Here is a 99,805-nt window from a genome sequence, read left to right as displayed (position 1 = left end):
AGGGCTTCGTTGAAGTTGTCGCGCAGTGCGGCATATTTCGGGCCGAGATCGCCGCAGCGGACGGTGAGGTCGCCGCGGGCGAGTTCTTCGAGTGCTGCCCCGATGGTGGAGACGACGCGGGCCTGCTGTGCGGCGTCGGCCTGCTGCATGTCGGCATTCTGCTGGCGCTCGGTGTCGAGCTGGTGCTGCTGCTCTTCCTGACGGGCGGCCATGGCGTGACGTTCGCGGACCTTCTCCTGCAGCGCCTTGGTGGCCTTGGCCATCATGCCGACTTCGTTGCCCATGTCGGTGTGCGGGATGGCGATCGAGACATTCTCGTCGGCAACCGCGCCCAGTGCGCCGTGAATGGCGGCAAGCGGCTTGGTGATGCCACCGATGATGAAGTAGGCGGCGATCAGGCCGAGCAGCACGACGCTGCCGCCGATCATGACGGCCTTCCAGATCATAGCGTTGATCTTGACCTGCAGGTCGTCGATATAGACGCCGGTGCCGACGACGACTTTCCACGGTTCATAGGCAAGGCTGTAGCTGGCCTTCAGGAACACGTCGCCTTCCTTGCCGCCGGGCTTCTCCCAGAAGTATTCGGTGACGCCGCCGCCGTTGCGGCCCGTTGCGACCATCGCGTCGCGGAACATGTTGCCCATCTTGTCCGGCTGGCCCTTCTGGGAGAGGCCGACCTGCTTCTGGATGGGATGGAAGATCATCGTTACGTCATAGTCGAGACCGAACAGATAGCCGTTCGGTTCGTACTTGACGGAGGTCAGTGTCTTGAAGGCCTGAGCCTTGGCGTCTTCCAGCGAAAGCTCGCCGGCTTTGACGCGCTCGTCGAAGCCCTTGATGATCGAGATGCCGGCTTCGGTCTGCGTGCGCAGCATGTCGTAGCGCTCGGCATAGATCGATTCCGAAGCGGAGCGGATCTGGAAGACGGTGGCCACGCCGAACGCGAGCATCAGGGCCCCGATCAGCATGAAGAGTTGGTGGGAAATTTTCAGGTTTTTCATAGGTCCTCGCTCAATCGAATGGTCCGGTCGGCATCCTACCGATCCCTGCGAGGTCTCTTGGCGCTCGCCAGCGCACCCATCATGGGGCTACCGGGTTATGCGCTCAGAATTGGGCTGAGTGTGTAAAATTTGAATTATGTCGCCCTGACTATAAGTTAACCCTCAGTTTTCATAGGAAAATAGTGTCAAGTGCGACTGCATTAGACATGACCTAAATATATAAAAATAAAGGATAAATTAGAAAATGCGCGTTTACGGGCTTGGTAAATGCGCCCTCCGTCCAACGACCAAACGCCCCGGCAAAGCCGAGGCGTTTGTCCCGCATCGTCTGCGGATTGCCCGTGCAGCCCGGATCGTATGGCTGGAGTGGGGCAGGGAAGCGGGCAGGCCTCAGTTGAGGCGCAGTTCGTAGGTCGAGACGTCGAGCGCCTTGGGAGACGTGGCCCCACCCATCGAAGCGGCAATGGGGGCGGCTGCACCGGTGCTCGAAACGGCCGCCGTGGTTGCGTCGACATCGATGCCGTCATCGGGGAGGGTTGCCGAGGCGGCGATCCTGGTGCCGTCGGTCGACCAGCCTTCTGCCGAACTGATGAACACGACCGGCGAACCGCCGAGCCAGGCTTCGGCCCGCTTCAGCTTCTTTTCTCCGTTGATGTCGACGATTTCGGCGGCCTGCGATCCGGGTGCGACCTGCGGCACCTTGTAGGCCTTCGCGTCTTCCTCGACCTTCGGGGCCGGGCAGTTCGTGCACTTCATCACGACGATGCTGGCGCTTTTCGGCGCTGCGGAGCCCACGACCTCGATCGACGAGGCGAATGCCGGGCCGCCGGCGACCAGAAGAACAGCAGTCAGAAGAAGCTTGCGCATGGCGAAATCCCCGAATTGTTTGAAGGAGATTTAGCCGACGAATGTTGCCATCCGGTCAGATGGATCGTTCGAATTTTATCGATCTGCGTTTTTTTGCCGGATTTCGGGACGAATTCAGCCCTTGTCGCGCCCGATCGCCCGCCAGCCGATGTCGCGGCGGCAGAACCCGTTGTCCCATGAAACCTGATCGACGAGCGCATAGGCCGCCTTCTGGGCGTCCGCCACGGTCGTGCCGAGAGCCGTTGCGTTCAGCACGCGCCCGCCGGTCGCCACCAGCTGCCCGTCCTTGATCGCGGTGCCGGCATGGAACACCTTTGCGCCATCGCTTGCCTCGGGCAGCGCACGGATCGGCGTGTTCTTCTCGAAGCTGCCCGGATAGCCCTTGGATGCGAGCACCACCGTCAGCGCCGTGTCGTCGTGCCATTCGGCGGAGACCTCGTCTAGACGGCCGGTCGCTGCAGCATGCAGGATCTCGAGCAGGTCGCTCTTCAGACGCATCATCAGCACCTGGCATTCCGGATCGCCGAAGCGGACATTGTATTCGATCAGTTCCGGCCCCTTGGCGGTGATCATCAGCCCGGCGAAGAAAACGCCCGAGAACGGCATGCCCATTTCTGCCATGCCGCGCATGGTCGGCTCGATGATTTCCTTCATGGTCCGCTCGACCATGTCGGCCGTCATCACCGGCGCCGGCGAATAGGCACCCATGCCGCCGGTATTCGGTCCGGTGTCGCCATCGCCGACCCGCTTGTGGTCCTGGGCGGTCGCCAGCGGCAGGAGCGTCTTTCCGTCGGAGAGGCAGAAGAAGCTCGCTTCCTCGCCGTCGAGGAAGGCCTCGACCACGACCTCTGCTCCGGCCGCGCCGAACGCACCCTCGAAGCAGTCGTCGATCGCTGATAGCGCCTCGTCAATCGTCATGGCGACCGTCACGCCCTTGCCGGCGGCAAGCCCGTCGGCCTTGATGACGATCGGTGCACCTTGAGCCCGCACATAGGCCTTCGCCTTCGGCGCGTTGTTGAAGCGCTGGTAGGCGCCGGTCGGAATGTCGTAGCGGGCACAGACATCCTTGGTGAAGCCCTTGGAGCCTTCCAGCTGGGCCGCCGCAGCCGACGGGCCGAACACGGCAAAACCCTCTGCCCGCAGCTGGTCGGCAAGCCCGGCCACCAGCGGGGCCTCGGGGCCGACCACGACGAAGTCGATCGCATGGCCGCGGCAGAAGGCGAGAAGCCCCTCGTGATCGTCGATGCCGATGGGGACAAGCGTCGCATGATCGGCGATACCGGGATTGCCGGGAGCGGCGAAAAGCTCGGTGAGACGCGGCGACTGTGCCAGCTTCCAGGCCAGTGCGTGCTCGCGTCCGCCCGAACCGATCAACAGAACTTTCATCGCCCGTCCTCCGAATGCCGTGGGAATGCCCGGCGGTTAAGGGCAGGGGGCGCAAAGGTCAAGGAAAAACCCAGAAGCTCTGCATTCCTGTGGAGGGGCCGCGCGATTTGTTGCCTTCGCCACAGTCGCGGCTATGGTCGCCGCTCGTGAATTTGGAGAATGCCCATGGCCGACGATTTGAAATCCATCGCCGCGATCATCGCCACCGAAATCAACGCCCGGCCGGAACAGGTTCTGGCGGCCGTCGAGCTTCTCGACGAGGGCGCGACGGTTCCCTTCGTCGCCCGCTACCGCAAGGAAGTGACCGGCGGCCTGGACGACACGCAGCTGCGCAATCTGTCCGAACGCCTCGCCTATCTGCGCGAACTGGGTGCCCGCCGCAAGGCGATCGTCGAATCCATCACCTCGCAGGGCAAGATGACCGACGAGCTGATGCGCAAGATCTTCACCGTCTCGACCAAGGCGGAACTCGAAGACATCTATCTGCCCTACAAGCCGAAGCGCCGCACCCGCGCCGAGATTGCCCGCGAAAAGGGTCTGCAGCCGCTGGCGGACGCCATCTGGGCCGACCGCACCGCCGACCCTGCGAAACTGGCCGAGGCCTATGTCACTGCGGACGTGCCCGATGTTAAGGCGGCGCTCGAGGGCGCGCGCGACATTGTCGCCGAGGCAATCTCGGAAAATGCCGACCTTATCGGCCGCCTGCGCAACGATATGAAGGATCGCGCGATCCTTTATTCCAAGGTGGTCGAGGGCAAGGAAGCGGCCGGTGAGAAGTTCGCCGACTATTTTGCCCATTCGGAACGCTGGGCGACCGTGCCCGGTCACCGCGCGCTCGCCATGCTGCGCGGCTGGAACGAGGAGATGCTGACCTTGTCGATCGAGGTCGACAAGGACGATCCGTCGCCGGTCAAGCCCGCCCAGCGCACCATCGCCGCTGCCTTCGAGATCGGCCAGAAGGGACCGGGCGACCAGTGGCTCATGGACGTCGCCGGCTGGACCTGGCGCGTCAAGCTCTCCGTCTCGCTGTCACTCGACCTGATGCGCGAGCTCAGGGAACGCGCCGAGGAAGAGGCGATCCACGTCTTTGCCCGCAATCTGAAAGACCTGCTGCTGGCCGCCCCCGCCGGCTCGCGCTCGACCATGGGCCTCGACCCGGGCATCCGCACCGGGGTCAAGGTCGCCGTCGTCGACGGTACCGGCAAGCTGCTCGAAACGACGACCGTCTATCCCTTCCCGCCGAAGAACGACGTGCGCGGCACCCAGGTCGAGCTCGCGGGCCTGATCCGCAAGCACAAGGTCGAGCTAATCGCCATCGGCAACGGCACCGGCAGCCGCGAGACGGAAAAACTGGTCGCCGACATGCTGTCGCAATTCCCCGCAACCGCGCCCAAGCCGACCAAGGTCATCGTTTCGGAAGCCGGCGCCTCGGTCTATTCTGCCTCCGAGACCGCGGCCAAGGAATTCCCCGGTCTCGATGTGTCGCTCCGTGGCGCCGTGTCGATCGCCCGCCGCCTGCAGGATCCGCTCGCCGAACTCGTGAAGATCGAACCGAAGTCGATCGGGGTGGGCCAGTACCAGCACGATGTCGACCAGGGCAAGCTCGGCCGTTCGCTTGATGCCGTCGTCGAGGATGCCGTGAACGCCGTCGGGGTGGACCTGAACACGGCGTCCATTCCGCTTCTTGCCCGGGTGTCCGGTCTCGGCGGTTCGATCGCCGAGGCGATCGTCACCCATCGCGACCAGACCGGCCCGTTCGAGAGCCGCAAGGATCTGCTCAAGGTTCCGCGCCTCGGCGCCCGCACCTTCGAGCAGTGCGCCGGCTTCCTGCGCATCCCGAACGGCAAGGAACCGCTCGACGCATCGTCCGTACACCCGGAAGCCTATGGGGTCGCCAAGAAGATCGTCGCCGCCTGCGGCCGCGATCTCCGCAGCCTGATGGGTGACAGCGCCCTGCTGAAGAGCCTCGATCCGAAGAAGTTCATTGACGAGCAGTTCGGCCTGCCGACGGTGAAGGATATCATCGCCGAACTCGACAAGCCGGGCCGCGATCCGCGTCCGAGCTTCAAGACGGCCACCTTCGCCGACGGCGTCGACGAGATCACCGATCTCAAGGTCGGCATGTTGCTCGAAGGAACGGTGACCAATGTTGCCGCCTTCGGCGCCTTCGTCGATATCGGCGTGCATCAGGACGGGCTGGTGCATGTCTCCCAGCTCGCCGACCGTTTCGTCAAGGATCCGCACGAGGTGGTGAAGGCCGGCGACGTGGTGAAGGTCCGCGTGGTCGAGGTGGACGTGAAGCGCAAGCGCATCGCGCTCACCATGCGCAAGGATGGCGGCGAGGCACCTCAGCCGTCGATGCGCGATGCACGCGGTTCGGCAAATGCCATGCGCCATGCCAATTCCAGGCCGTCAGCCAAGCCGGACACCCCGGTGATCGGTGGCCTCGGCGCCGCGCTCGCCGAGGCCATGCGTAAGAAGTAGGTATCGAGGGGGAGGCGCGACGCGCCTCCCGTTCCCCCGGCCGTTCAAAAATTATCAATCGTCTATAACGATCTCTTGCTTGCCTGCCCCGGCAAACGCGGTAGTTTTTGGTCGTTTGAGTAATTTAGGCCTTTTTGGGGGACAGGAATGACCTCGAAGCTGGAAGGATTGCTGAAAAGGATAGTGCGCTCGGGGTCGCTTGAGGTGACCTTCGCCGATGGACGGCGGGTGACGTTCGGTGACGGAAGCGGACAAACGGTCGCCCTGCGTTTCGCCGATCAGCGAACCGAAGATGAACTCTTCACCGACCCGCAGTTGAAGCTCGGCGAGACCTACATGGACGGGCGGCTCGTCATCGAGGCGGGCGACATCTACGACCTTGTCGCGCTCATCAAGTCGAACACGCTTGCCGAGGACCTGACCTTCGGCATGATCTGGCGCGGTGTGGCGCGCGTGGCGTTGGCAAGACTGCGTAGCCTGCTGCCGGTCAACCACAACCGCCGCAACGTTGCCCATCACTACGACCTTTCCGCCGGGCTCTTTGATCTCTTCCTCGATGCGGACTGGCAATATTCCTGCGCCTATTTCCAGCCGGAAAGCCTTTCCCTCGACGAGGCGCAGGTCGCCAAGAAACGGCATATCGCGGCGAAACTCCTGCTTGAGGAGGGGCAGAGGGTGCTTGAGATCGGCTCGGGCTGGGGCGGCATGGGCATGTATTTGGCCGAGGCCGCCGGCGTCGAGGTCAGCGGCATCACGCTGTCCAGCGAACAACTGAGAGTTTCCCGCGGCCGTGCCGACAAACGCGGGCTCGCGGGGCGGGTCCGTTTCGACCTGCAGGATTATCGCACGATGAAGGCTGCACCGTTCGACCGCATCGTCTCGGTCGGCATGTTCGAGCATGTCGGGCGTGCCAGCTACGGCCTGTTCTTCCGCAAGGTCGCAGAACTGTTGAAGGAGGACGGCGTAATGCTGCTGCATTCGATCGGCCAGCCTTTTCCGGCGCGCGTCAACAACCCGTTCATCGAGCACTACATCTTTCCCGGCGGCTACATACCGTCGGTCGCCGAGGTCCTGCCCGCAGTCGAGAAGGCGGGGCTGTTGGTGCGCGACATCGAGATCCTGCCGCATCACTATGCCCGCACACTCAGGCTCTGGCGTCAACGCTTTCTTGCGCGCCGCGAGGAGGCCGAGGCCCTTTACGACGCGCGCTTCGTCCGGATGTGGGAATTCTATCTGGCCGCTTCGGAAATGGCGTTCACCCATGAGAACTTCTTCATCTTCCAGATGCAGATCGCCCGCAGCAACGCCGCCGTTCCGGACAATCGCGACTATATCGCCGAGCGCGAGCGCCTTCTCGCCGGTTTCGACGCGCGCCGCGTGCCGCTGGAAAAGGTGGAGTTTTGAGACGATGGCAAGCCTTTCGACGGCCGGACGCAGATCGCGTGGCGGCCGTCCGTCTTGGTTAAAGCTTCCGTAAAACATTCGTGCAAAATTGAGGCATCATCTCTTCCGCCCCCTGCGGAACCTCTTTTTGTATCTCGTTTTATGGGGTCGCAATATGCGAAAGCCGGCGCGTGTCCTTCTCGCCTTTGGCATTGTCACGTCACTTCATGCCGAAGTTCTGGCAGGCGACCACTTCTGGTCGGGAGACTGGAACCTGACGCTCGGCGGTGCCGGCATCTCGGCCCCCAGCTACGAAGGTGCCGACGACCGGAAACTGTCCTTCCAGCCGATCATCTCGCTCGGCCGCCAGGGCGCCGGCCCGCGCTTTTCCTCGCGCAACGACAGTGCCTCGATCGGCCTTCTGGAGACCGATGCCGTCCGCGCGGGCGTCGCCGGCCGCCTGATCATGAAGCGTGACGAGGACACATCGAAGGACCTCGAAGGATTGTCCGAGGTCAAGATGGGCGGCGAGCTCGGTGGTTTCGTCGATGTCTATCCGACCGATTTCCTGCGTCTGCGCGGCGAGGCCCGCCAGGGCATCCGCAGTCATGACGGTGTCGTCGCCGACGTTTCCGCCGATGCCTTCACCGACATCGCGCCCGACATTCAGCTTTCCGGCGGACCCCGCGCCCGCTATGCGACGAGCGGTTATTCCAAGGCCTATTACGGTGTGAACGCTGCCGAATCCGCGGCTTCCGGCTACAGCGAATATGATCCGGACGGCGGATGGCAGTCCGTCGGCGCCGGCGCCGCACTCACCTGGTCGGCGACCGACCGCCTGTCGACCAGCGCCTTTGCCGAATACAAGCGCCTCGTCGGACCGGCCGGCGAAAGCAGCCTGGTTCAGGAAGGCGGCTCGAAGAACCAGGTTCTGGTCGGCGTTTCCGCAAGCTACAAGTTCGGCTTCAGCCTGGACTGACCGGACAGCCCATCACATGGTGGATCGGACATTGCGGCGGTTCCCTTGACCGCCGCTTTGTTCTATCAATCCGCCATGAACAGCTTTACCGATCAGAACGGCCGCGTCGCCGACGCGCCATCCGACAACTGGGTCTACCGGATCCTTCCGCCCGCCGCCTGGCCCTATGCGCAGCTCGCCCGCTGGGACCGTCCGATCGGCTGGCAGTTGCTGATGTGGCCTTGCTTCTGGTCGGCGGCGCTCGCCGCCAACGCCCTTGCGGGCGAGGGACGGCTGGATTTCGCCATCTTCCTTTTCCACCTCGTCCTGTTCTTCGTCGGTTCGGTCGCGATGCGCGGGGCCGGCTGCACCTATAACGACCTCGTCGACGAGGAGATCGACATGGCCGTTGCCCGCACGCGGTCGCGGCCCCTGCCGTCCGGCCGCGTCAGCCGTGCCGAGGCCAAGCTCTTCCTGCTGGTGCAGGTGCTGGTCGGCCTGGCCGTGCTGCTCTGCTTCAATGGCTTCTCGGTCGTGCTGGGCATCCTGTCTCTGGCCGTTGTCGCCATCTATCCCTTCGCCAAGCGCTTCACCGACTGGCCGCAGTTCTTTCTCGGTCTTGCCTTCTCCTGGGGCGGCCTGATGGGCTGGGCCGGCCAGACCGGCACGCTCTCGGTCTCTGCCGTGCTGCTCTATCTGGCGGCGGTCGCATGGACGATCGGTTATGACACGATCTATGCCCACCAGGACAAGGAGGACGATGCGCTCGTCGGGGTCCGCTCGACCGCGCGCCTCTTCGGTGACGACACCCGTCTCTGGCTGATCGGGCTCTACAGCCTGACGCTCATCCTGCTGTTTGCCGCCTTCGTCGCCGCAGGCGCCGGGTTTCTCGCCTTTGTCGGGCTGCTGGTCGCTGCCGTCATGCTGGGTTACCAGATCGCCGTGATCGACATCGACGATCCCGCCCAGTGCCTGTCGCTGTTCAAGTTCAACGGCCGCATCGGAGCGATCCTTTTCCTCGGCCTCGTGGCTGCCCTGCCGTTCGCTTGAAGGCTGTCCCATTGCGGAACGCAAAACGGCCCGGATCAGCGTCCGGGCCGTTTTGCTGGAGAGGCGAATTTAACGCTTCGGCCTGCCCGACATCTGCTGCGGCGGCCGATCTGTCTCAATTGCGGGCAATGATCTCCTTGCCGGAAATCTTCATCGTCACGCCCAGCTTGCCCGTCGTGCGGCGAACCAGGAAGCGCGGACGGCGCTCGGCAAAATAGGAGTGGCGGCGGCGCGGCTGCGTTTCGCGGGCACGGATGTCGCCGAGATGTTCTTCGAGCGGCCGGGCGACGCCGTCGGCCTCGACCATCAGCATCGGAATGCGGAAGGCTTCGGACCAGTTGCGCCAGTCGGCGGCGATGTCGCAGAGGTCGTGGGCGACCAAAAGCGGAATGCAGAGTTCGGGATCTTCGTGGTGCAGTTCCAGCGTCACCGTGACCTGGCCGTCGCCATGGTCGATCGCCCGGGCTGCAACCCCCTTGAAGGCACGTGCCGGGAGAGCGAAGGAAAGGGGCAGGCCGCTGGCCGTCAGGATCTTCCGCAGCACGGCGCCGCGTTCGTCGATGGTGATCGTCACATCGCCGGAGGTGCCCCGCGCTGCATAGCTCACCTGTTGCGGGAACCGGTTCGGATCCAGCCGCAGCGTCGCTCCTGCCCATGCGGGCTTCATAACGGTGTTCGTCATCTTCATGCTACCCTTGTTTTACCCGAGAGCGCTTCATGCGTTCGTCTGATTGGGACTTTTCGTCCTCTATGGCCTGAAGGTAGCGTGGCTCTCTGAGAGACAGCTTAAAAATCGCGGTTAAAAAAACTTTGCCAGCTCAAATGGTTAGCGGTTTCGAACATCGTACGGTTTCGAAACGGTGAACGGGTGCATGATGTCAGGCCGGGACAAGGCTCGTCTGGGAAGGTGAGCGGCATTCCTTTGGTCATTCGCAAAGAGCCGTTTCATGGTGTCCACTTTCCTGGCCTACGACCTCGTCGTTCGCGATCTGAAATCCAGCCTTGAACGCACCGCGAGCGACGGTCAGGTCGCCCGTGAATCGGCCTATTACGAGGAAAACATCGGCAAGGTGACGACGATGGAGGAGTTCCTCGACGATTACCGCCTCTACGCCTATGCGATGAAGGCCTATGGCCTTGAGGAAATGACCTACGCCAAGGCTTTCATGAAGAAGGTGCTGGAAAGCGACCTGACCGACGACGCGAGCTTCGCCAACAGTCTCAGCGACGAGCGTTATCGCAATTTCGCCCAGGCATACCAGTTCACCGGTCAGACGACGGATGCCCAGACCACCACCCAGGAAACCGAGCTGTTCGATCTCTACAAGGCAGCCCAGGTCACCCAGGCCGACGATGTCGAGGCCGAGACCTACTACTACGAATCGATGATCGGCAGCATCACCTCGGCCGAGCAACTGGTGAAGAACAGCCGCTTGATGGACTATCTCGCCGAGGCCTACGGCATCGATCGGGAAAAATACACCAAGGAACACTTCGTCAAGGTGCTGACGAGTGACCTCGGTGATTCCGACAGCTACCTCAGCCAGTTGATGGCCAAGGATGCCGCATCGAACAACGACTACAATTCGGCGGCCTTCTACAAGCTCAACCAGGCCTTCGGCTTCAATACGGACGGCACGCTGTCCGGTACGACCCCGCAAACCGACACGCAGAAGGAAGCGACCGTCAAGCTCTATGTCGACGGTGCCCAAACCTATGTCTCGGAATACAGTCTTTCCCGCGAGAAGGCCTACTACCAGTCGAAGATCGCCACGATCACGTCCGTCAGCCAGTTGACCTCGGATAGCCGGCTCTTCGCCTATGTGCAGACGGCGTTCCAACTGGACACCACCGTGACGTCATCGGTCTTCAAGAGCATCGTCACCAGCGACCTGACCGCAGCCGACAACTACGCGCTCACCAATGGCGGCGAGGATTGGGTGGCAATCGCTCAGGCGTTCAATTTCGGCACCGACGGAAACGTCAAATCGGGTTATGCGGCCCAGCAGGGAACGCAGCTTGCCTCGACCAATACGGCCTACGCCGAATACTACGATGACGAGGATCAGGCGGCGATGCAGCAGACCCTCGACTACTACACGTCCAAATTGGACGAGATCACCAACGTGGACGACCTGCTGGACAATGAATCGCTTCTGGTCGTCCTGCGCCGCTCTTTCGGCATCGAAGAGGGGGAGCTCACCAAGGACGAGATGCGCAAGGTCCTGCTCAGCGATGTGACGGACCCGAAGAGCTATGCCAACAAGTCGCGCGACGAGCGCCTCGTAAAGCTGGCGCAGATGTTCAACTTCGATAGCGAAGGTGATGCTGCCGTACCGCTGCAGGCCCAGAACCAGTTCGACATCACGCTGGTCGCCAAGAACTACATCGTCAGCAAGATCCGCTTCCTCGAAGGTGACGAACAGACCACCGCCAAGGAGGCGGCCACCACCGAAAGCGAATATTACCAGAAACAGATCGGCGGGATCAGGTCTGTGGACGAACTGCTGGCAGATCGCCGCGTCGTCGATGTCGTGCTCGTCGCCTATGGCTTCAATCCGGATGACGTGACGGACGATTTCCTCAAGCAGGCTTTTGGCTCGGATCTCACCGACGACAAGAGTTTCGTCAATGAGCAGGACGACCCCAAGTGGGCGGAACTGGTCGCGTCCTTCAACTTCGACATTGAAGGCAACCTGACGCGCGACACCGTCGGCACGGTCCAGCAGCGCGGCTCAGCGCTTGCCACGATCAACGATTATGTTCGCCAGACGCTGGAAGAGAATGAAGGCGAGAGCAACGAAGCGGTGCGCCTTGCGCTCTATTTCGAGCGTATGGCCCCGACCCTCACCGACGCCTATGAGCTCATTGCCGATGACGCCCTGGCGGAAGTCTTCCGCGTCACCTTCGGCCTCACCGACGAATTCTCCAGCATGGACGTCGACATGCAGGCAAAGGTCATCAACAAGAATATCGACTTTGCCGATATGCAGGATCCCGCCGAGGTGAAGAAGTTCGTTCAGCGCTTCATGGCGATGTACGATGCCGAGAATGGCGACTATTCCAGCGGCGCGCTGTCGGTCCTGACCGGTTCCGGGTCGACCGGCATCAGCGGCGACCTGCTCCTCTCGATTGCCACCCTGAAGAGCTGACGAGCGCGTTTCGGGTCCCTTGTGATCCTGATTCTTTTCGGCTATCGATATATCCATTGAGATATAACGATTATCCGAGGGAGTGAAAAATGCTTGTCCAGCTGCGTTCCGTGCGTCGTCTGGCTGCGGTCATGTCGGTGGCCGCGGCCCTTCTTGTTCAGCCGGTCTCGGCCGCTTTCGCGGAAGGATCGGTCACCGTCTTTGCCGCCGCGAGCCTCAAGGACGTCCTGGGCAAGATCGCCGAAACGTGGAAGGCGGAGACCGGCAAGGACACCGTGCTGTCCTTTGCCGGCAGCTCCGCCCTCGCCAAGCAGGTCCAGGAAGGCGCGCCGGCGGATGTCTTCGTCTCGGCCGACCTCAAGTGGATGGACGTGCTCGACAAGGCCGGTCTCGTGAAGTCGGACACGCGGGTGAACCTGCTCGGCAACCGCATCGTCCTTGTCGCGCCGAAGGACTCGACCGCCACGGCCACCATCGCTCCGGGCTTCCCGCTCAACGACCTTCTCGCCGGTGGCCACCTCGCCATGGCCAACACCGACTCGGTTCCGGCCGGCACCTATGGCAAGGCTGCTCTCGAAACGCTCGGCGTATGGGATGGCGTCAAGGACCATGTCGCCCAGGCTGAAAACGTCCGCGCTGCGCTGCTGCTGGTTTCGCGTGCGGAAGCCTCGCTCGGTATCGTCTACGAGACGGATGCGAAGGCCGACGTCGGCGTGAAGGTCGTGGACCGCTTCCCCGAATCGAGCCATCCTGCGATCGTCTATCCCGCAGCCGTCCTCAAGGAGGCGACTAATGCCGACGACGCGGCCGCCTTCCTCGCCTATCTGCAGGGCGCCAAGGCTCACCAGATCTTCACGGATGCCGGTTTTACGGTACTTGCGAAGACCAATTGAGGTCTTTCCGAGTTGGAATTGACCCCTGAGGAACTGACTGCCATGCGGCTGAGCCTGAAGGTCGCGGCAACCGCCGTGGCCTTTTCGCTGCCTTTCGGGGTTGCCGTTGCCTGGCTCCTGTCGCGCCGCGACTTCTGGGGCAAGACGCTCCTGAACGGCATCGTGCATCTGCCGCTCATCATGCCGCCCGTCGTCACCGGCTATCTGTTGCTCTTGACCTTCGGGCGCCGCGGCACGGTCGGTGCCTTTCTCGATCAATGGTTCGGGCTGGTCTTCTCCTTCCGCTGGACCGGCGCGGCGCTGGCCGCCGCCGTGATGGGCTTTCCGCTGCTCGTCCGCTCGATCCGCCTATCGCTGGATGCCGTCGACCGCAGGCTCGAAGCGGCGGCCTCGACACTCGGTGCCTCTCCGTTCTCCGTCTTCGTGACGGTCACCTTGCCGCTCATTTTGCCCGGCATTGCCGCCGGAGCCGTTCTCGCCTTTGCCAAGGCCATGGGCGAGTTCGGAGCCACGATCACCTTCGTCTCCAATATCCCGGGCGAGACCCAGACGCTCGCCTCGGCGATCTACACCTATACCCAGGTTCCCGGGGGCGACTATGCCGCGATGCGCCTGACGCTGATTTCGATCGGGCTGTCGCTTGCGGCGCTGGTCGCCTCGGAAGTCGTGTCGCGCCGGCTGGCGCTGCGGCTGGGAGCGGCATGATGCTCGAGATCGATGTCCGTCATGAACAGGGGGACTTCGAACTGGTTGCCGACCTGGCGATCGGTTCCGGCCTGACCGCGCTTTTTGGGCCGTCCGGGTCGGGAAAGACGACCCTGATCAATCTGGTCGCCGGCCTCGTCCGGCCGACAAGTGGGCGCATCATCTTTGCCGGCGAGGTGTGGAGCGATGCGGCGACGGGACGTTTCCTCCCGCCGCATCGCCGCCGCATCGGTTATGTCTTCCAGGAAGGGCGCCTCTTTCCCCATCTGACCGTCCGCCAGAACCTGACCTATGGCCAGCGCTACACGCCAGCGTCGGAGCGGCGCGAAACGCTTGCCCGGGTGGTCGACCTGCTGGGGATCTCAGCCCTTCTTGATCGTCGGCCTGCGGAGCTCTCAGGCGGCGAGAAGCAGCGCGTGGCGCTCGGCCGGGCCCTGCTTTCCAGCCCGCACCTCCTTCTGATGGACGAGCCGCTTTCCGCACTCGACGCCGAGCTCAAGGCGGCGATCCTGCCGGACATCGAGCGGATCCGCGACGAGGTCGGCATCCCGATCCTCTATGTCAGCCATTCCTTGGAAGAAGTCGCTCGCCTCGCCACCCATGTCGTCGCGATCGACCATGGCAGGGCGACCCCGCTCGGTGCGCCCGATGCGGTGCTCGAGACGATCGCCCATGCCGCCGGCAGCATGAAGCCCGGCAATTTCGTGCATGCGGTGGTCACCGGTCACAGCGCGGAGGAGGGGCTGACCTTTGCGGAGGGGCCGTCCGGCCCGCTGTTCCTGCGTCTGACCGAGGTTGCGCCCGGAACCCAGATCCGCGCCTTCGTGCCGGTCAGCGAAATCGTGCTGTCCACCCGCGAGCCGGACGGCATGTCCGCGCTCAATCGCCTGTCGGGAACGATCTCCGGCATCACCTTCGACGGCACGTCAGCGATGGTCTCCGTCGATTGCGGCGGAGAGACGCTGGTCGCCGAAGTGACGCGCCGCTCGGTCCGCGCGCTCTCGCTTGATCCCGGCGTGCCGGTCCATCTGCTGTTCAAGACGGTATCGATTGCCAGCGAAGGGATTTTCCGTTCGCTGTAATGACCTCTAATCCTCGCCGCGCGCTGCGGACCCGGGCGGATCCTGTGAAAAGTCGTGGTTTGTCGCCTGCTCCAGCCAGGCGATATCGCCGCCGAGCGCCTTGCGGGCGTCTTCTTCCATGCGGCGGCAGCAGGCGAGCAGCGTCTGTCCGAAATCGGTGAGGCCTGCGCCGCCACCGCTCTTGCCGCCGTGCCGGGTGAAGATCGACGGCTCTCGGAACATCCGGTTGATTTCGTCGGCGAGCAGCCAGGCCCGGCGATAGGACATACCCATCGCCGCCCCGCCAGCGCGGATCGACCCGTGCTCGGCGATGAGCGCGAGAAGCTGCGCCTTACCCGGCCCGAGGCGGGCGCCGTTCGGCAGGTCGATCCTGAGGGTGAGCCGCATGGCCTGGTCGTTCATTTCGGTCGGACCATCTTGCCCGGGTTCATGATGCCGGCCGGATCGAAGGCCTGCTTGATCCGGTTCATCAGTTCCGTCTCGATCGCCGGACGGCTGGCGATCAGTTCGTCGCGCTTGAGCTGGCCGACGCCGTGCTCGGCCGAGATCGAGCCGCCATGGGTGTGCACGACCGCGTGGACCACGGCATTGACCTCGCGCCAGCGGGCGATGAAGGCGGCCTTGTCGGCGCCGACCGGCTGGCTGATGTTGTAGTGGATGTTGCCGTCGCCGAGATGGCCAAAGGCGCAGATCCGCGCATCGGGCATCAGCGCGAGGACCGCCTTGTCGGCGTCGGCGAGGAAGCGCGGCACGCTGGACACCGGAACGGACACGTCGTGCTTGATCGAGCCGCCCTCCGGCTTCTGCGCCTCCGACATGCTTTCCCGCAAGCGCCAGAAGGCGTCCTGCTGGGCGAGCGAAGACGCGATCGCGGCGTCCTCGACGAGACCGATCTCGGCTGCCTCTTCCAGGAGACGGTGGATCATCGCCTCAGCGCTTTCCGCCGAATCCGAGGTGGAAATGTCGATGAGCGCGTACCAGGCATGCGGCGAGGAAAGCGGATCACGAACGCCGGTGATATGCCGCGTGGTGAAGTCTATGCCGATCCGCGGCATCAGTTCGAAGCCGGTCAGCGCCGTGCCGCACAACATAGACGCGCGCTCGAAAAGCGCGAGCGCCACCTCGGGAGAGCGGACCCCGGCAAAGGCGACCTGCCGGCCGCGCGGCTGCGGAACCATCTTCAGCACTGCGCCGGTGATGACGCCCAGCGTGCCTTCGGCGCCAATGAAGAGATCGCGCAGGTCGTAGCCGGAATTGTCCTTCTTCAGGCGGCGAAGCCCGTTCCAGATTTCGCCCGTCGGCAGCACGACTTCGAGCCCGAGGCAGAGCTGGCGCATGTTGCCATAGGCGAGCACGGCCGTGCCCCCGGCATTGGTCGAGAGATTGCCACCGATCCGGCAGGAGCCTTCGGAGCCCAGCGACAGGGGAAAAAGCCTTCCGTTATCCGCCGCCGCCTTCTGGATGTCGGCGAGGATACAGCCCCCGTCGGCGACGATGACGTCGGCCACCGGGTCGATTTCGCGGATCCGGTTCATCCGCTCGAGCGACAGCACGACATCCGCCCCGCCGTCGCGCGGCACCTGGCCGCCGACATGCCCCGTTCGTCCGCCGGCCGGAACGACCGGCGTGCCGGTTGCGCTGGCAAGCGTCAGGATGGCGGATACCTCTTCCGTCGATCCGGGCTTCAGCACGAGCGGCGAACTGCCATGATAAAGTCCGCGGCTTTCGATGAGATAGGGGGCTATGTCATGGGCCGCGGTGAGCGCATTCGCCTCGCCGACGATGGCGACGAAACCCTTCAGCGGTTCGGGCAGGTTTTTGGTCATGCCGGGCCTCCTTGGCTTACGCTTCGCGCGGTGCGGCAGCCCGCTTCAGCCGGTCGTTGATCGCTTCGCCCAGTCCCTCGTCCGGGATGGGCATGACGGCGATACCGGTAATCCCGGCGATGTCCGCCTTCTTGAGGAAGCCAAAGAGATTGGCCGCTGCCTCTCCGAGGTCTCCCGACGCGCTGAGTTGCAGCACGGTCGCCGCTGCGTCTTCGCCGGTGACCTGACGGCTGCCGAAGCGGATCAGCGCTTCGCCGGAGCTGACCGAGGTAGCGTCGAGCCGGACGCGGGCGTTCGGTGCATAATGCGAGGCAAGCATGCCCGGCGCCTCGATGGCCGCCGTTCCGGCCGCCTTGATGCGCTCGACGGTGAGGCCGGTTTCGGCCTCGATCGCCTCGACCGGCACGCCGCCGGGCCGCAACAGGCGGATCCGGCCGTCCTCGACCTTGACGATCGTCGATTCCACCCCGACGGGGCAGGGGCCGCCGTCGATGACGAGATCGATACGGTCGCCGAGGTCGGCATCGACGTGACGGGCCGTGGTCGGGCTGATCTTGCCCGAGGAATTGGCGCTGGGTGCCGCGAGCGGCCGGTCGAAGGCGCGGATCAGCGCGCCGGCAAATCCGATCGGCACGCGGATGCCGACCGTGTCGAGCCCGGCGGTCGCCAGCGGATGGATGGTGCTTTCGGGTTTCAGCGGCAGGACCAGCGTCAGCGGTCCCGGCCAGAAGCGTTGGGCAAGTTTGCGTGAGACCGGGTCGAACACGGCATGCCGCTCGGCCATCTCGAGATCGGCCATGTGGCAGATGAGCGGATTGAAGCGCGGCCGGCCCTTGGTCTCGTAGATGCCGGTGATCGCGTGCGGGTCGGTGGCGTCGGCGGCAAGCCCGTAGACGGTCTCAGTCGGGATCGCCACCGGTCGCGCCTGTCTGAGGACCGCAAGCGCTGCGGGGATCGCTTCCCCGGCTTCGTCTTCGGCCGCAATGATCCGCGCCATGGTTTGAAACGCCTTCCTGTTCTTCGCTTTCCCGTCCATAGCGCGAGAGCGGCGGCGGGATCAAACGCTCTTTTGGGCACGGTCTGCCCGAGGTTTTCCACAGCTTCGAAAACCCCTCGAAATCATCGAGAAGGCATTGGCTAAAACTTTATCCATCGACGTAACCGAAAGAAAGAAATGTTGCGTCTATAGTCCCCGACAACTGAGCCTTTTCGCCTTCTCTCCCGGGAAACGAACCATGCAGCAAGTCAAGAACCCTGCCTCCAGCATTGCGCTTCGCGTCGCCACGGCGATGCACCAGATGGGCATAGACGGGCTGCCCCGGAATTACGAACTCGTCTACGAGGCCTATGCCGGCTCCAATCCGGAGCTGGTCCGCGACTTCATCGCGCTCGGCAAGATCAAGACCCAGGATGCGCTCGATGCGCTTGGCCGCAAATACCTGCCGCACCATCACGAGGACGGCCTGCTCAGCCGGCAGAACGGTCAGGTGCGTGCGGAGATGAGCAACTTCATCAGCCTGCTCAACCAGGAGAAGATCTCGCTCACCGACTATGGTCGCCTGATCGGCCATGCCTCCAAGGTCATCATGACCGAGGGCGACGTCGACCCGGCCGCGCTCGGCCAGTCGATCACCGCTCTCAAGGTCGCGACCGAACAGCGCGCCAGCCAGAACAGCAATGTGGTGCGCGCCGTCGTAGACAAGACCGCGACGCTTGCCGACCTGCAGCGCGAAGCCGACGACGCGGAAGCGGCGAAATTCGTCGACCCGCTCACCGGCCTTGCCAGCCGCCGCGCCTTCAACAAGGCGCTGGCCAAGATCTATGTCAATCCGGAAATGCCGGTACTCTGTGGCATGGTGATCGGCGAGATCGACGATTTCGCCCGTCTTTCCGAGCAGATGGGGCCGACCTCCGCCGAGCGCTTCCTCAAGCAGGTCGCCAAGGTCATGGAGGCCGTCGCCGGCGACGGTGACTTCGCCTGCCGCTTCGACGGCGGACGCTTCGGCATGCTGCTCTACACCTCCGAGCAGGAGGAGGTGAACCGCATCGTCGATCTGGTGCGCACCAAGCTCAGGACCACGGTCGTCAATGCAGGCAACGGTCGCGCCCTCGGCCAGATCCCGATGTCCTTCGGCATCTGCTTCTCCGAACAGGCGCCGAACGCCTTCGACTTCACCAATTTCACCGAAAAGGCGCTAGCCGCCTCCAAGGCCGCCGGCGGCAACACCGTGACGATCTACGGCGCCAACGATTATGTGCCGAAGGACTGGCTGATCTACAAGAAGCAGCCGGTCGGCGGGTTCTGACGGGGCCGAAGGGGAGGCCGGGCGTTCAGAGCTTGGCGATGATCTTGCGCAGGTCCTCGTTGCTGGTGCCGAGCATCAGAACGTTCTTCAGCGCTTCCTTCGGGTCATGGGTGCGGAACAGCAGCCCGTTCTGGCGGATCGAGCGGTCGATCGCCATCGAGCGCGTTTCCTTGTCCGGATGGATCGCCACGGCGAAATACATCCGCGCATAATTCGGCCGGATATGCTCGAAGAACTGCTCGCCGCCCACTTCGGCAAAGAAGTTGGCGATGTAGAAGGCCCATTTGACGTCGGCATATTTGGCGAAATTGGTCCGCGCCGCCGTCACGTGGCAGTAGCCGAGATGCGGGCTGTTATCGAGCGTCTTGTGGAACACCATCTTGGGGAACTGGATCGAGCGGTGAAAGCCGTTGATCCGTTTGTGGGTCGTCTCGCCTGCGGCCTCCAGCCGGCGTCCGGTACGGGCCGCGACTTCCTCGTAGGTGAGGTAGCGCCGTTCTTCCGCCAGCCAGTCCTCGCGCTGGCGCGAAATTCGGCCGGTGCGCAGGAATTCCGTGTGCACGGCCTTGGGCGAAACGGCCGCCTTGGGGTCGGGCTTGTTGGCTGCGAAATATCTCAGCTTCTGCATGGAGCGGGGCTCTGATTCCTAAGGTGAATTAGCTGATGCTACGGCAAGGATGTTAACGACAATTTGCCGCATCCTGATCGCTCTCGGTTTCCCGAGGCTTGCGATGCCAGGGCGCGTCCCGTGCAAATGCCTATTGCTTGTCATTTTGCGCCACTAATTTCAGCAGTTTCCGGGCGTCAAAAAGTTATATAGTTGAAAAATATAGATATTTAGTTTTTCAATATTGATTTCAATCAAGATTGGAAATGTCGCAAATGTTTGTGGCTGTGTCGTTTCGCAGTGCATCAAGCGTCCGGCGACTATGCTTAGATGAAGCCACACTCGAGGTGACGCCCGGCTAGGGAGGGCGGAAAATCGGGAAGCCGGTCAAATTCCGGCGCTGCCCCCGCAACGGTAGTGGAGAAGGCGTGAAGGCAAAAGACCACTGGGGTTCAGGCCCTGGGAAGGTGCCTCGCGCGGTTCGCAGAGAACGTCTCCAGAGCCCGGAAACCAGCCTGGAGAATGAAACTGATTGACGGTCGCGGCGGGCGGCCCGAGACGGCTTTGTCCGGTGTCGAACGACGCCGCGGCCCTGCATGTTCTCGCTTTCCGCCATGGGCAAAACGGATACGAGGACGACACAATGGACCTGCAGAGCACGGTACTGCGCCAGCTGAAAAACCGCCGCGAGGGTTATAGCCTGGAGCAGCCTTTCTACATCGACCAGGACTACTTCAAGCTCGACATGGAAACCATCTGGTACCGCGACTGGCTCTTCATCGGCCATGACTGCGAGATCCCGAAGGCCGGCAACTATTTCACCGTGCAGATCGGCGACTACCCGGTCGTCGTCGTGCGCGGCAAGGATGGCGTCATCCGCGCCTTCCACAACACCTGCCGCCATCGTGGCCACCGCGTCTGTACCCAGGAGAAGGGCGCTTCCGCCAAGCTCGTCTGTCCCTATCACCAGTGGACCTATGACCTCGACGGCTCGCTCGTCTTCGCCCGCCAGATGGGCGAGGACTTCGACAAGTCGAAGCACGGCATGAAGCCGGTCGCCTGCGAAAGCGTCGCCGGCTACATCTTCGTCTGCCTCTCCGAAGAGCCGATGGATTTCGCGCCGGTCCGTGCCACCATCGAGCCCTACATTAAGCCCCATCGCCTCGCCGAGGCCAAGGTCGCGGCAAAGACCACGATCATCGAGAAGGGCAACTGGAAGCTCGTCTGGGAAAACAACCGCGAATGCTACCACTGCGCCGGCAACCATCCGGAACTCTGCCGTACCTATCCCGAAGCCCCGACCGCGACCGGCGTTCAGGGCGCCAAGGACGACCCGTTCATCGCCGAGCACTGGGCGCGCTGCGAGGCCGCCGGCCTGCCGAGCGAATTCACCATGGACCCGTCCGGCCAGTTCCGTGTCGCCCGCATGCCGCTGATCCAGGGCGCGGAGAGCTACACCATGGACGGCAAGCCGGCGGTGAAGCGCCTGCTGTCGGATGACGTGAACGCCCGCGAGATCGGCACCATGCTGCTGTTCCACTATCCGACCACCTGGAACCACATGCTGATCGACCACGCGATCTCCTTCCGCGTCCTGCCGATCTCGGCGGAGGAGACCGCCGTGACGACGACCTGGCTGGTGCACAAGGATGCCGTCGAAGGCGTCGACTACAACGTCGATGACCTTACCCATGTCTGGAACATGACCAACGACCAGGACCGCGCCATCGTCGAGGAAAACGCCTTCGGAATCCGCTCCCCGGCCTACGAGCCCGGTCCCTACTCGGCCGAGCACGAAGGCGGCGTCATGCAGTTCGTCGAATGGTACGCCAACTTCATGATCAACCGTCTGCAGGGCGACAAGGCTCGCCTGTCCGCGGTGGCCTGACATGAACATCGCGCTCCCCAGCTACCGTCATGTGGATGAGATGCGCCCCTGGTCCGACCGGGAGCACAGGCTCGAATGCGTCGCCGTCACGCCGGAGGCCCCCGACGTGATGACGTTCACTTTCCGGCCCGATCGTCCTGGCCATTTCTTCCGCTATCTGCCCGGCCAGTTCGTGACCCTCGAACTGCCGGTCGGACCGGAGCCGGTGATGCGCACTTACACGCTCTCCTCCAGCCCGTCGCGGCCCTATACGGTTGCCGTGACGGTCAAGGCCCAGGCCGACTCGATCGGCACGCGCTGGATGTTCGATCATCTGAAGCCGGGAATGCAGCTGAAGGCGATCGGTGCGCTCGGCGACTTCTCCTATGCCCGCCATCCGGGACGGAAATACCTCTTCGTTTCCGCCGGCTCGGGCATCACGCCAATGGTGTCGATGACCCGCGACCTCTCCGACCGCCAGCCGGATTCGGACATCGCCTTCGTCCATTGCGCCCGCTCGCCCGACGACATCATCTTCCGCTGGGAACTCGAGGCCAAGGCGCGCGAAATGCCCCATCTGACACTCGGCTTCATCGTAGAGCAGTTGTCCCGCGGGCAGCTTTGGTCGGGGCTGAAGGGCCGTATCGACAAGGCGAAGATCGCGCTTCTGGCCCCCGATTTCCTTGAGCGCACCGTCTTCTGCTGCGGTCCGGAACCGTTCATGGCGACGGTCAGGGAATCGCTTGCCGGTGCCGGTTTCGACATGGCCAATTACCATGAGGAAGCCTTCCAGCCGGTGGCGCCCGTGCCGCCTGTGGTGGTCGCCGACCACGGCGGCGAGGCGGCGTCGACCCGCGTCGTATTTTTGATGAGCGGCAAGGAAGGCAGCTGCGAGCCGGGCCACACCGTGCTGCAGGCGGCACGCGCCGCCGGTGTGCGCATCGGCGCGGCCTGCGAATCCGGCCTTTGTGGCACCTGCAAGGTGATGAAGGTGTCGGGCGAGGTCGAGATGAACCACAACGGCGGCATCCTCGATGAGGAGATCGACGAGGGTTACATTCTCGCCTGCTGTTCGCGTCCGCTCGGCGACGTCGAGATCGAGGCCTGACTTGTCCGGGCCGGCGGCATGTCCGCCGGTTCTGTTCTCGTGCATCGGTATTGCCGTCCTGTATCCGCACCACGGTAAGGACGCGCTGACGCTCGGTTCTCGCTGACCGAAACCGCGTCCGGTCTGCGCAGGGAACAAATTCCCTTCCTGCCCGTTCTTCCCGCGTGTCGTCCGGCACCGGTCTAGCGCCATCGAAAAATGCTGTCTGTCAATGCGAGGAAGCGGCTTGCCCGATGCCGTGCTTTTGACGCATGGCTGGTCTTCGATATCGTTAATGTCCGGTTCAGGAAGATTTACCTACTGTCGAAACAGGCTTCGACGTGACAGTGAAAAGGCGACCGGAAACGGATCCCTTACGGTTGCGAAGCGCAAAGCGCAGTCATTCGAAACGCAGGGAATGGAGAACTGACATGACAACCACGATGAAGCGTCTGGCCGCTTTCGCACTGGCCTCGGCAGTCGTTCTGACGAGCTTCGTGTCGGCCGAGGCGATGCCGGTAACGGCCCCGGTCATCAAGACCCAGTCCGATGTCACGACCGTCGATCACCGCGGCCCGCCGGGCTATTACCGCGGCTATCGCGGCTATCACGAACGCCGCCCCGGCTATCGTTACCACAACGGCTACTGGTTCCCGCTCGCCGCCTTTGCGGCAGGCGCGATCATCGGTGGCGCGATCATGTCGCAGCCGGCTCCCCCGCCGCCGCGCGCCGGCAACATCAATCCGAAGCACTACCGCTGGTGCGCCCAGCGTTACCGCTCGTATGACGCCTATTCCAACACCTTCCAGCCGCACTACGGTCCGCGCCAGGAATGCCTTTCGCCTTACTATTGATCCCTTCTGAGGATCGATTGCAGCAATGCCCGGCTTCGGCCGGGCATTTTTCGTTCGGGCATCCGCTCAGAGAATTCCCGCGCGACGCAGCAGGAACCAGGCAGCCGCGATCGAGACAAGGATGAAGCCGATGGCGTAGATCGTTCCGTCCGTCTCCGCCGCGAAGGGCAGGTTTGAGGTGTTCATCCCGAAGAAGCCGGTCACCAGCGACGGCGGCAGCAGGAAGGCCGTCATCAACGACAGGATGTAGAGATGCCGGTTGGTCTCCGAGGAGAGCTTGGAGTCGATTTCTTCATGCAGCAATCGGGCGCGCTCCTGGAGTGCATGGACGTCATGGTCGACCGCCTCGAGCCGTGCGGTGAGCCGTTGGGCGACTTCATCGAAGGCGAAGGGTGCATTTTCTTCGTCGCTGGCCGCCGCCCGGCGCAGGAGGGCGAGCATGGTGCGCAGGTGCCGGTAGAGCCGCACCACCACCCGGCGCACCGGCGCCAGCCGCCGGCGCTCGTCGCGCAGCTCATTGTCGTAGACGACATCCTCGATCGCGTTCAGCTCCTCGGTGAGTTCGATGACCACCGCGATGATGCCGCGCTGGAACTCCGCAACCAGTGTCTCGAAGAGATGCATCGGACTGCCGTACTTGCCGGCATTCTTTTCGACCGCCGCCCGCACCCGGTCGATCGAGCGGATCGGCTGCAGTCGGGTGGTGATGATGAAGCGGTCGCAGAGCGCGAAATGCAGCCAGCCGATGTCGCGCGTCTCGGCATCGAATTCCCGCTGAAAGTCCACCAGCGTCCCGTAGACGATGTGCTCGTCGACGGTCAGCGCCGCATGGGTGTCGTGGGTGATGAGTGCCGCCCGGGCCTGCTCCGTCAGCCCTTCGAAGCCGTCGAGCAGCGCCGCCACGCGGGCGTCGGCCAGATTGAGGTGCAGCCACAGGAAGCCCGGCCCGTTGTCGAGCGTCGCCGGCTCGGTTTCCGGCTGAAGACGGATCGCCTGGCCGGCGGCCGGATCGATGCGATAGCCCCAGACAAAACCGGGCAGGGCGCGGGCGGCATTCAGCATCGGCGATCATCCTTCGCGTGCGTGTGCGGTTGTCGTTGCGGCCCCTGACCAGGCCATTCAGGCGGCCACCGTCGGCCGGGCCCCTCGAATCCGAAAAGCGCGCCGGCAACCGGCGCGCTCCTCGTCTGTCATGGGCTCCGGTCGTGCCTCAGCCGACCAGCGCGTTGTCCTGGCGCTTGATCGCGACGATCGTCGAGCGCGGCAGCTTGCCTTCGCCGTCCGGGAACGGCGCGTCGGGATGCTGGACGCCGACAAAATGCGTGCGCCTGTCGGCCGACCAGGTCTGGCCGGTGATTTCCGAACCCTTCGGACCGGTCATGAAGCGCTCGACACGGCCCGTCGCCGGATCGCCCGCCAGCATCTGGTTGTTGCCCTGGCCGAGGAATTCGCCCTCGTTGCTGTCCTCGCCGTCGGTCTGGATCCACAGGAGACCGGTCGAATCGAACATCATGCCGTCCGGCGAGGTGAACATGTTGCCGGAATTGATGTTCGACGAACCCGCATAGGCGTCCTTGTGGACGTCCGGATTGCCGGCCATCAGGAATAGGTCCCACTTGAACTTGCCGTCGGCGTGGTCGTCGTTTTCCGGGTACCAGCGGACGATCTGGCCGTACTCGTTCTTCTCGCGCGGATTGGCCGCGTTGAGCGCCATGACGTCGCCGCCGGCGTTCGACTTCATCTTGCCGTCCTTGGTGACGGCGCGGTTCGAGTTGTTGGTCAGCGCGCAATAGGCTTCGATGGCGACCGGGTTGATCGCTACCCATTCCGGACGGTCCATGGTGGTGGCGCCGACCTTGGAGGCAGCCATGCGGGTGAAGACGCAGATCTCGTCCATCTTCATTCCGGTCGACTCTGGCGTCAGGGCAACCCATTCACCGGTGCCGTCCTCGGCGAACTTGGCAACAAAGAGCGTGCCTTCGTCGAGCAGCGTCGAGGTGTCGCCGCCGGGGACGTAGATGCCGTTCGAGACGAACTTGTAGAGGAATTCGCCCCGTTCATCGTCGCCCATGTAGACCACCACGCGACCGTCGCGCGCGACGGCGACTGCGGCGTTCTCATGCTTGATGCGGCCGAGCGCGGTGCGCTTGACCGGTGTCGAGGCGGCGTCCGACGGATCGATCTCGACGACATAGCCGGCGCGGCGCGGTTCGTTCGGGTGTTTTGCCACGTCGAAGCGCTCGTCGAATTTCTCGTAGGCATAACGCGTCTCGGCGACGATGCCGTAGCGCTTGTAGTCGTCGGGCAGCGCGAAGGCGGCGTCGATGGTGCCGAAATAGCCGTTGAAGTTCTCTTCGCAGGTGAGATAGGTGCCCCACGGCGTCTTGCCGGCGCCGCAGTTGTTGAAGGTCCCGAGACAGTCGGTGCCGTTCGGGTCGGCAGCGGTCTTGATCAGGTCGGATCCTGCGGCCGGGCCGGACAGCTTCATCGGTGTGTTGTGGTGGATGCGGCGGTTGAACGGGCTGTCGACGACGATCTCCCAGCCGTTTTCGCCCTCGGCCACTTCCATGACGGTCACGCCCTGCATGTTTTGCAGGATCTTCACGTCGTCGGCGCTTGCCGGCACGCCCTTTTCGGTGTGCGGCAGGTTGATCTCGGGGTTCACGTATTCGTGGTTGACCGCGATGACCTGGTGGTCGCCGAACACGAACAGTTCCATGCCGTCGGTGTTTTCACCGAAGACCTTGTCGGAATTCTCGACCGCAACGCCCTTGGCCGGATCGATGTCGGGAACGTTGGAGAACAGCGGCTGGCCCCACTTGGCGAGCGGCTTCCAGACATAGCCCTCCGGTACGTGCACGGTGTTGTCGGTGGCGATCGGGATCGGCTTGAAGGCGAAGCGCGAGGCGGCGGCTTCCTGTGCCTCGGCCGAGGTCGACGACATCAGGTTGGCGGCGGTGCCGAGGGTGCCCATGGCGGCAGCAGCCGAGCCCATGGCCAGGATTCCGCCAAGGAAGCCGCGGCGGGAAAGGGCGCTCTCGACCACGCGATCGAAGTCGGTTTCGGCCGGCGGCGGGTTCTGCAGTTCGTCCCACTCGTCCCAGGACAGGTGGCTGGTGTCGATGTCGCTCATGGATTGCTCCCGAAGTTGACAGGTTGGAATGTCCAACCTGCGGTTAGCGGGGCAGCATTACAGTCCGATGACAGGTACCGTTTTTGAGCACGACAACCGTCAGAGCAGTGAGCGGCAGATCGAGCACACGCACACCAGCACGAAGATCGTCGGCACGCTGTAGCGGATATTGTCGCGCATGATGTCCTCGATATGCGCGAACCGTCTCCGGCCGGGGAAATCCGCATAGACGAGGATCAGGTTCAGCAGCAGCACGAAGACGAGGTAGAAATAGCCGAGCGACACCATGAAGGCCACGGGCGAGTTCATCGAGATCGACCCGGGAAAGCTCGATTCATAGGTGAAGCTGAGCGCCGCAAGGGCCAGCAGCGCCGAATAGGTCATCGGTGCCTTGTCGCCGAGCAGTTTTTCCGGCGCCCACAGGATGAACAGCGAAACGGACAGGATCGCGACGAAGGGAACGAAGATCGGCAGCAGGTAATACTGCCAGTCGCGCTCCACGACCGTTGAGGCCTTGATCCGCACGAAGGGTTTGGCGTTCCAGCCGTGGAACCGCTCCATGACGAACTGCAGCGAATGCGGCTGCCAGTTGTTGACCGACAGATCCTCGGCCACCGCCGAAAGCTCGCGGTCGATGTCGTTCATCACGAAGATCACTTCATCGGCCGAATGGCGCGGCGTCACCATCGACAGCGTCAACGTCTGCTTGTCGAACGGGAAGGTGTCCATGCCGATCTCGACGCGGAAGTCGGCGTCGAGCCGGCGGATACGCGTGACGGTGCCGTCGGCACGCATCGAAAGCGCCACCGAGGACGTGCGCGGTTCGCTGATCTGGTTCTCGATCTCCGTGCCGGGCGTCCAGATTTCGGCAAGTCTCGCCTCGGCATCGGCGCCCACATGGTCGAAGCGGCCGAACCCGGTGACCTTCGGGTCGAAGGCCTGGCTCGGATCGCGCCAGCGCTCGGTGATCTCGATCATCATCGAAGCTTCGCCGGCCGTTTCGCTCAGGCGGGAAAGCCCGAGAACGCGCATCGAGAAATGCACCTGCATCGGCAGGTGAACGCCCTTCGGCAGTGGCTTCGGCGCGGCTTGCGCACCGGCGGAGCCGGCATTGACCGCGAGGAGCAGCAACGAGAGAAAGGCGAAAATGAACCGCCGCATCGGGAGACCGGTCACGCGGCATCCCCATCGGCATCGGCGCGCTCGGCCCGTTCCGCCTGCGACACCAACTCCCGGATCGCCCGCCGCAGCCGCTTGTAGTCGGCAAGCCCGTCATTGTGCGGGGTTTCCTCGCAGGTCGAACCGGTCGCCTGCACCTCGGCATAGGTGGCGAGTTCGGCGAGGGGACGGATTACCATGGCGCGCACGCAGACCATCACCACGGAGAAGGCGAGGATCATGCCGACCAGCGTGACGATCGTCGCGGTCGACACGGCCCTGAGGAAGCCGCTGTCGAGGCTGGAGAAATCGCGCACGATCAGGATCGTGCCGATCATCCGACCGCTATAGTCGAGAAGCGGCTGGGCGAAGGTGCCGTAGCGCCGGTCGTCGAGCTTGGCCATGCCCTGCACGGGCTCGCGCGACAGGCCGATCTCGCGGCGGTCGTAGAGCGACTGGAAGAGGGCCGTATCGGTCGCGGCCTCGATCGCCAGCGCCGACATGTCCGCGTCGGCAGCCGCGCCGTTCTTCGGGGTGATCCCGGTCATCGCCGGGCTGAGAAACAGCGCATAGTCGGCACCGGAGGCGGACTTCGCCAGTTCGAGCAGGGACTTGAGGTCCACGCCGACCTCGATCGTCCCGACCAGCGTGTCGCCGTCGAGGATCGGTGCCACGGCCCTGAGACTGAGGCCCGCCAATCCCACTTCGAGGCCCTTCTGCAGGATCCGGCTGCGGTTGGTGGCGAGGATCATCGGACGAATGGACGAAAGGTCCTGGCCGAAATTCTTCGGATCCTGCACGCGCAGGAAGCTCTTGATGTCGACCGTGTGGAAATGCAGCATGTTGACGCCGGCCTCGCTTGCTAGCGCGTCATAGGTGGGACGCAGCAGCGTCGCCAGCGCATCGCGGTCGCCGGCCTTCATCAGGGCGATCACCTGCGGATCGTGGGCGATGCGGTCGGCATGGGTCGCCGACAGGCTCGCGGCCTGGGCCATCGAGGAGGTGAGCAGCAGGGCGGTCGCCTGCATTTCCCCCATCTTGCTGGTGGCGAGCTGCTTCTGGCCGCCGCTGACGACGACGAAGCCGCCGGCGGCAAGGATCAGGCCGAAGAAAATCGCGATGACGAGAGAAAGCGATCGGTCGAGAGTCATGGGGTTCCGTTCTGGAGGTTCCGTTCTGCATCAGCTCCGCTGAGAGCTCTAGCTAGGCCAATCGCAAGGTCGGCGCATCGTCCAACTTTGGGCCAATCCGCCCCGTCGGGGACTGTTCGCTGTCCTGCGGATCGGCTAGCGTCGGATTTGCCGTCGCACCGCGGCGCCATGCGAAACGATTTGACGTTTACGTAAAAATCAATTAGCCAAAACGACACGTTTTCGCGCCTCGCCCGGAGGACCGGCGCCGCGCGAAAGTGCCAGACGTCACGAGGAGGACAAGCCATGTACAAGGCGCCGGTAGAGGAAATCGCGTTCACCCTCAAGCATGTGGCCGGCATGGCCGATGCGCTGGAAAACGGGCGGCTCGGAGACCTCAGCGACGATCTCGTCGACGCCATCCTTCACGAAGCCGGCCGTTTTGCCTCCGACGAGGTAGCCCCGCTCGCCGAGATCGGTGACAAGCAGGGCGCCCGCATGGTCGACGGCAAGGTTCTGGTGCCGGACGGCTGGGCCGAGCTTTACCGCCACTGGGCCGAAGGCGGCTGGAACGCGCTGGTCGCGCCCGAGGCCTTTGGCGGGCAGGGGCTGCCGCACATGCTGAACGTCGCGGCGCTCGAAATGTGGAACTCCGGCTCGATGGCCTTCGCCCTCGGCCCGACGCTCACCATGGGCGCCTCGGAAGCCCTGGCCACCCACGGCAGCGCCGAGCTCAAGGAAAAATTCCTCCACAAGATGGTGTCCGGCGAGTGGACCGCCTCGATGAACCTGACCGAGCCGCATGCCGGCTCTGACCTCGGCGTCATGAAGTCCCGCGCCGAGCGTCGCGACGACGGCAGCTACCGCATCTTCGGTCAGAAGATCTTTATCACATGGGGCGAGCATGAGATCACCGAGAATATCGTCCACCTGGTTCTCGCCCGTCTGCCCGACGCACCGGCCGGCACGCGCGGCATCTCGCTCTTCCTCGTGCCGAAGTTCCTGCTGAACGACGACGGCTCGATCGGCGCGCGCAACGACCTGCATTGCCATTCGCTCGAGCACAAGCTCGGCATTCACGGCTCGCCGACCTGCACCATGATCTACGGCGACGGCAAGTTCGGCTCGGAGCCCGGCGCCATCGGCTACCTGATCGGCGAGGAGAACAAGGGCCTCGCCTGCATGTTCACCATGATGAACAACGCGCGCCTCGCCGTCGGCATGCAGGGCGTGGCAATCTGCGAAGCCGCCACCCAGAAGGCGGTCGCCTATGCGAAGGAGCGCACCCAGGGCAAGGCCCCGGGCTGGACCGGCTCCGGCATGAGCCCGATCATCGAGCACCCGGACGTCGCCCGCACGCTGGTCACCATGAAGGCCCTGACGCAAGGCGCCCGTGCCATCTGCTATTCCTGCGCCCATGCCATCGACATGTCGCATCACACGGAAGGTGCGGAGGCTAAGAACTGGGCCGAACGCGGCGCGCTTTTGACCCCGATTGCCAAGTCCTTTGCCACCGACGCCGGCGTCGATGTCGCATCGATGGGCATCCAGGTCCATGGCGGCATGGGCTTCATCGAGGAGACGGGTGCCGCCCGTTACCTCCGCGATGCGCGCATTGCGCCGATCTATGAAGGCACCAACGGTATCCAGGCCGCCGACCTCGTCACTCGCAAGCTGCCGCTGTCGGAGGGCGCTCAGGTGCGCGGCTTCATCGCCGAGTTGAAGGAGATCGCCAAGGCGGTGCGTGGCTCCAACCTCGAAGGCTTCGGCACCACCGCCGACCGCCTCGATGCGAGCCTCGCCGACCTTGAGGACACCACGGAATGGCTGCTGGCCCGCCTCGCCGAGGGGAATGCGGCCGCCGCACTCGCGGGTGCGACCGCCTACCAGCGCCTGTTCGGTCTGGCACTCACCGGCACCTATCTCGCCAAGGGCGCGCTCGCCGACGACGACCTCGGCCGTGACCACCGCATCGCGCTCTGCCGTTTCGCCGCCGAGAACATGGTCGCCGAAACCGCTGCCCTGAAGGACCGCGTCGTCAACGGTGAAGCGAGCCTGACGGCGGCGCGGGCGCTGTTGGGTTGAGGTGAGGGGGCTTGCGCCTTGTCACACTCCCCTCTGCCTTGCCGATCTCCCCCTCATGGGGGGAGATCGGCAAGGAGCTTAGGCCTCATTTCCAATAGCAACGCCGAAGGCTGAGCTCTCTAGCGCCACAATTGTCATCGTCAGTGCGGGGCAATGAGCGTGTCACATCCGATCTCCCCCCTTGAGGGGGAGATGTCCGGCAGGACAGAGGGGGGTGTCCGGACCCCGATACATCGAACAATCGCGAGGAGCACACCAGATGACCGACCACATCCTGATCGAACGGCCGCAAGCCTATCCCGGCGTGCTGGTGATCCGCTTCAACCGTCCGGAAAAGAAGAACGCCATCACCCAGGCAATGTATGCCGCGATGAGCGCCGGTCTTCTGGAAGCAGAGGACGATCCGGCAATCCGGACCGTCGCCTTCCTCGGCACCGAGGGCTGCTTCTCCGCCGGCAATGACATGGCCGACTTCCTCGCCTTCGCCATGGCCGGTGCGGTCGGCGAACCGGCTGCCTTCGGTTTCCTCAAGGCGCTCTGGAGCGTGTCCAAGCCCGTCGTCTCGGGCGTCGATGGTCTGGCAATCGGTATCGGCACGACGATCCAGATGCATTGCGACATGACGATCGCCTCCGATCGTAGCCTGTTCAAGACGCCCTTCGTCGATCTGGCCCTGGTCCCCGAAGCCGGCTCCAGCCTGCTTGCCCCGAAGATGATGGGCCACCAGCGCGCCTTTGCCATGCTCGCCGCCAGCGAGGGGTTCTCCGCCGAACAGGCCCGCGAGGCCGGTCTGGTCTGGAAGGTCGTAGCGCCTACCGATGTCGAGGCCGAGACGCTGAAGCTCGCCGCTTCGCTCGCCGCCAAGCCGCCGGAAGCCATGCGCATCGCCCGTGACCTGATCCGCGGTGACCGCGGCGAACTGCTGGCCCGCATGGACGAGGAACTGAAACACTTCGTCGAGCGGCTTAAGAGCGCCGAAGCCCGCACCGCTTTCGAGGCCTTCATGATGAAGGGCCGCGGCTGACATAGTCTCGCCCCTTCGTGCTTCTTTAATCCTTCTTCGGTTCATATCGGGCGATTTCGCCAACAAGGAGGATCGGATGCGCAAACGGATGAATGGCCTTGCTTTGTTGTTCGTCGGGCTCATGTCCGTGGCGGGCGAGCCACTGCTTGCCGGAATGGAAGCTTTCGCCCAGAGCGACGACACCACCGTCGAAAGCCAGGCGACGCGCAAATATGTCCCCGGCGTCAGGCCGCAGCGTTTCTTCTGCCTGATCCAGCCGCCGGAAAGCGCCGAAGTGAAGGGGCTCTATTCCTGCCCGTCCAAGCCCGGTCGCGTGGGTGGCCGCTGCCGCTGCTCCGGCATGGTCGGCAACGGCACCCTTTACGCGCGCTGAACCCCTTTCTCAGCCGATCGGGTTGATGTCCCCGACGAAGCGGATGAGGTCGGCCATGGTGAAATGGCCCGGCGTCGCGCTCGGCAGATGGGGCTTCCAGTTCGCCTGCTGCCAGAGAAACGAGTCGTGATCGCCGTGGACGAGGCCGAGAAAGGTCTCGGCCACGATCGTCGATCCCATCGGGCCGAGCCTGAGCCCATTGTGATGGTGCTCGGCCTCTTTCAGCACGTAGTACCAGAGCGGTGTCTTCTTGTGGAAGCCGTGCTTGGCGCCGACCGTGCCGTCCGGCCCCGTGGCGATCTCCGCCGGCTTCATCGGCACAATTCCCATGGCCCGACAGACGTCCTGGCCTGACGGCAGACCGATCTGCACACCGCGCTTGAGGTTGCGGAAGGGCAGGACGAAATCGCGCGCCGCGGTCTTGTCTGTTTCCGGCCTGAGCCCCGGCAGCGTATGCAGCTCGGGAACGATGAACGGATCGAGCCGCCGGGCGTGGTTGAGGGTGAAGTTGGGCTCCGGCGGTGTCTCGAGATCGAAGAACCGTCGCCAGTCGATGATCCAGTTGGACGGCAGGTCGGGCAAGGGGCCGGGGCCGCCACCGGTATTGACCGCGCCCCTGTCGACCAGTTCGCCGACGATCTGGCCGGACTTGCCGGTGAAGTTGAACAGAAGTTTCAGCGTGCCGTCGACGATGGCGGCCGGGCCGGGATTGAACACCCGGTTGTGGCTGTAGCTCTGGCGGACCATCGAATGGCCGAGCCGGTAGGCGGCGGCGGCAAATTCCGCCGGCATGAACGGGCGGCTGCGGAAGCGGTAGAAGCGCCGGCCCTCGTGCTTGATGCGCCGGACCAGCCCGGGCTCCGTCAGCCGCTCGACGAAATCGAAGAGCACGATCCACTGGTAGTGCCAGGTGACGATGCGCCGGGCCTCGTGAAAGAGAGCCATGCCCTTCAGCCCCGGCTGGGTCGCTTCGAGCCCCGTGACCACCTTGTTGTGGAACTTCAGCATCAGCAGGTGGAACTGCGCGATAAGCAGGTTTTCGTCATTTCGCTCGTCGAAGATCAACGCATGGCCGACTTGGTTTCGCGGCAGGTCGTTGGGAAAGGCTGCAATCGGATTTCCGGCCTTGTCCTTCGACGCCGAGGCCTTGCCGATCAGGAATTTCTCGATCACCCGGTGGGTCGCCGGATCACGGTCGTAGAGATAGGGGTGGATCCCCGGTCCGTCGCCGTAGAGCGAATCGAGATCGAGCGCCGGCGTGCGGAAATTGCTGGTCGCCAGCGGATCGGCCTCCTGTTGCTCGAGCGGGGTCGTGTCGAGCGTGATGTCATGGTCGACGAACTGGCCGAGATAGGTAAATCCGGCTGGAACATTGGGGTTGTCGCCGGCGGGATCGGTCTTTCCGTCCGGTCCCACCGCGTCCTTCATCGCGGTGGCGAGTTCGAAGAGGTCGTCTTCATCGGCCTCCAGCGCTGTCAGCGTTGGAAAGATTCGGCCGAACTTTCCAGGATCGGCATTGCCGGCAAGAGCCTGCAACGCGGCACGGTTCATCCCACGGACGCCGTGTCCGTGCATCGCAACTTCCGACATGGGAACCCTCCATTCAACCATTGCGGTTGGCAAATATGCACTGGAGCTAATACGATGACACAGGAACGCGATACGTGCAACGTTAACTATTATTAATCTTGGGTTGCATTTTAACTAACTCTTAGGAAGTGGCGCCCGAAGTCCTCTCCGAGGCCCATGGCTTCGTCCGCTCAGCCCTTGACCAGCGTCGCGACCACCTCGACATGCGGCGTCCAGAGGAACTGGTCGATCGGCGTCACCGAGGTGACGCGATAGCCTCCTGCCGTCAGAATCGAAAGATCGCGGGCGAGCGACAGCGGATTGCAGCTGACTGCAACGACCTTCTTCACGGTCGAACGCGCCAGTTCCTTGCATTGTGCTTCTGCCCCGGCGCGCGGCGGGTCGAAGACCACCGCGTCGAAAACCTTGAGCTCCGAGACCATCAACGGCCGGCGGAAGAGATCGCGCTTCTCGACGGATACCGGCTTCAGGCCCTGCGTGTTGCGGGCCGCGTGGTCGAGCGCCCGAACGGCCTTGTCGTCGCTCTCGACCGCATGAACCTGCCCGACGCGCGCCAGACGCAGCGCGAAGGTGCCGATGCCGGCGAAGAGGTCGGCGGACCGCTTGACCTTGCCGACATGCTCGAGCGTGAGCCTTGCCATCGCTTCTTCGGCGGTGACCGTCGCCTGAGTGAATGTGCCGGGCGGCGGCACGACCGGAACGCCACCGAAATCGAGTTGCGGTTTCTGCGGTTCGATGACGATTTCGCCATTGAACGAGACGCGGGCGATGCCGCGCATCGAAAGCACCACTTCGGTCACGCCGCGGCGCTCCCGGTCGTCGAGCTTCTTCAGTCCGTCGACCGCGATATCGAGACCGGTCGGCGTTTCGATTACCGTCATGCGGAAGGGATCGGCATTGGCGGCGATCGCCGTACCGATCCTCTTCAGCGCATCGAGCCGCGACAGGATGCCGGGCGAGGCGATCGGACATTCCTCGATCGCCACGATGTGGTGGCTTTCGGCCTGGTTGAAGCCGATCAGCAGTTCCTTCTCGGTGCGGCGCGCGGCAAAGACCACCCGCCGCCGTTCGCCGGGCTGGGCCTCGATCAGTTCACCGACCGCAACGTCGATACCCTTCGACTTCAGGGCGGCGACGACCAGCGAGCGCTTGAAGGCGTTGTAGGCGGGCTTGGCCATGTGCTGCAGCGAACAGCCGCCGCAGCTGCCGCCCTGGCCGTCCGGGCCGAAGTGCCGACAGGCCGGCGCAACGCGGTCCGGCGAGGTTTCGCCATAGGAGATGATGGTGCCGTGGTTCTTCACCCGCGCGATGCCGAGTGTTTCTCCCGGCAGCGAGAAGGGCACGTAGACCGGTCCGTTCGAGGCGTGGAAGATCCCGTCGCCCTGGGCGCCGAGGCTGTCGATCGTGACGGTTTCCGTGCTCATGCCTCATCCTCGGTTTTTTCGCCGGCCAGCAGAAACTCCTCGTTGCCGTCGCCGCCGGCAATCGGCGAGGGGATGAGGCCGAGGCTCTTCCAGCCCATGTCTTCGGTTAGCCAGCGTTCGAGTTCGGCCGCCACCGCCGGTGCGGTTTCTGGCTCCTTGAGCAGTCCGGCCTTGCTGATCGCCTCGCGCCCGGCTTCGAACTGCGGCTTGACCAGCAGCAGGCAGCGGCACCCGGGTTCGGCAATCTCGAGGGCAGGGGCGAGCGCCAGCTTCAGCGATATGAAGGAGACGTCGGAGACGATGAAGTCGATCGGCCGGCTGTCGATGTCCTCCGGCTCGAGATAGCGGGCGTTCAGCCCCTCGATATTGGTCACGCGCGGATCGGCGGCGAGCCGCGGATGGAACTGGCCGTGGCCGACATCGATCGAGGTCACATGGCCGGCACCGCGCTTGAGGAGCACCTCGGTGAAGCCGCCGGTCGAGGCGCCGACGTCGAGACAGTCGCAGCCGGCGGGATCGAGACCGAAATGGTCGAGGCCTGCAACGAGCTTGAGCGCGGCACGCGAGACATAGTCCTGGGCCGGGTCGTCGATCGCAAATTCATGGTCGGCGGAAAAGACCAGGCTCGGCTTGGTGACGACCTTGCCGTCCACCTTGACGGTGCCGCGCTGGATTGCGTCGCGCGCGCGCGAGCGGCTGGCGAAAAGGTCGAGGGCGACCAGAAGCTGGTCGAGGCGCTGGGGTTCGGGATGCTGAGACATGACTGTGTCAATGGCTGGCTACCGCCCCATTGGCAAGCGCTTTTGTCGGAGAAGGCTGTAGCGCTTCGTCGAACGACCAAAAATATGGCTCGCCGATGCATTGCTAGAATATAATTTAGAAAATCATTAATAGACGATGCCTAATATATGCATTGACGAATGAATTGCGCGGCCGCGATGAACACGGCCGATAACTGCCCATACCCCTGTCATGACGGCGCGGCGTGGATTGACGATTTCCGCCGCATCGTGACGGCCATTGAGGACTTTTCCGTATGAAGCGCCCCAGCATCAAAACTTCCCTCGTCGTGATCTTCGCGACAATTGCCATTTTGACAAGCGCCTATTCCTGGCTGACCCTCCGTTCGATGGCTCTCATGGATGAGGCGGCAAATCAGGTCGGCCAGAACTGGCTGCCGAGCGTCAAGACCGTCAAAGAAATCGAAGCCGAAATCTTTACATTGCGCATCGCCTATCTCAACCACGTAACGTCGCTGACGCCCGAGGCCATCGGGGCGGCGGACAAGGCCATCACCGAGCAGCAGGGCAAGGTCATCGAGGCGGCCAAACGATACGAGCCGTTGATTTCCTCTCCGCGCGAAGCCGAACTCCTGAAAACGATCGTCGATGGTGTCCAGGCTTACGAAAAGCGGGGCGAGGACATGCTCGCGCTCTCACGCGCCAACAAGAACGAGGAAGCGACGGTAGTCCTGAACGAGATGCGCGAGCTGATGAAGCCGGTGCTGGCTCAGGTACACGAACTGGTCGACATCAACATAGAGGGATCGAAGCGTTCTGTCGAAAATGCCACCGAGGCCTACCACCTCGCGGCCTTCCAGACCTATGTCGCCATTGCCGTGCTGTTGCTGATCGTTGCCGTCGCCACGGGCTTCGCCTTCATGGGCATCGCCAATCCGATCCAGCAGATCACCGGCTCGATGAGGAAACTCGCCGGCGGCGACACGGACTCCGCCATCCCCTTTGCCGGCCGTGCCGACGAAATCGGCGCCATGGCCGCTGCGGTGCAGATCTTCCGCGAGGCGGCGCTCGACAACATTCGCATGACGCGCGAGGCCGAGGAACAGCGCCGCGCCGGCGAAGAGCAGCGCGTGATCCTGCAGCGCCGGGCCGAGGAAGAGGCTCGCCGCAAGCTGATCGAGGCCACCAGCGCCCTCGCGGTCGGCATGAAGGCGCTCGCCGGTGGTGACCTGACCTACCAGATCAACGAAGCCGTCTCCGAGGATTTCGTCGCCTTGCGTGACGACTTCAATTCGGCAGTCTCGCAGCTTGGCAGCACGCTTGCCGCAGTGGCCGGCGCGACCCGCACCATCGACAGCGGCACCCGGGAGATCTCGGCCGGCGCCGAGGATCTTTCCAAGCGCACCGAACAGCAGGCCGCCTCGCTCGAGGAGACCGCCGCCGCGCTCGACCAGATTACCGTCAACGTTTCCAATTCCACCCAGCGCGCCGAGGAAGCCCGCGAGATTGCCACCCGCGCCAAGTCGAGCGCGACGAAATCCGGCCAGGTCGTCGCCGAGGCGGTCGAGGCAATGAGCAGGATCGAAGGTTCGTCGAACCAGATCTCCAACATCATCTCGGTCATCGACGAGATCGCCTTCCAGACCAACCTGCTGGCGCTCAATGCCGGCGTCGAGGCCGCCCGTGCAGGTGAAGCCGGCAAGGGCTTTGCCGTCGTCGCCCAGGAAGTGCGCGAGCTTGCCCAGCGGTCCGCCCAGGCGGCCAAGGAGATCAAGGGTCTCATCCAGAACTCGGCCGGCGAAGTGCAGAACGGTGTGAAGCTGGTGCGCGAGACCGGCGTGTCGCTGAAGAGCATCGAAGACCTCATCCTCTCGATCAACGAACACATGAACGCCATCGCGACCTCGGCTCGCGAACAGTCGAACGGTCTGGGCGAGGTCAACACGGCCGTCAACCAGATGGACCAGGTGACCCAGCAGAACGCCGCCATGGTCGAGGAATCGAACGCGGCAAGCGCCAGCCTGGCGATGGAAAGCGCGCGTCTCAGCGACCTGATCTCCGGCTTCCGCCTGAGCGGTGCCATGGCCGCGGCGGCATCCCAGCCGACCCAGTCCGCCCGTCGGACTTCTCCTCCGCCGGCTTCCCGGGCCCGCCCGTCCATGCCGGTCAGCCACGGCAACACCGCACTCAAGGCCGACGAGTGGACGGAATTCTGACAGCGGGACTGACCTCTCCCTGACCCGCTGACAAGCGAGGGCTCTCCGGATTTCGGCTTCCGGAGAGCCCTTTCTCTTGATGCCGGACGAGCGGTTCTGTGACCCCCGACACAGGCACTGGCAAACCACCCAGATGAGGTCGCCGCACCTGATTGACTTGTTTCCGGAATGCCGCCTAACTGCGCGGCAAGGCCGTTCTGGCGGTGATGACTCTCGGAGACGATGACGATGAAGACTGGGATCCTGACGGCCCTTGGCGGGCTGATGCTGGCAGGCGCCGCCATGGCGAACGACACGTCGGCGGTGCTGGAGGCCGGCGGCCTGGTCTACACCCGTCAGGACGAGGTCGAGATGCTGAGCGAGGATCTCTTCATCTCGCAGGATGAGGTTCGTGTGGACTATGTCTTCAAGAACCAGGGCAAGGCTGATCTCGAGACCCTGGTCGCGTTCCCGATGCCGGAAATCAGCGGCGCGCCGGACTTCAACGCCGCGCTCGACGATTTCGAACATGACAACTTCATGGGCTTCACCGTCTCGCAGGATGGCCAGTCGATCGAGCCGCAGCTTCAGCAGCGCGTCAAGGTCGGCAATATCGACATGACGGAGGAGGTTCGCAGCAAAGGGGTTTCACTCCTGCCGCTGAGCCAGAAGACCCGCGACGAAATCGCCAAGCTGCCGCCGGAGGTCCAGAAGGATTGGGAAACCCGCGGCTTGATCCTCAACAGCGCCTACGATCTCGAAAATCCGGTCGCGCCGGAATACGACGCGGTCTGGACGCTCGACACCGTCTACTGGTGGCGGACCACCTTCCCCGCAGGCAAGGAGGTCAAAGTCCATCACAGCTACAAGCCGAGTGTGGGCGGAACCGTCGCGATTACCTTTGTCAGCGAGGAGCCGGAGAACGAGCAGCTTGATATCTATCGTGACCGATACTGCATCGACGACGATTTCTACAAGGTGGCGGCGAAGCTCGAGAAGCAGCAGAACTACGAGACCGGCAACTACTATTACGAAAAGTGGCTCTCCTACATCCTGACCACCGGCGCCAACTGGGCCGGGCCGATCGGCAATTTCAAGCTGACGGTCGACAAGGGTGACACGCGGAATTTCATCAGCTTCTGCGGCGAAAACGTGCGCAAGGTCGGGCCGACCACCTTCGAGATGACGGCCACCGACTTCTTTCCGGACAAGGATCTGCAGATCCTGCTGCTTGCTCCCGCCAACTGATCCGGATTGCGAAATTTAGCACTGTAGAATAACCAAAACATAAGGGGTCTTGGTTACAATCGTTACGATTGGCCGCATTGCCGCGACCGAGAGCGTGACATGAGTGTCAGACGCTGCGGCAGAACGCAATCATGCGTCAGTTGCAGCGTATCCGCGGCCCCTTCCTCCCGGAGCAAGGTCGCGAGAGTGAGATCGCATGTCCCTCAAGAACCTTTCCCTGAACAAGAAGCTGATTTTTACGTTCCTCGGCATCATGGCGAGCTGCTTCCTCGCGACGGCGATCGTCTTCGTCGAGGCCTATCGGGCAAAGGTCGCGTCGCAGGAACAGCAGCGTTCCGAACAGATCCTCAACTTTACCGACCGTGCGCTGGAATCGATGCTGGAACAGGCCGTCAATCAGCGTGGCTTCCTGCTTTTCCGCAGCGAAAGCACCTACAAGGACGTCTTCGCCCATCGCGAGAAGATGCTGGCCTTCATCGACGAAGCCAAGAAGGCTGCTGAAGGTGATGCCCAGATCGTCGCCTCGCTTGATGCGATGAAGAAGGCCGCCGATGTCTTCCACACCCAGCTGACCGAGCCGCAGCTTGCCGCCCGCAAGAACACCGAGGCTCCGATCGCCGAAGTGATCGAGATCGGCCGCAACGCCTCCAAGGGCCAGCTCGATTCCTTCCGCGAGGAGGCTGCGAAGATCAAGGATCTGATCGCCACCATGTCGGCCCGCAATCACGAGGCCCAGGCGAGCGCTCACTTCAACCTCGAGCTCGCGCTTCTCGTCGGCGGTTCGATCGCCGGTGGCGTTGCCGTCGTGCTGATCTGGCTGCTGTCGCGCTCGATCGTCACCCCGATCGTCGGCATGACGACCGCCATGTCGCGCCTTGCCGGCGGCGATCATGACGTCGAGGTCCCGGCGCTCGACCGCTGCGACGAAGTCGGCCAGATGGCCAAGGCAGTCGTCGTGTTCAAGGACGCTGCCGTCGAAAAGCTGCGCCTGTCGAACGAGACCGAGGCCATGCGCGCTGCCGCCGAACAGGATCGCCGCCGCGCCGAAGCCGACAAGGCCCGCGAGGCCGAAGAGATCGCCTTCGCCGTCGACCAGCTGGCAACCGGCCTTTCGGCACTCTCCGACGGCAATGTCGCCTATCGCATCCAGGTCGCTTTCGCCGAGCGTCTCGACACGCTGCGCCGGAATTTCAACAGCTCGGTCGAGAAGCTTCAGGCTGCACTCGCCCAGGTCGGCGCCAACGCATCGGCCATCAATGCCGGCGCGGCCGAGATCCGCGCCTCGGCCGACGATCTCGCCCGCCGCACCGAGCAGCAGGCCGCCTCGATCGAGGAAACCGCAGCCGCCCTGGAACAGGTAACCACCACGGTTAAGGACACGGCGCGCCGCGCCGAGGACGTCGGCCAGCTCGTCAATCGGACCCGTACCGGCGCCGAGCGCTCCGGCGAAGTCGTCCGCAATGCCGTCACCGCCATGACCGAGATCGAAAAATCCTCCGGCGAGATCGGCAACATCATCGGTGTCATCGAAGATATCGCCTTCCAGACCAACCTGCTGGCGCTGAACGCCGGCGTCGAAGCTGCGCGTGCCGGTGAAGCCGGCAAGGGTTTTGCCGTCGTCGCCCAGGAAGTGCGCGAACTTGCCCAGCGTTCGGCGAACGCCGCCAAGGAGATCAAGGCCCTGATCTCCACCTCGTCGACCCAGGTCGGCAACGGTGTCGCTCTCGTGGGCGAGACGGGCAGCGAACTGGAGAAGATCGTCAGCGCCGTCCAGGAAATCAGCCAGCACGTCTCGGCGATCGTGACTGCAAGCCGTGAACAGTCGACCGGCCTGCAGGAGATCAACACCGCGGTCAACACGATGGACCAGGGCACGCAGCAGAACGCCGCCATGGTGGAAGAGCAGACCGCCGCAAGCCATTCGCTGGCAACGGAAGCCGCAGCACTCAATGCGCTGCTCGCCCAGTTCGAGCTCGGCACCAACGTTGCAGCCGCAGCACCCCGCGCCCGTCCCTCTGCCGCCCCGGCACCGGCGAGCCCCGTGGCCCGGCCCGCGGCGTCTCCGGCCCGCGCGCTCGCCAACCGCATCACCAGCGCCTTCAGCGGTAACGCGGCTGTCAAGCAGGAATGGTCGGAGTTCTAAACGTCTTCAGAAGTGATACCCGTGATCAAGGCCGACGGCACCACCGTCGGCCTTTCGTTTATGCGACGGGGGGCAACAGAGTGCAGGGTCGCACGCGCTTCAATTAATTAGGAAAACGGCATATTCAAAATTGAATATATGATTAAGAGTTTAGGCAAGATTTTGCAAATTTAAGTCAGAGTTAATGGATTTCACCGATCTTTCTTGCCCAGGAAGGCCGATTTCAGCCGAAGACTTTGCGAGAAAGAGAAAATGTTGAAACTGTTCCGGACGATGCCGCTCGCCGTACAGATGGTAATCGGGGTTGGAGCCGCCGTTGCTGCGATCCAGACGACGATTGCCGTCTATGAAATTTCGGAGGAAAGGCTTTCTCTCAACGAAAAGGCGGCGCGTCGCGGTGATGCCGCGCTCGACATGTTGGAAGCCGTTCACACCCAGGCCATGCTGAACCGCAAGGAAGTCGGCGAGGACGATCCGGCGATCGAAACGCTCGATGGCACCATGGACCAGTTCTCCAGCTCCGGTGGAAGCGTCAAGCTCTGGCTGGTGATGGGCCCAAAGGTCATCGATTTCCAGAAGGCTCAAGGCGAGACCGAATTCGAAGGACCGCGCGACGACGTCGACGCCCGCACGATCGCGACGTTGAAGGAACATGCCGAACTCGTCGGCGACCAGTTTCGCATGACCCGCCCCGTCCTGCTCGGGCAGGGCGCCGCTGGTGACGAGAAGTGCGCTGCCTGTCATACCGCCAAGATGAATATTCAGGCGGGGGAACCCATCGGGGTTTACAGCGCGTCGGTGGATCTCGGACCGGAAGTCGCAGCGTGGAACGCGAACATCTGGAAACGCCTAGGCATCGGCGCGACGGCGTTGATGGCGACGCTGGTCCTGGTCGTGGCGATGCTGCGTGTGACGGCGCTCAAGCCGCTGCGCAATCTGGCCGGCGCGACCCGTGCACTGGCGGCCGGCGATCTGACGATCGATGTCGGCAATGCGGGGCGCCGGGACGAACTCGGCGTCATGGCCGAAGCGCTCGAAGTCTTCCGCGACAACCTCGGCCGCACACGCGAACTTGAAGCGAGCGCGTCCCAGCAACGCGAACGCGCCGAGGCCGAGAGGATCGAAATCGAGCGCCGGGCTCAAGAAGACGCAGCCGAGCGCCTGCGCATCGCGACCTCCGGTCTTGCGGGCGGTCTGCGCCGCCTGGCTTCCGGCGATCTCGCCTTCCAGATCGACGAGGCCTTTGCCCCTGCCTTCGAGGCGCTGCGTCACGATTTCAACAGTTCTATCCGTGAATTGGGCTCGACCATGGCCGGGATCCGCCAGGCCGCAGGCTATATCGATGACGGCAGCGCCGAGATTGCCCGCGGTTCACATGATTTGGCCCGCAAGACCGAAAGCCAGGCGGCCTCGCTGGAGCAGACCAGCGCGGCTCTGAGGGAAGTCACCGACAACGTGACCTCGACCAGTCAGCGTGTGACCGAGGCCCGCGGTGTCGCGGCCCAGGCCAACGAGAGCGCGGCGTCTTCGGCCAAAGTCGTCGCCGATGCCGAGTTGGCGATGGCGGAAATCGAGAAGTCTTCGAGCGAGATCTCCAAGATCATCGGCGTCATCGACGAAATCGCTTTCCAGACCAACCTGCTGGCTCTCAACGCCGGTGTCGAGGCAGCTCGTGCGGGCGAAGCCGGGAAGGGCTTTGCCGTCGTCGCTCAGGAGGTCCGTGAACTCGCGCAGCGATCTGCCAACGCCGCGAAGGAGATCAAGCATCTGATCGACAATTCGTCGGTGCAGGTCGAAAACGGTGTTCGGCTCGTGCGCAGCACGGGTGAAACGCTGATCGGGATCGGAGGTCACATCCAGACGATCAACGATCACATGCAGGCCATTGCGGAGAATACCCGCGAGCAGACGGGCGGGCTGAGAGACATCAACAGCGCCGTCGGCAGTCTCGATACCTTCACCCAGCAGAACGCCCAGGTTGCCGAAGAGTCGAGCAGCGCTGCGGCGCAACTTGCGGCGGAGGCCGCAAATCTGAGGACGATGATTGAGAAGTTCCAGCTTGAGCGCGGAAGGATGGTGTCTGCCGCCCGCGCCGCCTGATCGAGCAGTTGCCCCGGAAGATTGAAGAAAGGCCCGGCACTGTTCTGTCGGGCCTTTCGTCTGAAGACTTCGTGGGAGAGAGGTAGGGTGAACCAAGCGCTGATAATCAGCGCCAGTTCCAGTGGCTGCTTCGTACCGGCTGCGACGAATTCGCCAGGAAATAGCCGACCAGGCCACCAACCACGCCGGCGGTCAGGAGCGCGGTGGAGGCCGCCGCCGGATGGTCGCGGACGACCGTCCCCATGCTCACAGCCTCGTCCTTCGCATAGCTCGCCGCATCCTGCACCTTGCGGCCCGCGCCGTTGAGCGCCGTCGCAGCCCGGCCGCGTACGTCTTCCGCAACGGAATAGCCCTCCTCGGCAAGGATTTCCTTAAATTGCAGGACCTGGGCCTGGAGGCTGCGCAGTTCGTTCAGGATGTCGTTGTTCGTGCTGGCCATGGGAAATCCTTTCCTGTTGAAACGGTTCGCGTAGAAAACGTCCGCCCCGCGTGAAGGTTCCATTGCGGGCCCACCGACCGCCTGGTCGACGGCTCAGACGGGCAGTGCTGCCACCCGCTCTACGGCGGTGAAGGTCGGCGGTCCCAGCGCGCCCCCGGAAGCCATGATGCCCGGCACTTCCGGATCGTTGCGGAAAGCGGCAAAAGCCTCTTCGTTCGGCCAGTCGATGAGAACGAAGACGCGGCCGGGTTCTCGCGTCGCGACGACGCTGGCACCGAGGCTGCCGTGCCTGCTGCGCATCAGGGCCCCATTGGTGGCAAAGATGCCGATGAATTTGGCGAGGCTTTCGATGCGGACTTCTGCGAGTGTCGTATACATTGCGCGTCGTCTCAGAGCGGTGCGCGCGTGATGGCCGAAAGCGGGCCGTTGACCGAGAAGCTGCGTGCCACGATGCCGGTGACGCCGAAGCTTTCGAGGCGTGCCTGATGCTTGGCCTGGTAGCGCGCTGCAGAACTGGCCTCCGAGAAGAGATAGATGCCTCCGGCTCGCCGTTCGGGTTCGTTCTCGGTCCAGATCTTCCAGATCAGGCCGTCTTCGGCCGCTATGTCGCGGGCCAGATCTTGAAGAGCGGTGGTCATCTCCTCGCCGAAGGGGCCGTCGAAGGGAAAGTCGAACTGAAGCAATGTGGTCATTCTGGTGATCCATCGAAAGGAGTGTGGGAATGACGCGGGTTGTATCGGCGCCCCGACTGCGGCAGAAGCGTGTGTCGGGTGAATGCACCCGTCACCGGGAGTAAATGCTGGGGGTGGCATGGATACGCTGGAAAGCATGCAGGTCTTCGTGCGCGTCGTCGAGTTGGGCAGCCTCGCGGCCGCGGCCAGAAGCCTCAATCTGTCGCCCGCGATGGTGAGCAAACACGTCGTCCACCTGGAGAAGCGGACCGCTGCGCGCCTGCTGAACCGCACGACGCGCCAGGTCCGGCCCACCGAGGCCGGCGCCTCCTACTTCGAACAATGCTGCGCCATCCTGCGCCGCGTCGAGATCGCCGAGGCCGAAGCTGCTGCCGATACCAGTGCGCCGCGCGGCACCCTGCGGATTACGGCGCCGATCGAGTTCGGCAATCTGCATCTGCCGGCGATGATCGCGACCTTTCTCGACCGGCATCCGGGGATCGACATCGTCCTCGATCTGGCCAACCGCAGGGTCGACATCGTGCAGGAAGGCTATGATCTTGCCATCCGCATCGCCCGCGACCTCGACACCAGCCTCGTCGGGCGGCGTATTGCGCTGTCGCGCTTCCATATCGTCGCGAGTCCGGCCTATCTGGAACGCGAAGGGCATCCGGTGGAGCCGACGGAACTGGCCAGGCACCAATGCCTCGCCTTCGCCGTGCCCCAGCCCTGGACCACCTGGTCCTTCACCCATGACGGCCGCTCGCAACAGGTGAGGGTGTCGCCCCGCGTGCTGTCGACCAGCGCCGAGGCCCTTCTTGAGGCCGCGCGGACCGGCGTGGGCATCGGTCTGCTGCCGAGCTTCGTCTGCGGTACGGCCCTTCGCAACGGCGACCTCGTCTCGCTCTTTCCCGATTGCGATTGCGGTTCGCTCGGCATCTACATCCTTTTTCCGCACCGCAATCTGCTGCCGCTGCGGGTCCGTCTCTTCATCGACTTTCTCGTCGAGCAGCTGGGCGGCAATGCGGAGCACGATCCGTGGGACGTGCGTGTCTGAAAAGGAAAACGCCCGGCGAGCGGGGCTCGGCCGGGCGTTTCGGGATGCCTGAAGCGGACGAAGATTACTTCGTGGCGGCTTCGTACATTTCCAGCACGTAGTCCCAGTTGATCAGGCTGTCGACGAAGGCTTCGAGATACTTCGGACGGGCGTTGCGGTAGTCGATGTAGTAGGAGTGTTCCCAGACGTCGACGCCGAGGATAGGGGAAGCGCCGTGCACGAGCGGGTTTTCGCCGTTCGGGGTCTTGGAGATGGCGAGCTTGCCGTCCTTGACCGAGAGCCATGCCCAGCCCGAGCCGAACTGGGTGGTGCCGGCAGCGACGAAGTCTGCCTTGAACTTGTCATAGCCGCCGAGGTCGCTGTCGATTGCAGCCTGAAGCTTGCCGGGCAGCTTGTTGCCGCCGCCGTCCTTCTTCATCCACTTCCAGAAATGGATGTGGTTGTAGTGCTGGGCAGCGTTGTTGAAGAGGCCCTGGTTGGTGCCGAAGGACTTCTTGACCACTTCTTCGACCGACAGGTCGCCGAGACCCGCTTCGGCGGCCAGCTTGTTGCCGTTGTCGACATAGGCCTTGTGGTGCTTGTCGTGGTGGTACTCGAGGGTCTCGGCCGACATGAAGGGCGCGAGCGAGTCATAGGCATAGGGGAGTTCGGGCAACACGAAAGCCATAGTGGTATCTCCTTTTGGCAACCAGGTGCGTGAATTGTTGTTGACCGGGAACATAGGAGCGGAACCCCGGAGAGGCAACCTGCCAAAGGTCAAAATTGTCCATCCGCAAGGAAGATTTATCTCTGCGGCCGGGGTAGAAAGACATGTATTTTCCGCAACCTCGGCAAAGGCGCGGGGTTTGCCAGAAAGGATCTTGAAATGTCCCGTTTCCTCTCCGCATCCGCACTCCTGCTGCTCGCCGCCGTGCCCGCTTTCGCCTCGTCGGATGATGCATGGGAAGCATTCGCCAGGGAGGTCGAGGCAAAGTGCCTGGAGGCCGCAGTCCCGGTACTCGATAAGGCCCGCGCCGCGGTCGATCCCTTCGGCAGCGAGCGCTTCGGCCTCGCCATCCTGTCCGGCAAGGCGAAGGGCGCGGACGGAACGGTCGCTTACCTCTGCGTGATGGACAAGCAGTCCGGAAAAGTCGAACTCGGCAGCGAACTGACCGCCGACGTGGTGGGCGTCACCGTACCCTGAAGGAAGATCCGTTCAGACGAACAGGATGGAGCCGCCGTAAGCGGCCACCATCTCGTCGGCCGTCAACAGCAGAAAACCTTCGTGGCGCGCTTGCGCGACAATCAGGCGGTCGAACGGATCCTTGTGGAGGGGCGGCAGTTCCATGACCGCCGCCGCATGCGCGGCAGATATGGCAAGTTCGAGATAGCCGCGATCCACAAGCCCTCTTCTAAGAAGATTTGGATCGACGGAAAACTCAGGCCGGCCAAGGCCGCTCTTGATCGCGACTTCCCAGATGCTGGCTGCGCTGAAGAACAGCTCGTTGTCCGGGTCAGAAAGCATTTCCCGGACCGGCTCCTTCAGTCGGTCAGGCTCGGCCGCGGCCCAGAGAAGTACATGCGTGTCCAGCAGCAGCTTCATCCGTCGATTCCGAACATATCGGCAATCTCCGTCTCCCCGAAGCGATCGAAATCCTCGGGCACTTTGACGAAGCCTTTCATAAACCCGAGCCGTTCCCTGGTCGGCTCGGCATCCACCGGCACGACTTTCGCAACCGGGCGACCTGCCTTCGCGATGATGAAGGGCTCCCCCGACGCGGCCTCGTCCACGAGCCGCGACAGGTGGGTCTTTGCTTCATGAATGTTGATCTGGCGCACCGACGCCTCCGTCACTAAACTAAGTTCATTTAGTTTAGTTTGCCGGGTCGCCCGTTTCAAGCCCTGCCGCCTCGCGCGCCATCAGGCATTCCGGATCACCGGGCATGCAGTCGCGGCAGACGATCGGGCGGATGGCGTAGATGGTGCAGCCGACGCATTTGCCGAGTTCGCCCTTGAGCGCCACGCAGCGGCCCCCCTCGAAGCGCATGCCGGAGAGATCGGCGGCGACCATGGTCTCGGGAATGGCGGCGAGGTCCTCGTCGCTTTCCAGGGAAAAGCGCGGCCAGTCGGCCGAGTAGGCACAACAGGCGCCACAGGCCTGGCAGTCGAAAAGGTCCGGCGGGGCGCTCTCCATCGCCGCCCTCAATCCGCCCGGCCGCGCCGGCCGAGGCCGACAAGAAACACGACCGCAAAGATCAGCATGATCGCGCCGACGGACAGCGGCCCGGCACTCAGCGACAGGTCCATGATAAGGCCCGTGGCGCCCGAGCCGGCCGCGCTGCCGATCGCGTAGGCGAGACCGTAGGCGGCAGCGCCCGAGACCAGCAGCCCGCCGCGGAACTGGTCGCCGAGAAGTGTCAGTGCGCAGGTGTAAAGCGAAAAGCTCGCCGCCCCGAGCAGCGATACGGTCGCGAGCAGCGCATATTCCGAGGAGAGGAACGGCAGGAGCAGGAAGCTTGCGCCGCAGGCGAGTGCCGAACCGACGGCGATCAGCGGGCGCGACGCGTGGTCGAGCAGCCAGCCCACCAGCGGCTGGGCCAGCGCCGTCGGAAGCGCCACCATCGTCACCACCAGCGCGGCGAAGTTTTCCGAATAGCCGCGCTCGACGAAGTAGAGCGGGATGGTCGAGATCGCCGCGATGTCTGAAAAGCCGAAGGCGACGACCATCAGCGCGAGAATTGGTGCCGTGCGCACGAACTTGAGCAACCCGCCAGCACCGGAGGCTTCCGGACGCGTGCGGGCGAACCGGCCCAGCATGACCGAGGCGAAGGCGACAAAGGCGACATAGACGGCGATAAGCGCGAAGGCGAAGCCGTCATCTGTGCCGACGAAGGGAATGGCGAGCGGACCTGCGGCGAAACCGGCGCACATGCTGGCGCCGTAGATCCCGGAGACACGTCCGCGCAGGCGGTCGGGGCAGGCCGTATTCAGCCACGCTTCGCTGACGGTGAAGATGATGCTCGTCGAGCAGCCGAGCAGGTAACGGGCGAGGAACCAGACGGCGAGATTGTCGAAGAGCGCGAAGGCGGCAAGCGACAGCGACGCCCCGACGAGCCCTGCGACGATCAGCCGGTCGCCGCGCAGCAGCGCGGTCAGCCGCGAGATCATCAGCGTGGACGTGGCAAGCCCGGCGGCAAAGACCGAGGCATTCAGACCGGCCATGCTCGATGACACGCCGCGGCTTTCGAGCACCAGCGAGATCAGCGGATAAGTCAGGCCCTGACCGACGGAAAAGGCCGTGACGCCGAGAATGACCACGGCGATCGCCGCCCAGTCCGGCGCAAAATCCTCGGCGATCACATGGCTCTGCATCGGGGCCTCCCTCAAGGCGCAAATGCCCTTGGGTTCGGGCTTTTGGTCCGGTCTATCCGGGGGAGGGGCGGATGTCCAGCAGCGCGGGCAGAGAGCGCGAGCGTGGTTGGAACCTACTCGGCGTCCGTCTTCGTGCAGGCATAGTCCTTCTTGATGCACGCGATCGACGGCGTCGAGCACGTCACCGTCTCACCATCGCGGCGGCAGATGCTGCACTGGTCGGTGAATTCGAGGCAGCCCGGCTTCTTTTTCAGGAAGTCCCGCATGCTCTGCATGGTGACGGGCGCTCCATCCGCGGCGGCCGGGTGGGTGAGGCTGAGGAAAAGGGCGGAGAAAGCCAGCGCGTGCGCTGAAACGCGTCTGGACATGAGGTTTCCCTTGTCCTTCGTGCCTCGCACGCTCCGGGACCCTTCTCCCTTATCCCGCAGCGTTGACGCCGACCCCTGCCTGTCCAAGGGCCTTGAACACGGTCTGCGTGATGCCGTGGCAGTCGAGGCCCGCTTTCGCATACATCACCTCGGGTTTTGCCTGGTCCATCCAGATATCGGGCAGGGCCATCGAACGGAACTTCAATCCGTGGTCCAGAAGACCCTCGCTGGCGAGGAACTGCACGACCTGGCTGCCGAAGCCACCGACCGCGCCTTCCTCGACGGTGACCAGCACCGCATGGTGGCGCGCCAGCTGGCGGATCAGGTCATGGTCAAGCGGCTTGGCGAAGCGGGCATCGACGACGGTGGTGGAAAGGCCGGCCGCGTCGAGGTCTTCGGCCGCCAGCAGACAGTCGGCCAGTCGGGTGCCGAAGGAGAGGAGGGCGACCTTGCCGCCCTGCTTCATCACGCGGCCCTTGCCGATCTCGAGGATCTCGCCGCGCTCGGGCAGCTGGACGCCGACGCCCTCGCCACGCGGATAGCGGAAGGAAATCGGGCCGGCGTCATAGGCGGCAGCCGTGCGCACCATGTGCTTGAGTTCCGCTTCGTCGGCCGCCGCCATAACGACAAAGCCGGGAAGCGAGGCAAGGAAACCGGTGTCGAAGGAACCGGCATGGGTCGGACCATCGGCGCCGACGAAACCGGCGCGATCGATCGGAAAGCGGACAGGCAGCCCCTGGATCGCCACGTCGTGGACGACCTGGTCGTAGCCGCGCTGCAGGAAGGTCGAATAGAGCGCGCAGAACGGCTTGAAGCCTTCGGCGGCCAGGCCCGCCGCGAAGGTCACGGCATGCTGCTCGGCGATGCCGACGTCGAAGGTGCGCTTCGGGAATACCTCCTGAAGCTTGTCGAGCCCGGTGCCGGACGGCATGGCGGCGGTGATGCCGACGATCTTCTCGTCGTGGGTCGCTTCCTGCACCAGCGCCTCGCCGAACACCGAGGTGTAGGACGGCGCATTCGGTTTCGCCTTGGCCTGGGCGCCGGTGATGACGTCGAACTTGTTGACGCCGTGATACTTGTCGGCGGCGGCTTCCGCCGGGGCATAGCCCTTGCCCTTCTGCGTCACCACGTGGATGAGCACCGGACCCTGGCCGTTGTCGCGCACATTGCGCAGGACCGGCAGGAGATGGTCGAAGGAATGCCCGTCGATCGGTCCGATATGGTAGAAGCCCATTTCCTCGAACATGGTGCCGCCGGTGACATAGCCGCGCGCATGTTCCACGGCCCGCGTGATCGCCCGGTCCACCGTCTTGCCGAGATAGGCGGTCAGCTTCTTGCCGAAATCGCGGAAGCCCATATAGGTCCGGCCGGAGGCGAGGCGCGCGAGATAGGCGCTCATCGCACCCGTCGGCGGCGCGATCGACATGTCGTTGTCGTTGAGGATGACGATCAGCCGTGCGTCGAGCGCGCCGGCATTGTTCAGCGCCTCATAGGCCATGCCGGCCGACATCGCCCCGTCGCCTATGACGGCGATCACCTTTCGATCGGAGCCGGAAAGATCGGCGGCGACCGCCATGCCGAGGCCGGCGGAGATCGAGGTGGACGAATGCGCCGCGCCGAAGGGATCGTATTCGCTCTCGGCACGCTTGGTGAAGCCGGACAGGCCGTCTTCCTGGCGGAGCGTCCGGATGCGGTCGCGCCGACCCGTCAGGATCTTGTGCGGATAGCACTGGTGGCCGACGTCGAAGATCAGCCGGTCGTTCGGTGTGTCGAACACCTTGTGGATGGCAATCGTCAGTTCCACCACGCCGAGGCCCGCGCCGAGATGGCCGCCCGTCTTCGATACCGCATCGATCATCTCGTCGCGCAGTTCGCGCGCGAGCTGCGGCAGGTCGCGGTCGTCGATGGCCTTCAGGTCGGCTGGCAGCTTGACCTTGTCCAGGAGCGGGGTTTCGGGAAGGGATGTCACGGGGCAGTCGCCTCTTCTATTCGTCTTGGGTGCGCGATAGCATCCCACGACGATCGGGGCAAATATTCGGCACCGGGAAACTATATAGACGTCATCGGCCTTCCGGCAAAGGCACGAATTCCTCCTCGTCGCCCGGCACGATGTCGAAACGGCCGGTTCTCCACTCTTCCTTGGCCTGTTCGATGCGCTCCTTCGACGAGGAGACGAAGTTCCACCAGATATAGCGCTTCGAATTCAACGCCGCGCCGCCGAACAGCATCAGGTGGCAACCCGCAGCGCCGGCGGAGAGCGTGATCGGATCGCCGGGACGGAACACCAGCAGCTGATCGGCGGCAAACCGGTCGCCGGCCACCTCCACTTCGCCGGAAAGGATATAGACTGCGCGCTCCTCGTGCTCGGCATCGAAGGGAAAGCTGCCGCCCGGAGCGAGCGTCAGGTCGACGTAAAGCGTGTCGGAATAGGTTTTGACCGGCGATGTCAGTCCGCCGAGACCGCCGATCACCACGCGTCCGCTTGCTCCGCTGGCGTCGAAAGTCGGCATCAGGCTCTTTGCCGTGTGGGCAAAGGCCGGATCGATCTCTTCCCTGTCGTCCGGCAGCGCCAGCCAGGTCTGCAGCCCCGAGATCGACAGCGGATGGCCGCGCAGCTTTTCCGGCGTGCGCTCGGAATGCACGATGCCGCGCCCGGCCGTCATCAGGTTGATATCACCCGGCTCGATCACCAGTTCCGTGCCGAGGCTGTCGCGATGCTTGATCTCGCCGTCGAACAGATAGGTGACGGTGGAAAGCCCGATATGCGGATGCGGCTTGACGTCGAGCGCCTCTCCGGCGCGCAAAAGCGCCGGCCCCATCCGGTCGAAGAAGATGAACGGACCGACCAGCCGGCGCTTGGCCGTCGGCAGCGCCCGGCGCACCGCAAAGCCGCCGATGTCGCTGGAGCGCGGAATGATCAGGTTCTCGATCGCGTCGCAGGCAAAGGCGTCGCCGGGCAGGGGATCGTTGCCGGGGAAAAAGGACATGAGACCTCCGTTCGCATTGAAATATGAAGTGAGGTTACAGCGCTGCTCCATCCACGAATAGTGTCAGGACGAGAACGGTCTGTTCCGAAAATGACGGCTTCGGACTTTGCTGGGATGGCCGGCTACAGGACTTCCTGATCGTCGGGGTAGCGCGAAAGCATTTGCTTTATATCGGCGAGAAGCGGCGGCAATCGATCTTTCACGATCGACCATACGATGGTTTTTGAGATGCCGTCATAGTCGTGGCGAAGGATATTGCCGAGATCGCGCATACCTCGCCAGTTGTGTGCCGGCAGATGTTCTTCGGCGAAAGAGCCGAGCTTCACGGAAGCCTCGGATATCCTCGACAGACAGCGCTCAGTCGCGTCGTAGACAAGCCTGTTCTGCTCAAACGCAGCGCGATCAAGTGAGGCCATATAGTCGAATATGGCCTCGGCATTTTCCACAATATCGCGTAGGCGCGTAAGGGGACGTTTAAAAGGCAACGGCGCGGTCCCGCTCTATATTCCGCCGAGTTGTCTCCCGTTGAACAGGTTCGGGAAGAACATCAACAGCGGATAGTCCGGTTATAGCTTTAACTCTCTCCCGTACGTCTTCGATTGCGCTGAAATATCCGAAACCGGAATTCAGGACTGGATTGGAAAATGTGACCAGCACATCCAAATCGGAGTCCGGCGTGTTGTCGCCTCTAGCAACCGAGCCAAAAATGGAAATGTGCTCCACCCCCACCGCCGAAAGCTCGTCGCGGTGTTCTCTCAACTTAGCGATGACAGCGTTCTTGTCCATTCGGACAATATAGGGATTTTTCCCGCTCCGGTCGAGGCCTGCGGCCGTCGCTCCCCGTCAGCTCACTGGCTATCCAGCGGTTCGACGCCTGTCGGCTTTCCGGCCCGGTCGAGGCGGATCTTCTCGATGCGGCTCTCGGCGGCGTTGAGCAGCGTCTCGCAATGCTTCTTCAGGAGTTCGCCGCGCTCGTAGATGGCGATCGACTCGTCGAGCGCCACGTCGCCGCGTTCCAGCCGGGCCACGATGCTTTCGAGCTCGGCCACCGCCTTCTCGAAGGAATAGCCGGAAATCTCGGCGGAAACGGCGCTGTCGCTCATGCTCAACCCTTCATCAGTCTCAGGATATGCAGGCCCGCCGATTCGGCGAGGCCTTCCAGATCATAGCCGCCTTCGAGAAGGCTGACGACCCGGTTATGGGCAAAACGGTCGGCCACTTCCATCAACCGTCCCGTCGCCCAGTCGAAATCCTCGCCGACCAGGTTGATCTGCGCCAGCGGATCGCGATGGTGGGCGTCGAAGCCGGCGGAGATCAGGATCAGGTCCGGCGAAAAATCGTGAAGCGCCGGCAGGACCCGGCTCTTGAACGCCTCGCGGAAATGATCCGAGCCGACATTGGGAGAGAGCGGCGCATTGACGACGTTGTTCTTCACGCCGGTCTCGTCCCTGGCGCCGGTGCCGGGATAGAGCGGCATCTGATGCGTCGAGCAAAACAGCACCGACGGGTCGTCCCAGAAGATGTCCTGCGTGCCGTTCCCGTGATGGACGTCCCAGTCGACGATCGCCACGCGCTCGGCGCCGAATTTTTGCTGGGCGTGACGTGCGGCGATCGCCACCGTGTTGAACAGGCAAAAGCCCATCGCCTTGGATTTTTCCGCATGATGGCCCGGCGGGCGTCCGGCGACGAAGGCGTTGGCGATCTCGCCGGCCATGACGGCATCGACCGCGGCGATCGCCCCGCCGATCGCCGTCAGCGCCGCCTTGAGGCTCTGCGGCGAAGCATAGGTGTCTGCCTCGATCTGGTTGATCTCGCCGTCTTCCTCCGGGATTTCGCGCATGACCGCGAAGAGATGTTCCTCCGGATGGGCGAGCGTCACCGTATCCTCGTTGGCGATCTGCGCCTCGACGCGCTCGAGGGCGGAAAAGTTCGGATGCTCCAGTGCGATGTTGAGCGAACGCAGCCGGTCGGCCCTTTCAGGGTGACCGGCGGGTGTGTTGTGTTCGAGAAAGACGGCATTCTCGTAGAGACGTGTGGTCATCGCGCGTTTCCTCGAAGGGTCCGGTCGCCCGGGCGGGGCCGGCGTTCAGAATGTCCCGGCCAACATAGTGCGCGCGGCCGCCATGATCCACCGGCACTGCGAAATCTTGCCGTGCGGCCTGTGGACAGCCTCTTTGGCGCGTTTCTGCCTGCTCCGCTGGTGATTTCAGGGCCAAGTCTTGTGGTCTGCCGGGAAATGTCCTTGAATATCCGCAGCAAAGGCCAATCGGGAAGGGAGCCCATGGACGATCTGGAACGCGTCGAGGTGACGGAGATCCTCGTTCCCTATCGCGACATCGACATGACGGGCCGGCTGCACAATGCGGCCTATCTCGCCTATGCCGAGACTGCTCTTTCCCATTTCTGGCGTTATCGTCCGCCCCTGGAGGACGAGCCGCATTTCCAGGCGACCAAGATCGAGATCCGTCTCCACGCGCCCCTGCGTCTCGACGACCGTTTGCGCCTGACGGTCACGGTCGACAAGATCGGCGGCAAGTCGATCGGGTTCAATGTGCGGATGCTGTGCGAAGGCATCCTCGCCGCCGAGATCGAGATCATTTGGGCCGCCATCGATCCCGCCAGCGGTGAACCTATCGGCCTTCCGGAAGATATTCGCGACTGGCTCTATGGCTATCTGAAATAGAACGAGCGATCGGCGGTCGTGGTCCGGGATGCGCCCGGCAAGTTCAACAGGGTGGAGGGTGTCCGTCGCCGGTCACCCCCTCTCTTGAAAGTATCCGATCAGGCCGTCGCCCCTGTCACGCGCCAGATGACGTCGCCGACATCATCCGCCACGAGCAGCGAACCGTCCGGCCCGATCGTGACGCCGACCGGGCGACCGTAGGAATGCTTCTCGTCCGGCGCTAGGAAGTCGGTCAGAATGTCGCGCGGCGGACCCGACGGGCGACCATCCTCGAAGGGCACGAAGATCACCTTGTAGCCAGCGAGGTTCGAGCGGTTCCACGAGCCGTGCTGGCCGATCACCATGCCGTCCGGGAAGCCGGGCAGCGTCCCGGCCGGCAGCCAGCACAGGCCGAGCGAGGCCGTGTGGCCGCCCAGCGCATAATCCGGGCGTATGGCGCTCGCGACCTTGGCCGGGTCCTGCGGCACGCGGTCGTCGACCGTCTTGCCCCAGTAGCAGAACGGCCAGCCGTAGAAGCCACCGTCCTTGACAGAGGTCAGGTAGTCCGGTGGCGTTTCGTCGCCGAGGCCGTCGCGTTCGTTGACGACGGTGAACAGGTCGCCGGTGGTCGGCTCGAAGGCGAGCCCGACCGGGTTGCGCAGGCCGCCGGCGAAGATCCGGTTCTCGCCGGTCTCGAGATTGATCTCATAGATGCAGGCGCGGCCTTCCTCGACCTCGAAGCCGTGTTCGGCAATGTTGCTGAGCGAGCCGACGCCGACATAGAGCTTCTTGCCGTCGCGGCTCGGCAGGATGCTGCGGGTCCAGTGGCCGGCCGGCTTGTAGTCGGCGATCTTGCGGCCTTGTGCCTCGATTTTCGTCGCGCCGTCGGTATAGGGAAAGGCGACGACCCCGTCGGTATTGCCGACATAGAAGGTACCATCCAGCATCGCCATGCCGAACGGATGGTTGAGGCCCTCCATGAACGTATGGCGGATCTCTGCGACCCCGTCGCCGTCCGCGTCACGCAGGAGTGTGATGCGGTTCGGGCTGTCGCCGATCGCTGCCGCCCGCTTCATCGTCGAATACATCGCATAGTCAAACGGCGTCCTGATCCGTCCGCCGTCGACGCCGAGTGCTTCTGCGGTCAGCACGTCGCCGTTCGGCAGCACATGGATCCAGCGCGGATGCTTGAGGCCTCTCGCGAAGGCGTTGACCTTGAGGCCTGGTGCTGCGGTCGGGGCATGGTCCCCGGCCCAGCCCTTGGCCGTCGGCATCTTCAGCGTCGGAATGCGCTGGGCCTTCGCCTCCGGAATGATGGGCGCGCCGCCGAGCGCCGGCTTTTCCGGGCTCTTTCCCCAGCGCCGCATCAGGATCATCGCGGCGCCGATCATGGCGACAAGGCGAGCGAAAAGGGCCGTCATGTCAGTCTCCTCCAGTGTTTCGCCGGCACCATAGCCAAAAGTGCCGCGGGCGAAAACTGACGATCGCCAAAATCAACGCAGTTCGACGATCAGTTCCGGATGCCGGTCGAGCAGCCGCATCAGCTGGCAGGTTGCGAGACACCGCGCTTGATCGGGGAGCACCGGACGAGGCCGATCAACGCCCGCGATAGACGAAGGGGCCGGGTTCGGCCTCTCCGTCCGCTTCGGCCGCGGCCGCAAGGCTGGCGTGGAGCGGAGAGCGGATGCAGACCGGGTCGGTGGCCGTCGCGTCTCCGGCCAGCGCCATAGCCTGGCAGCGGCAGCCGCCGAAGTCGACATGCTTGCGCTCGCAGCTGCGGCAGGGCTCCGCCATCCAGTCGTCGCCGCGAAAGGCGTTGAAGGCCTCACCGTTCAGCCAGATCTCGGAGAGAGACGTCTCCCGCACGGTGTCGAAAGAGAGACCCGGAATGGTCTCTGCTGCATGGCAGGGGAGCACGCGGCCTTCCGGATTGACGTTGAGGCCGGTGCGACCCCATCCGCCCATGCAGGCCTTGGGATAACGCGAATGGTGGTCGGCGGGCACGTAGTCGATCACCAGCGTGCCGGCAAGCCGCGCCCGTGCCTCGGCGACGAAGGCATTGGCCGCCTCGACCTGCGCCCGGGTCGGCATCAGGCTCGCCCGGTTGCGCTCGGCCCAGCCGTGGAACTGGACGGTGGCGATCTCGATCCGCCGCGCGCCGAGTTCTATGGCGAGCGCCACCATGTCTTCGATCTCGTCCATGTTCTGCTTGTGGCAGACAGCATTGACGGTGAGCGGAATACCGGCCGCCCGCGTCCAGCCGGCAACGGCGATCTTGCGGGCATAGCCGCCCGCATATCCGCCGACCAGATCCGCCTTTTCCGGCGTCACCCCCTGGATCGACAGCTGGAGATGGTCGAGCCCCGCCTCAGCCAGCTCGCCGATCCGGGCTTCCGTCAGCCCGACGCCGGAGGTGATCAGATTGGTGTAGAGCCCGAAGCCAGCCGCCGCCCGCGTCAGCGCCACGAGGTCGCGGCGCGAAGCCGGTTCGCCGCCGGAAAGATGCAGGTGCAGCACGCCGAGGTCTGCCGCCTGCCGGAAGACCGCGATCCATTCCTCCGTCGAAAGCTCTTCCGATGCGCGGGACAACTCGAGCGGATTGGAGCAATAGGGACAGGCCAGCGGACAGCGATGGGTGAGCTCTGCGAGGAGGGCGATCGGCGGGGGCGGACGATGCGCCGCGAAGCGGGCAGGCGAGGGGTGCTCGTTCATCGTACGATCTCCAGCAGCCGCCGGTTGGAGAATTCCCGGATGAAGGCGATCACGTCGGCCAGCACCTGATCCTGCGGGGCCTCGAACCGGCGGGCGAAATCGCCGGCGATCGTGCCGAGGTCTCTGGCACCGTCCAGTGCCTTGACGATCTCAACCGCGATCTCGTCGAGCGCCAGCGCCCGCTCGGGCGCCAGCAGGACCGTCTGTCCGCGCACGGGGTCCTCGCGCAGCCTCACCCCGCGCGCAAGGCGTGCGACCGTCGCGCCGGTGACCACAACTCCACTGCCGCCGGCCTCGGCCGTATCGCCGGTCTTTGGCGCGCTCGTCCGGGCCATGCCTTCGCCGCTCATTCCGCTGCCCCCCGCAAGGGGTTCTCGTCAATCGCGCCGGTCACGCCCTCGCGCCCGTCCCAACCGCCGGGCGGAACGCGCCCCGGCGCCACATAGGCCGAGTGCAGCGTGTCGAGCTGGGACCACAGCACGTCCGTCTTGAAGGTCAGCGCCGCCGCTGCCGCATCCTGTTTCTCAAGCGTGTCGGCCTTGTCGAGCACATAGGCGAGACCGAAGCGCACGTCCTGCGGCGCCTCGTTCAGCCGTTGGCGGAAGTAGGAGAGCGCGCGATCGTCGGCAAAGGCATAGTGTTTCAGCAGTCCGGCAATGCGGTTCTCGTGGATGGCCGGGGCGAAAAGCTCCGTCAGCGAGGAGGCAACCGCCTCCAGCAGCGATTTTTCGCGCACGAACTGCACATAGGCGTCCACCGCAAAACGCGTGCCGGGCAGCACGCCGCGCGCCGAAGCGACGAAATCTGGATCGAGCCCGACTGCCTCGGCGAGCTTCAGCCAGCGGCGAATGCCGCCGCCTTCGGAAAGTCCGCCGTCATGGTCCTCGATCCGGCTGCGCCAGATGCGCCGCAATTGCGGATCCTCGCAGCGCGACAGGAACGCGGCATCCTTCATCGGGATCCGGCTCTGGTAGTAGTAGCGGTTGATCACCCAGGCCCGAACCTGCAGCATCGAACAGCCGCCGCCGTGCAGCATCTGGTGGAACGGATGTTTGTCGTGATAGCGCGACGCGCCGATCGCCCTGAGGCGGGCCTCGAAGGTGTCTCTGTCAGGCAAAGGCTGCAAGGTTGACCTCCATTCCGTCATGGCCGACTTCGAACCCCTGCGCCTCGACCTGATCGCGCTCCAGCCCGGCCTGCCAGATCGGGTTGGTATTGTTGATGTGGACATAGATCTTGCGGCCGATCGACAGGCCTGAAAGTGCCGCGAGGCTACCCTCCGCGCCGGCGATCGGCATGTGGCCCATGCGTCGTCCGGTCTTGTGGCCGACCCCGGCGCGCACCATCTCGTCGTCCTCGAACACCGTGCCGTCGAAGAACAGGAGATCGGCGCCCTCGATTCTCGCGGCCAGCGTTTCCGGCAGCGAGCCGCTGGCCGGAATGTAGTAAGCCCGCCGCCCGTCGATCCTGAACTCGACACCGACGGTCTCGTCCGTCTCCTGGCCAAGCTTCGTGCCTGTGCCCTCCAGATAGAGCGGCACCTTGCCCGGCACGGCAAAGAGCCGGATCTCGAGCCCTGGCAACGGCGAAAAGGCGATATCGAGTGCAACCGTCTCCCGTTGCACGTAAGCCGGGTCGAGCACCTGGAAGACCGGGTTTAGCCCGATGGTGTCCATCAGTGCCTCGGTCGCGAAGAGCGAAAACCTCTGGCTTTCCCGGAGCGTCAGAAGGCCGGTGATGTGGTCGATATCGCCATTGGTCACCACGACGCCTTTAATCGGGCTGTCGCGCAAGGCCCTGGGATGCAGGCAGGCGGAGCGCTCGATCTGGGCGCGGATGTCGGGCGAAGCATTGAGCACGACCCAGTTCTCCCCGTCCGGGCTCACCGCCAACGAAGATTGCGTCTGCGGCCTGACGCCGGAGGACGGATCGCGCGCCGCGCGACAGTTGGCACAGCCGCAGTTCCACTGGGGCAGGCCGCCGCCCGCCGCGGCGCCGAGCACGAGGAAACGCGCGGTCGTCATCGCCTCGTGCCCTGCCGAGGCTTACTCAGAACAGCACAGGCTCGTCGCCGTCCGCCGGTGCGTAACGGTTGATCTCCATGCCGCAGCTCACTTCGATGAATTTAGGCGCAGTCCATTTCATGGCACTTCCTCCCGAAGTTGATGGGTTGCCTGATGTCCGCTGCCACGGGCAGGCGCCGCGTTCCGTTGAGGCGGAAGGGTCACGGCCGGACACTCCTCCAAGCCCGTCGATCTTAGGGGCGCGCAATCGGGCCGGGCAATACAGCGAAATGTATCGGTTTTCGGCATGCCGCCTGATCCCAGGGCCTTGGCCTCGAAGCCTGTTCGCAGGATAGGCGCGTGAGGCTATGATGCGGGTTGCGTCCCATGGCAGGTACGGAGCCTGTCCGTCGGCGCAAAGGGGTGGGGCGGTCGGAAGGCTGGAGGGCAAGATGGGCATGAGGGTGGTGAAAACGCTTCTGGTCGCGCTCGCGGCGCTGGTCGGGGGCTATCTCTGCGCGCTGGGGATCGGCCTGGTCGCCTTCGAAGTCTTCGACGTGTCCCAGCGCGAGGGCGCGGCCGCCATGGGGCTCGCCTTCTTCATCAGCCCGGTCGCCGGGCTTGTCTGCGCGCTGATCGCGGCCGTGTGGTACTGGCTGAGGTCTGGACGCAAGGATGCCGCTGTCCGGGCGCCTCGGGGTTCCGCCTGGCTCGCCGCGCGGGTGGGAGCCGCCGCGGTCGTCGGCTGGCTCTGCGGGCTCTTCCTGCAATGGCTGCTGGCCGGACAATCCTACGACACCTTCGTCGTCGCGCTGGCGGTGTCCCAGGCGCCCCTGCTTCTGGCCCTTTGTCTGGCCGCCGCAACAGGCTGGCTGCTGCGGCGGCGCAAGTCCTGATATGTCCGGTCGTGCCGGGTTGCTACGGCCTCAGGCGCGCTGGGGCAGGAGCGGATAGCCGACCATCACGGCACGGCCGGCAAGGGCGGCGACGGCGGCCTTCAGAAGGTCACCCGGGATGAAGGCCATCGAGCCGAGAAATGCCTTTTCGAGACCCAAGCCGGCGCCGAAGGCGAGATAGCCGATGCCGAAGACATAGAGCACCACGACGCCACCGATCGCGGCGGCCGCGAAGAAGCCGAGCGTCTGGGTGATGGCGGAAAGCCCCGGCCGGGCGAATTTCTCCGCGATCGCGCCGGCGGCGTAGGCGGCCGGCACCCAGCCGATCAGGAAGCCGACGGTCGGGCCGGCAAAGACGGCAAGGCCGCCACGCCCGCCGGAAAGCACCGGAAGGCCGATGGCGACCAGCAGGATGACGAGCACGGCGGCGAGCGCGCCGCGCTTGGCGCCGAGTATGACGCCGGCCAGCATCACGCCGAGCGACTGCGCCGTGATCGGCACCGGAATGAAGCCGAGCGTGATCGGCGGAATGAAGCCGAGCGCCACGATGATCGCGGCGAACAGCGAGATGAGTACGAGGTCACGGGTCTGCATGTGGTCTCCCTCCGGCACGGCGCATGGCGGTCCTGTCACCACCTATATGCGCAAAGTCAAAAATGCCCCCAATGGCAAGCTCACTGCCCGCGAATGCCCCGGGCGTCAATGGCTTGGGCGATATTATCCGCATCCCTGAGGGTGGCGATGACCAGCGGTCCGAGGATCGTCGCAATCTTCGGGCGAAGGCCGCGCGCCCGGTGCGCCTCGCGGATCGCCTCGTATCGCGTCAGGATCTCCGGCACGAAGCGGACCACGAGACCGACCGCAAGGCCGATGTCGGAAGCCTTCGCAAGCCCCGCCCGCTCAAGTGGCGTCGTCCATCGGGTGATCGTCTCGATGAAGGCGGAGACGGTTGTCGTCGCGGTGACGGCGGCCCCCGCCATCATCAGCGCCGAGAGCCGCAGCGTGGTCACCATTGCCTCCTCGGCGCTGGTCAGCACTAGGTGAAACAGTCCGACGATCGCGATGGTGAGGATCACCGGCCGGAGCGGCGAAAGGGCCGCCCGGATCGGCTGGCCGAGGCCGAAATAGAGCGCGCCGGATGCGGCGAGGGCGGCGAGAAGGATCAACGGCTCGCGGGTCAGGAAGATCAGCACGGCGAAGACGCCGAGGCCCGCGATCTTCACCGCCGGCCTTGTCCGGTGCATCAGGCTGTCGCCGCTGACATGAAGGCTTCTCACGGCAGCGCGATCTCCCGGTAGCGGGTGATTGCCTCCGGCGCGCTGCCGTCGAAGGCGATGCGCCCGTCATGGAAGACCAGCGCCCGTTCGAAGCCGGCGACGAGGTCGAGGTCGTGGCTGATGACGATCGCCTGCTGGTCGAGCCCGTCGATCGCCGCCTTCACCATCGCGCGGTTCTTCAGGTCCAGCTGGTTGGTCGGCTCGTCGAAGATGACGAGGTCCGGCGCTGTGACGACGACGGCGGCCAGCGCCACAAGCTGCAGTTCACCGCCGGAAAGCTCGTGCGGCCGCCGGTCGGCGAGATGGGCAATCCCGAAGCGGGCGAGCACGCGATCGACGGCCTCGGTGAGGGCAGCACCTTTAAGGCCCCTGCTTTTCGGCCCGAAGGCGATGTCGTCGCGGATGATCGGCAGGATGATCTGGTTCGCCGGGTTCTGGAAGATGAAGCCGGCCCTGGTGAGCACCGCCTTCTCGTCCTTCACGGTGTCGAGCCCGTCGAGCGCGACCGTCCCGCCCGACGGCTTGACGAGGCCGTTGATCAGCCGGGCGAAGGTCGTCTTGCCGGAACCGTTGAGCCCGATCACCCCGATCCGCCGTTCGGCGAGCGTCAGCGACAGCGGCTCGAGCGCGACCTTGTCGCCATAGCGCACCTCTGCCCGGTCGAATGTGATCCGCAATGCCTGTCCCCGTCCTTGGTCTGGGCCCTCTATAGACCGGAGGAGGGCCAAGGGGAATGGGCCAGGGGGAATGGCCAGGGGGAATGGTCAGATGGAATGGGCCGACCGGGCGGAGAGCCCGTGCGATGCCCCTCATCCCCCTCCTGAGCCAGTCGAAGGGCGGGACCTTTTCGTCGGGACGGGTAGAAGGAGACGAGCGGCGCCGTCGTGTCCACTCCCTCTCCCCGCGCGCGGGGAGAGGGCTGGGGTGAGGGGCAATTTCCAGGTTGAGGGGAAGGGGGCGGCGTGAGGGGCAATATCGAGATGAAGTGCCATCAGCATTGTCCTCCCATTGAACATATCATGAACATCCGTTAGCCTCGCTCCCATGGCGATTCATCTGGACAACGCGCAGGCGCGAAAAATCTTTCTCGAACGGCAGGGCCTGTCGCGTCCGCCCAATGTCGCGCTCGGCAAAGACGGGCTTTACCAGATGATCCACGACCTCGGCTTCGTCCAGGTCGACAGCATCGCGACCGTCGAGCGCGCCCATCACCAGATCCTCTTTTCGCGCAACCAGACCTATCGCCCGGACCATCTGAGCCGGCTCCTCGAAAAGGACCGCAGCCTGTTCGAGCACTGGACCCATGACGCCTCGGTCATTCCCTCCGCCTTCTTTCCCTACTGGAAGCACCGCTTCAGGCGGCGCGAGGAAAAGATCCTCGACAACTGGCGCAAATGGCAGGGCGAGGGTTTCGACCGGGCCTTCGAGGAAACCTATGAGAAGATCCGCGCCGGCGGGCCGATCATGGCCCGCGAGGTCAAGGCCGAGGACCACAAGTCCGGCGGCTGGTGGAACTGGCATCCGTCCAAGACCGCGCTCGAATATCTCTGGCACACCGGCAAGCTGGCGATTTCGGCCCGCGACAATTTCCAGAAGGTCTACGACCTTGCCGAACGGGTAATCCCGGCCGATCATTTTGCCGCCGAAGTCGATCACGACGCCTTCGTCGACTGGGCCTGCCGCAGCGCGCTCGAGCGGCTGGGTTTTGCCACCCACGGCGAGATCGCCGCCTTCTTCGATCTGGTGACGCCGCAGGAGGCGAAGGCCTGGGTCGACGGCCATCGCGACGAACTGGAGGAGGTCACGCTCGGCACGGTCGACGGCAAGCCGCGCGCCTCCTTTGCCTTTGCGGAAAACCTGGCCGCCCTCATCGACGCGCCGGAGCCGCCGGCCCGCATCCGCACCTTGAGCCCCTTCGATCCGCTGATCCGCGACCGCAACCGCACCGAACGCCTGTTCGGCTTCTTCTACCGCATCGAGATTTTTGTGCCAGAGCCGAAGCGCGAATACGGCTATTACGTCTTCCCGCTCCTGGAATCCGACCGCCTGATCGGCCGCATCGACATGAAGGCCGATCGCAAGGCGGGCGTGCTCGACGTGAAGCGGCTCTGGCTGGAAAAGGGCGTGAAAGCCTCCGCCGGCCGGCTCGACAAACTGGAAGCCGAGCTTGCCCGCATCGCCCGCTTTGCCGGGGTCGATCAGGTGGTGCGGCGCGACGGATGGCTGGGTTGAGGAGGCAAATGACAGTGTCGGACAAAGACAACAGCGGCTACCGCATCGAGGCCCGCGTACCTCCCGTCGAGGACTACCTGCGCCTGCGCCGGGTCGCCGGCCTCAGCCCCTTTTCCCGCGAAGCGGCGGAGAAAGGCCTGCCGAACTCGGTCTTCGGCGTCTGCCTGATGCGGGGCGACGCGGTCGTCGGCATGGGCCGGATCATCGGCGACGGCGGCTGCTTCTTCCAGGTGACCGACATCGCCATCGAGCCCGCCCATCAGGGCCGGGGGCTGGCGAAATGGATCATGCAGGCGCTGAGTGACTTCATCGAAACCCTGCCGAAATCCGCCTATGTCAGCCTGATCGCCGACGTGCCGGCGAACCGCCTCTATGCCCAGTTCGGTTTCGAGGAGACGGCGCCGCGTTCGGTCGGCATGGCCCGCAAGGTCACCTGACCGGCCCCTTCACACCTCTTCAAGCCGCTTCACGCGATCTGGCGGCCGGGCCCGGCGATCGCCTTGTCGCGAATCTCGGCGAATTTCTTCGAGGTCGCGGCGAGCTTGGCGTCCCAGTCGGGATTGGGCGTCTGGCCCTCGATCGTCTTGAAATAGACCTCCATCAGCGCGGCGATGGCAAAGGGTTCGAGCACCGCCGCCTTGAAGGCGAGCGCCGCGATGACCGCGATCGCCACCGCAAAGCCGCTCGCGGCACCGGGGAAGAGATAGACCACGGTCGCCGCCGGCCCGATCAGCACGAGGAAGATCACCGCCGTCAGGAGCCAGAGGAAAAGCGCCAGCCACACGGCATTCTTGACCATCCGCCCGCCGTTCTGGGCATAGAGCACCAGCCCCTGCCGGCCGCTCTCCCACGGGTTCTGGCTGTTGGTCCGGATGTTGTAGGCAAGAATGATCTCGTCGACATAGGTGAGCGACAGGCGGATCACCGTGTTGACGAAGCGCACCAGCCCGTCGAGCCCGGGCAAAAGCATGCCGATCCCGCCGACGAGCCCGGTGATCGCCCGGATCACGCCCTTGATCAGCTGGTCGAGCACGAAAAGCACGTTGGCCTCGCCGAAGCGCGCCTGGACCACCGCCTGGCCATGGGCGATCTGGCCTTTGCCGTCGGGCATGACGCTGCGCCCGTCGACGAGCTCGACCATCACGGCGATATGGGCGGCCTTGACCATGTAGAGGATGTATTCACGCACCCAGTAGAGCGCGAAGGAAACGATGCCGAAGCCGATGATCCCGCCCCAGACGGCAAAGCTCTCCGGCTCCTCGCTCACCTGCCCGATGCCATAACCGACCCCGGCCCCGCCGCCGGTCGCCAGAAGATAGGCGAGCGTGATGCCGAAATAGATCGCCATTCGGATCAGGATGAAGGGCGCCGTGTGCAACAACACGCCCAGGGCCTTGCCGATCGAAAAGTCCCACATGCCACGCTCCCCGCTGCAATCGCTGATTTTGACGGGAAATGTATGCTGCTTTCGCGAGATGATTCAATGACGGCAGTCACAAGGGGGAGGGGATTTTTGCGTGGGGGGGACTGGTTTGCGCCAAAGTAGACTGATCGCCATCAAGTCAGGAGGAGGTAGTGCCGATGCCCCGATTTCTTGCCGTTTACACCATGAAGCCCGAAAACCTCGCGTGGTTTCGAAGCCTGCCCAAGGCCGAGCAGGATGCCATCGATGCGCAGGGCGTACGACAATGGGCGGCGTGGGAGGAGCGCAATGCCGTATCCATTCTCGATCGCGGTGGCATGGTGGGCAAGACGACGCGTGTGACGAAGCACGGCGTGACCGAAGCCCGCAATCCGTTCTGCGGCTATCTGGTGGTCGAAGCCGAAACCGCCGATGCCGCCGCACGCCTGTTCCTCGATCACCCGCATCTCACCGTCTTTCCGGGTGACGGCGTGGACATTATGCCTTTCGTGACGTGAATGCCCGACCGCTGATCCGCAACCGCATTGACAGGAAGGCGGACCGCAAGGCCGAGTTCTCGATGTCGAGTGGCCCGGGGGCTGGAACAGGGTGTCAGGCCGTCCGGCGGGCGGCTGGAGAGGCGGAGCTGGCGAAAGTCGCGGGCGTGGAGGGGAGGGGCAGGCAGGGTAGCGAATGTTACTAATGCGGCATAGCGCTCCAGCGGCTGCGGTCTTTCTAAACATCGCCGGTGCTTGACGATTGTTTCTTGGCATCCTTACAAGTCTAAGATGCGCCTTCGATTTGCAGAATCGCATCAGCTAAGTGATCATCTTGACAGACATGGGGGAGCCAGATGGCGAAAGACGGGGATTCATCCAATAAGATTGCTGATGCCGACGCTGACACCGCAAGCGCGAATAGTGAAAAGACGGAGCGTCGCGAAATAAAAGGTGGCATACCGTATACGGCTTCGCCAGGGGTTTTCAAAAAAGCACTCGAAACGATAATCACTGCTGAACGCCCAGATAAGTTTAACCCTAATTTTATGGAAACAATTCTGGGTATTCGTGGCGGTGCGGCCCGTGCCGTTCCACCTCTCTTTAAGAAGATGCAGTTCATTGGCGCAGACGGCACGCCGACGCCTCTATATTCCAAGTTCAAGACTGAAGGTGGCAGAAGTCAGGCGGCTTTTGAGGCGTTGAAAAGTGCATTTGGAGAGCTTTTTAAGAGAAACGAATATATCTATCGGGCTGACGAGGGAGCGGTCAAAGACGTATTAGTTGAGATAACAGGCCTAAAGCGTAATGACCCAATTATCAGGCAGATGCAGGCAACTTTCGACTCCATTAGATCTTTCATCGATAGTGAGCCGAGCAAAGTCAACGATGAGCGACATGATGAAAATTCTACGTCATTGAACCAAAGCGCAGCAGAGCACGCTGGAGCTAAGCTAAAACTCGGATTGTCTTATCAGATAAACATCGTACTGCCCGAAACTGAAAATATTGCAGTTTTCAACGCTATTTTCAAAAGCCTGAGAGAGAACCTGCTGCGATGAGCGAAGATCGCGAAATCGAGCTGTTCATTTTAAAGAACGCTGTGATCACGAGAGAGCTTCGTGCCGCATTCACATCTAACCGAGTTGGCAATGTACGTGGTGCTTTGGAAGCTCAAGCGGACTCGTTAGTCAATGAGTACCTACGACAGGTCGATTTTGAAACGTTAGCGGATGCCGAGCGTATGAGCGAATTCTATAAGCTCTTTTACGCTCTGGAGAACGATATCCGGGACCTGATCGAAGCGACAATGATCGAGGGTAAAGGTTCTGATTGGTGGCTTGCAAATGTACCGCAGTTCGTTCGGGATAACGCCCAGAAGAACAGTGACAGGGAGGCTGCGGAAGGTCTTCCTCCTCGATCGGACAGAATGCTGGATTACACAACCTTCGGAGAACTTGGCGAGATCCTAAAAGACAACTGGGATGTCTTTTCCGGCATGTTTTCTAACGCCACCCGTAATCGCGTCTTGAGGGTCATCAACCGCCTGAACCTCGTACGAGGACCGATAGCGCACTGCAACTTCCTTCCGGAAGAAGAAGCCATCCGTCTCAAATTAGCTATTCGAGACTGGTATAAGCTGATGGAATAGTGGGTGGCTCTTGCGACAACATAATCGACGCCTGATCATTATATGATAGTGGGCGGTGACGTCTGCTGCGTGCTCCGTCGTCCTGCGCAATGCAAAGACGCAAAAAGGGGCATCGTGCCCCCCAGCTATCCCACAGAACCCATATCTATGGCTTTCGAGCAATGGTGGGCGCTCCCTCCCGCGCCACCATTGCTCGAAAGTCACTCAAGTCTCCCCCGCCACAGACATCGCCCGCTCCACCGCCGCAAACACCTTCGCATCCCCCGACTGCGCCACGTTGAACCGTAAAAACCGCGTTGCCGTCTGCGAGACGCTGAAGGCGTTGCCGGGGGCGAGAACGACGTTGTCGGCGAGTGCACGCCTCGCGATGTCGGCGGCGTCGAGGCCGTCAGGCAGGCTGTACCAGAGGAACATGCCGCCGCGCGGTTCGGTCCACGGGGAGAGCCCGAGTGTGCGAAGCCTGCGGCCGACCTCGCTTCGGGCGCGAGACAGGCGGTCGCGCAGCGCGCCGATATGCTTGCGATAGGATCCGTCTTTCAGGATCGAATGGACGAGTTCGGCCGAAACCGGGTTGCCGCCGAAACTCGTGGCGATCTTGAGATCGATCAGCCCCTCGATCCAGTCGGGGCGGGCGGCGATGAAGCCGCAACGCGCCGCCGCCGTCAGTGTCTTCGAAAAGCTGCCGATATGGATCACCCGCTCCAGCCCGTCGAAGGCCGAAAGCCGGGGGGCGGGTTCGTGCTCGAAATCGGCAAAGATGTCGTCCTCGACGATGGTGAGCCCGGCCTGTTCGGCAAGCTTCAGCAGCCGGTGCGCCGTCACCGGTGACAAGGCCGCACCCGTCGGATTGTGGACCGCCGAATTGGTGATGTAGAGGCGCGGCCGGTGTTCGGTGAGCGCCGCGGCGAAGCGCTCCATGTCCGGCCCTGTCGGGGTATAGGGCACCCCGACGATCTTGACCCGGTGGGCGCGGAGCAGCGCCAGGAAGTTGAAATAGCAGGGATCGTCGACCAGCACCGTGTCGCCCGGCTCGACGAGGAAGCGGCAGAGCAGGTCGATCGCCTGGGTTCCCGATTCCGTCAGCATGATCTGCTCCGGCGAGGCGGCAATGCCGCGCTCGGCCATTCGCCGCGACAACAGCTGGCGCAGCGCCGGCAGGCCGAGCGGCGTGCCGTAGTCGGCAAGCGTTGCGTCGGTCCCGCTGCGCGACAGCGCCCGGAGCGACCGGCGGATGTCCGCCTGCGGCATCCAGTCCGCCGGCAGCCAGCCGCAGCCGGGTTTCAGCGTCTCCGCGCCGGCGGTCAGCGATTGCCGCGACACCCAGAAGGGGTCGATCGCCCGGTCGAGCCTGGGGCCGATCTCGGTCAGCACCAGCGGCGCGACGGGGCCGGCGACATAGAAGCCGGAACCGGGACGCGACTGGATCAGCCCCTCGGCGGCAAGCCGGTCATAGGCCTCGACGACCGTCGAGTTGGAAACGCCCATCACCTTGGCAAAGCCGCGGATCGAGGGCAGTTTCGCCCCCGGCGAAAGCGTCCGCCCGGCCACCCGCTGGCGGATCGCCGCCATCACGGCGCCGACCCGTGTTCCGCTTTCCGGCCCGGCATCCACCTCGTCCCCGCTTTGCGCTCCGGTCCGTTCCCATCCGCCGTTCGGTGCAATCTCTGTCATCCGTACTGGTCTCCGAGCCCTTACAGTTTGGCTGAACTGTAATGCACTGTGCCTGACAAATCCATCCGCCATCGGCTAGGGAAGTGTGAGTGGCATCGGGCGGAGGCGCGCGTTCGGAATTGCGGGAAAACCCCGGCCACCCCCCTCTGGCCTGCCGGCCATCTCCCCCTCACGGGGGGAGATGGCCGGCAGGCCAGAGGGGGGTGGCCCGCAGGCAAGTGGCTTCGTTTCGCCCACCCAAGACATCGGTTTCCACGGCAGCGCTCCGTGACCGCAACGACAGAAGGACGACGAAATGGACAAGACGACGACGGGCTGGATCAACGGTTTTCTCGGGGTGCTGATCTTCAGCGGATCGCTGCCGGCGACGCGGGCGGCGGTTGCCGATTTCGATCCGGTCTTCCTGACGGTGGCGCGCGCCGCGATCGCCGGCGTCCTGGGGCTCGCCCTGCTTCTGCTGTTTCGTGAAAGATGGCCGAAGCGCACTGATCTTGTCTCGCTGCTGGTCGTGGCGCTCGGCGTGGTGGTCGGCTTTCCGCTGCTGACCGCGCTGGCGCTGAAACACGTGACCTCGGCCCATTCGATCGTCTTCGTCGGGCTCCTGCCGCTCGCCACCGCGAGTTTCGCGGTCCTGCGCGGCGGCGAACGTCCGCGGCCGGCCTTCTGGCTGTTTTCCGGGCTCGGCAGCCTGCTGGTTGCCGGTTTCGCCCTGCTGCAGGGTCTTGCGGCCGCCCCGCTCGGCGATCTGCTGATGCTCGCCGCGATCATCGTCTGCGGGCTGGGTTATGCCGAGGGTGCCGCCCTGTCACGCCGGCTCGGCGGCTGGCAGGTGATCTGCTGGGCGCTCGTCCTTTCGCTGCCGATCATGCTCGCGCTCGCCTTCGTCACCATGCCCGCCTCCTTCGCCGGCACCGGCGAGCCGGCCTGGCTCGGCCTCGCCTATGTCTCGGTTTTCAGCATGCTGGTGGGTTTCATCTTCTGGTATCGCGGCCTGGCGCTCGGCGGTATCGCCGCGGTCGGCCAGCTGCAGCTGCTCCAGCCCTTCTTCGGCCTGGCGCTCGCCGCAACGCTGCTCGGCGAGGCGGTGAGCCTCACGATGGTCGCGGTGACGGGGGCAGTCATTCTCTGCGTCGTGGGCGCGAAACGGTTCGCCAGATAGATCCGGCGGCACCACGGAAGAGGAGGGGGGGAAGCAAACCCGCCCCCGGTGGACCGGGGGCAGGGGAATACTTGTCCGGGTAGGCGGTCGGTCAGACGATCTCGGTGCCGCTGATGCGGATGCCGAAACCTTCGAGGCCGACATAGTGGCGCTCGCGCGAGGCGAAGAGGCGGATCGAGGTGACGCCAAGATCCTTGAGGATCTGCGCGCCAAGGCCGATTTCCAGCCATTCGCTTTCGCGCTGCTGGGCCTCGTTGTGCACTTCGCGCTCGTGCTTTCCGGCGCGTGCCGTGGTCGATACGCCGACGCCGACGGAGCCTTCGCGCAGATAGACGATGACACCTCGGCCCTTTTCGGCGATCTTCTTCATGATGGTGTCGATCTGGCGGTCCTTGCCGAACACGTCCTGGCCGACATGCTCGAGATGCAGTCGGACCGGAATGTCGACACCGTCGCGGATGTCGCCGAAGACGACGGCCAGATGCTGCATGGGATCCCAGGGCAGCGAATAGGCATGCGCCTTGGCCGGGCCGTAGGGCGTCTCGACCGTGAAGCTCGAGGCGAGCTGGATCAGCGTTTCCTTGCGCTGGCGGTAGGCGATGAGATCGGCGACCGAAACCTGCTTGAGATTGTGCTTCCGGGCAAATTCCGTGACCTGCGGGCCGCGCGTCACGGTGCCGTCGTCGTTGACCAGTTCGCAGATCACACCGACCGGCGGCAGACCGGCGAGCTTGCAGAGATCGACCGCGGCCTCGGTATGGCCGGAGCGCATCAGTACGCCGCCTTCGCGGGCGACCAGCGGGAAGATGTGGCCGGGACGGACGAAATCGGCCGGGCCGACATTCGGGTTGGCGAGGTTGCGCACGGTGAGCGTCCGGTCGTCGGCGGAAATACCGGTCGTCGTGCCGTGCTTGAAGTCGACGGTGACGGTGAACGCGGTGGTGTGTGCGCTGTCGTTTTCGGCGACCATGGCGTTGAGGTTGAGGCGCTTGGCCTCTTCCTTCGGCATCGGCGCGCAGACGATGCCCGAGGTGTGGCGCACGATGAAGGCCATCTTCTCGGCGGTGCAGTGCACGGCGGCGACGATCAGGTCGCCTTCGTTCTCGCGGTCGTCGTCGTCGGTGACGACGACGATCTCGCCGGCCTCGAAGGCGCGGATGGCGTCGACGACGCGGCTCTGGTCATAGGTCATGGGAAATCCTCGTCACTTCAGTCGGCCGGTCTGGCCGCGGTCTCGGAGATAATGATCGGCGATCGTGCAGGCCAGCATCGCCTCGCCGACAGGAACCGCCCGGATTCCGACGCAGGGGTCGTGGCGGCCCTTGGTGCGCACGTCCACCTCGTTCAGGTCGCTGTCGATCGAACGCCGTTCGGTGAGGATCGACGAGGTCGGCTTGATGGCAAAGCGCGCGACGATCGGCTCGCCGGTCGAAATGCCGCCTAGAATGCCGCCGGCATGGTTGGAGAGGAACATCGGCTTGCCGTCCGGGCCGATCCGCATCTCGTCGGCATTTTCCTCGCCGGTGATCTCGGCGGCGCCGAAGCCGTTGCCGATCTCCACGCCCTTGACCGCGTTGATCGACATCAGGCCGCTCGCGATGTCCTGGTCGAGCTTGGCATAGATCGGCGCGCCGAGGCCGGCGGGAACGCCCTCGGCCACCACTTCGATGACGGCGCCGACCGAAGAACCCGCCTTGCGGATCTCGTCGAGATAGCTTTCCCACACCGGGACGATCTCCGGATCGGGAGCGAAGAACGGGTTCTCGCTGACCTGCGCCCAGTCCCAGTTGGCGCGGTTTATTCTGTGCTTGCCGATCTGCACCAGCGCACCGCGAATGGTGACGCCGGGGATGACGAGCCGGGCCAGCGCGCCGGCGGCAACGCGGGCCGCCGTCTCGCGCGCCGAAGACCGTCCGCCGCCGCGATAGTCGCGAATGCCGTATTTGACGTCATAGGTGTAGTCGGCATGGCCGGGGCGGTAGCGCTTGGCGATCTCGCCGTAGTCCTTCGAACGCTGGTCGGTGTTCTCGATCATCAGCGAGATCGGCGTGCCGGTGGAAATCATCGACCCGTCCTCCTGCGGCATCACGCCGGAGAGAACCTTGACGAGATCATCCTCGCGGCGCTGCGTCACGAAACGCGACTGGCCGGGCTTGCGCTTGTCGAGGAAGGACTGCAGGTCGTCGAGCGTGAAGCGGATGCCGGGAGGGCAACCGTCGACCACGGCCCCGAGCGCCGGTCCGTGGCTTTCGCCCCAGGTGGTGACGCGGAAGAGGTGACCGAAGGTGTTGTGCGACATGGAGACGAACCGTTTTCGGAGGACGGCGCGCCTGCGAGCCGCCTCGGCTTTTGTTGGGCACACTCATAGTGGAAAAGCGAAGGGCGCGACAAGCCTTTCTTGGACGACGGAGCGTCCACGAAAGGCTTACGATGCCTTTCGCCGTGGCAGGCCGCGCGCAAAGCGGGTGAATTCGTCGAACGGGAGCGGCTTGGCGAAGGCATAGCCCTGCAGATAGTCGCAGCCGAGCTGGCGCAGCAGCCCTGCATGCTCGTGGCTTTCGACGCCTTCGGCGACCGTCTCGACGCCGAGCGATCGGGCGATCTCGATGATCGAGCGCACCAGGGCGCGTTCCTGAGGCTGGGTGACGATCGGCATGACGAGCTGCCGGTCGATCTTCAGCCGCTTCGGCTTGAGGCGCAGCAGGCTGACGATCGAGGTGTGGCCGGTGCCGAAGTCGTCGATCTCGATGTCGATCCCGAGCGCCTTGATCCGGTCGATGTTGGTGGTGGCGACGTCGTCGCTCTCGTCGAGGAAGATCGATTCCACCAGCTCGAAGCAGATCGTGCCGGGCGTGATGTTGAGGCTTTCCAGCTGCTCGACGAGCTGGGCGTCGTGCAGCCGCTTGGAAGAGACGTTGACCGACACTCGCGGTAGTTTGAGGCCGAGTGCCACCCAGCGCATCTGGTCCTTCAGCGATGTCTCCAGCACGAGCTGGTCGATCCGCGCCATGACGTTCAGCTCCTCGGCGATCCTGAGGAAGCTGTTGGAGGGGATGATACCCTTGTCAGGATGGTTCCAGCGGACGAGCGCTTCGGCGCCGGAGAGCTCCATGCTGCTCGTCTCGAACTGTGGCTGGTACCAGACGGTGAACTCGTCACGCTCCAGACCGGTGAGGATCTCGTCGGCCATGCGCTTCTTCGAGACGATATTGGCCTGCAGGTCGGGCGTGAAGAATTCGTAGCAGTTCCGGCCTTTCTCCTTGGCCTGGTAGAGTGCGATGTCGGCGTTCACCAGGATGCGGCGAGCGTCCGGCGACAGACCCTGGGTTTGGGCGATGCCGATCGAGATACCGCAGCGACAGGTGAAGCCCTCGAAGTCGATCGGCTTGCTCATCTCCTCGATGATGCGTTCGCAGAGGGTCGAGATTTCTTCTGCGCTCGTCGCCCGGCGCGCGAGAATGACGAATTCGTCACCGCCGATGCGGGCGACCAGATCGCCGCGCGCGACATTGCGGGTGAGCACCTTCGACGCATGCACCAGCATGGCGTCGCCGGCCGCATGGCCAAGCGTGTCGTTGATTTCCTTGAAGCGATCGAGGTCCAGATGAAGGATGGTGAACTTCTGCCGCTTGCTCGTGCCGGCCTGGGTGAGTTCGTCGAGTTCGAGATCGAGCTTTCGGCGGTTGGCGAGCGAGGTCAACGGATCGTGCAGCGCGTTGAACTCGATACGGTTCTTGGCGAGTTCCAGTTCGAGATTGCGGCTGTCGGCCTCCGCCTTCGCATTGCGCAGCTGTTCGGCAAGGATCGCGTCTGCGGTGACGTCGAAGGCAATGCCGATGATCTTCTTCTTGCCGTCACGCCCGATATGCACCTGGCCGACGGAACGGACATAGCGGATCTCGTTGTTGGGAAGCAGCACCCTTTGGGTCGTGTAGACACCTTTACCCGATGTGACGCCGCGATTGCTTTCGAGCCGCACATCCTGACGGTCGTCCTGGTGCAGGCACGAGAGCCATTCGTGTTCGGTCACGGGCCGGTCCTTGAAGGGCAGACCGTAGAGCTGGTGCATGCGCTCGTCCCAGTAGGCCGTCTTCGACACCGGATCGCCTTCCCAGATGCCGCAATTGTAGGAGGCGAGCGCGAGGTCGAGCTTTTGGGAAAGCACTGCGAGTTCGTGCTCTCGGCTCGAAAGCTCATCGAGCGCCAGTTCGAGTTCGGCATTCTTGATGTCGCTGGTTGCCTTGGCGTCGTAAAGCGCCTGGGTCGACAGCGTGTCCTTGGTGACGTCCCACACGATGCCTGTCAGGCGAGCCAGACCATTGTCGCCGTGAGAGCGCGCCCCGACCGATCGCAGGTGCCGGAGCGTACCGTCCTGAAGCGTGACGCGATAGGTGATGTCCCACCCGTCGCCGACTGCGCCCGACAGGTTGCGGGCAAGATTCGCCTCGATCTGCTCGGCATCTTCCGGATGGATCCGTTTGTACCAGGCCGCAATGCTTTCGCAGCCATCGCTCGGCGCAAGCCCGTGCAGGACCGCAGCACGCGCATCCCACGAAAGGAGCCCAGTGCTCTCGTGCACCTCCCATATGCCGATATTGGCGGTGCCCATTGCCAGGTTGAACCGGCGGGAAAGGTCGAGCAGCTTCTGCTCGCGCGCCTTCAACTGGTCGATATGCCGGTTTCGCTCGCGGAGCAGATAGAGGCTGAAATAGACCGGCAGGATCATCATCAGACACGCTGCCGCGATGATGAGGCGCGTCGTGAACTGTCGGTCAGAGGCGATGTTCCACCCGTCCTTCGGTTTTGCGAGGATTTCGAGGAAGCCGCCGGGATAGGCGAAACGCCGCGTTACGGGGTTGTCGTCGACCTTCTCCGGCGAACCGAAGATGAAGGTTCCCGCCCCGTTCGGATCGATGCTGCGGATGGCGAAGTCGAGATAGTCGAGGTTGATCTGCCGTGTCTCGCCGTCCGGTCTGGCACCGGTCCTGGCATCGAGGACGAGCCCGCTCGCCTCGAGAAACTTCCGCGTGTCGAGCGTCATCACGATCGAGCCCCAGGACGTTTCATTTCCGCCGCGGATCGGTCCGATCGGGAAGTCGAGAACCAGCTGGCCTTCGCCCGCGAGGGCCAGCTTCGGCGCGGAAGACCCTCCCGGCGCGACGGAGGCGCGGCGAAACACGATGTCGCGAATGTGCTGTTCGCGCTTGATGAGCTGCGCCGTCATCGCATTGAGCTCGACAGGCTTGAGGTCGGTATCCGCGATGACCATGTCGGCGAGGTGGCTGGCAGAATCGAGATCCGCCTCGATGCGCGCGTCGAGTGCGCTTCGGATCAGTCGCACGTCGTCGGCAACATGGCGCTCGAGAACCTTGCGGTCTGCCGTGTTGCTCCGCTGATCAAGGACGATACCGGCACCGATGATTGCCAGGCTGACGAGCACGCCGCCGACGATGAAGGCTCCGGTGCCGGTCACTTCCTGGCCACGGTGACGCCGGATGCTGTCGAGAATTCTCAAATCAGGAAGGTCCTCAAGGTTAGACCTCCGACGCTAGCCGACAGCAGTTAAAATTACATTGAATGGCTAATATTGCCGCCCCTTCAATATTTTCGCTCCAGCTGTATGAGCATAGTCGCAACCCCTTGAATTCAGTGAAATCTTAAAAAATCGGGCAGCTTTTGAGCCAGAAGGAATCTGATCTTGAACATCGCCGCATTTCCGTTCATCAATCTCACGGAAAATGTCATTGTTACGGGCGATTTTTGCCACATTTCGGAGGCCTATTTTGACACACAGATTGACCCCCTCGAAAACGGCAAGGGCCACCCGCATGCGTATGATGATCACAGTACTGATGGCGACCGCGAGCTTCCTCTCGCCGCTCACCGTGCTGGCGGGCAGTGACGACGTCGAGGCGACGATCAAGGCGGTCAATGTCGACGGGCTCAGCCTCGTGCTCGACGATGGCAAGACCTATTCGCTCCCGGAAGAGTTCAACTTCGACGGTCTGGAAAGCGGCGTGAAGGTCATCGTCTTCTACACCGAAGTCGACGGGAAGCGCGTCGTGGACGATCTGGAAATCGTTCAGTAAGGGCAGGGCCTTCAGAGCCAGCCGACTGCGCCCTCGTCGCGGTCGATCTTGAGCACCCGGTCCTGCGGCACGTTCATGTCGCAGGCTTCGTCCTCACTCCATCCCCCGATCAGGCGAAACACGCTGCGCACGATGCCGCCATGGCTGACGCAGATGGTCGGCCTGTCGACGGATGTCAGCCAGGCGCCGACACGCCACGACAGGATCTCATAGCTTTCGGCGTCGCGGCCTGGCGGAATGAAGTCCCATTTGCTCAGGGCGCGGGCCTCCACGCGATCGGGCGTGACCCGTTGAAGCTCGGGGATGGTCGAGCCTTCCCAGTCTCCGAAGGAGAGTTCCACCAGGCGCGTGTCGGTGCGGTAGGTCGTGGGATCGAGGCCCATGGCGGCTCGCAGCCGCTCCATCGTCTCGCGGGTCCGGCCGAGCGGCGAGGCGACGAAATCGAACGCGGAGACGGTGTCCCCGAGTTCTTCGGCGAGACGCCGGCCGTTTTCGGTGGCCTGGCGTCTTCCGTTGGCGTTGAGCGGAATGTCTTTCTGCCCTTGCAGGCGGCCCTCGGCATTCCAGTCGGTCTGGCCGTGGCGGACCATGTAAATCAGCACGGCTGCAGACCCCTGGCTTCGATCAGTCCTTGGCGACGGAGATATCCGGCGCGTCCACGGCCTTCATGCCGACCGTGTGGTAGCCGGAATCGACGTGGTGCACTTCGCCGGTCACGCCGGTCGAAAGGTCGGACAGCAGATACATGCCCGACTTGCCGACTTCGTCGGTCGTCACGTTGCGCTTCAGCGGCGAGTTATACTCGTTCCACTTCAGGATGTAGCGGAAATCGCCGATGCCGGAGGCGGCCAGTGTCTTGATCGGGCCGGCCGAAATCGCGTTGACGCGGATGCCGCGGCCGCCCATGTCGACGGCGAGATAGCGCACGGAAGCCTCGAGTGCCGCCTTGGCGACGCCCATGACGTTGTAGTGCGGCATGACCTTTTCGGCGCCGTAATAGGTGAGTGTCAGGATCGAACCGCCGTCATTCATGACCTTCTCGGCGCGAGCGGCCACAGCCGTGAACGAATAGACTGAGATGTCCATTGTCCTGGTGAAGTTGTCGCGGGTCGTCTCGATGTAGCGGCCGGTCAGTTCGTCCTTGTCGGAAAACGCGATGGCATGCACGACGAAGTCGATCTTGCCCCACTTCGCCTCGAGATTGTTGAAAACGGCGTCGATGCTTTCGAGATTGGTGACGTCGCAGTCGCCGGCCATGAAAGCGTCGAGTTCCTGGGCGAGCGGCTCAACACGCTTCTTCAGCGCGTCACCCTGCCAGGTGAAGGCAATCTCGGCGCCCTGGTCGTGACAGGCTTTTGCAATGCCCCATGCAATGGAGCGATTGTTTGCAACGCCCATGATGACGCCGCGCTTGCCTGCCATAAGGCCGGAACCTTGAGCCATGTTGTGATCCCCTGATACTTTCGATGGACTGCCTATGGCATAGGCCGTTCCGGCGTTCAAGGTTGCGCCGGATCATCAACTGTTAGGCACCGTAACAAAGGGTGTAATTGTTACAAATGCTTCACAAATACAGGCCTTCGCGCATGACGCGCATGAGGTCGGTGACCTTGTCGTCCGGCTTTTCCCACAACATGATGCGCAACTCCACGACGAGAGCGCCGCGCCCGCCTTCGCCGTTCGGCAGGCCGAGATCGTCGAGACGGATCGCCTGGTCGGAACTCGACCATGCGGGAATGGTGATCGCCAGTGGACCCGCCGGCGTTTCGACCTCAGCCTCGCAGCCGAGTACGGCGTTTTCGAGCGTGATCGGCAGCACGGTCTTGATGTCGTGGCCGTCGACGGAGAACTTGTCGTTTCGCATCAGCCGCAGGGTGACGCTCACGTCGCCGCGCGCCATGCCCTGGACCTTCAACCCCTGTGCCTTGAGGCGCACCACGGTGCCGTCGCTTGCGCCGTCCTCGATCGGCACCCGCAATTCGCGGCCGTCGGACAGCGTGATCGGAACCGGCTTCAGCGCCAGCAGGTCATCGATGGTGACGGTCGCCTCGACGATCAGGTCGGGCGCCTTTTCCGGCGCCGGCTGGACGCCGCGGATGCGCCGCACCAGCGAGCTCAGGAGTTCGATCGGGGCGAGGATGGAGGGACCCTTCACGGTGCCCGAGCCTTCTGCGGCCTCTGCCCGGGCGCTCTCCGCGGCCTCGCTCTCGCGTTTCAGGGTCTCTGCCGCAGCGGCCGCCTCGGGCGTGTCGCCGAAGATGCGGGATACGACGTCTTCCGGGCTCTCGCTCGCGTTTTCCGCCTTGGCCTGTGCGCCGGCTCCTGCCTGGGCCTGCTGCTGAGATTGTTGCTGCTGTTGCTGGCCAGGCTGCTGGGCCTGCGTCTGAGCTTGAGCTTGAGCCTGTGGCTTCTCTGCCTTTGACTGCGCGGCGGCCTGAGCCGCCTGGGCCTGCTTGTCGGCCTTGGCCTTTTCGGCTTCCGCGCGTGCGAGTTCGGCCATGATGCGCTCCGCATTGGCCTTGGCCTGCTTGGCGCGTTCCGCGGCTTCGCGGGCGGCCTGCCGCTGCTGCATGATGGTCTGCTCGCGTTCGCGCGCTTCCACCTTGTCGCGCTGCTGGTCGTAGCGGTTGCGCTTTTCCGGGTCCTTCAGAACCTCGTAGGCGCGGCCGACCTCGGTGAAACGCCGGCCGGCATCCGGGTCGTCGCGGTTCTGGTCCGGGTGCACGCTCTTGGCCTTGGATCGCCATGCGGCCTTGATTTCGTCCGCTCCCGCGTCGCGCTTTACGCCCAGCACTGAATAGAAATCGCGCATCAAGGCCACCAATTACGAATAGACGGACCGCCATCGCTCATGCAGGCGTGCCGACAAGGAAACACATGCCGGCGCGTCGTCGTCATGGCGCCCGGCTTCACAATGCCGCGAGTATGACAAGAAGATGCTAATCAGTGGTTACGCGCGTCCCGGCGGCCGTCGCCGGTTGAGGCGCCTGTCACGGCTGGCGGGTGAAACTCATCAGCTGCCACTGGCCGGAGCCGGCGGTGCAGGTCTTTCCGGAGAAATAGGCGATCCCTTCGTAGGAATGCCGGGTGGTGGAGAAGTTGCGGCAAACCACGCCGTTGGACTTCTGCTCCTGGATGGCCGTCACCACGCCCGCACTGCCAGTCGTCGCGTTGGCCCAGGGAAGACGGCTGTCGGATCGCGACAGGTCGGCGGAAGACACGGCGTTCTGCACCGTCAGTTCGTCCGAACGGCCTTCCGCGGACTTCTTCTGCTGCACGGTATTGGTGGAGATCGAACGATCCACGTCGGATCCGAACAGGTCCATGCCTCCGCCGAAGCAGCCGCTGAGCGGAAGCGTTGCAGCAAGGATGAGAAGTAAACTGCGCTTGCGCATAGGCTCACCCTTTTTGCTCTCGTTCGACTTTGCTATGTCTCTCAATGGGCGTCCTGTCCAGTGCTTCGACCCTGGGCAATCATGATCAAGTTCGGGAGCATTTTAGGTAATATGTCAGAGACTGGGTTAACAAGCGGTGACTTCACCGAGGAAAACGAGCCCTTCGCGCTGTTCGGCTCGTGGCTGAAGGATGCAGAGGCTTCGGAGATCAATGATCCCAATGCGGTCGCGGTAGCAACCGTTGACGAGAACGGCCTGCCGAACGTGCGAATGGTCCTGCTCAAGGGGTATGATTCCCGGGGCTTCGTCTTTTACACAAACTTCGAGAGCCAGAAGGGACAGGAAATTCTCGGCCAGAAAAAGGCGGCGATGTGCTTTCACTGGAAATCGCTTCGCCGGCAGGTCCGTCTGCGCGGCGAGGTCGAGGTGGTGTCCGACGCCGAGGCCGACGAGTATTTCCACTCCCGCCCGCTCGGCAGCCGCATCGGGGCCTGGGCCTCGAAGCAGTCGCGCCCGCTCGAGGGCCGCTTCGCGCTCGAGAAGTCGGTTGCCGAATATACGGCCCGCTATGCGCTTGGCAGCGTGCCGCGCCCGCCGCACTGGTCGGGTTTTCGCATCAAGCCCGTGTCGATCGAGTTCTGGCACGATCGCAAGTTCCGCCTGCACGACCGCATCGAGTTCCGCCGCGAAAGCCCGGACGCGCCGTGGCACAAGGTGAGAATGTATCCCTGACGGGACAATGCCCGGCCGTGGTCCGTCGGATCGCGGCCGGTTCAGCGATGGATCAGGAAGGGAATGCCGGAGGCGAGCGCCGAAACGTAGCGCGGCTTCTGGAAATAGCCGTTGAGCGAGATGCGCGGCAGAAGCATCATGTTCATGCTGCCCTTGCTCCCGAGCGTCCCGGCCCGGGTGGTCACCGCCAGGGCGAAACCCTCTCCGGCAACGAGATCGGCCGTGTGTCGCGTCGCGCTGCGCTCGTCCCCATAGGGATAGGCGAAGGTCGTCGGCCGCTTTCCGGTCAGGCCCTCGACATAGTCGGCGCTGTCCTTCAGCTCCTGCCGTGCTTCGTCCTCGCCGAGAAAGGCGAGCGCGCGATGGCTGACGGTATGCGCGCCGAGGCTCGCGAGCGGATGGCGCGCGAGCTCGCGTAACGCTTCGGCCGGCATCACCAGCCTGTCGACGATCCCCACGGGATCGACCCCGACGCTCCGCGCGGCCTTGTCCAACCGTTCGATCGCAACTGCTTCCCGCGGACCGCAAATGGCGTCGCAGACGAGATCGCAGGCCTTCCGCTTGGCCAGCGCCGTCGCGATCTCGTGGGTAACCGGACCCGCGTCCGTTTCGATGGTGAAGCGCTCCGAGGCATTGAACAGCGCCTCTGCCGTTTCCCACCAGATCGTGTGGCTGCGTTCGCTGAAACCTCTTGCCACGAAGATGGTGAAGGGCACGCCATGTTTCTCGAACACGGGCAGGGCGTGTTCCGCATTGTCCCGGTAGCCGTCATCCAGCGTGAAGGCGGCAACAGGTGCTCCTGCCGGTTCCTCGGCGAGGATACGCGGCAGGTCGTCAAGCCGCACGAAGCGATAACCGTCGGCCTTGAGCCTTCGGATTGCGGCGTCGAGAAATTCCGGCGTGATCTCGAGGTGACCGTTGGGATCGAACGGCTGGCGCTTGCGTGGGCGGACATGATGCAGCGTGAAGATCGCGCCACGGCCGCGTGCCGTCTTCAGGGCGCCGAGCCGGGTGAGGATATGCGACGCTTCGAGGCCGCCACTGATTGCGGCTTTGCGCGCAAAGCCCTTCAGGATGGCCTTCATCGTTCCGTCCTCGACCTTCAGGTTAGGTGCCGACCCAATTTTGGTCAGGCGGTGTGGCAAAATGCGCCGTTATTACAAGGCCGAGGCTAGTGACAAGCGGTTAAGCCTTGCTTTACACGTCATGCCGGTTTCCTGCCGCGCAAGCTCCGGGATATGGCCATTGGCTATTAACCCCTCGTTTACCACGGTCATGAAACTTTTGGTTAATAGTTGAGGGCGGCGCTCATCTCTGAACGATTGTCGCCCCATTCTTGCCTTAGGGAACGCCCGAATTTCAATTCGTCGCCGCCTGAATCGGCCCGGCGACAGACTGCCAAGAAATCGCCGCCTCTGGAGGATGCATGAAGAAGTTGTTGATCGCGCTTTCGTTTCTTATGGCGATCGCTTCCTTTTCCAGTCAGGCGCAGGCCGGCAGTGCACAGTTCCTCCTCGATGCCCGCACCGGTGAAGTCCTGGCTTCGGAAAACCCCGACAGCCCCAATCATCCCGCTTCGCTTACGAAAATGATGACGCTCTACATGACCTTCGACGCGATCCGTCGTGGTCAGTTGTCGTGGGACAGCCCTGTGCCGTTTTCGAAATATGCGGCCACCCGCCCGCCGACCAAGCTTCGCGTCAAGGCCGGCGACAAGATCACCGTCCGCGAAGCCGTTCTCGGCATGATCGTCCAGTCGGCGAACGACGCCGCTGCCGCCATGGCCGAAAAGCTCGGCGGCACGGAGGAACAGTTTGCGGCGATGATGACGAAGAAGGCGCGCGCACTCGGCATGTCGCGTACCACCTTCGTCAACGCCTCGGGTCTGCCGGACGATCGTCAGATCACCACCGCGCGCGACATGTCGACCCTCGGCATCGTTCTGCTGCGCGACTTCCCCGAGGAGTACAAGCTCTTCAACACCAAGAGCTTCGCCTTCCGCGGCCGTACGATCAACGGCCACAACAACCTGATGTATCGCTACAAGGGCATGGACGGCATCAAGACCGGCTATACGAATGCTTCCGGCTACAATCTCGTCAGCGCCGTCAAGGACGGTAACCGCCGTGTGATCGGTGTCGTGATGGGCGGCCGCTCTGCCGCGAGCCGTGACAAGGTCATGGAGAAGCTGATCGCCGGCAATATCGCCAAGGCCTCCGGTGGCAGCAAGTTGCTGGCCAGCATTGCGGCGTCCGGAAACATCGATATTGCACGCCTTGGCGACGAAATCCCGGTTCCCGCGCCGCGTCAGGACGCGATCGCCGCCGTCATCGGCATGGCAAAGTCCACGCCGGTCGACGCCACCCGCTATGGCAATGCCTATGCCAAGCCGGTCGAGCTTGCTACCGCCTCGATCGCCAGTGACGTTCCGGCTCTCTCGCCCGAAGCCCAGGCAACGGATGCCGCTCAGCCGACCAAGGTCGGCAAGGCCCGTGGCTGGCAGATCCAGATCGCTGCCGCATCGAGCGCCCAGGCCGCCATGGAACTCCTGGCCGACGCCCGCGCCAAGGTCGGCGCCGCCCTCGACGGCCACGACACCTATACCGAAGCCGTTACCCTTGACGGCTCGACCTTCTACCGCGCCCGCTTCACCGGCTTCGGCAGCAAGGAGCAGGCCCGCATGGCCTGCGACAAGCTGGTGAAGAACCGCTACGATTGCGTCCTGATGCCGTCGCGCGGGTGAGGGGACGGCAGAGGCTTTGTCACGGAAGACTTCTAGTTTTCCTTTGATTGCACTTGGCTGGTACGCGCAAGTTCTTCAGCGAGACGGGTGGGAATGTCCATTCGCTCGTGCAGTATGCTGAGAACGCCGAGTTTACCGCTTGGAAGGCCACGGAAGAACATCAGGTGGTGACGATAGCGGCTGACGTAAATTCCACCTGGCAAACCTGCCGCGGTGATCAGGTCCTTTGGCAGCTCACGCCAGATCGCTTTGGTCTCACAGAGCCTTTCCAGATGGTTATGGAGACCGAGAATGTAGGCGGCGGCCTGCTTCTCGCCCCAACTTTCGGCAGTGTCACGCCATATCCTGTCCAGTGCTGCATCCGCCGCGGGGTGGAACAGGTAGCCTGCCATGTCAGGCTTTCTTGTTTCTCTCAATCACGTCTTCGGCCGAGACTGCCCTGAAAACGCCTTCTGCAGCCCTTGCCGCTTCGCCAAGGTGCTCGCTGAGCCAGGCGGCGGTCTCGGCCTGTATCTGCAGATCACGGCTGACGAGCGCGCTGATGTAGTCATCCGCATCCCGATAACGGCTGCCCTCCGTCACCTGGCGCCGCACGTGCTCCTGAAGATCGTCACTGAGTGTGACGCGAATGCTGTTTTTGCCCATGGGTCAATCCATCCAACCCGGGAATGATGTCCCCGGGGAGGTCCGCTGTCAACGCGTTGCAATCCGCCGTCCCGGCCGCAATCAGCAGGCGTCTTGTCTCAAGCCCGCGTGCCGCCGACGGTCACCTGGTCCATCCGCAGATGCGGCTGGCCGACGCCGACCGGGACCCACTGGCCGGCCTTGCCGCAATTGCCGATGCCGCGATCGAGCGCCATGTCGTTGCCGACCATGGAGATGCGCTTCATGGCCTCGGGGCCGTTGCCGATCAGCATGGCACCCTTGACCGGTGCGCCGATCTTGCCATTCTCGATCATGTAGGCTTCCGTGCAGCCGAAGACGAACTTGCCCGACGTGATGTCGACCTGCCCGCCACCGAACGAGACGGCGTAGATCCCGTTCTTGACCGAGCCGATGATCTCTTCCGGCGTGCTGGTGCCGGACAGCATGTAGGTGTTGGTCATGCGCGGCATCGGCTGGTGCGAATAACCCTGCCGGCGGCCGTTGCCGGTGGCCTTCATGCCCATCAGGCGGGCATTCTGGCGGTCCTGCATGTAGCCGACGAGCCGGCCGTTCTCGATCAGCACGTTGTAGGCCGAGGGCGTACCCTCGTCGTCCACCGTGATCGAGCCGCGGCGGTTGTCGATCGTGCCGTCGTCGACCACCGTGACGCCGGGGGCGGCGACCATCTCGCCCATCAGGCCGGCAAAGGCCGAGGTCTTCTTGCGGTTGAAGTCACCTTCGAGGCCATGGCCGACGGCCTCGTGCAGCATGACGCCCGGCCAGCCGTTGCCGAGCACGATGTCCATGGTGCCGGCCGGAGCGTCGATCGCCTCCAGGTTGACCAGCGCCTGGCGCAGTGCCTCGTCGGCGCCGTGACGCCAGCTTTCCTCCGTCAGGAAGTCGGAGAATGCCATGCGTCCGCCCGTGCCGTAGGAACCGCTTTCCTGGCGGTCGCCCTGACCGGCGACCACCGAAACGTTGATGCGGGTCATCGGCCGGATGTCGCGCACCCGGTGGCCGTCGGCGCGCAGGATCTCGACGACCTGCCAGCTCGCGGCGATCGAGGCGGTTACCTGGCGGACCTTGGGATCCTTGGCGCGCAGATAGGCGTCGATTTCCGCGAGAAGCTTGACCTTCTCCTCGAAGCTCGGCGATCCAATCGGATTGCCTTCACCGTAGAGCTTGGCATTGGTGCGCTGGGGTGCTGCCGCATAAGTGCCGGCATATCCATGGGTGACGGCGCCGACGGCGTCTGCCGCGCGGTTGAGCGCCGCAAGCGAAAGCTCGCCCGCATGGGCATAACCCACGGCTTCACCTGCCACCGCCCGCAGGCCAAAACCCTGATCGGTATTGAAGCTGCCGCCCTTCAGGCGACCGTTGTCGAAGGTAAGCGATTCCGCCTGGGCGTGTTCCACGTAGAGTTCGCCGTCATCGGTGCCCGCCAGCGCTTGCGCCACGCGCCGTTCGAGCGTCGCCTCGTCGCAGTCGAAAAGGCCGAGAAGGTCGTGGGTCATGGAAATCTCCTTGCAAGCTCGCCCCGATGTAGGCGCATTGGGCAGCCCCGACAAGACTTGACCGGAGCCTTGGCTCCGGTCAGCAGCGATAGACCTATCAATTAAATGTGCGCTTAAGGCAGCTTGTCGTAGCCTTCGCCGAAACCGGCGAGTTCGATCGGAATGCCGACGCGGTCCTGGTCCGCCGACTCACGCAGCGCGAAGACGGCATTCTTGCCGGCGCGCAGGATCTTCATGAGCTCTTCGTCGATCTCGACCTCGACATAGCAACCTTCGGAGAAGCAGCGGGTGAAATAGGCGCGGCCGATATTGTTGCCGTCGACATAAAGCTCCATGCCATCCTTGAGCAGCACGCCGAGCGGGGCCAGGATGCGCAGGATCTTGGCCTTCCGGTCGGCGGTCTTGAGAACCACGACGGAAAGGCCGACCTCCGGCCGGTCCTCGGCGATCACGTTCTGCATCAGCGCACACTGTTCCGCCGATGCGCCGGCCGGCGTATCGCAGATCACTGACCATGCGCCGTGATTGGAGCGGATCGTGCCGGGCGGTTGCTGCTGGGCCTCAACCGGAGTGGCGAGCGCTGCAACGGCGATCGCGCTTGCGGTCAAACCGGACCGGAAAAGTCTTGCGAGACCCATGGGTACCTCTGAAATCGAATCACCCCGCCATTCTTGGCGTCGGGGCGGGGAAAATGAAAGCCCCGGAGCGTCTTTTCCAGTCGAGTAAGGCATAATTGGGACGGTCCAGGCGCTTCGTCGGCGCAGTTCGGTGAACCGGGGGAGGGCGATTTCAGGTCTGAGTTGAGGAGAGTGCGTCCGGAATTGACCAAGAGCAAAAATGCGACCTTACCAAGGGTCGGCATGTATTGCGATTGCGGCCAATCTGTGATTTTAAACGCAGAGCATAGCATGGATTTTGCGGTTTGATTTGATCTGGATCAAACGCTTGTGGGAGAGAAATCGTGATGAAGAAAGCTTATGCAGCATTGGCCGCCTTGGCCTGTCTGCTTTTCGCTTCGGGCAGTTTTGCCGACCAGCCGACGCCGTGGCAGATGGATCTGCAGCCGGCGGCGACGTCGATCATGGCGCAGATTCGCCGGTTTGAGGACTACACGCTGTGGTTCATCGTTCCGATCACGATCTTCGTTCTGATCCTCCTCGTGGTCGTCGCCGTGCGCTTCCGCGCAGCCGCCAACCCGGTTCCGTCGAAGACCAGCCACAATACGTTGATCGAGATCTTCTGGACCGTCGGTCCGGTTCTCGTTCTGTTGTGCTTCGCGATCCCGTCCTTCAATCTTCTCTCCGCCCAGCTGACCCAGCCGGAAAATCCGGACGTCACGATCAAGGCGACCGCGACCCAGTGGCAGTGGAACTACGAATACCAGGGCGACAAGGCCGTGGCCTTCGACAGCTACCTGCTGAAGGATGAGGCTCGCGCGGATGCCGGCAAGGAAGACAAGGCTCTTTATCCGCGACTGCTCGCCGTCGACAATGAAATGGTTGTTCCGGTCGGCAAGACGGTTCGCCTGCTCGTAACGGCTGCGCCGACCGACGTCATTCACGCCTTTGCGATGCCGTCTTTCGGCGTCAAGATCGATGCTGTTCCAGGTCGTCTGAACGAGACCTGGTTCAAGGCCGATCGCGAAGGCCTGTTCTACGGCCAGTGTTCGGAGCTTTGCGGCAAGGATCATGCCTTCATGCCGATCGCGATCCGTGTCGTCTCGGCTGAGAAATATGCAGCCTGGCTCGATGCGGCCGGCTCGGATCTGGCTGGTGCCAACAAGGCGCTGATGGCGGCTGTGGACGGCGGGGACAAGGCCGTCCAGCTCGCTGAAAATGTTTCGAACTAAGGGGAGTGAGGACAATGGCTGGACCTGTTGCCCACGACGATCACGCACATGGTGCCCACGAGCATCATGACCACAAGCCGACTTTCTTCACGCGTTGGTTCCTTTCGACCAACCACAAGGACATCGGCACCCTCTATCTGATCTTTGCGATCATCGCCGGCATCATCGGCGGTGCGCTCTCGGTCGCCATGCGCGCCGAGCTTCAGGAGCCGGGCATCCAGATCTTCCACGGTCTGGCCTCCATGGTTTACGGCGGTGAAGGCGATGCGGCGATCGACGCCGGCAAGCACATGTTCAACGTCTTCACCACCGCCCACGCGCTCATCATGATCTTCTTCATGGTCATGCCGGCGCTGATCGGCGGCTTTGCCAACTGGATGATCCCGATCATGATCGGCGCTCCGGACATGGCCTTCCCGCGTCTGAACAACATCTCCTTCTGGCTGATCGTGCCGGCCTTCCTGCTGCTGCTGCTTTCGATGTTCGTCGACGGTCCGGCCGGTGCCAAAGGCGTCGGCGGCGGATGGACGATGTATCCGCCCCTGGCGACCTCCGGTCAGCCCGGTCCGGCCGTCGACCTGGCGATCTTCGCGCTCCACGTTTCGGGTGCGTCCTCGATCCTCGGTGCGATCAACTTCATCACCACCATCCTCAACATGCGCGCTCCGGGCATGACGCTGCACAAGATGCCGCTGTTTGCCTGGGCCGTTCTGGTGACCGCGTTCCTGCTGCTGCTCTCGCTGCCGGTTCTCGCAGGCGGCATCACCATGCTGCTGACCGACCGCAACTTCGGCACGACCTTCTTCGCGCCTGAAGGCGGTGGTGACCCGATCCTCTACCAGCACCTGTTCTGGTTCTTCGGTCACCCGGAAGTGTACATCCTGATCCTGCCCGGCTTCGGCATCATCAGCCACATCGTCTCGACCTTCTCGAAGAAGCCGGTCTTCGGTTACCTCGGCATGGCCTACGCCATGGTCGCCATCGGCGCCGTCGGCTTCGTCGTGTGGGCACACCACATGTACACCGTCGGCCTGTCGCTTGCCGCTCAGCGTTACTTCCTCTTCGCAACCATGGTCATCGCGGTGCCGACCGGCATCAAGATCTTCTCGTGGATCGCGACGATGTGGGGCGGTTCGCTCTCCTTCCGCACCCCGATGGTGTGGGCGATCGGCTTCATCTTCCTGTTCACCGTCGGTGGCGTCACCGGCGTACAGCTGGCCAACGCCGGTCTCGACCGTTCGCTGCACGACACCTACTACGTGGTTGCTCACTTCCACTACGTTCTGTCGCTCGGCGCCGTCTTCGCGATCTTCGCTGCCTGGTACTACTGGTTCCCGAAGATGACCGGCTACATGTACTCGGAATTCCTCGGCAAGCTGCACTTCTGGGTGATGTTCATCGGCGTCAACATGGTGTTCTTCCCGCAGCACTTCCTGGGTCTCGCCGGCATGCCGCGCCGCTACATCGACTATCCGGATGCCTTCGCTGGCTGGAACTACGTGTCGTCGATCGGCTCCTACATCTCGGCCTTCGGCGTGCTGATCTTCCTCTTCTGCGTCTTCGAAGCCTTCGCCAAGAAGCGCCTCGCCGGCGACAATCCGTGGGGTGAAGGTGCGACCACGCTGGAATGGCAGCTGTCTTCGCCGCCGCCGTTCCACCAGTGGGAACAGCTGCCGAAAATCAAGTGAGGCCAGGCTATCCGACCTGAATGAAAATCGGATGCCGCGCCCGATCGGTGCGCGGCGTCCGGAAAGACCAAGAATGATGGGATGGAGACAATGACGGTAATCGACAATCGCGAAACGCTCGGATTCGAGGGCGAGATCCGCCTTTCGGAAGCCGGTGCGCGCGATTTCTTCGCGCTGCTGAAGCCGCGGGTCATGTCTCTCGTCGTCTTCACTGCCTTTGCCGGCCTCGTACTCGCGCCCGGCCACATCAATCCCGTTATCGGCTTCATCGCCATTCTCTGCATCGCGGTCGGCGCCGGCGCATCCGGCGCGCTGAACATGTGGTATGACGCCGACATCGACGCGGTCATGACCCGAACCGCCACGCGTCCCATTCCGGCCGGCCGGATCGAGCCTGCCGAAGCACTAGGCTTCGGTCTGGTGCTCTCCGTCTTCTCCGTCGGTATCCTCGGCCTGGCGGTCAACTGGTTCGCCGCCGGCCTTCTCGCCTTCACAATCTTCTTCTACGCGGTCGTCTACACGATGTGGCTGAAGCGCTCGACGCCGCAGAACATCGTCATCGGCGGCGCTGCCGGCGCCTTCCCGCCCATGGTCGGCTGGGCCTGCGTCACCGGCGGCGTATCGCTCGACAGCATCGTGCTGTTCATGATCATCTTCCTGTGGACGCCGGCGCATTTCTGGGCGCTCGCCCTCTTCAAGATGCGCGACTACGGCTCGGTCGGCGTGCCCATGCTGCCGAACGTCGCCGGCGAAACCGTCACCAAGCGCCAGATCGCCCTTTACGCGGTGCTGACCGCAGTGACCGCCGTGATCCCGAGCGTCACGGGCTTGTCGTCGGTCTATTACGGCGTGTTCGCCGGCGCGCTCGGTGTCCTGCTCGTCATCTGTTCCATCGCCGTCTGGCGCATGCCCGACGGCGATCAGAAGATGGTGCCGGCCAAGAAGCTGTTCGCCTATTCGATCCTCTACCTGTTCGCCATCTTCTCGGGCCTGCTGGTCGATCACTACGTCGCAGGTTTTGCGACGCTCCTCGGAGGTGCTGCCTGATGGAAACCGTCAAGCTCAACGACGCGCAGAAGAAGTCGCGCCGCGGCCGCAACATCGCGCTCGGACTGGTACTCGCCGGGCTGGTCGTCATCTTCTATGCCGTGACGCTGATCAAGATCGGCAACGTGGGCCAGTGAGAGCGGAGAGCAGCACCGTGGCAATGATGACCAGCGATACGAAGGACAGGCGGCGCGGCAACGTGACCATCCTTGCTGCATGCGTCGCCTTTGTCGGCTGCATGCTCGGCGTCGCCTTTGCTTCCGCACCGCTCTATCGGCTGTTCTGCCAGGTGACCGGCTATAACGGGACCACCCAGCGCGTCGAACAGGCCTCGACCGTCATTCTCGACAAGACCATCAAGGTCACCTTCGACGCCAACGTGTCGTCGGGCCTCAACTGGGAGTTCAAGCCGGTCGATCGCGCGGTCGAGCCGAAAATCGGCGAAACTGTCCAGATCAACTACACCGCGACGAACCGCTCGCCCTATGCCACCAAGGGGCAGGCAGTGTTCAACGTCACGCCGATGGAAGCTGCGGCCTATTTCAACAAGGTCCAGTGCTTCTGCTTCACCGAAACCGAGCTGAAGCCCGGCGAGAGCCTGGAAATGCCGGTCGTCTTCTTCATCGATCCGGCCATTAAAGACGCCGTCGAGACGAAGGATATCGGAACGATCACGCTGTCCTACACCTTCTATCCGCATGAGGGGGAGAAGCCGGTGGCATCCTTGCCGGCGGCGGGTGAGGGACAGCCGAAACTTTGAGAGGAGGAGTCCGGTCCGCCGGGCTCCAGGGAAATTTGACATTCGGGGATTGCTGACATGGCCGAAGCGCATCAGAAGAATCACGACTACCACATCATCGATCCGAGCCCGTGGCCGCTGCTGGCCGCGATCGGCGCGTTCATCATCACCTTCGGTGGCGTGGCCTACATGCGCTATCTCGCCGGCGGCTCCTTCGAGCTGTTCGGCCTCGAGCTGGCGAATCCGTGGCTGTTCTACATCGGCCTCGCAATCATCCTCTACACGATGATCGGCTGGTGGGCGGACACCATCAAGGAAGCCCACGAAGGCGCCCATACCCGCGTCGTGTCGCTCCACCTGCGCTACGGCATGATCATGTTCATCGCTTCCGAAGTGATGTTCTTCGTTGCCTGGTTCTGGGCCTTCTTCGACGCCAGCCTCTTCGCCAACGAAGCGATCCAGGCGAGCCGCGTCGAGTTCACCGGTGGCCAGTGGCCGCCGAAGGGCATTGAAGTCCTCGATCCGTGGCACCTGCCGCTCTACAACACCATCATCCTGCTCCTGTCCGGCACCTGCGTGACCTGGGCTCACCATGCGCTGCTGCATGGCGACCGCAAGGGTCTGATCAACGGTCTGGCCCTGACGGTTGTGCTCGGCATCCTGTTCTCCTTCGTCCAGGGTTACGAATACGCGCACGCTCCGTTCGGCTTCAAGGAAAGCATCTACGGCGCGACCTTCTTCATGGCGACCGGTTTCCACGGTTTCCACGTGCTCGTCGGCACGATTTTCCTGATCGTCTGCCTGCTGCGCGCGCTGAAGGGCGACTTCACCCCGAAGCAGCACTTCGGCTTCGAAGCCGCCGCCTGGTACTGGCATTTCGTTGACGTGGTCTGGCTCTTCCTCTTCTTCTCCATCTACATCTGGGGTGGTTGGGGCGCACCGCTCGCCCACGGCTGAGCGATCGACTTTCGAGATCCGAACGGCGCCTCCGGGCGCCGTTCTTCATTTGAATGGCAGCTCGGGACCATCACACGCAGCAGTGTGTCGCATTTGCGGTTTGCCAAGTCGGGTCTATAGCTGGTGTGAGCTTTGGCGACGAAGGTCTGCCGTGCCTATGCGAAGGAAATGACGATGAACCAAGACAATGCGCATTTCGCCCCCGTCGATCCGGTCAAGGCGGGCCTGACGGCATCCTGCCCGCGCTGCGGCCAGGGGCGCCTGTTCGACGGCCTTACCAAGATCAAGCCCCGCTGCAGCAATTGCGGACTGGACTATTCCTTCGCCGATTCCGGGGACGGACCGGCGATCTTCGTGATCCTGCTCGCGGACTTTCTCGTCGTCGGCCTCGCCGTGTGGACCGAGATCACCTACCAGCCGCCGGTCTGGCTGCATTTCGTGCTGTTCGGCCCGATGGCCATCTTCGTCTCGCTCTGGCTACTGCGCACCATCAAGGCCATGCTGGTCGCCCTGCAATACCGCAACAAGGCGTCCCAGGGGACGATCGACCGTGGCTGACGGCGAAGGCACCGGCGTGACGCCCGGCAAGCGCGGCCTGCGCTTCTGGCTCGCGATCGTGCTGTTTCCGGTCGCGATGGCGATCCTCCTGTCGCTCGGTACCTGGCAGGTGAAGCGCCTGCAGTGGAAGGAGGCGCTGATCGCCGACATCGACGAGCGCCGCCATGCCGCGCCGCTCGATCTCGTCGGGCTGGAGGCCTTGGCCGCCAAGGGAGGCGACGTCGACTACCGTGCGGCCGAGGCCAAGGGGACCTATCTCCACGACAAGGAGCGCCACTTCCTCGCCACCTTCCGCGGACGCGCCGGTTTCTACGTCTACACGCCCCTGCAGCTTGCCGACGGTGGCTATCTCTTCGTCAATCGCGGTTTTGTACCCTACGAGCTGAAGGACCCCCTCAAGCGGCCGGAAGGCCAGTTGCAGGGTGAGCAGACGGTCGAGGGGCTGGCCCGCGCACGGCTTGCGGAAAAGCCGTCGTCGCTGGTGCCCGATAATGACGAGGTCAAGAACATCTTCTACTGGAAGGACCTCGACCGCATGGCGGCGAGCACGGGCCTTCCGCTCGACAAGGTGCTGCCCTTCTTCCTCGACGCGGATGCGACCCCGGTTCCCGGCGGCATGCCGCAGGGTGGCGTCACCGAGATCGACTTGCCCAACAGTCACCTGCAATACGCCATCACCTGGTACGGCCTGGCGCTCGCGCTCGCCGGCGTCGCCGGCTACGCGCTGCTGCGCCGGAAATCCTGACCACTGCCGGCGGGCCACGTCGCCCGGGTTGGCGGCGGACGCTTGAAAAGAGAGGGCGCGCTGCGACGCCCGGAGGACAACAGATGAAACTTCTTGCCGATCTTCTGGTCGCCCTGGTGGCGATCGAGCACGTCTATATCCTGGTCCTCGAGATGTTTCTCTGGACCAGGCCGGCGGGTCTCAAGGCCTTCGGGATGAAGCCGCCGCAGGCCGAGGCGACGAAGGTGCTCGCCGCCAACCAGGGCCTCTACAACGGCTTCCTCGCCCTTGGTCTCGGCTGGTCGCTCATCCAGCCGGATGCGGGCTTCGCATTTCAGCTGAAGCTCTTTTTCCTTGGATGTGTGTTCGTCGCCGGCCTATATGGTAGCGCGACGGCCTCGCGGAAGATCCTCTTCATCCAGGCTCTTCCCGCCGTCCTTGCACTGATCCTGGTACTGCTGGCTGGCTGATTGATGATGAACGAGACTTCCCCCCGACCGCAACTGACGATCCGGCTTTGCGGCCCGCGCGGTTTCTGCGCCGGCGTCGACCGCGCCATCCAGATCGTCGTGCTGGCGCTCAAGCGCTTCGGGGCGCCGGTCTATGTTCGTCACGAGATCGTCCACAATCGTTATGTGGTCGAGGGGCTGGAGGCCAAGGGCGCGATCTTCGTCGAGGAACTGGACGAGATCCCCGTCGAGCATCGCGAGCAGCCGGTGGTCTTTTCCGCCCATGGCGTGCCGAAGTCGGTGCCCGAGGATGCCGAAAGCCGCAACCTCTTCTACCTCGATGCGACGTGTCCGCTGGTCTCGAAGGTCCACAAGCAGGCCATGCGCCATCAACGCCTCGGCCGCCACGTGATCCTGATCGGCCATGCCGGCCACCCCGAAGTGATCGGCACCATGGGGCAGTTGCCCGAGGGTTCGGTTTCGCTCGTCGAGACCGTCGAGGATGCCGAGGCCTACACGCCCACCGACCCGGACAATCTCGGTTTCGTCACCCAGACCACGCTGTCCGTCGATGACACGGCCGGTGTGATCGCCAAGCTTCAGGAGCGCTTCCCGAACCTCACGGCCCCCTCCGCCGATTCGATCTGCTATGCCACGACCAACCGGCAGGAAGCGGTGAAGGCCGCAGCGCCCGGCTGCGACCTGTTCATCGTCGTCGGCGCTCCCAACTCCTCCAACTCCAAGCGCCTCGTCGAGGTGGCCCTCCGTGCCGGCGCCACGCGGTCCATGCTGGTGCAGCGCGCCTCCGAGATCGACTGGGACGCCATTGGCCGGATCGGCGTGCTCGGTATCTCTGCCGGGGCGTCCGCGCCGGAGGTCATCGTCGACGAGATCATCGAAGCCTTCCGCCTGCGTTTCGATGCCAAGGTCGAACTGGCCATCACGGCCGAGGAAAACGAGCATTTCCTCGTCAACCGCGAACTGCGCGACGTCGAGCTCACCCGCGAAGACATGGCCTGGGTGAATGGGTGAGACGCGGCCGAGCGCGCGAAGCGGGCTCGGAGAAACGATCCGGTGAATCGTTTCTAGCGTCGAACGCCCGGAGCCTGAGCGACGGGCCGGCTAGGCGGCCGAGCGCGCGAAGCGGGCTCGGAGAAACGATCCGGTGAATCGTTTCTAGCGTCGAACGCCCGGAGCCTGAGCGACGGGCCGGCTAGGCGGCCGAGCGCGCGAAGCGGGCTCGGAAAAACGATCCAGTGAATCGTTTCTAGCGTCGAACGCCCGGAGCCCAAGCGACGGGCCGGCAGGGAGCGGCCGAACGCGCTCAGCCCGAGCGAAGCGCCGGCAGGAGACGCTGAGAGCAAGAAGCTGGGCGCCGAAACTATTGGGTCCCGGCCATCCTGCGGTCTTCGCCCTGGACGTCCGGGTCACCGACGAGGGCGATCGCGTCCTGTTCCCGCAAGGGGCGGCCATAGAGATAGCCCTGGCCCTCGGGGCACCCCATCTCGATCAGCACAGCTTCCTGCGCCTTGGTTTCTATCCCTTCCGCGACCGTCTTGAGCCCCATGTCGCGGCTCATTGCCACGAGTGCACGCGTGATCGCGGCATCTGATGTTCGTGTCTCGATGTCTCGAATGAAGCAGCGATCGATCTTGAGCGTTGTGAGCGGATATTTCTGCAGGGAGCTCAAGGAGGCATAGCCCGTGCCGAAATCGTCGAAACCGACCCCGACCCCGATTTCACGGATTGCCGCCAACGTCTCCAGGCTGGCCTCATAGTCGTTGAGCGTCACCTCCTCGGTAACCTCGAGTTCGAGGCAGCCAGGCGCGATCCGGTGACGCGCCAGGGCCTCCTCGACCTTGTTCAGGAGGTTCGGCGCACGAAACTGCTGGGCGAACAGGTTGACCGCGATCTTGTATTCCGTGCCGCCGCCATTGACTGCCGCGGCAAACCGGCAGGCCTCGTCGATCGTCCACCAGCCGATCTCCTTGGCCAGCGAACTCTGTTCGAGCGATGGGAGAAAGTCCCCGGGAAGGAGCAGGCCGCGTTCCGGATGGTTCCAGCGGATCAGGGCCTCGAAACCCACGACCTTGTGCGAGGTGAGTTCGACCTGCGGCTGGTAGTAGAGTTCCAGCTCGCCGTTGCGCAAGGCCCGTCGCAAATCGTCGCGCATGATCCTGTGCGCCTGGCTTTCGCTGCGCATGGACGGCTCGAAGATACGGTAACACCGCCCCCCGTGCGCCTTGGCCCGGTAAAGCGCAAAATCGGCGGACGCCACGAGCTCTTCCGCCTCGCTGCCGTGAACCGGCGACAGTGCTATTCCGATGCTGGTGCTGAGTTCGAGTTCCAGTCCGCCCAGGCTGAACGGCTTGCGGAACGCCTGCAGGATGCGGCTGGCCTCTGTCTCCGCAGTCGACGCGTTTGCGCAGTTCGCGAGAAGGATGGCGAATTCGTCACCGCCCAGTCTCGCCACCGTGGCATCGTCGCCCAGAAGATAGGGAAGCCGGACGCCGACCGCCTGGAGCAGGCTGTCTCCCATCACATGGCCATGGGTATCGTTGACCTCCTTGAAGCCGTCCAGATCCAGGAGGATCAGCGAGCACGCCGAGCCTGCGGCCAGCATCTGGTTGAGCCCCGACATGAATTCGTGCCGGTTCTGCAGGCCGGTGAGGGTGTCGTGCGAGGCAAGGCGCATCAATCGGGCGTCGCGTTCTCGCCTTTCCGAAATGTCGCGGATGGTGGCCCCCGCCCAGAAGCCGTCCGAGTCCTTCCAGGTCGCAAGGGTGATCTCGATCGGAAACTCGCTGCCATCGCTCTTCAGGGCAGAGACCTCGACCGGTTTTGCGCCGCGCCCGGGCCTGGAGCCGGCCGCGATATTGGCCATTCCCGCGACATGGGCGCCGCGCAGTCGTTGCGGGATGATGACGAGAAGCGATTCGCCGAGGAGTTGTGCGACGTCATAACCGAACATCTCGCAGAAGGCCTTGTTGGCGAAGCGTATGCGACCTTCGCTGTCTGCCGCCACGAGGGCGAGCTGCATCGTCGAGGCGAAGTGGCTCGCGATTCTGATACCCTCTGGAAAACCCATGCCTGACATCCGGAATAGCCCCTCGGAACGTGGCAGCCTAGTCTATTCAATATTAGAAAATCGTGAAGTTTCCACTCTTGATTGTTGTGTTTCGACACGGCGGAGACGACCGCGAGCAGGGCATGTGGTTCGCTCACGCTGGTTCACCGGATTGGGTGGTGGTCGCGCCCAATTCCTGTGCCCGATGTCGCACAGGCACTGGCACTCCGCTTTTCCCCGCTGTATGGCTTGGGCCATAGTCGAAGCATGTTTTGAGCGATCGCGGGAAAATCGAAGTGGCAGTCTACACCGACATCAACGAAGTCGATCTCAAGGCCTTCCTGGCGCAATATGATGCCGGTGAATTGCTGTCCTACAAGGGCATCGCCGAGGGCGTCGAGAACTCGAACTTCCTGCTGCACACCTCGAAGTCGCCGCTGATCCTGACGCTCTACGAAAAGCGGGTCGAGAAGAACGACCTTCCGTTCTTCCTCGGCCTGATGCATCACCTGGCCGACCGCGGGCTTTCCTGCCCGCTGCCTCTGCCGCGCCGCGACGGCGCGCTGCTCGGAGAGCTTTCCGGCCGGCCGGCGGCGCTCATCTCCTTCCTCGAAGGCATGTGGTTGAGGAAGCCGGAAGCACGGCATTGCCGCGAGGTCGGCAAGGCGCTGGCGGCAATGCATGTCGCCGGCGAAGGCTTTGAACTGAAGCGCCCGAACGCACTGTCGCTCGAAGGCTGGAAGACGCTCTGGGCCAAGTCGAAGGACCGCGCCGACGAGGTCGAGCAGGGGCTCGAACTCGAAGTCGGCAGCGAGATTTCCTTCCTCGCCCAGCATTGGCCGAAGAGCCTGCCGGAAGGCGTCATCCATGCCGATCTCTTCCCCGACAACGTCTTCTTCCTCGGCGACGATCTGTCGGGTCTCATCGACTTCTATTTCGCCTGCAACGACTTCCTCGCCTATGATCTGTCGATCTGCCTCAATGCCTGGTGCTTCGAGAAGGACGGCGCCTACAACATCACCAAGGGCATGGCGATGATCGAGGGCTACCAGCAGATCCGCCCGCTCGGGCTCGCCGAGATCGAGGCACTGCCGATCCTCGCCCGCGGTTCGGCGCTGCGCTTCTTCCTCACCCGTCTCTACGACTGGCTGACCACGCCGGCCGGTGCGCTGGTGGTCAAGAAGGATCCGCTGGAATACCTGAAGAAGCTACGGTTCCATCGCCAGGTGCGCTCCAGCGCCGAATACGGGCTTACCCTATGAAGCATGTTGACATCTTTACCGACGGCGCCTGCTCCGGCAATCCCGGACCCGGCGGCTGGGGTGCGATCCTTCGCTATGGCGAGGTGGAGAAGGAGCTGTTCGGCGGCGAGGCCGAAACGACCAACAACCGCATGGAGCTGATGGCGGCGATCGAGGCGCTGAACGCGCTGAAGTCGCAGTGTGAGATCGACCTCCACACCGACAGCAAATATGTCATGGACGGTATTTCGAAGTGGATCTTCGGCTGGAAGAAGAACGGCTGGCGGACCGCCGACAAGAAGCCGGTCAAGAACGGCGAACTCTGGCAGCAGCTCGACGCCGCCAACCAGCGGCACAAGGTCAAGTGGCACTGGGTCAAGGGCCATGCGGGTCACCCGGAAAACGAACGCGCCGACGAACTCGCCCGCAAGGGCATGGAACCCTTCAAGAAACCCAATCTCGGCAAGGCCTTGCTGCAGGGGCGGTGAACGACTGACAGGATGGTCGCTGTGCCGAGTGCGCGGCCCAATCCTGCGCTCGGATGGGGCACCCAGGAATTCGACTGCATCGCACCCCGTGCTGCAAGCGAAGCACCGGCGTCGCAATCGCGCCTTGCCCTTTGCGTCATCCCCTCTATCCTGCGCGAACAAAAGACCAGACCGGGAGAGGCACTCCATGATCCAGCACTGCGTGTTCCTGCGTTTCAAGGCAGCCGTTCAGGAAGCAGAAAAGCAGTCGATCTATGAGGCGATCGTGGCGCTGAGGGAGGTGGTCCCCGGCATGGGCGAGGTCAAATACGGGCCGAACATCTCGCCCGAAGGCCTGCACGGTGGCTATCTCGACGGCTTCATCGTCACCTTCGAGGACGCCACCGTCCGCGACTATTACCTGAAGCATCCGGACCATGTCGCTGTCGGAGAACGCATCGTCAAGGCAAGCGATGGCGGGCTCTCGGGCATTCTCGTGTTCGACATGGAAATCTGAAAGTACAAAGGCGGCGGATTGCTCCGCCGCCCCTTGCGTCGATGGGGAATGGGGTCGAGACAGCTCAGAGCTGTTCGATCATCGCGGCAGCCGCCGATACGGTCGCCTGGCCCGGATTTTCCTCGACGTTGAGAGACTTCACCACGCCGTCCTCGACCAGCATCGAATAGCGCTTCGAGCGCACGCCGAGGCCGCCGGCCGACAGGTCGGCGTCGAGGCCGAGCGCCTTCGTGAACGAGGCATCCCAGTCGGCGAGGAAGTGGATCTTGCCGAGCCCGCCGCTCTGCTGTGCCCAGGCGCCCATCACATGCCAGTCGTTGACCGCGATCACCGCGATGTCATCGACGCCGCGGGCGATGAGCGCATCGCGATTTTCCAGGTAGCCCGGCAGGTGGTTCAGCGTGCAGGTTGGTGTAAACGCACCCGGTACCGCGAACAGCACCACCTTCTTGCCCTTGAACAGGGCGTCCGTCGTGATCTCGACCGGGCCGTCGGCCG

General features: G+C 63.5%; 100 protein-coding genes and 1 riboswitch (1 of these 101 only partly in view). Of the genes, 45 read left to right on the top strand and 55 right to left on the bottom strand.

Going from position 1 to position 99,805, the window contains the following annotated elements; all coding sequences use genetic code 11:
* The 3 genes from HHL25_RS10735 to purD form a co-directional block, all read right to left on the bottom strand.
* Positions 1–1,001 (bottom strand): cache domain-containing protein (locus HHL25_RS10735; protein ID WP_246701813.1); only part of this gene is annotated, 1,001 nt, incomplete at its 3' end.
* Between the two features lie 390 nt (positions 1,002–1,391).
* Entirely contained in the window at positions 1,392–1,868 is a 477-nt protein-coding gene (locus tag HHL25_RS10730) for a plant virulence effector HPE1-like domain-containing protein (RefSeq protein WP_169590175.1), read from the bottom strand.
* Between the two features lie 114 nt (positions 1,869–1,982).
* A complete protein-coding gene (gene purD, locus HHL25_RS10725; protein ID WP_169590172.1) occupies positions 1,983–3,254 on the bottom strand; it encodes a phosphoribosylamine--glycine ligase in 1,272 nt (423 codons plus the stop codon).
* 165 nt (positions 3,255–3,419) lie between these two features.
* Between purD and HHL25_RS10720 the strand changes: the two genes are divergently transcribed.
* From HHL25_RS10720 to ubiA, 4 genes are all read left to right on the top strand, one after another.
* Positions 3,420–5,738 (top strand): Tex family protein, encoded by a 2,319-nt coding sequence (locus HHL25_RS10720; protein WP_169590170.1) that lies wholly within the window; start codon positions 3,420–3,422, stop codon positions 5,736–5,738.
* A gap of 147 nt (positions 5,739–5,885) precedes the next feature.
* Positions 5,886–7,142, top strand: a complete 1,257-nt coding sequence (locus HHL25_RS10715) for an SAM-dependent methyltransferase (RefSeq protein ID WP_169590167.1) — start codon at positions 5,886–5,888, stop codon at positions 7,140–7,142.
* 154 nt (positions 7,143–7,296) lie between these two features.
* Complete coding sequence (locus tag HHL25_RS10710; RefSeq protein ID WP_169590165.1) at positions 7,297–8,100, top strand: MipA/OmpV family protein; 804 nt, start codon at positions 7,297–7,299, stop codon at positions 8,098–8,100.
* Positions 8,101–8,175: 75 nt separating this feature from the next.
* Positions 8,176–9,129 (top strand): 4-hydroxybenzoate octaprenyltransferase, encoded by a 954-nt coding sequence (ubiA, locus tag HHL25_RS10705; protein WP_169590163.1) that lies wholly within the window; start codon positions 8,176–8,178, stop codon positions 9,127–9,129.
* 115 nt (positions 9,130–9,244) lie between these two features.
* Here the strand turns inward: ubiA and HHL25_RS10700 are convergent, their stop codons facing one another.
* Positions 9,245–9,811 (bottom strand): DUF6101 family protein, encoded by a 567-nt coding sequence (locus tag HHL25_RS10700; RefSeq protein ID WP_169590160.1) that lies wholly within the window; start codon positions 9,809–9,811, stop codon positions 9,245–9,247.
* A gap of 265 nt (positions 9,812–10,076) precedes the next feature.
* On the opposite strand from HHL25_RS10700, the gene HHL25_RS10695 reads away from it, so the two are divergent.
* The 4 genes from HHL25_RS10695 to modC all read left to right on the top strand — a co-directional run bounded on the left by HHL25_RS10695 (position 10,077) and on the right by modC (position 14,961).
* Complete coding sequence (locus tag HHL25_RS10695; RefSeq protein WP_169590158.1) at positions 10,077–12,281, top strand: DUF1217 domain-containing protein; 2,205 nt, start codon at positions 10,077–10,079, stop codon at positions 12,279–12,281.
* Positions 12,282–12,370: 89 nt separating this feature from the next.
* Entirely contained in the window at positions 12,371–13,174 is an 804-nt protein-coding gene (modA, locus tag HHL25_RS10690) for a molybdate ABC transporter substrate-binding protein (protein ID WP_169590156.1), read from the top strand.
* Positions 13,175–13,186: 12 nt separating this feature from the next.
* On the top strand, positions 13,187–13,879 hold the full coding sequence (gene modB / locus HHL25_RS10685; RefSeq protein WP_169590153.1) for a molybdate ABC transporter permease subunit: 693 nt from the start codon (positions 13,187–13,189) through the stop codon (positions 13,877–13,879).
* Positions 13,879–14,961: a molybdenum ABC transporter ATP-binding protein gene (modC, locus tag HHL25_RS10680; RefSeq protein WP_169590151.1), complete on the top strand. Its 1,083-nt coding sequence runs from the start codon at positions 13,879–13,881 to the stop codon at positions 14,959–14,961. The genes modB and modC overlap by 1 nt, the downstream gene beginning before the upstream one ends.
* A 6-nt stretch (positions 14,962–14,967) precedes the next feature.
* Here modC and HHL25_RS10675 read toward each other — a convergent pair whose 3' ends face one another.
* Genes HHL25_RS10675 through HHL25_RS10665 form a run of 3 tightly spaced genes read right to left on the bottom strand, consistent with a single transcriptional unit; the run spans position 14,968 to position 17,784 of the window.
* Entirely contained in the window at positions 14,968–15,363 is a 396-nt protein-coding gene (locus HHL25_RS10675) for a winged helix-turn-helix domain-containing protein (RefSeq protein ID WP_169590148.1), read from the bottom strand.
* Positions 15,360–16,787 carry an FAD-binding oxidoreductase gene (locus HHL25_RS10670; protein ID WP_169590146.1) on the bottom strand — a complete coding sequence of 476 codons (1,428 nt, stop codon included), beginning with the start codon at positions 16,785–16,787 and terminating at the stop codon, positions 15,360–15,362. The genes HHL25_RS10675 and HHL25_RS10670 overlap by 4 nt, the downstream gene beginning before the upstream one ends.
* Before the next feature lie 16 nt (positions 16,788–16,803).
* The gene (locus HHL25_RS10665; RefSeq protein WP_169590143.1) at positions 16,804–17,784 is read right to left on the bottom strand and encodes an L-threonylcarbamoyladenylate synthase; all 981 of its coding nucleotides are present in this window, start codon (positions 17,782–17,784) and stop codon (positions 16,804–16,806) included.
* A 238-nt stretch (positions 17,785–18,022) separates the two neighbouring features.
* Here HHL25_RS10665 and HHL25_RS10660 point away from each other — a divergent pair, with 238 nt between their 5' ends.
* On the top strand, positions 18,023–19,093 hold the full coding sequence (locus HHL25_RS10660; RefSeq protein WP_169590141.1) for a GGDEF domain-containing protein: 1,071 nt from the start codon (positions 18,023–18,025) through the stop codon (positions 19,091–19,093).
* Between the two features lie 25 nt (positions 19,094–19,118).
* On the opposite strand, the gene HHL25_RS10655 is transcribed toward HHL25_RS10660, so the two are convergent.
* Positions 19,119–19,721, bottom strand: coding sequence for a DUF6656 family protein (locus HHL25_RS10655; protein WP_169590139.1), 603 nt, complete (start codon positions 19,719–19,721; stop codon positions 19,119–19,121).
* 307 nt (positions 19,722–20,028) lie between these two features.
* Positions 20,029–20,233: riboswitch (cobalamin riboswitch) on the top strand.
* Positions 20,234–20,343: 110 nt separating this feature from the next.
* On the opposite strand from HHL25_RS10655, the gene HHL25_RS10650 reads away from it, so the two are divergent.
* From HHL25_RS10650 to HHL25_RS10640, 3 genes are all read left to right on the top strand, one after another.
* Positions 20,344–21,588 (top strand): aromatic ring-hydroxylating oxygenase subunit alpha, encoded by a 1,245-nt coding sequence (locus HHL25_RS10650; protein WP_169590136.1) that lies wholly within the window; start codon positions 20,344–20,346, stop codon positions 21,586–21,588.
* A gap of 1 nt (position 21,589) precedes the next feature.
* Positions 21,590–22,675 (top strand): hybrid-cluster NAD(P)-dependent oxidoreductase, encoded by a 1,086-nt coding sequence (locus HHL25_RS10645; protein ID WP_169590134.1) that lies wholly within the window; start codon positions 21,590–21,592, stop codon positions 22,673–22,675.
* A gap of 410 nt (positions 22,676–23,085) precedes the next feature.
* On the top strand, positions 23,086–23,508 hold the full coding sequence (locus HHL25_RS10640) for a BA14K family protein (protein WP_169590131.1): 423 nt from the start codon (positions 23,086–23,088) through the stop codon (positions 23,506–23,508).
* 66 nt (positions 23,509–23,574) lie between these two features.
* On the opposite strand, the gene HHL25_RS10635 is transcribed toward HHL25_RS10640, so the two are convergent.
* From HHL25_RS10635 to HHL25_RS10620, 4 genes are all read right to left on the bottom strand, one after another.
* Positions 23,575–24,570 carry a transporter gene (locus HHL25_RS10635; protein ID WP_169590128.1) on the bottom strand — a complete coding sequence of 332 codons (996 nt, stop codon included), beginning with the start codon at positions 24,568–24,570 and terminating at the stop codon, positions 23,575–23,577.
* Positions 24,571–24,718: 148 nt separating this feature from the next.
* Complete coding sequence (locus HHL25_RS10630) at positions 24,719–26,641, bottom strand: PhoX family protein (RefSeq protein ID WP_169590126.1); 1,923 nt, start codon at positions 26,639–26,641, stop codon at positions 24,719–24,721.
* Positions 26,642–26,740: 99 nt separating this feature from the next.
* Positions 26,741–27,817: a neurotransmitter-gated ion-channel ligand-binding protein gene (locus tag HHL25_RS10625; RefSeq protein ID WP_169590123.1), complete on the bottom strand. Its 1,077-nt coding sequence runs from the start codon at positions 27,815–27,817 to the stop codon at positions 26,741–26,743.
* A complete protein-coding gene (locus HHL25_RS10620) occupies positions 27,814–28,950 on the bottom strand; it encodes a cache domain-containing protein (protein WP_169590121.1) in 1,137 nt (378 codons plus the stop codon). Before HHL25_RS10620 ends, HHL25_RS10625 begins: the two co-directional genes overlap by 4 nt.
* A 285-nt stretch (positions 28,951–29,235) precedes the next feature.
* Between HHL25_RS10620 and HHL25_RS10615 the strand changes: the two genes are divergently transcribed.
* The 3 genes from HHL25_RS10615 (at position 29,236) to HHL25_RS10605 (ending at position 32,411) form a co-directional block, all read left to right on the top strand.
* On the top strand, positions 29,236–31,014 hold the full coding sequence (locus HHL25_RS10615; protein WP_169590119.1) for an acyl-CoA dehydrogenase: 1,779 nt from the start codon (positions 29,236–29,238) through the stop codon (positions 31,012–31,014).
* 259 nt (positions 31,015–31,273) lie between these two features.
* Positions 31,274–32,038, top strand: coding sequence for a crotonase/enoyl-CoA hydratase family protein (locus tag HHL25_RS10610; RefSeq protein ID WP_169590116.1), 765 nt, complete (start codon positions 31,274–31,276; stop codon positions 32,036–32,038).
* Between the two features lie 76 nt (positions 32,039–32,114).
* The gene (locus HHL25_RS10605; protein ID WP_169590114.1) at positions 32,115–32,411 is read left to right on the top strand and encodes a hypothetical protein; all 297 of its coding nucleotides are present in this window, start codon (positions 32,115–32,117) and stop codon (positions 32,409–32,411) included.
* Positions 32,412–32,420: 9 nt separating this feature from the next.
* Here HHL25_RS10605 and HHL25_RS10600 read toward each other — a convergent pair whose 3' ends face one another.
* The 3 genes from HHL25_RS10600 to HHL25_RS10590 all read right to left on the bottom strand — a co-directional run bounded on the left by HHL25_RS10600 (position 32,421) and on the right by HHL25_RS10590 (position 36,186).
* Entirely contained in the window at positions 32,421–34,001 is a 1,581-nt protein-coding gene (locus HHL25_RS10600; protein WP_169590112.1) for a peroxidase family protein, read from the bottom strand.
* Positions 34,002–34,171: 170 nt separating this feature from the next.
* Complete coding sequence (locus HHL25_RS10595; RefSeq protein ID WP_169590110.1) at positions 34,172–35,425, bottom strand: class I SAM-dependent RNA methyltransferase; 1,254 nt, start codon at positions 35,423–35,425, stop codon at positions 34,172–34,174.
* Positions 35,422–36,186 (bottom strand): TlyA family RNA methyltransferase, encoded by a 765-nt coding sequence (locus tag HHL25_RS10590; protein WP_169590108.1) that lies wholly within the window; start codon positions 36,184–36,186, stop codon positions 35,422–35,424. Before HHL25_RS10590 ends, HHL25_RS10595 begins: the two co-directional genes overlap by 4 nt.
* 275 nt (positions 36,187–36,461) lie before the next feature.
* On the opposite strand from HHL25_RS10590, the gene HHL25_RS10585 reads away from it, so the two are divergent.
* The 4 genes from HHL25_RS10585 (at position 36,462) to HHL25_RS10570 (ending at position 43,851) form a co-directional block, all read left to right on the top strand.
* Positions 36,462–38,381: a methyl-accepting chemotaxis protein gene (locus tag HHL25_RS10585; protein WP_169590105.1), complete on the top strand. Its 1,920-nt coding sequence runs from the start codon at positions 36,462–36,464 to the stop codon at positions 38,379–38,381.
* A 228-nt stretch (positions 38,382–38,609) separates the two neighbouring features.
* A complete protein-coding gene (locus tag HHL25_RS10580) occupies positions 38,610–39,608 on the top strand; it encodes a DUF4424 domain-containing protein (protein ID WP_169590103.1) in 999 nt (332 codons plus the stop codon).
* Positions 39,609–39,804: 196 nt separating this feature from the next.
* Positions 39,805–41,751, top strand: a complete 1,947-nt coding sequence (locus HHL25_RS10575) for a methyl-accepting chemotaxis protein (RefSeq protein ID WP_169590101.1) — start codon at positions 39,805–39,807, stop codon at positions 41,749–41,751.
* Between the two features lie 252 nt (positions 41,752–42,003).
* Positions 42,004–43,851: a methyl-accepting chemotaxis protein gene (locus tag HHL25_RS10570; RefSeq protein WP_205927808.1), complete on the top strand. Its 1,848-nt coding sequence runs from the start codon at positions 42,004–42,006 to the stop codon at positions 43,849–43,851.
* A gap of 106 nt (positions 43,852–43,957) precedes the next feature.
* Here HHL25_RS10570 and HHL25_RS10565 read toward each other — a convergent pair whose 3' ends face one another.
* The 3 genes from HHL25_RS10565 to HHL25_RS10555 all read right to left on the bottom strand — a co-directional run bounded on the left by HHL25_RS10565 (position 43,958) and on the right by HHL25_RS10555 (position 44,982).
* Positions 43,958–44,290, bottom strand: coding sequence for a hypothetical protein (locus tag HHL25_RS10565; RefSeq protein ID WP_169590098.1), 333 nt, complete (start codon positions 44,288–44,290; stop codon positions 43,958–43,960).
* A gap of 93 nt (positions 44,291–44,383) precedes the next feature.
* On the bottom strand, positions 44,384–44,668 hold the full coding sequence (locus tag HHL25_RS10560; protein WP_169590096.1) for an antibiotic biosynthesis monooxygenase family protein: 285 nt from the start codon (positions 44,666–44,668) through the stop codon (positions 44,384–44,386).
* A gap of 11 nt (positions 44,669–44,679) precedes the next feature.
* The gene (locus HHL25_RS10555; protein ID WP_169590093.1) at positions 44,680–44,982 is read right to left on the bottom strand and encodes a monooxygenase; all 303 of its coding nucleotides are present in this window, start codon (positions 44,980–44,982) and stop codon (positions 44,680–44,682) included.
* A 118-nt stretch (positions 44,983–45,100) separates the two neighbouring features.
* Between HHL25_RS10555 and HHL25_RS10550 the strand changes: the two genes are divergently transcribed.
* Positions 45,101–46,018 carry a LysR family transcriptional regulator gene (locus HHL25_RS10550; protein ID WP_169590091.1) on the top strand — a complete coding sequence of 306 codons (918 nt, stop codon included), beginning with the start codon at positions 45,101–45,103 and terminating at the stop codon, positions 46,016–46,018.
* Positions 46,019–46,082: 64 nt separating this feature from the next.
* Here HHL25_RS10550 and HHL25_RS10545 read toward each other — a convergent pair whose 3' ends face one another.
* A complete protein-coding gene (locus tag HHL25_RS10545) occupies positions 46,083–46,685 on the bottom strand; it encodes a superoxide dismutase (RefSeq protein WP_169590089.1) in 603 nt (200 codons plus the stop codon).
* 198 nt (positions 46,686–46,883) lie between these two features.
* Here HHL25_RS10545 and HHL25_RS10540 point away from each other — a divergent pair, with 198 nt between their 5' ends.
* Positions 46,884–47,201 (top strand): hypothetical protein, encoded by a 318-nt coding sequence (locus HHL25_RS10540; RefSeq protein WP_169590087.1) that lies wholly within the window; start codon positions 46,884–46,886, stop codon positions 47,199–47,201.
* 12 nt (positions 47,202–47,213) lie between these two features.
* On the opposite strand, the gene HHL25_RS10535 is transcribed toward HHL25_RS10540, so the two are convergent.
* From HHL25_RS10535 to HHL25_RS10485, 11 genes are all read right to left on the bottom strand, one after another.
* Positions 47,214–47,600, bottom strand: coding sequence for a type II toxin-antitoxin system VapC family toxin (locus tag HHL25_RS10535; protein WP_169590085.1), 387 nt, complete (start codon positions 47,598–47,600; stop codon positions 47,214–47,216).
* Positions 47,597–47,836, bottom strand: a complete 240-nt coding sequence (locus HHL25_RS10530; RefSeq protein ID WP_169590082.1) for a type II toxin-antitoxin system Phd/YefM family antitoxin — start codon at positions 47,834–47,836, stop codon at positions 47,597–47,599. The genes HHL25_RS10535 and HHL25_RS10530 overlap by 4 nt, the downstream gene beginning before the upstream one ends.
* Positions 47,837–47,870: 34 nt before the next feature.
* Entirely contained in the window at positions 47,871–48,191 is a 321-nt protein-coding gene (locus HHL25_RS10525) for a YkgJ family cysteine cluster protein (protein WP_169590080.1), read from the bottom strand.
* An 8-nt stretch (positions 48,192–48,199) separates the two neighbouring features.
* Positions 48,200–49,369 carry an MFS transporter gene (locus tag HHL25_RS10520; RefSeq protein WP_169590079.1) on the bottom strand — a complete coding sequence of 390 codons (1,170 nt, stop codon included), beginning with the start codon at positions 49,367–49,369 and terminating at the stop codon, positions 48,200–48,202.
* A 113-nt stretch (positions 49,370–49,482) separates the two neighbouring features.
* Positions 49,483–49,737, bottom strand: coding sequence for a hypothetical protein (locus tag HHL25_RS10515; protein ID WP_169589713.1), 255 nt, complete (start codon positions 49,735–49,737; stop codon positions 49,483–49,485).
* 49 nt (positions 49,738–49,786) lie between these two features.
* Complete coding sequence (gene dxs, locus HHL25_RS10510) at positions 49,787–51,706, bottom strand: 1-deoxy-D-xylulose-5-phosphate synthase (protein WP_169590077.1); 1,920 nt, start codon at positions 51,704–51,706, stop codon at positions 49,787–49,789.
* Positions 51,707–51,797: 91 nt separating this feature from the next.
* The gene (locus tag HHL25_RS10505) at positions 51,798–52,724 is read right to left on the bottom strand and encodes a pirin family protein (protein WP_169590075.1); all 927 of its coding nucleotides are present in this window, start codon (positions 52,722–52,724) and stop codon (positions 51,798–51,800) included.
* Between the two features lie 122 nt (positions 52,725–52,846).
* Positions 52,847–53,209, bottom strand: a complete 363-nt coding sequence (locus HHL25_RS10500; protein ID WP_246701775.1) for a HepT-like ribonuclease domain-containing protein — start codon at positions 53,207–53,209, stop codon at positions 52,847–52,849.
* Positions 53,199–53,510 carry a nucleotidyltransferase family protein gene (locus tag HHL25_RS10495; RefSeq protein ID WP_169590074.1) on the bottom strand — a complete coding sequence of 104 codons (312 nt, stop codon included), beginning with the start codon at positions 53,508–53,510 and terminating at the stop codon, positions 53,199–53,201. The genes HHL25_RS10500 and HHL25_RS10495 overlap by 11 nt, the downstream gene beginning before the upstream one ends.
* Positions 53,511–53,572: 62 nt before the next feature.
* Entirely contained in the window at positions 53,573–53,827 is a 255-nt protein-coding gene (locus tag HHL25_RS10490; RefSeq protein WP_169590071.1) for an exodeoxyribonuclease VII small subunit, read from the bottom strand.
* A gap of 2 nt (positions 53,828–53,829) precedes the next feature.
* A complete protein-coding gene (locus tag HHL25_RS10485) occupies positions 53,830–54,765 on the bottom strand; it encodes a histone deacetylase family protein (protein ID WP_169590069.1) in 936 nt (311 codons plus the stop codon).
* A gap of 240 nt (positions 54,766–55,005) precedes the next feature.
* Here HHL25_RS10485 and HHL25_RS10480 point away from each other — a divergent pair, with 240 nt between their 5' ends.
* A complete protein-coding gene (locus tag HHL25_RS10480) occupies positions 55,006–55,407 on the top strand; it encodes an acyl-CoA thioesterase (protein WP_169590067.1) in 402 nt (133 codons plus the stop codon).
* A gap of 98 nt (positions 55,408–55,505) precedes the next feature.
* Here HHL25_RS10480 and HHL25_RS10475 read toward each other — a convergent pair whose 3' ends face one another.
* From HHL25_RS10475 to pqqA, 6 genes are all read right to left on the bottom strand, one after another.
* Positions 55,506–56,807, bottom strand: a complete 1,302-nt coding sequence (locus tag HHL25_RS10475; protein ID WP_169590064.1) for a PQQ-dependent sugar dehydrogenase — start codon at positions 56,805–56,807, stop codon at positions 55,506–55,508.
* A 175-nt stretch (positions 56,808–56,982) separates the two neighbouring features.
* On the bottom strand, positions 56,983–58,098 hold the full coding sequence (pqqE, locus tag HHL25_RS10470) for a pyrroloquinoline quinone biosynthesis protein PqqE (protein ID WP_169590062.1): 1,116 nt from the start codon (positions 58,096–58,098) through the stop codon (positions 56,983–56,985).
* Positions 58,095–58,433: a pyrroloquinoline quinone biosynthesis peptide chaperone PqqD gene (pqqD, locus tag HHL25_RS10465; protein WP_169592759.1), complete on the bottom strand. Its 339-nt coding sequence runs from the start codon at positions 58,431–58,433 to the stop codon at positions 58,095–58,097. Before pqqD ends, pqqE begins: the two co-directional genes overlap by 4 nt.
* A gap of 11 nt (positions 58,434–58,444) precedes the next feature.
* Positions 58,445–59,245 carry a pyrroloquinoline-quinone synthase PqqC gene (pqqC, locus tag HHL25_RS10460; protein ID WP_169590059.1) on the bottom strand — a complete coding sequence of 267 codons (801 nt, stop codon included), beginning with the start codon at positions 59,243–59,245 and terminating at the stop codon, positions 58,445–58,447.
* Complete coding sequence (pqqB, locus tag HHL25_RS10455; RefSeq protein ID WP_169590057.1) at positions 59,208–60,122, bottom strand: pyrroloquinoline quinone biosynthesis protein PqqB; 915 nt, start codon at positions 60,120–60,122, stop codon at positions 59,208–59,210. The genes pqqC and pqqB overlap by 38 nt, the downstream gene beginning before the upstream one ends.
* 25 nt (positions 60,123–60,147) lie before the next feature.
* Positions 60,148–60,243 (bottom strand): pyrroloquinoline quinone precursor peptide PqqA, encoded by a 96-nt coding sequence (pqqA, locus tag HHL25_RS10450; protein ID WP_099056987.1) that lies wholly within the window; start codon positions 60,241–60,243, stop codon positions 60,148–60,150.
* Between the two features lie 310 nt (positions 60,244–60,553).
* Here pqqA and HHL25_RS10445 point away from each other — a divergent pair, with 310 nt between their 5' ends.
* Positions 60,554–60,997 carry a hypothetical protein gene (locus tag HHL25_RS10445; protein ID WP_169590055.1) on the top strand — a complete coding sequence of 148 codons (444 nt, stop codon included), beginning with the start codon at positions 60,554–60,556 and terminating at the stop codon, positions 60,995–60,997.
* A 30-nt stretch (positions 60,998–61,027) separates the two neighbouring features.
* On the opposite strand, the gene HHL25_RS10440 is transcribed toward HHL25_RS10445, so the two are convergent.
* The 3 genes from HHL25_RS10440 to HHL25_RS10430 all read right to left on the bottom strand — a co-directional run bounded on the left by HHL25_RS10440 (position 61,028) and on the right by HHL25_RS10430 (position 62,951).
* The gene (locus HHL25_RS10440; RefSeq protein ID WP_169590052.1) at positions 61,028–61,591 is read right to left on the bottom strand and encodes a biotin transporter BioY; all 564 of its coding nucleotides are present in this window, start codon (positions 61,589–61,591) and stop codon (positions 61,028–61,030) included.
* A gap of 80 nt (positions 61,592–61,671) precedes the next feature.
* Complete coding sequence (locus tag HHL25_RS10435; RefSeq protein ID WP_169590050.1) at positions 61,672–62,274, bottom strand: energy-coupling factor transporter transmembrane component T family protein; 603 nt, start codon at positions 62,272–62,274, stop codon at positions 61,672–61,674.
* Positions 62,271–62,951, bottom strand: coding sequence for an energy-coupling factor ABC transporter ATP-binding protein (locus HHL25_RS10430; protein ID WP_169590047.1), 681 nt, complete (start codon positions 62,949–62,951; stop codon positions 62,271–62,273). The genes HHL25_RS10435 and HHL25_RS10430 overlap by 4 nt, the downstream gene beginning before the upstream one ends.
* Before the next feature lie 367 nt (positions 62,952–63,318).
* Between HHL25_RS10430 and HHL25_RS10425 the strand changes: the two genes are divergently transcribed.
* Entirely contained in the window at positions 63,319–64,506 is a 1,188-nt protein-coding gene (locus tag HHL25_RS10425; protein WP_169590045.1) for a winged helix-turn-helix domain-containing protein, read from the top strand.
* Positions 64,507–64,520: 14 nt separating this feature from the next.
* Positions 64,521–64,943 carry a GNAT family N-acetyltransferase gene (locus tag HHL25_RS10420; RefSeq protein WP_315853058.1) on the top strand — a complete coding sequence of 141 codons (423 nt, stop codon included), beginning with the start codon at positions 64,521–64,523 and terminating at the stop codon, positions 64,941–64,943.
* A gap of 29 nt (positions 64,944–64,972) precedes the next feature.
* Here HHL25_RS10420 and HHL25_RS10415 read toward each other — a convergent pair whose 3' ends face one another.
* On the bottom strand, positions 64,973–65,923 hold the full coding sequence (locus HHL25_RS10415) for a hypothetical protein (protein WP_169590040.1): 951 nt from the start codon (positions 65,921–65,923) through the stop codon (positions 64,973–64,975).
* A gap of 164 nt (positions 65,924–66,087) precedes the next feature.
* On the opposite strand from HHL25_RS10415, the gene HHL25_RS10410 reads away from it, so the two are divergent.
* The 3 genes from HHL25_RS10410 to HHL25_RS10400 all read left to right on the top strand — a co-directional run bounded on the left by HHL25_RS10410 (position 66,088) and on the right by HHL25_RS10400 (position 68,056).
* Complete coding sequence (locus HHL25_RS10410) at positions 66,088–66,426, top strand: hypothetical protein (RefSeq protein WP_169590038.1); 339 nt, start codon at positions 66,088–66,090, stop codon at positions 66,424–66,426.
* 335 nt (positions 66,427–66,761) lie between these two features.
* A complete protein-coding gene (locus HHL25_RS10405; protein ID WP_169590035.1) occupies positions 66,762–67,466 on the top strand; it encodes a DUF5343 domain-containing protein in 705 nt (234 codons plus the stop codon).
* On the top strand, positions 67,463–68,056 hold the full coding sequence (locus HHL25_RS10400) for a Swt1 family HEPN domain-containing protein (RefSeq protein ID WP_169590032.1): 594 nt from the start codon (positions 67,463–67,465) through the stop codon (positions 68,054–68,056). Before HHL25_RS10405 ends, HHL25_RS10400 begins: the two co-directional genes overlap by 4 nt.
* 204 nt (positions 68,057–68,260) lie before the next feature.
* On the opposite strand, the gene HHL25_RS10395 is transcribed toward HHL25_RS10400, so the two are convergent.
* Positions 68,261–69,625, bottom strand: a complete 1,365-nt coding sequence (locus HHL25_RS10395) for an aminotransferase-like domain-containing protein (protein ID WP_246701809.1) — start codon at positions 69,623–69,625, stop codon at positions 68,261–68,263.
* 397 nt (positions 69,626–70,022) lie between these two features.
* On the opposite strand from HHL25_RS10395, the gene HHL25_RS10390 reads away from it, so the two are divergent.
* Complete coding sequence (locus HHL25_RS10390; RefSeq protein ID WP_169590027.1) at positions 70,023–70,886, top strand: DMT family transporter; 864 nt, start codon at positions 70,023–70,025, stop codon at positions 70,884–70,886.
* Between the two features lie 91 nt (positions 70,887–70,977).
* Here HHL25_RS10390 and ribB read toward each other — a convergent pair whose 3' ends face one another.
* The 3 genes from ribB to HHL25_RS10375 form a co-directional block, all read right to left on the bottom strand.
* Positions 70,978–72,078 (bottom strand): 3,4-dihydroxy-2-butanone-4-phosphate synthase, encoded by a 1,101-nt coding sequence (gene ribB / locus HHL25_RS10385; RefSeq protein WP_169590025.1) that lies wholly within the window; start codon positions 72,076–72,078, stop codon positions 70,978–70,980.
* A gap of 12 nt (positions 72,079–72,090) precedes the next feature.
* Positions 72,091–73,185, bottom strand: coding sequence for a chorismate synthase (aroC, locus tag HHL25_RS10380; protein ID WP_169590022.1), 1,095 nt, complete (start codon positions 73,183–73,185; stop codon positions 72,091–72,093).
* A 126-nt stretch (positions 73,186–73,311) separates the two neighbouring features.
* Positions 73,312–76,401, bottom strand: coding sequence for a bifunctional diguanylate cyclase/phosphodiesterase (locus HHL25_RS10375; protein WP_169590020.1), 3,090 nt, complete (start codon positions 76,399–76,401; stop codon positions 73,312–73,314).
* A 313-nt stretch (positions 76,402–76,714) separates the two neighbouring features.
* Here HHL25_RS10375 and HHL25_RS10370 point away from each other — a divergent pair, with 313 nt between their 5' ends.
* Entirely contained in the window at positions 76,715–76,975 is a 261-nt protein-coding gene (locus HHL25_RS10370; protein WP_169590017.1) for a DUF1344 domain-containing protein, read from the top strand.
* Between the two features lie 11 nt (positions 76,976–76,986).
* Here the strand turns inward: HHL25_RS10370 and HHL25_RS10365 are convergent, their stop codons facing one another.
* From HHL25_RS10365 to HHL25_RS10350, 4 genes are all read right to left on the bottom strand, one after another.
* Positions 76,987–77,577 carry a histidine phosphatase family protein gene (locus tag HHL25_RS10365; protein ID WP_169590014.1) on the bottom strand — a complete coding sequence of 197 codons (591 nt, stop codon included), beginning with the start codon at positions 77,575–77,577 and terminating at the stop codon, positions 76,987–76,989.
* 22 nt (positions 77,578–77,599) lie between these two features.
* Positions 77,600–78,418: an enoyl-ACP reductase FabI gene (gene fabI / locus HHL25_RS10360; RefSeq protein WP_169590011.1), complete on the bottom strand. Its 819-nt coding sequence runs from the start codon at positions 78,416–78,418 to the stop codon at positions 77,600–77,602.
* A 121-nt stretch (positions 78,419–78,539) separates the two neighbouring features.
* Positions 78,540–79,787, bottom strand: coding sequence for a DnaJ domain-containing protein (locus HHL25_RS10355; RefSeq protein ID WP_169590008.1), 1,248 nt, complete (start codon positions 79,785–79,787; stop codon positions 78,540–78,542).
* 178 nt (positions 79,788–79,965) lie between these two features.
* The gene (locus HHL25_RS10350; protein WP_169590005.1) at positions 79,966–80,370 is read right to left on the bottom strand and encodes an RT0821/Lpp0805 family surface protein; all 405 of its coding nucleotides are present in this window, start codon (positions 80,368–80,370) and stop codon (positions 79,966–79,968) included.
* Positions 80,371–80,481: 111 nt separating this feature from the next.
* Here HHL25_RS10350 and pdxH point away from each other — a divergent pair, with 111 nt between their 5' ends.
* Positions 80,482–81,102: a pyridoxamine 5'-phosphate oxidase gene (pdxH, locus tag HHL25_RS10345; protein WP_169590002.1), complete on the top strand. Its 621-nt coding sequence runs from the start codon at positions 80,482–80,484 to the stop codon at positions 81,100–81,102.
* A gap of 41 nt (positions 81,103–81,143) precedes the next feature.
* Here pdxH and HHL25_RS10340 read toward each other — a convergent pair whose 3' ends face one another.
* A complete protein-coding gene (locus HHL25_RS10340) occupies positions 81,144–82,187 on the bottom strand; it encodes a polysaccharide deacetylase family protein (protein WP_169589999.1) in 1,044 nt (347 codons plus the stop codon).
* A 341-nt stretch (positions 82,188–82,528) separates the two neighbouring features.
* Between HHL25_RS10340 and HHL25_RS10335 the strand changes: the two genes are divergently transcribed.
* Positions 82,529–83,845, top strand: coding sequence for a D-alanyl-D-alanine carboxypeptidase (locus tag HHL25_RS10335; RefSeq protein ID WP_169589997.1), 1,317 nt, complete (start codon positions 82,529–82,531; stop codon positions 83,843–83,845).
* Between the two features lie 32 nt (positions 83,846–83,877).
* Here HHL25_RS10335 and HHL25_RS10330 read toward each other — a convergent pair whose 3' ends face one another.
* The 4 genes from HHL25_RS10330 to HHL25_RS10315 form a co-directional block, all read right to left on the bottom strand.
* On the bottom strand, positions 83,878–84,237 hold the full coding sequence (locus tag HHL25_RS10330) for a type II toxin-antitoxin system RelE/ParE family toxin (protein WP_169589995.1): 360 nt from the start codon (positions 84,235–84,237) through the stop codon (positions 83,878–83,880).
* A 1-nt stretch (position 84,238) separates the two neighbouring features.
* A complete protein-coding gene (locus HHL25_RS10325; RefSeq protein WP_169589993.1) occupies positions 84,239–84,490 on the bottom strand; it encodes a transcriptional regulator in 252 nt (83 codons plus the stop codon).
* 98 nt (positions 84,491–84,588) lie between these two features.
* Positions 84,589–86,004, bottom strand: a complete 1,416-nt coding sequence (tldD, locus tag HHL25_RS10320) for a metalloprotease TldD (protein WP_169589989.1) — start codon at positions 86,002–86,004, stop codon at positions 84,589–84,591.
* 113 nt (positions 86,005–86,117) lie between these two features.
* Positions 86,118–86,642, bottom strand: a complete 525-nt coding sequence (locus HHL25_RS10315) for an invasion associated locus B family protein (protein WP_169589987.1) — start codon at positions 86,640–86,642, stop codon at positions 86,118–86,120.
* A 326-nt stretch (positions 86,643–86,968) separates the two neighbouring features.
* On the opposite strand from HHL25_RS10315, the gene coxB reads away from it, so the two are divergent.
* The 10 genes from coxB to ispH all read left to right on the top strand — a co-directional run bounded on the left by coxB (position 86,969) and on the right by ispH (position 95,047).
* On the top strand, positions 86,969–87,853 hold the full coding sequence (gene coxB / locus HHL25_RS10310; protein ID WP_169592756.1) for a cytochrome c oxidase subunit II: 885 nt from the start codon (positions 86,969–86,971) through the stop codon (positions 87,851–87,853).
* A gap of 14 nt (positions 87,854–87,867) precedes the next feature.
* Entirely contained in the window at positions 87,868–89,541 is a 1,674-nt protein-coding gene (gene ctaD, locus HHL25_RS10305; RefSeq protein WP_169589984.1) for a cytochrome c oxidase subunit I, read from the top strand.
* 90 nt (positions 89,542–89,631) lie between these two features.
* The gene (locus tag HHL25_RS10300; protein ID WP_169589981.1) at positions 89,632–90,588 is read left to right on the top strand and encodes a heme o synthase; all 957 of its coding nucleotides are present in this window, start codon (positions 89,632–89,634) and stop codon (positions 90,586–90,588) included.
* A complete protein-coding gene (locus HHL25_RS10295; RefSeq protein WP_169589979.1) occupies positions 90,588–90,725 on the top strand; it encodes a hypothetical protein in 138 nt (45 codons plus the stop codon). Before HHL25_RS10300 ends, HHL25_RS10295 begins: the two co-directional genes overlap by 1 nt.
* Positions 90,726–90,748: 23 nt before the next feature.
* Positions 90,749–91,348: a cytochrome c oxidase assembly protein gene (locus HHL25_RS10290; protein ID WP_169592752.1), complete on the top strand. Its 600-nt coding sequence runs from the start codon at positions 90,749–90,751 to the stop codon at positions 91,346–91,348.
* Between the two features lie 57 nt (positions 91,349–91,405).
* On the top strand, positions 91,406–92,284 hold the full coding sequence (locus HHL25_RS10285) for a cytochrome c oxidase subunit 3 (RefSeq protein WP_169589977.1): 879 nt from the start codon (positions 91,406–91,408) through the stop codon (positions 92,282–92,284).
* Between the two features lie 174 nt (positions 92,285–92,458).
* Positions 92,459–92,842: a DUF983 domain-containing protein gene (locus HHL25_RS10280; RefSeq protein ID WP_169589975.1), complete on the top strand. Its 384-nt coding sequence runs from the start codon at positions 92,459–92,461 to the stop codon at positions 92,840–92,842.
* 76 nt (positions 92,843–92,918) lie between these two features.
* Positions 92,919–93,587, top strand: coding sequence for an SURF1 family protein (locus HHL25_RS10275; RefSeq protein ID WP_169592748.1), 669 nt, complete (start codon positions 92,919–92,921; stop codon positions 93,585–93,587).
* An 83-nt stretch (positions 93,588–93,670) separates the two neighbouring features.
* A complete protein-coding gene (locus HHL25_RS10270) occupies positions 93,671–94,036 on the top strand; it encodes a DUF1304 domain-containing protein (RefSeq protein WP_169589972.1) in 366 nt (121 codons plus the stop codon).
* A 6-nt stretch (positions 94,037–94,042) separates the two neighbouring features.
* Positions 94,043–95,047 (top strand): 4-hydroxy-3-methylbut-2-enyl diphosphate reductase, encoded by a 1,005-nt coding sequence (ispH, locus tag HHL25_RS10265; RefSeq protein ID WP_169589970.1) that lies wholly within the window; start codon positions 94,043–94,045, stop codon positions 95,045–95,047.
* Between the two features lie 349 nt (positions 95,048–95,396).
* On the opposite strand, the gene HHL25_RS10260 is transcribed toward ispH, so the two are convergent.
* The gene (locus HHL25_RS10260) at positions 95,397–97,103 is read right to left on the bottom strand and encodes a putative bifunctional diguanylate cyclase/phosphodiesterase (protein ID WP_205927806.1); all 1,707 of its coding nucleotides are present in this window, start codon (positions 97,101–97,103) and stop codon (positions 95,397–95,399) included.
* A 275-nt stretch (positions 97,104–97,378) separates the two neighbouring features.
* On the opposite strand from HHL25_RS10260, the gene HHL25_RS10255 reads away from it, so the two are divergent.
* The 3 genes from HHL25_RS10255 (at position 97,379) to HHL25_RS10245 (ending at position 99,307) form a co-directional block, all read left to right on the top strand.
* Positions 97,379–98,344, top strand: a complete 966-nt coding sequence (locus tag HHL25_RS10255; RefSeq protein ID WP_169589967.1) for a homoserine kinase — start codon at positions 97,379–97,381, stop codon at positions 98,342–98,344.
* Positions 98,341–98,811 carry a ribonuclease HI gene (rnhA, locus tag HHL25_RS10250; RefSeq protein ID WP_169589965.1) on the top strand — a complete coding sequence of 157 codons (471 nt, stop codon included), beginning with the start codon at positions 98,341–98,343 and terminating at the stop codon, positions 98,809–98,811. Before HHL25_RS10255 ends, rnhA begins: the two co-directional genes overlap by 4 nt.
* A gap of 187 nt (positions 98,812–98,998) precedes the next feature.
* Entirely contained in the window at positions 98,999–99,307 is a 309-nt protein-coding gene (locus HHL25_RS10245) for a Dabb family protein (protein ID WP_169589962.1), read from the top strand.
* Between the two features lie 64 nt (positions 99,308–99,371).
* On the opposite strand, the gene HHL25_RS10240 is transcribed toward HHL25_RS10245, so the two are convergent.
* Positions 99,372–99,805 carry the 3' portion of a peroxiredoxin gene (locus HHL25_RS10240; protein WP_169589959.1) on the bottom strand. It continues 52 nt past the right edge of the window, so 434 of the gene's 486 nt are visible here — the last part of the coding sequence; its start codon lies beyond the right edge, outside the window; its stop codon occupies positions 99,372–99,374.

Origin of the sequence: Rhizobium terricola (assembly GCF_012927355.1) — a bacterium.
GTDB classification, from domain to species: domain Bacteria; phylum Pseudomonadota; class Alphaproteobacteria; order Rhizobiales; family Rhizobiaceae; genus Allorhizobium; species Allorhizobium terricola.
This window is presented reverse-complemented; position numbering and strand designations above follow the sequence as displayed.

Bases quoted from the DNA above. Each gene is read 5' to 3' on its own strand.
- HHL25_RS10730 (WP_169590175.1), bottom strand. From the start codon at position 1,868: ATGCGCAAGCTTCTTCTGACTGCTGTTCTTCTGGTCGCCGGCGGCCCG.
- HHL25_RS10395 (WP_246701809.1), bottom strand. From the start codon at position 69,625: ATGGCGGCGATCCGCCAGCGGGTGGCCGGGCGGACGCTTTCGCCGGGG.
- HHL25_RS10715 (WP_169590167.1), top strand. From the start codon at position 5,886: ATGACCTCGAAGCTGGAAGGATTGCTGAAAAGGATAGTGCGCTCGGGG.
- pqqA (WP_099056987.1), bottom strand. From the start codon at position 60,243: ATGAAATGGACTGCGCCTAAATTCATCGAAGTGAGCTGCGGCATGGAG.
- HHL25_RS10415 (WP_169590040.1), bottom strand. From the start codon at position 65,923: ATGTGGGACTTTTCGATCGGCAAGGCCCTGGGCGTGTTGTTGCACACG.
- HHL25_RS10590 (WP_169590108.1), bottom strand. From the start codon at position 36,186: ATGTCTCAGCATCCCGAACCCCAGCGCCTCGACCAGCTTCTGGTCGCC.
- HHL25_RS10675 (WP_169590148.1), bottom strand. From the start codon at position 15,363: ATGAACGACCAGGCCATGCGGCTCACCCTCAGGATCGACCTGCCGAAC.
- HHL25_RS10390 (WP_169590027.1), top strand. From the start codon at position 70,023: ATGGACAAGACGACGACGGGCTGGATCAACGGTTTTCTCGGGGTGCTG.
- HHL25_RS10245 (WP_169589962.1), top strand. From the start codon at position 98,999: ATGATCCAGCACTGCGTGTTCCTGCGTTTCAAGGCAGCCGTTCAGGAA.
- HHL25_RS10585 (WP_169590105.1), top strand. From the start codon at position 36,462: ATGAAGCGCCCCAGCATCAAAACTTCCCTCGTCGTGATCTTCGCGACA.
- HHL25_RS10490 (WP_169590071.1), bottom strand. From the start codon at position 53,827: ATGAGCGACAGCGCCGTTTCCGCCGAGATTTCCGGCTATTCCTTCGAG.
- HHL25_RS10575 (WP_169590101.1), top strand. From the start codon at position 39,805: ATGTCCCTCAAGAACCTTTCCCTGAACAAGAAGCTGATTTTTACGTTC.
- HHL25_RS10285 (WP_169589977.1), top strand. From the start codon at position 91,406: ATGGCCGAAGCGCATCAGAAGAATCACGACTACCACATCATCGATCCG.
- HHL25_RS10665 (WP_169590143.1), bottom strand. From the start codon at position 17,784: ATGGCGCGGATCATTGCGGCCGAAGACGAAGCCGGGGAAGCGATCCCC.
- pqqC (WP_169590059.1), bottom strand. From the start codon at position 59,245: ATGACGGAATGGAGGTCAACCTTGCAGCCTTTGCCTGACAGAGACACC.
- ubiA (WP_169590163.1), top strand. From the start codon at position 8,176: ATGAACAGCTTTACCGATCAGAACGGCCGCGTCGCCGACGCGCCATCC.
- HHL25_RS10400 (WP_169590032.1), top strand. From the start codon at position 67,463: ATGAGCGAAGATCGCGAAATCGAGCTGTTCATTTTAAAGAACGCTGTG.
- HHL25_RS10355 (WP_169590008.1), bottom strand. From the start codon at position 79,787: ATGCGCGATTTCTATTCAGTGCTGGGCGTAAAGCGCGACGCGGGAGCG.
- HHL25_RS10335 (WP_169589997.1), top strand. From the start codon at position 82,529: ATGAAGAAGTTGTTGATCGCGCTTTCGTTTCTTATGGCGATCGCTTCC.
- HHL25_RS10515 (WP_169589713.1), bottom strand. From the start codon at position 49,737: ATGTCCAGACGCGTTTCAGCGCACGCGCTGGCTTTCTCCGCCCTTTTC.
- HHL25_RS10340 (WP_169589999.1), bottom strand. From the start codon at position 82,187: ATGAAGGCCATCCTGAAGGGCTTTGCGCGCAAAGCCGCAATCAGTGGC.
- HHL25_RS10645 (WP_169590134.1), top strand. From the start codon at position 21,590: ATGAACATCGCGCTCCCCAGCTACCGTCATGTGGATGAGATGCGCCCC.
- HHL25_RS10405 (WP_169590035.1), top strand. From the start codon at position 66,762: ATGGCGAAAGACGGGGATTCATCCAATAAGATTGCTGATGCCGACGCT.
- HHL25_RS10560 (WP_169590096.1), bottom strand. From the start codon at position 44,668: ATGTATACGACACTCGCAGAAGTCCGCATCGAAAGCCTCGCCAAATTC.
- ispH (WP_169589970.1), top strand. From the start codon at position 94,043: ATGAACGAGACTTCCCCCCGACCGCAACTGACGATCCGGCTTTGCGGC.
- pdxH (WP_169590002.1), top strand. From the start codon at position 80,482: ATGTCAGAGACTGGGTTAACAAGCGGTGACTTCACCGAGGAAAACGAG.
- HHL25_RS10525 (WP_169590080.1), bottom strand. From the start codon at position 48,191: ATGGAGAGCGCCCCGCCGGACCTTTTCGACTGCCAGGCCTGTGGCGCC.
- HHL25_RS10300 (WP_169589981.1), top strand. From the start codon at position 89,632: ATGACGGTAATCGACAATCGCGAAACGCTCGGATTCGAGGGCGAGATC.
- rnhA (WP_169589965.1), top strand. From the start codon at position 98,341: ATGAAGCATGTTGACATCTTTACCGACGGCGCCTGCTCCGGCAATCCC.
- HHL25_RS10580 (WP_169590103.1), top strand. From the start codon at position 38,610: ATGAAGACTGGGATCCTGACGGCCCTTGGCGGGCTGATGCTGGCAGGC.
- HHL25_RS10480 (WP_169590067.1), top strand. From the start codon at position 55,006: ATGGACGATCTGGAACGCGTCGAGGTGACGGAGATCCTCGTTCCCTAT.
- HHL25_RS10655 (WP_169590139.1), bottom strand. From the start codon at position 19,721: ATGCAGAAGCTGAGATATTTCGCAGCCAACAAGCCCGACCCCAAGGCG.
- modC (WP_169590151.1), top strand. From the start codon at position 13,879: ATGCTCGAGATCGATGTCCGTCATGAACAGGGGGACTTCGAACTGGTT.
- HHL25_RS10620 (WP_169590121.1), bottom strand. From the start codon at position 28,950: ATGACTCTCGACCGATCGCTTTCTCTCGTCATCGCGATTTTCTTCGGC.
- HHL25_RS10605 (WP_169590114.1), top strand. From the start codon at position 32,115: ATGCGCAAACGGATGAATGGCCTTGCTTTGTTGTTCGTCGGGCTCATG.
- HHL25_RS10670 (WP_169590146.1), bottom strand. From the start codon at position 16,787: ATGACCAAAAACCTGCCCGAACCGCTGAAGGGTTTCGTCGCCATCGTC.
- HHL25_RS10350 (WP_169590005.1), bottom strand. From the start codon at position 80,370: ATGCGCAAGCGCAGTTTACTTCTCATCCTTGCTGCAACGCTTCCGCTC.
- HHL25_RS10295 (WP_169589979.1), top strand. From the start codon at position 90,588: ATGGAAACCGTCAAGCTCAACGACGCGCAGAAGAAGTCGCGCCGCGGC.
- aroC (WP_169590022.1), bottom strand. From the start codon at position 73,185: ATGTCGCACAACACCTTCGGTCACCTCTTCCGCGTCACCACCTGGGGC.
- HHL25_RS10495 (WP_169590074.1), bottom strand. From the start codon at position 53,510: ATGGACAAGAACGCTGTCATCGCTAAGTTGAGAGAACACCGCGACGAG.
- HHL25_RS10710 (WP_169590165.1), top strand. From the start codon at position 7,297: ATGCGAAAGCCGGCGCGTGTCCTTCTCGCCTTTGGCATTGTCACGTCA.
- HHL25_RS10600 (WP_169590112.1), bottom strand. From the start codon at position 34,001: ATGTCGGAAGTTGCGATGCACGGACACGGCGTCCGTGGGATGAACCGT.
- HHL25_RS10615 (WP_169590119.1), top strand. From the start codon at position 29,236: ATGTACAAGGCGCCGGTAGAGGAAATCGCGTTCACCCTCAAGCATGTG.
- HHL25_RS10660 (WP_169590141.1), top strand. From the start codon at position 18,023: ATGCAGCAAGTCAAGAACCCTGCCTCCAGCATTGCGCTTCGCGTCGCC.
- HHL25_RS10520 (WP_169590079.1), bottom strand. From the start codon at position 49,369: ATGCAGAGCCATGTGATCGCCGAGGATTTTGCGCCGGACTGGGCGGCG.
- HHL25_RS10535 (WP_169590085.1), bottom strand. From the start codon at position 47,600: ATGAAGCTGCTGCTGGACACGCATGTACTTCTCTGGGCCGCGGCCGAG.
- HHL25_RS10425 (WP_169590045.1), top strand. From the start codon at position 63,319: ATGGCGATTCATCTGGACAACGCGCAGGCGCGAAAAATCTTTCTCGAA.
- HHL25_RS10440 (WP_169590052.1), bottom strand. From the start codon at position 61,591: ATGCAGACCCGTGACCTCGTACTCATCTCGCTGTTCGCCGCGATCATC.
- HHL25_RS10640 (WP_169590131.1), top strand. From the start codon at position 23,086: ATGACAACCACGATGAAGCGTCTGGCCGCTTTCGCACTGGCCTCGGCA.
- HHL25_RS10475 (WP_169590064.1), bottom strand. From the start codon at position 56,807: ATGACGGCCCTTTTCGCTCGCCTTGTCGCCATGATCGGCGCCGCGATG.
- HHL25_RS10275 (WP_169592748.1), top strand. From the start codon at position 92,919: ATGGCGATCCTCCTGTCGCTCGGTACCTGGCAGGTGAAGCGCCTGCAG.
- pqqD (WP_169592759.1), bottom strand. From the start codon at position 58,433: ATGGCCCGGACGAGCGCGCCAAAGACCGGCGATACGGCCGAGGCCGGC.
- HHL25_RS10650 (WP_169590136.1), top strand. From the start codon at position 20,344: ATGGACCTGCAGAGCACGGTACTGCGCCAGCTGAAAAACCGCCGCGAG.
- HHL25_RS10485 (WP_169590069.1), bottom strand. From the start codon at position 54,765: ATGACCACACGTCTCTACGAGAATGCCGTCTTTCTCGAACACAACACA.
- HHL25_RS10325 (WP_169589993.1), bottom strand. From the start codon at position 84,490: ATGGGCAAAAACAGCATTCGCGTCACACTCAGTGACGATCTTCAGGAG.
- HHL25_RS10610 (WP_169590116.1), top strand. From the start codon at position 31,274: ATGACCGACCACATCCTGATCGAACGGCCGCAAGCCTATCCCGGCGTG.
- HHL25_RS10270 (WP_169589972.1), top strand. From the start codon at position 93,671: ATGAAACTTCTTGCCGATCTTCTGGTCGCCCTGGTGGCGATCGAGCAC.
- ribB (WP_169590025.1), bottom strand. From the start codon at position 72,078: ATGACCTATGACCAGAGCCGCGTCGTCGACGCCATCCGCGCCTTCGAG.
- HHL25_RS10280 (WP_169589975.1), top strand. From the start codon at position 92,459: ATGAACCAAGACAATGCGCATTTCGCCCCCGTCGATCCGGTCAAGGCG.
- HHL25_RS10505 (WP_169590075.1), bottom strand. From the start codon at position 52,724: ATGTCCTTTTTCCCCGGCAACGATCCCCTGCCCGGCGACGCCTTTGCC.
- HHL25_RS10635 (WP_169590128.1), bottom strand. From the start codon at position 24,570: ATGCTGAATGCCGCCCGCGCCCTGCCCGGTTTTGTCTGGGGCTATCGC.
- HHL25_RS10695 (WP_169590158.1), top strand. From the start codon at position 10,077: ATGGTGTCCACTTTCCTGGCCTACGACCTCGTCGTTCGCGATCTGAAA.
- HHL25_RS10565 (WP_169590098.1), bottom strand. From the start codon at position 44,290: ATGGCCAGCACGAACAACGACATCCTGAACGAACTGCGCAGCCTCCAG.
- HHL25_RS10570 (WP_205927808.1), top strand. From the start codon at position 42,004: ATGTTGAAACTGTTCCGGACGATGCCGCTCGCCGTACAGATGGTAATC.
- HHL25_RS10700 (WP_169590160.1), bottom strand. From the start codon at position 9,811: ATGACGAACACCGTTATGAAGCCCGCATGGGCAGGAGCGACGCTGCGG.
- HHL25_RS10540 (WP_169590087.1), top strand. From the start codon at position 46,884: ATGTCCCGTTTCCTCTCCGCATCCGCACTCCTGCTGCTCGCCGCCGTG.
- tldD (WP_169589989.1), bottom strand. From the start codon at position 86,004: ATGACCCACGACCTTCTCGGCCTTTTCGACTGCGACGAGGCGACGCTC.
- purD (WP_169590172.1), bottom strand. From the start codon at position 3,254: ATGAAAGTTCTGTTGATCGGTTCGGGCGGACGCGAGCACGCACTGGCC.
- HHL25_RS10545 (WP_169590089.1), bottom strand. From the start codon at position 46,685: ATGGCTTTCGTGTTGCCCGAACTCCCCTATGCCTATGACTCGCTCGCG.
- HHL25_RS10315 (WP_169589987.1), bottom strand. From the start codon at position 86,642: ATGGGTCTCGCAAGACTTTTCCGGTCCGGTTTGACCGCAAGCGCGATC.
- HHL25_RS10720 (WP_169590170.1), top strand. From the start codon at position 3,420: ATGGCCGACGATTTGAAATCCATCGCCGCGATCATCGCCACCGAAATC.
- pqqE (WP_169590062.1), bottom strand. From the start codon at position 58,098: ATGAACGAGCACCCCTCGCCTGCCCGCTTCGCGGCGCATCGTCCGCCC.
- HHL25_RS10595 (WP_169590110.1), bottom strand. From the start codon at position 35,425: ATGAGCACGGAAACCGTCACGATCGACAGCCTCGGCGCCCAGGGCGAC.
- ctaD (WP_169589984.1), top strand. From the start codon at position 87,868: ATGGCTGGACCTGTTGCCCACGACGATCACGCACATGGTGCCCACGAG.
- HHL25_RS10290 (WP_169592752.1), top strand. From the start codon at position 90,749: ATGATGACCAGCGATACGAAGGACAGGCGGCGCGGCAACGTGACCATC.
- HHL25_RS10330 (WP_169589995.1), bottom strand. From the start codon at position 84,237: ATGGCAGGCTACCTGTTCCACCCCGCGGCGGATGCAGCACTGGACAGG.
- coxB (WP_169592756.1), top strand. From the start codon at position 86,969: ATGAAGAAAGCTTATGCAGCATTGGCCGCCTTGGCCTGTCTGCTTTTC.
- HHL25_RS10445 (WP_169590055.1), top strand. From the start codon at position 60,554: ATGGGCATGAGGGTGGTGAAAACGCTTCTGGTCGCGCTCGCGGCGCTG.
- modA (WP_169590156.1), top strand. From the start codon at position 12,371: ATGCTTGTCCAGCTGCGTTCCGTGCGTCGTCTGGCTGCGGTCATGTCG.
- HHL25_RS10260 (WP_205927806.1), bottom strand. From the start codon at position 97,103: ATGGGTTTTCCAGAGGGTATCAGAATCGCGAGCCACTTCGCCTCGACG.
- HHL25_RS10630 (WP_169590126.1), bottom strand. From the start codon at position 26,641: ATGAGCGACATCGACACCAGCCACCTGTCCTGGGACGAGTGGGACGAA.
- HHL25_RS10410 (WP_169590038.1), top strand. From the start codon at position 66,088: ATGCCCCGATTTCTTGCCGTTTACACCATGAAGCCCGAAAACCTCGCG.
- HHL25_RS10550 (WP_169590091.1), top strand. From the start codon at position 45,101: ATGGATACGCTGGAAAGCATGCAGGTCTTCGTGCGCGTCGTCGAGTTG.
- pqqB (WP_169590057.1), bottom strand. From the start codon at position 60,122: ATGACGACCGCGCGTTTCCTCGTGCTCGGCGCCGCGGCGGGCGGCGGC.
- HHL25_RS10555 (WP_169590093.1), bottom strand. From the start codon at position 44,982: ATGACCACATTGCTTCAGTTCGACTTTCCCTTCGACGGCCCCTTCGGC.
- HHL25_RS10370 (WP_169590017.1), top strand. From the start codon at position 76,715: ATGCGTATGATGATCACAGTACTGATGGCGACCGCGAGCTTCCTCTCG.
- fabI (WP_169590011.1), bottom strand. From the start codon at position 78,418: ATGGCTCAAGGTTCCGGCCTTATGGCAGGCAAGCGCGGCGTCATCATG.